Origin of the sequence: Cytobacillus sp. FSL W8-0315, from assembly GCF_038002905.1 — a bacterium.
GTDB classification, from domain to species: domain Bacteria; phylum Bacillota; class Bacilli; order Bacillales; family Cytobacillaceae; genus Cytobacillus; species Cytobacillus pseudoceanisediminis.
Map to the genome: position 1 here is coordinate 4,377,933 of NZ_JBBOOC010000001.1, position 115,343 is coordinate 4,493,275.

Here is a 115,343-nt window from a genome sequence, read left to right on the forward strand (position 1 = left end):
CCACTTGCCAAAAGTTGCGGGTCAAGTTCTTGTTTATCTGGGCTGTCTGCACCAACTGCAGAAATGAAGGTCCCAGGGCGAACATACTCTTCGTGCAGAAAGAATTTTTTTGCAGAAGTACAAGTAATAATAATATCGCTTTTAGGTGCAACATCGGCTAAATTATCAGTAGCCTCAATGTTCACTTTAAGCTCCTCTGACATTTCTTTCGAAAATTTTTCTATCTTGTTCTGGTTAGTTCCCCATACGTATACTTGAGAGATAGAAGAAATGACATTCATAAGAGCCTTCAGCTGAACTCTCGCTTGGTTTCCACTGCCACAAATAGTGACTGTTGATGAGTCTGAACGGGCAAGATATTTTGCTGCCACTGCTGTTGTTGCAGCAGTACGCTTTGAGGTGATTTCCGTTGAGCCCATGATGGATAAGGGTCTCCCATTCGAACCATCAAACAGTATAATCAATCCGATAATGTTTGGTAAGCCGAATTTGGTGCAATTTCCGAAAAATCCGCCATTTGCTTTCAGCGCAAAATACGTCTTGTCAATTTTAAGTCCGCCACTCTTAATATGAAATTCTCCGTCTTCTACATCCGCGTGCATTAATCCTGGAACTAGAGCTCGACCTTCAGACCGTTTTCTAAAAGCACTCTCCATTGCCGTTAAGTAATCATTAGATGAAATCATGGAGGCAATTTCAGACCTACTAAGAAGTAGAAACTCAGTGTTTCCCATTGCACTTAAATCGATCATTGTAACTCATCCTTTCCATTATCAAATTTGTGAATAAACTGATTCAATCAGTCCAAACTCTATAAGAGATCTTATAATTGAAACTGAGAATACAAAATTATTTACTGCAGTTTTGCCCGGCAGTCGATAGGGATTTCTTCAACAACTTCGCCTTTGGAAAGCAAATAAGCTTTTTCATATAAATTACAAACCGGACAAATATGGTTTGGGATAATTTGTACTTTATCTCCAATATTTACTTGATTACGGAAATCTCTATTGTAAATGATCGCATGTTCGTCGAAAACACCGTGAATATAGACATCTTCAAACTCCTTTATACGCCCCAAACCATTTGTGGTTGTATGTCCCTCGCTTCGTGTTTGGGCTGTAATTCCTTTTGCCCCAACATCTGTAATCACCCGTTCATTAGTAGGTTTACTGATGATTGTTGTAAGGACCGATGCTGCACATCGCTCATATGTGCCAATAACGTTTGCCTGTGAGGAATCCATTAAAATATAGGTACCAGGCCTAATTTCAGTAACCCCGTCCGGTATCTCGAAATTGAGCATGAAAGGAGGAGTCGAGCCAATACTTATTACTTCAGGTTTAACTCCCATCTCTTCTGCTATTCTTGCAAAGTGCAAGGTTCGGTTTACACTTTCAAGATAAAGCTCTTTACATTCATCAATGTTTTCAGCTTTATAGGAATGCCCATCATGTGAAAAAATCCCTCTAAGTTCAACATGTTTACAAGCCTTTACGTTTTCTAATAATGTTCTGAAATCACTTTCTTCCATAATCCCTGAGCGTTGTTCTCCTACTTCAATTTCAATTAGAACCTGGGCTTTTTTCTCTGCTCCTTTGAATACTTCTTCAATTTCAGTTACATGGTAACTATTATCTATACCAAACGAGATATCGATGGTCTCAGCTAATTTTCTAATTCGTTGAATTTTTGATTTTCCAACAATCTCATTGGCAATAAAGATGTTTTTCAAGCCGTTTTTAGCCATAATTTCAGCCTCACCGACTTTTGCTACTGTAATTCCAACTGCGCCTAATTCTTCTTGTAATCTAGCAAGCTTAGGCATTTTATGAGTTTTGGTATGTGGACGTAAATGTACTTTATGTTCATTAGCGTAATTTTGCATGAAGCGAAGATTATCCATCATTATTTCTCTATCAATTAAAAGTGCTGGTGTATCTAACTCAACATATTTCATTTTATCGGCTCCTTTTTATTTTTTTGATAAGCTTGTGGGAGTGAGTATTTTCATGGTTGCAATTGAGTAGGTAGGATTTAAAAAACTTTTTTATCAACTAACCGATGACCAAAGTAGTAATTAGTTTAAGTTAATTGTAAAAATTACAAAGGAGATTAACTATTCAATTCAAGAAAAGAAACTTTTATATATTTTAAATTGAAAACACATAAAAAATTATATAAAATAGAACTAAATCATTATTATTTATTAAAATTATATAAAAAGTTATACAAAAGTCAACACAATAAAGATTTTTATATAAAAATATATATATTTCATGTTAGAAATGATTCAAATAAATAGATATCGTTTAAAAAGAAGGGACCATCTTATGAATATCAATAATAAAGAATTAAAAAAGTACATCCCAATCGCTAATTTAATCGCAAAGACCTTTGGACGGAATTGTGAGGTCGTCATTCATGACTTAACCGTTCCTCAAAACTCAGTGATTTACGCTGTTAATAATCATGTAACAGGAAGAAAAGTTGGACAGGCTTTCGATCACCTAGTGAAGCAAGTGCTTCTATCTAGTAAATTTGAGAACGATTATTTGGCAAATTATAAAATACGTACCGACGATGGAAAGGAAATAAAATCATCTACAGCTTTAATTAGAGATTCGAACGAAAAAGTTATTGGGGCACTTTGTGTTAATTATAGTTTGGAAAGCATGATTCATTTTAAGGAATTTCTAGATGATTTTATGGGTATTGGACAAGATGAGGAAGAAAAAGAAAAAGAAAATGTGGAACTTATGGAAAATGTAGTAGAAATTGCAGACGATTTAATAGATCGCATTATTGCCAATTACGGAACCGAAGAGTTAAAAAGAAAAGAAAAAATTAAATTAATCAAGTTTATGGATGAGAAAGGGATATTTCTAATCAAAGGATCTGTAGATAAAGTGGCAGAAAAGCTTGGTATTTCAAAAGTTACCGTATACAGTTATTTGGATGAAATAAAAAAAACAATTGACTGAGAAATGAAAAAACCAGTTTTATATAACTGGTTTACAGTGTAGACAAAAGGCATTTGGAAATGTCCTCATTTTCCAAACGCCTTTTAATTTTATAGATAATTTTTTTCCCTATTTAAGAATGATATTACTGAGAATGTGAAGGAAATCAATCCTGAAGGCTGCTTTGCCGTTTTAATACTTATATTCTATAATGAGTTTTGCAACTGTAAAGTTGCTATGACTAGATAAGCCCTTTCTTCGGATGGGGCTTTTTATATTGCCTGCTGGATTAAAGTCAGGTAATTCTTGCCGAAATAATTATTGGGTGATAACATGTATGGAAGTATAGGTATCAATTTAAGAATGTTAAGGTTCGAAAAGAACAAGACTCAAAAAGAAGTAGCAGAAGCTACTGGGATCTATATTAAAAACTCAGTTACTACGAATGTAACAAAATTAATCCCTCACTGGAGGACCTTGAAAAGTTGGCGAGATATTATGGAGTACCCGGGGAGAAAATTAAAGATGTAATATACTAAAGCCCCTCTCGAGTGAGTAGGGTTTTTAATATTGATTGCTAAAAAGCGACCTATCGTTTTCCCTGTTTTCTCTTTCTGTCAAGAACCCAACAATGAACCCAAACCATATAATTGAAGCCACAACCGCGACGCCAGCTGCACCTATATAGATTAAATACCAAACCAGAACGCTGAAGAAAACTGTAACTGCCAGGCAAGTAACTATATATAAAAGATATAAAATCTTTCATTCCTCCTTTATAAACAACTAATACGCTAAAAATAACACAAAGGGTTCTTGAATAATTTGATTGTTCCAAAGTGGAACTTTTTGTTTATGAAAAAAATAATGCCCCGGATTGTTCATCCTGGGCTGACCTTTAGATTATTTTGCACGAAATATTCCTGCCTACTAATCCATCAATTGCTAAACCATGATGGGCTTGATTTTCCATAACCACTCTCGATCGAAAAAGGGTTTATTTATTATTTGACACGTAAGCGCTGACCAACATAGATAGTATAGTCTGCATCAAGATTGTTCCAATCCCGGACCTGCTGGATTGTGCTCCCATAGGTTCTGCTTAAAGAATATACAGTATCTCCAGATACAACAGTGTGGTAGACCGCTGAACTCTTCTTGGGAAGATTAAAGCTCTTCACAATTCCATTAACATGTCCACGGGCTAAATTTTCAATAAATGTGCTTGATTTTAACTTTGTTGCATCATTGGCATTGTCAATAAATCCATTTTCAGTTAACAAAGCAGGCATCAATGTTTCACGAAGTACATGGAAGTTTGCCTGCTTTTTACCGCGATCATAATAATCTACCAACTTAATTACTTCAGCATGAATATTGTTTTGGTAGGTGGACGTAGGTGCTCCAACTCCTGGATAAACATAGTCTTCATATCCTGTTCCCCCGCCTGCATTAATATGAACTGACAAGAAGTAATCAGCTCCCCATGCATTGGCAGCATTTGTACGCTCAGATAAAGATACTGTTTGATCTCCAGTTCGGCTCATACGGATGGAAATATTATCATATTCAAGGGTTAGAATATCTTTTATACGTGTAGCGATTTGAAGTGTTAAATTCTTTTCCTGAAGACCATTTCCTACTGCACCTGGATCAGTGCCGCCGTGACCTGGATCAATAAAAAGTTTTACCATATTTAAATCACCTCTATTAATATTTTTATTCACAAATCTATTAACTGCTTGTACTGCTGTCCTTTACTCACATGACCCTCACCCCCTTTAAGGAATAAGAAAAGCCACCCAAAAGGGCAGCTTATTTAGGCCATTGATAACGTTTTGCTTGTTGACTATCCTCTATTCCTTTTGTTGTAGGATCATTTAAAGCATTCCACACACTCACCACTATCAGCAGTAAAACATATGGATTAGAATAAGCTCCGACCAGCAAATTAAAAACAGAACCCCAAGTAGTGAGGTCCTGTGCAGTCAAACCATAGTATCCTAGTATTGGTGCAAAAAAAGCTAGAAATAACTGTGCTAGAAATACAGGATTTTTAAAGCGAATCTTCCAGTTGATCATGTTCATTGTCCCCCTCTTAAAACATTATAAAAAATTGCAATCGCTCCCCCAATGATTCCAGTACTGATTGCTGTGATAATGGCTGCTGTAATTGTTCTTTTTATCCATGTTGTATTTTCGTCAATTTTATTTAGCTTTTCATTTATTGAAATAATTTGTTGATCCTGTCGAGTTGTAATTTTTTCAAGATTGTTCACCCGATTCTCAATATCTCTAAGATCCCCTTTTATTTCTGCTATTTCTTTGTCGTACATATTTTCATTAACCGTCTCCTTCAAGATAACCACCCTCCTTTTAAGGATATCTTGTGCTTGTCCAGCTATATGGACTTAAGTGGCTAAAATTTATATTCTTTTCCACATTGAGCACTCTATAAGGTAGTAAATGAAAACCTTCTGCATCAAGTAACGGCAACTATCTCCATTTTGCATTAATAGTTCTTCTACAAAGTAATTTATTTCCCTAACCTTTAAACACTGTAAAGATAATTGCAATACCGCCGCCAATTATAGCAGTGAAAACGGACATAATAATGGCATTTGTAATTGTTCTTTTTAGCCATTTAGTATCTTCTTTAATTTCCTTTAAGTCACCTTGGATGTTCTGGATTATTTGGTCTTGTAAGAGTGTTTTATCCTGTAGCCGGCGAATATCACCTTTCATTTCTTCAATGTCTTTCTTTACAGATGTCTTCCATAAATCCATTGTTTCCGCCTCATTTGTCACTTACAATACCTCCTTTGAAGGTAATAAAAAGAACCCTTAAATCTTAGGTTCTTTTGTACCATTTGCTTCCTTTGATTCAATTAGATTATTTTCAAGTTCCTGGATTTTCTGCTGCAATTCTTTGTTTTGAGAAACCACATTAAATTGTGCCTTCAAGATAATATTTTCGTGTTTTAGTTTTCCAAGTTCATTTTGAAGATAAGGGTCTATAGAAATTTTTTGATTATCTCCGCTCATAATGTAATTTCTCCTCCTATTTGGGCTTTTAGATTTTCTAATTCTGTAAGCGCCACATCTAATTTTGGGGATAATTCCTGAATGGCTTTCCATTCCATAACGTCTATTGCATACCCACAAGCGCCTTTTGTGGTGTTACAATATCAACAGGCGCTTCCTGATAGGTAAGACCAAGCCTTTTTTATCTACTCCCGGAATATCACCTTCTAAGTAATACTGTTTCACAGGAGTTGCAAGGATTTCTTTTAGTGCAGATTTGGTATACAATTCAATTTCACTTTTTAGTTCTTCATCAGAAGTATAAGTGGTTGAACGTACTTTCAAATCATTCCTCAGAATATTAACATTCCCACAAGATCCGGCTACAAGGGTTAGTTCACCGCCTGGCCTTTCATTTCTTACAGTGAGACCTTCGCTGCTGGCGCTACCAAATCCGAAATATGCACTTCTTGTAGTACCGGTTTTAAAGAACTCAATATAACAATTCGTTCTCCCATAAAGCTGCAATAAATCACTGTCGGCTCCAATCCAAACTTTATCTTTGAAAACAAATTCCCCTCTGTTTATGTTTTTAAATGTCATTCCATCATAGAAAATGTGAACATTTCAAATAAATTAGCTACTGATATTCTAAACCTTCTTCCTCTTATAGAAGCTGATCTCGCCTGGGACGCTTTCAGAAAAAAACGCCAACAAAAGTTGGCGTTTCAGTTTGTAGACAAAAAGAGTTCGGAATAGTCTCATTCCGAACTCTTTTTTTGATTTTTTGTAGGACTTCAAGTAGTTACAGAGAATTGCAGACCTCTCCGAGGTTATCATTTAGGCCATTTCTGGACCTTGCCAAGTCCAGTTGGCCATTTTCTTCAAATTCATGGCAGCGAAAGTAAGCATCGCCTGCATCGACATTTTTTTAAGTCCCCTGAGGGTTGTCCAACGCATGCCATGCTTTTCTTTTGCATCTGCGAATACTCGTTCAATTGTTTCTTTGCGTTTTTCATAGATCGGTTTGACGTCTTGATGGTGGCGAAGATGATCTGCTTCTTCCACATGTTCCTCCCACACATGACGTTGAATCAGTTTTTGATGTGCTTGACTCTGTGTGCATTGAGACAAGAAAGGGCATCCAGCACAAATTCGAGGATCTGATTTATATTGACGATAGCCTTCCTTTGTAGTTGTAGTATATTTTAATATCTCACCAGTTGGGCAAATGTAACAGTCAAAATGCTCATCATAAACATACTCATGTTTTCTGAAGAAACCCTCTTTTGTGCGAGGTCGTGTGTAAGGTAAAGCAGGTGTGATGTCGTTTTTCAATAAGTAGCTCGTGATAGCAGGTGTTTTATAGGCTGCGTCTGCCGCAACAGCTTTTGGTTTACTAACTTTCTCAATGACTTGTTCTACCAATGGCTCTAAAATATGACTATCATGCGTGTTACCAGGGGTTACAATTGCGCCTAACACGAAGCCGTTGCGGTCTGCAGCCGCATGGAAAGAATAAGCGAACTGTTTTGTACGCTCATCTTTTACATAGTAGCCACTCTCTGGATCTGTTGTACTTTCCTTGATTTCTTTGTATTCTTCTTTATCAAACTTATCAGGTGGAAACGGCTTTTTTCCATGATCCTCGCGGTCTTGGTTAATCTCCTCTTGAAGGCGTTCTTGATAAGCACGGGTTTCTTTTCGAACAACTTTCTTTTCAAATTTGCGTTTATTTGCACTCGCTTTTACATGAGTAGAATCTACAAAAACGTGTTCAGCACTAATTAAATTCTTTTCAGCTGCGGTTTTTAAGATTCGGTAAAATATTTGTTCAAAGAGATCGGTGTCTTTAAATCGGCGCTCATAATTTTTACCGAAAGTTGAGAAGTGAGGAACTTTATCGTGAAAGCCATATCCTAAAAACCATCGATAAGCCATATTCGTTTTCAATTCTTCAATTGTTTGACGCATGGAGCGAATACCGAAGGTATATTGAATAAATGTGAGTTTAATTAATATTACAGGGTCAATACTTGGGCGGCCTTTTTCTGAATACTTATCTTTTACCAAGTCATAGATGAATGAGAAATTAATCGCCGCTTCAATTTTGCGGACCAAATGGTCCGCCGGTACAAGTTCGTCTAAAGCAACCATTTCAATTTGATCCCGTTGAATTGGATTATGTTTTGAAAGCATTTAAATCACCTCAAGCATTGTATTACTTCTATTTTAAAATAAAAAAGACTGCAGACAAGCACGATTTTCATCGAGTTTGTCGACAGTCTGAAACGCCAACAAAAGTTGGCGTTTTTTTCTCGTACTAACAAACCAGAATGCCAGGTGTCAAAGGCATTATAAATCTTCAATAACAATATACGCAGCCTTTACAGGCCCATGTACACCAACAACGAGGTTCATCTCAATATCAGCGGAGTTGCTTGGTCCAGTAATGAAGTTAATGCAGGAAGGTGCCAGCTGCCCTGAGTTTACCCTTTCCCTAATGATCCTTGCAGCCTGTGTCATACGCGGGACCAGGGTGCTCTTCGGAATAAGGATGATAGAAGCAGCAGGGAGAAAGCTGACTGTCCGTCCGTGATCTTTGCTGCTGAACAAGACTGCTGTGCCGGATTCAGCCAGAGTTATCTCACTGACCGTAATTCCGATGTTAGCATGTTCTGCGTAGTCAATATTTCTTCTTTCTTCAGAAAAATCCCACTCATATACTTCCACTTTCTCTTTTGGCCAAATTTCCTTAAATAGCGGTGTAAGTCCAAACTGTCTATAGCGGTCATCCTTCCAGGTCACAACTGGCCCCCCGCCATATTGGGCTACAATTTCCTTGAGCGTTTCAGTCAAATTGTCAGCATTGGTTACAACAAGATCAGTGTGGATTTTCGTACACTGTGTCTTTAATGCTTCAAGAAGCTCATCAGCATCTGCTTCTTTCAAGACTGCATCCTGCGGGTTAAAGCTCCATTTTGGTCTTTCCACTCCAGTAACTTTTTCTCTGCCTAATCTGCCTGCAATTTTACTTAAAAAAGCATCTCTATTCTGAATTGTTCCATTCACTGCTGTCCGCCTCCTTTTGGCCGATTTTTGAACCAATCGCGAAATCTTTCTTTATTAGGAGCTGGAAAATCCCTGATTTCTGTCCAGGCCTTTAATGGGCCTGGTCCCTTTGTAATTTTGTCGCCTGCGGTAAATGGATTCATGGCTGCCGGTGCCAGCTTTGACCCCAGTTTGTAAAGGGACGGTGAAGCTGCTCCCAGTCCAAAAGCCTTCATGGTCATCTTTTCCGATATGGGAGCTCTTCCTTCTTTTTCGACAATTACCTGCCGGTGTTTATGAAGAAGTTCATGAAGAGGGATTTTGACTGGACAGGCTTCCGTGCAGGCTCCGCAAAGTGTTGATGCATAAGGCAATTCCTTATAATCATCATAGCCGCCTAAAAGGGGTGACAGGACCGCTCCAATCGGGCCTGAATAGATGGATCCGTAGGAATGACCGCCAACATGCCTATATACGGGACAAACATTTACACAAGCAGCACAGCGGATACATTGGAGAATGGAGTGAAACTCTCCTCCTAAAATCGAAGAGCGGCCATTGTCCACTATAACCAGGTGGAATTCTTCAGGACCATCGACATCGAGTTCTTCTTTTGGACCTGTCAGAACAGTAATATAGCTCGTAAGCTTTTGTCCAACAGCGCTCCTTGTCAGCATGCTTACAAGCACTTCCATTTCCTCGTAAGTCGGGACCAGCCTTTCCATGCCCATTACCGTAATTTGCGTCTTAGGCAAGGCAGTGACAAGATCTGCATTGCCTTCATTAGTCACTAATGTGATTGAACCGGTTTCAGCAACAGCGAAATTGCAGCCCGTAATGCCAACATCGGCGGTTAAGTATTCGTGGCGCAGCATTTCTCTCGCATGCCACGCAAGTTCTTCCGGCTTTTCTGTGTTCTGATAGTTCAATTTTTCTGCAAAAACATCCCGAATCTGCTCTTTATTCTTATGAAGGGCAGGCGCCACTATATGTGAAGGGGGATCATGGTCGTCTACCTGAAGGATGTATTCCCCCAAATCAGTTTCAATGACCTGGCATCCGGCCTCTTCCAGTGAGGCATTTAAATGAATCTCTTCGGTTACCATCGATTTTGATTTAACTACTTTTCTTGCATTCTTCTTTTCAATTACTTCCCGTATATAGGCAGAGGCTTCTTCAGCAGTTTCAGCAAAATAAACGTGCCCTCCCCTTTTAGCTACATTTTCGCTGAGCTGGTATAAGTAAAAATCAAGATTTTCCAGTACATGCTGGCGAATTTCTTCTGAAAGCGACCGCCATTCTTCCCAATTTCCAAGTTCTGCTGCAGCGTCTAGCCTTCTTGTCTGAAGCCTTTCCTGTGCACCTGAAACTGCCCCTCTCATAAAGGAATTGCTTATTCCGGAATCTACACGATCCTTAAAGTCGTTTGTTCCTATTTTCATAGCCATTTCTATTCCCCCTTAAGCGCAAGCGCCTTACCCGCCAGTGTCACACGAGGCGCCAGGCTGCTTATGCTAGACAATGATCAACGTTCAAATCTGTCTATCCTGCTTTTTAAGAAAGCATGTCCATTAATTGCTTAGCGGCAATTTAACACTTCAGCAATATGCATAACCCTTATTGGCTTTCCCTGCCTACCGATCCTGCCTCCAATATTCATCAGGCACCCCGCGTCAGCTCCAATGAGAATTTCTGCTTCTGTCTCCTCTATATGTCCAACCTTCTCATCTACCATTTGTTCAGATATTTGAGCCATTTTCACAGAGAAAGTACCGCCAAAACCGCAGCATTGCTCCTTGCCGGGAAGCTCTTCGAATTCCAGACCCTTCACATTTTTTAATAATCTCATAGGTGCTTCTCTCACTCCAAGAAGCCTGGTCATATGGCAGGATGTATGAAAGGTGGCCTTTCCTTTTAATTTTGCACCTACATCGTCAACGTTTAGAACTTCAACAATAAATTGAGTAAGTTCGTATGTTTTTTCGGCAAGCTTTTTTGCTCTGGGTTCCCACACAGAGTCACCTTTAAAAACATGAGGATACTCCTGAAACATATAAGCGCAAGATCCAGAAGGGGAAACAACATATTCTGCATGTTCAAATGCTGTGATCATCCTTTTCATAGCTTCCTTTGATTCCTTCACATAGCCGCTGTTGTAGGCAGGCTGGCCGCAGCAGACCTGTGCATCCGGAAAATCTATTTCACATCCCAGGCGTTCTAGCAGTTCAACAGCTGCCTTGCCTGCATTTCCCTGAAACATATCTACCAGACATGTTGCAAAAAGACTTACCTTCATTCATTCCCTCTCCCAGCTAGATATTATATTTTTCTACTATCTTACTATAGTTATAATACAAATTGTTGAATTTTTATAAATATTATAATAATTAGTATAATTTATTTTCCTTATTATATGTCAATGTTTTACTTCCTTTTTTTCATTAAAAAATATGATACAATTATATGATGTTTAAGTAGCTAAAAAGGGAGTTCAAAAATAAATGAAAGTTATCGCCAGTACGCTTAATGCCAAATACATTCATACAAATATAGCGATCCGCTATCTAAAGGCATATGCTCAGCCTGATTTCGATGTGGAATTAGCCGAATATACAATTAAAGATCCGGTAATGAATATCGTTACAGATCTGGTCCGCAAAAAACCTGATGTGATCGGATTCAGCTGCTATATATGGAATATCGAAGAGACCATTAAGGTCATTAAAATGATTAAAAAGATTGACCCCTCCATTCATATTGCAGTCGGAGGACCTGAAGTAACATATGATGTTGCGGATTGGATGAACAATGTAAAAGAATTTGATTACATTGTTATCGGTGAAGGTGAGGAAACGTTCAAACAGCTGCTTACAGAGCTGAATGGCACAATGAATATGGAAAATGTGCATGGTCTTGCTTTCAGGGAAAATGGCCAGGTTCGTATTAATCCTCAGCGGAATAAGCTGGATTTGCGCGAGCTGCCCTCGCCATTCCGCTTTGAAGAAGATATTCCCCACCTTTCTAAACGGGTCACTTATATAGAAACCAGCCGGGGATGCCCATTCAGCTGCCAGTTTTGCCTTTCCTCTATTGAAGTAGGCGTGCGATACTTTGACAGGGAAAAAATTAAGGACGACATCCGATATTTAATGAGGAATGGCGCAAAAACCCTTAAATTTGTGGACCGCACATTCAACATAAGCCGCAGTTATGCCTTGGAGATGTTCCAATTTTTAATTGATGAACATCTGCCTGGTACTGTCTTTCAATTTGAGATCACTGCCGACATCATGAGACCTGAAGTGATTGAATTTCTAAACAAGGAAGCTCCAGCAGGATTATTCCGATTTGAAATTGGTGTGCAATCTACAAACGACTATACAAATGAATTGGTCATGAGGAAGCAGAACTTTAACAAGCTTTGCCGAACAGTCACAATGGTAAAGGATGGAGGGAAAATTGACCAGCATCTTGACTTAATTGCCGGACTTCCTGAGGAAGATTATGATTCATTCAAAAGAACATTCAACGATGTATTTGCAATGCGGCCGGAAGAGCTCCAGCTCGGCTTCTTAAAAATGCTGAGAGGCACCGGGCTTCGCTTGAGAGCAGAAGAACATCAATATATTTATATGGACCATTCTCCATATGAAATACTTGGAAATAATGTTTTGTCCTTTGATGACATCATTCGCATTAAACAGGTTGAAGATGTATTAGAGAAATATTGGAATGATCATAGAATGGATGCGACTGTTGAATATTTAGTTACAAAAGTATTTCCGACTCCATTCGATTTCTTCCAGGAATTCGGCAGTTATTGGGAACAAAAAGGATGGTCCAGAATTGGCCATCAGCTTGAGGATCTTTTCAAACGGCTTTTTGAATTCCTGCAGTCAAAAAACATTGCTGATTTGGAGATAGCAGAAGGCCTTATGAAGCTTGACTATATTTCAAAACAAAAATACAAGCCAAGAAAACCCTGGTGGCAGCCAAGCTTTGAAAAATCCGAGAGATCAAAGCTTTACCAGTCTCTGCTTGAAAATCCAATCCAGCTGGGAGAAGACTTCTTAAGCCTTCAGCTGAATGAAAAAGAAATATACAAACATACCTTAAGTGAAAGATTATCTTTTGATATTGAAAAATATATTAAGGATGGAATAATTGAAAAGAGAGACTCAGTTTTGCTTGCCTATTTCGACTCAAGCTCAGAAAAAGTTTCCATCTTTACTGGCCCTATACATGATTGATAAAACCGGCAGAAATCTGCCGGTTTTTTTTTAGCATTTATCCCGATCTTTCTTATTATCTTTATCACGGTTCATAAATGGCAGCTCATAAAGTTTTCCGGCATTTATATCACCAAACTCCATACCGAATTCAACATTGGCCGAGCCATTTTGCCGTCCTTTTTTTCGTTGTTTATTATGATCCACTAGGCTCTTCCCTCTTCCCCATGCTTGGAGTTGCGGTTAGCCATTTTCATGGGATTTTCTCCCTGGCTGAATTCTGCTGAAAACTCTGATTCCTGAAGGTTCTTCTTAGGCGTCTTGCTGTATTTTTCAACTGCATTATACTCAGCTTTTCGTTTGGCCATCCCAATCTCCCCCTGAAAAAATATTTCATAGTGCTAAATCCATTTTAAGGTTTAACACAGCTTTATTTTTAGTAAAAAACATGGTTTCATTCCTATCTGAGTCTTCCTTATTTTACAATCATAAATTTTACTGCGGTGCAAAAAATAGAGTAAAAAGGAATGAGCGATATGACTAATAAAAAGAATAAAGATAACAAGAGCATTGGCATTGATGAGACACTTCCACATCAAATAGAAGCACCGAGCTTTAAAGACACAGGCATGAAACTTCGGTCGCCTTTCAAGAATTCTTTTGGCGTAACCATTGGGGACAGTTATTATTCTTCTGACAGTTCACCGCTGGAAAACTGGAGCGATGAAACAGATCCTGCAGTGATGGCAGGTGAGGATTGGATTCATCCGACAAATGATATCGGCTGGAATACATCGGAAAACAAAGAACTCCTTGAAAGCAAAAAGCCGCCTCAAGCCTCCCCATTCATGCATCCTACTAAAGATGTCAGCCGCGGTACGGATTAATAAGAAAAGTCTTGCGCAAGGCGATGGGGACAAGAAAAAAAGCAGTCCGGAATAATCTTCCGGTCTGCTTTTTTAGCCAATAATAACGCGCTCTTTAGGATAATGAAAATTCGGCTGTTTTTCTTTGCCGCCTATAATAAATAAGAAGGAAGTTAATCCAATTCTTCCAATAAACATTAAGGCCATTATGATACATTTCCCGATCATTGATAATTCCGGTGTGATTCCTAACGACAGACCCGTGGTACCAAAAGCTGAACAGACCTCGAAAATAATTTCAATAAGCTCCATCTGCTTTTCTGTAATGCTTAGAATAACAACAGAGAAAAAACACATTCCAATAGCAAGCAAAGTGATAGCAAGGGATTTCAGAATATCATCTTCATGAATTTCTCTTTTAAATATTTTTATATCCCGATTTCCTTTGGCAAAGTGATATATAAAGAGGATATTCACAGCAAATGTAGTCGTCCTGATGCCCCCGCCGACAGAACTTGGTGATGCCCCAATGAACATTAAAATACTCATTATAATGAGAGTAGGCATTGTAAACTCATTAACATCCATGGTTGATAACCCGCCGCTCCGGGTGGTAGCGGATTGGAAAAATGCATAAAAGAAGCTTTCATGCCAGTTCATGCCTTTGAAATATTGATTAAACTCCATGATGAGCAAAATAACGGTACCAAACACAAGAAGGGCGGCATATGTAACGGTCGTCAATTTTGCAAATAAGGAAAAGCGAAAAGATGGTTCCTGGTCCCATTTATTCCTAAATAGATATTGCTTTAATTCGATAAGAACAGGAAAACCTATAGCTCCTAAAGTAATCAGAATAATATTGATCAGCTGCACGAAATAATCACCGGCATATGGTTTAAGAGAGGCTCCTGTTATATCCATGCCCCCGTTGGTTGTAGCACTGACAGATGCGAACAGCGCATGCAGGAATGCTTCATCCCATGCAGGATAATATTTAAGAAAATGAAAACCCAATATGAGCGCACCAAGCGTTTCAATCACCAATATAATTTTAATGATTTCTTTTACTAAATTGACTAGGCCGGACAAGGCATACTGATTATGATCGACCATGATGAGGCGACGCCCTCTTAATCCAATCTTACGGCCCAGCAGGAGCCAAAAGAATGTGCCTAGCGCCATGATCCCTATCCCGCCAAACTGAAGGATGAACATGATGACAAAATAACCAAAAACACTGTATGTTTCCGATATATCAACCACTGACAGACCGGTTACACTCACTGCACTGACAGCCGTGAAAACTGTATCAATAAATGCAACCTCCACTCCTGGTTTATGTACAGCCGGTATTCTTAATAAAAGTACCGATACAGATACTGCCAATAAATAATATCCGGATATTACTTGGGCAGGTGTCAGTTTATCCAGCCAATTTCTTACGTCTTTCCACATATCATACCTGTCCCCTTCAAAATTTTTCTAACCCTTATCATAATGAATATACCCGGTTTTTAAAAGGGATATTAGAAAATTCGCAGGAAGTTTTTTATCTATATATAATAAAGTCAAAAAATCAAAGGGAGATATAACATGTTGTTGCCTGACCTGGCTGAAAAAATTATAGCTGAAGTGCGTCAGTTTCTTCAGGAAGATATCATAGTTGCCAATACCTGCGGGGTAATCATTGCAAGTACAGATGCAGGCAGAATAGGCAGTTTTCATGAAGGCGCACTGATTTGCATAAAAAATAAAGAAAAGCTGATTATTACCAGGGAGGATCAGTCTCGCCTTCAAGGTGTAAAAGCCGGCATTAACCTGCCGATCTTTTTTAAAGGAGAAACAGTTGGCGTAATTGGCATAACCGGAAATCCCGATAAAATTTCCCCATTCGCAGAAATCATCCGCAAGCTTACAGAGTTATTTATCAGTGAAAGTTACTTTGCAGAGCAGCTCGATTGGCAGGCTCGTGCACTGGAAGGTTTTATGTTTGACTGGCTGCAGGCAAAAGAATGGGATCCCGCATTCAAAGAACGGGCTCATCTTCTGAAAATTAATCTGGCTGTGGACAGACAGGTTTCTATCGCAGAATTCAGGCAAAATAGCCAATTGCTTCATAGGGATCTTTGGAATAGGATATTATCCTGGAGGGAAGCTGGCCCTCATGATATTCTGATCCGCTGGGGCAATAACCGGATAGTGCTTTTAGCTGGAGCTTCTTCAGCACAAAAAGAGAACCTGATAAGAGAAAAGGTCACTCGCTTTCATCGTTTTCTTGAGAACCTTCTGGCCGCTGAAGTAAGTATGGGCACCGGTAAACCACTGCCTCCCTTCTGCCTGTCCGAATCGTTTATGCAGGCAGAACGTGCTTTAAAAATTGCAAAAGACCGTGGCACCATAATTTTTGACCAGGACTTGACCATTGAAATGATTTTTGATGACCTCTCACCAGAAACTAAAAAGGACTTTGTAGAAAGAACAATTGGGACATTCATGAATGAACAGGATCTTATGGTAACCCTTCAGGAACTTTTCAGGCAAAATCACTCTTTGAAAAATACTGCTGAAGCATTGCATATACATATTAACACCCTTCATTACAGACTCAAGAAAATATCGGATCTATCCGGCCTATACACATCAAATCTGAATGATTTAATGAAATTATTCATTGCGGTAAAACTTTTAGATGAAGGTACAAAAAACAATTAAAATATCCATGAATATTTGTATAGTTAACCATAGCAGGGCATTCCCTGCTTTTTTTATACTTAAAGAAATAGATATTGACAGCTTCCATTAAAGGAGAGGATCCATTTGGTTGACGTACAAATAAAAGAAGAATTAATAGCCGTTGTCGGCGCAGAAAATTATGATGACTCAAAAGCAGGGCGCCTCGTCTATTCATATGACGCTACTCCAAATTTCCAATCGATGCCCGACGCAGTGATCAGTCCGCGAAATACACAGGAAGTATCAAGTATCCTCAAGATTTGCAGCAGCTCAGGAATTCCAATCGTACCAAGGGGATCGGGCACCAATTTATGTGCAGGCACCTGTCCTACAGAAGGCGGAATTGTACTCCTGTTTAAGCATATGAATAAAGTGATTGAAATCGATGAAGAAAATCTTACGGTTACAGTACAGCCCGGTGTCATCACGCTTGACATGATTAACCAGGTTGAAGCAAGAGGGCTTTTTTATCCTCCAGATCCAAGTTCGATGAAAATAAGCACAATCGGAGGAAACATCAATGAAAATTCCGGCGGACTGCGTGGATTGAAATATGGAGTTACAAGGGACTATGTAATGGGGCTGGAAGCTGTACTTGCGGGCGGAGACATTATTAGAACGGGCGGCAAGCTTGCGAAGGACGTGGCAGGATATGATTTTACCAGACTGCTGGTTGGATCTGAAGGAACTTTGGGGATCGTTACGGAAGCAACATTAAAATTAATCCCGCTTCCTGAGTCAAAAAAGACAATGCTTGCTTTATATCAGGATCTTGAACAAGCTGCAAAATCAGTCTCAAAAATCATCGCTGACAAAATCATACCCGCCACCCTTGAGTTTTTAGATCAGCCTACATTAAAGGCAGTTGAGGATTTTGCCCAAATTGGATTGCCAACCGATGTCCAAGCAGTACTTCTTATTGAACAGGATGGTCCGATTGAGGTGGTGGAAAAAGATATGCAGAATATGGCTGAAATCTGCAAGAAACAAGGGGCTGTATCTGTACAGCTCGCAAATTCCGAAATGGAAGCAGAAGCCTTGCGGACTGCAAGGCGTGCCGCATTATCGGCCCTTGCACGCCTTAAGCCCACAACCATTCTTGAAGATGCTACAGTGCCAAGATCTGAAATTGCCAACATGGTAAAAGCAATAAATGAAATTTCCAAAAAATACGGACTTTCCATCTGTACATTTGGCCATGCCGGTGATGGAAATCTGCATCCGACCTGCCCTGCAGATGCCCGGGATAAAGATGAAATGAAACGGGTTGAAAACGCTTTTGAAGAGATTTTTATCAAGGCGATTGAACTTGGAGGGACTATAACAGGCGAACATGGAGTGGGGGTCATGAAAGCTCCCTATCTTGAACTGAAACTTGGCCAGGCTGGCATTGATGCAATGAAAGCTGTTAAGACTGCTTTAGACCCCAATAACATTCTTAATCCCGGCAAAATTTTTGCCAAGGATGACAGAAAACGAGTGGTGGTTGCCCAATGACAACATTAAAAGAACAAATAATCATTCAGGAAGAATTTAAGAACCGAATGAATGAAGATGAACTCCTGAATTGCATGCGCTGTGGCTTTTGCCTCCCTTCCTGCCCCACCTATGTCGAGTCAGGCTTTAAAGAAACACACTCTCCAAGGGGAAGGATCGCGTTAATGAAAGCTGTTGCTGACGGATTAATTGAACCGGATGAAGACGTAGAGAGATCTCTTGATCTTTGCCTGGGCTGCCGGGCATGCGAGCCTGTATGTCCTTCAGGAGTAAAATATGGGCACTTGCTGGAAGAAGCAAGAGATATTATAAATCAGAATAAGAAACATTCGCTTCCGGTCAAAGCGGTTCGCAGTTTGGTCTTTAATGGGCTGTTCCCCCACCAGAACAGAATGAGGGCAGCTGCCGGGCTATTGGGCTTTTATCAGCGTTCAGGTCTCCAATCGGCCGCCAGAAAAACAGGAATGCTGAATTGGCTTCCAAAAAACCTCACGGCCATGGAAAAGGTACTGCCTCAAGTGCCAAAATTAAAAGAAATGAAAAATAGGCCATCATATCTCTCAGCAGATAAACCTATAAAAAAAGCCGCTTTTTTTACTGGGTGCTTAATGGATACGATGTTCCTGGAAACCAATAATGCGACAATAAAACTTCTGCAGCTTGCAGGATGTGAAATCCATATTCCTCAAAATCAAGCCTGCTGCGGTGCTCTTCATGGCCATAGCGGTGAAAAACAGGCGGCTAAAAACTTGGCAAAGCGGAACATAGAGGCTTTTGAGAAGCTGGACGCAGACTATATCATTACAAATGCAGGAGGATGTGGAGCATTCCTTATTGACTACGGCCATCTTCTTAAAGATGACCGGGAATGGCATGAAAGAGCTGTAAAGTTTTCGCAAAAGCTCAAAGATATCAGCGAAATTCTATACGAACTAGAATTCCACAAAAAAGTTAATCTTGAGCTGCCAGGGCAGATCCTAACTTATCAGGATTCCTGTCATTTGCGCAATGTCATGAAAACCTCAGCAGCCCCGCGCACTCTTCTGAATTCAATTAAAGGCATCGAATTCAGGGAAATGAAGGATGCAGACAGATGCTGCGGTTCTGCCGGTATTTATAATATTGTTGAATCTGACATGTCAATGCAAATACTTGATCATAAAATGAGTCAGGCCAAGTCGGCAGATGCAGCAGTAATTGTGACCTCTAATCCGGGCTGTCTTCTGCAGATGAAGCTGGGGATAGAACGTGAAGGTTTATCCGGAAACGTAAAGGCCGTTCATATCGCAGATATTCTTCTGGAAGCTGCTGTTCATAAAGAAACATAAAGAAACTGCTTATGCCGAAATATTACCACTTATGAAACTCCCTTTTTAATTCATACTAAAAATACAGAGGGAAGATAAACTCTGTAAGACCAATAAAAAGGAGTTGAATACAATGGCAAGAAGCAGCAATAAGCTTTTAGTTCCTGGGATTGAACAATACATGGACCAGGTAAAATATGAAATTGCCCAGGAATTTGGTGTTCAATTAGGCTCTGATACTGTATCCCGGGCTAACGGATCTGTGGGCGGAGAAATTACTAAGCGACTAGTACAGCAAGCACAGGCACAAATGTCCGGCCAAAATAATCAATAACAACTTCATATAAATGGAAAAAGTCCGGAGCCATCTCCGGACTTTATTCTTACTTATTCCCTCTGTCATTATGCTTCCCTTGATTGTTTCCGCTGGCATTATTTCGATTGTTCCTGTCTTTCTGATTCTTATCAGGACCATTACCGCCTCTGTTTTTCCCATTATCTTTTTCTTTGGGATTTCTCTCGGGGTTTTTTCTGTTTTCATTAGCTTTATTATTTTTTTTTTCGCTTGGACGATTTTGATGTTTTTGGGCTTTTACGTTATTTTCTTGATTTATCTTTTCTTTATTATCATGATTATCATGCCTTTTTCCAGGATTATTTCCATTGTTTTTACCGCTGTTATTCTGCTGGTTCCCAGATTTCTTTATTTGCCCTGGAACAGCAGGTTTTTCTTTATGATCTTCTATTTTCTCCTGCTTTTTTAATTGGATTTGCGTATTTTCTGCCGGCTTTTGTGGAGCAGGAATTTCTTTATCTGTCTGTTTAACAGGATTTGCAGGTTCAGGCATTTCTATCTTGTCAGCGTCAGCTTTTAATTTATTTTCTTTATATAATCCAGGTGAGAGCCCTTTTTCAATAGCAGCTTCTCTTTCCTCTTCACTTGCTTCCAGTAAAGTTACTTCAAGCTGCTCTTTTTGTGCAGCTTGTTTTATATCTGCCAGCTCCTCCTGAATACGCTTATCCGCTTCTTTACTCTGTTCTGTATAAACGGCAGCAATGACTACTTCTTTATTTTCTTTAAAATAGCCCTGTTTCTTTATCTGAAGAAGAATTTTGTCAGCTACATCATGAATGCTGTTTTTTTCCCATTTCTTGATGTTTTGTATAATTAGTTTTCCTTCCTCATTATAAGGAACGAGCTTTACTACCTGATATTTTTGATTGACCCCTAGTTCAATACTCGGATTAACGTCGATTGACATATATGCATACACTTCGTCATTTTGCAGGAACGGCAGAAATGAAACGATAGCGAGCATTAGTGCAAAAGCTGCTGCCATTAATCCTTTTCCTTTAAATAGATTAAAAATAGTTAAAGGCGACGACTTTTTTCCGTTTTTCAGTTCTATTGGGAAGAATTCAATTTCCTGGCCAAGTGTATATGCCCCATCTTGTTTTCGGGCCCGCAGAAATTCACCTTCCGGGGTTAATAGTGTTAAAAAACGTTCGTTTATTTCCATGATAATTCCTGTTTTCACGTTTCCAACACCCCTTTTATATAATCCTTTAGAAAGATATAATCGCCAGTTAATATCAGTGATATGGCAATTATATATTTCCTATTTCTCTCTATTGTTTTTCTGCTTAAGGATACATAGCTCTCAAGCTGCTTTATCGGCAGCTTTTTTTTATCATAAAGTATGTTTTTGAGTTCATCATTTTCAACCAGAATCTTGGCTACTGTCATCGCATTTTTTCGTGCATCAGCATGTTTTGGAGACTGTTCGATCAAATCGCTGAAGGTAAGATCGAATTCCTGCAGAACCTGTGTAAACTGGAGAATTTCTTCTTTTCTCAGTTCTTCATCCGTTTTTTTTCTGAAGTCTTCAATGGACAATTCGTCTTCAATCGCAGAACCCGTATCATCATCTTCCAGATTAGAGCCTCCATTAAAACTAAGATTCTGAAATTTGGATTGCTTACGGATATAATCAATAACCCGTCTTTTAATCAGCACTTCCGAAAAACTGATCAATGAACTCCCTTTATCAGGACTATACTTTTGAATGGCTTCATTAAAAGCGATGAGACCAATGCTGAATTCATCATCTGATTCATGTATGTATCTCTTGCAGACTGATGATACTGTTTTAGCAATAAACGGCTTATATGACTCTATTAGCTCATTATTTAATGCTGTATCTCCCTGCTGTATTAACTCTACCGTTTCTTCGAGCGTTCTTTTACGCTTCTTTGCCAAAAACAATAAACTTAGCAATTGCCCCACCTCTTTTCAAAACACATTATATCATACGGTGTCCAGATTATTTTTTTTAGGGTGGTTTGTTTATTGGCAAAGGAAATGAAAGCCTCGAGGAGCTTTCTTTTCCAGCATAAATCAGTTGCCTTTATTCTCTTTTCCTTGACCTTTTACTTCTTCAGCTTTCAATTTTCCTTTGCCGGCATGGCTCTTTGCCTCTGCCTGCTTTTCTTGAACTTTCTTTGCCTGCTGTTCTTTTGCTGCTTTCCAATCTGCCTCACGTTCTGCTTTTTCAGCTTGTTTAGCTGCTTCGCGTGCTTCCTTTTCTGCTTTTTTAGCTTCTTCTCGTGCCGCCTTTGCTTCTGCTCTCTTTTTAGCCTCTAAAGCCTTTGCCTCTTTTTTCTTCTCAGCTTTAGCTGAATCTTTTACCTCTTTAGACACCTTCACGGCATTTTCAGGTAACACAGTTTTCTCTTCAGAAGCTGATTCATCCATCTCTTTCTCCGGATCTTCTGCTGCTTCAGCTTCTTCAGATTTAATCGGAGCATGCGCCATTTCTGAAGATTGCCCAGCCTGGTCAATTCCAGTATATTCTTTTTCTTCTATCAATTGTTCAGACCATTTTTCAGTGAACTTAGCAATGTTCTTTTGCATCGCTAAAACAGAGGGATGGTTTTCATCGAATCTTTCTGAAAACTTAGCAAGATTTGCCTGAAGGGCAATGATATTCTGTGCAAAGATTTCTTTTATTTCATCTTCAGTTTCCTTGTTGGCCGTGTCATTATCAGAAGAAGCTTCACGGTCTGCATCGTCTTCATCTGGAGTTTCCACTTCAGCTGATTCGTCTAGATTACCGTTGTCCTCCTCATCTGATATTGATTTTCCCAGGTCTTCATTCGCTTCTTCATCAACGATAGTTTCAGCGTTTTCCATCTGTTCCAGTGCTTTTTCTATTGCTTCTAAAGCTTCTTCTCCCTTTCCTTCAGCAAAAAGTGCTTCTGCTTCCGCCATACGCTCTGAAGCATAATCGGCAAGCAATTTTGCATCTTTAATGTCATCAAAAGTTAGAGCAAGCTTCACTTTTTCCAATGCAAGCTTTGCAAAGTAGAAGTAGCTTCCAGGCAATAGAGATGGGGCTTCTTCATTAAGCTCTTCTTTAGCATTTTCAATGGATTCTGCTGCATCTTTTTTTGATTCAGCAGTTGCTTCAGCTGAAGGATCATTTTTTATTTCAACTGTTTCAAATTCTTCATCTTCCTTGTTCTCACTTGCAAAGGCTGTTGCGGCTGAAAATGTGAATGTTCCCGCAATTACCAGTGCAAGTGTGCTTTTTGCCATTTTATTCATTTCTTTACTGGATAAAAATTTCAATAATTTCACCTCAAAATTTAATTAAAGCGGCCGCTTGTTCATTACAACTGTACGGATTCATGAAAGAGATTTTTGGGGGTTATTAAAAAATTTATTTTTAAAAAAGATAAAAAGCTTTAACATCACTAAATTGATTATTGTGCCAAAGCTTTTTTCATTAATTAAATGATGTGCCATCTTAACTTTCCACCGGGTGCTTTCTACATTTCAAAATGATCCACCTGATCAATAGACCGGTGAATACACCCGGAATTACAAAGAGCATAGGAAGAAAGACCGGCCCGAAAAAAATCCCAAATAATTTCAGCTTGGTTGAGTACATAAGTCCTACTGTCACAAAGTAGGCACTGAACACAAAGGGAAGGAAAGATAATTCTTCATTTTCCGGCATAGCAGTACGATATGCATCCCACATTGCAAACATGTAAAGACAAGGGTAAAACATGAGCCACTGATAATTTAGGACATGAACCGCTTTGTCAATTTCTCCCATGAAACTGAGCATGATGGCTGAATTAAAATGGCTGTATACATTAATGATGAATTCAAGCGCGACAAATAAAGTTCCCTTCCACAGCTTCCCCATTAATAATTGGCTAAAACCAGGCAATGCAATACTCCAAAAAACTGCTTCTAGTTTACTGAATTTTTTCATTTCATTACCACCAGCTACAAGTCGATACTTTTATTGTGCTCTGTTTATAGGTCAATTATCAATGAATTTTCCAGATATTTTCCTGAAAATCCAATAGGAAGTTATTTCCATTTTGAAACGCCATGACAAAAGGCCCCTTCTTATCGAAGGAGCCTGCACGGATTAAGTATTTTCATCCTTGTTGTGTTCTTTTTTTTCTTTGTTATCTTCTTTTACAATTTTTAACAACTCTTCCAGCATGGCTGCCATATCATCTCTGCTGTAGGAACTGGCTTCAGAGGTTTGAAGCTGATTTTTGTCTTCTGCACTTTTATTGTGATTCCAGTCTTTATCCACTCTTTCTTCAAGCAGATAGGCTGGCACTAAATGGCCATCCGGTGTTGCATACATTTTATTTAACCGCCTTGTATCCTTGTCAAAGAAACTATATACAACAGGTATCACAAATAGTGTCAGGAATGTACTGCTGATCAGCCCGCCTATCAGAGCAATTCCCATAGGCTGGTTAATTTCAGTACCTTCCCCTAAACCAAGGGCAAGAGGAACTAACCCAAGTATGGTTGTTAAAGCTGTCATAAGTATCGGTCTTGCACGGTCCTTAACGGAAATAATTAGGGCATCATAGGTCTTAAGGCCATTTTCTTTCTTTTGGTTAATATAATCGACAATGACTATTGCATTATTAACTACAATTCCTGCCAGCACAATAATCCCGATTATTGCTGTTAAGCTAATAGGTGTTTGGGTTGCTGTAAGAGCAATTGCCACCCCGATCACCATGAGAGGCACAGTAAACATGATAACTAAAGGATACTTCAGCGACTCAAATTGGGCTGCCATGACAAGATATATAAAGATGATTGCCAGAACAAAGGCCAGAATCAGGTCATCAATGGATGATTCCAGCAACTCCCTGTCACCGCTAAAAACGATTTCCGTTTCATCCGGCAAATCCAGATCAGCAATTTCTTTATCCACTGCTTTTGACATGGCACCCATGTTTGTTGAAGACTTGTACTTTAATGTAAATTGAACAGCATCCTGCTGGTTGATGCGCTGAATATTGACCGGTCCTTCTCCGCGTTCTATATTAGTTACGTCACTCAGAGCAGCATAATTTCCATCAGGCTTTTTTATAAGCAATTTTTTTAAATTATCAATATCCTGTGTGACTTCCCGATCGTACTCAACAAAAACGCCATATATATTCGATTCTTCATCTATCATTTGTGTTGCCCGATTGCCACGTGTTACATCATTTACTGCCATGGCTACCTGGGCAGGAGCCAGGCCTTGCTCAAGTGCCTTTTCACGGTCCACAGTAATTTGAATTTCTTCAACTGTATCCATAAGGTCAGTGGATAATTCTGTTACATCATCTAAGTCCTTCAATCTATTATAGATTTTATCTGCATTTTCCGTTAAGCGATTTGGATCTGTATCCTTTACACTGAAAGTCAGAGTATTCGGAGCTGTACCGGATGAGGATTGCATGTTAAATGAGAGTTCGGCAGTTTCATTAACCTTTGATGCAGCATTTTCCAGATCCTTTTTGATATCATCGGCAAATTCAAAGGTTGATCTTTCACGCTGATCAAGCCCTTTCATTTTGATGTACAATTCAGCGATATTGGCATTCTTCGAGCCCCGGAAGGATCCTTCCTGTGTAGTTCCGATGAGGCTGACATATGTATCTACCTCTTCTTCATCCTTTAATTCTTCCTCTAAATCAGATATAACTTTTTCAGTTTCTGAAAGTGCAGTGCCATTTTCAAGCTCCATACGCACCGTAAAGAAGCCTTCATCTGTATTTGGAAGAAATTGTGTGCCTAAGGTGGTCATTCCAAAGCTTCCCGCTGCCAATAACAGCATGGTGATCGCTATTACCACTGCGCGATTCCGCAAAGACCACTTAATTGATTTTTCAAGTGAACGCATTAAGCCTGATTCCTGCCTTTTTGTCTCAATATTTGCTTTTGGAGACTTCAGCAGCCGGCTCGCCAGCATTGGCACAACTGTCAGTGCAACAGCTAGAGATGCAAATAAGCTAAAGGAAATGGTCAGGGCAAACTCCTTAAACAATTCACCGATGATTCCAGTAATAAATACTACTGGAAGGAATACAGCGACAGTCGTTAGTGTTGAAGCAGTAATCGCACCGCCTACTTCTTTTGCTCCATCGCTGGCGGCCGTTTTAGGATCTTTCCCCATTGATAAATGGCGGTAAATATTTTCAATAACTACAATGGAATTATCCACCAGCATCCCAATTCCAAGCGCTAATCCGCCCAGCGTCATAATATTTAAGGTGAAATTTGAAAAATACATTAAAACAAACGTAAAAATAACAGAGTAAGGAATTGAGATGCCAATAATAAGCGGGCTTTTAACATTCTTCAAAAAGAAAAATAGCACAATCATCGCAAAAGCACCGCCAAGAATCAGTGAATTGGAGATATTCCCTATTGCAAGCTTTATGTAATCCCCCTGATCAAAAAGAATTTCTGATTCAATATTTTCAAACTGTTCTTTCTCAAGAAGATCATCCAATTTCTGTATGAATTGATTTGAAACTTCTGCCGTATTAGCGTCTGACTGCTGCAGGACACTCAGCAAGACAGATGGAGAATGGTTTGTGCGCGTGATAGTGCGATCATCCTGGCTGGCCAGCTGAACCTCTGAAATATCTTCAAGGCTTACTTTATCGCCTGTTGCAGGGTCAACTGTTACAGTAAGTTTTTTCAGCGTTTCAAGGGAATCTATGGAACTAATGATCCTGGTTGTCAGTTCTTTTCCCTCAGTCAAAACCGGATCACCCGGCATTGAAATATTATTGGATTCAATTACATCGACAACATCTGCCTGGCTTAGTTTGAAATCTCTTAGTTTTTCCTGATCAAGTTCCACCCTTACTTCCTTAATGGCTGTTCCGGAGAGATTTACGCTTGCTACTCCTTTAACCTTGGTCAGCTCCAGGTTCAGTTGTTCTGCAAGCCTTCTCAATGCTTCAGGCTCTTCATCTGCACTAAGGGATAATTGTATGATAGGAAACTGGGCAGGATCAAACTTCATAAATCGCGGTTTATCGGCTTCATCAGGAAGCTGTGTCTGGTCCAGTCTTTGAATAACCTCATTTTGTATTTCATCAATATCTGTCGTCCAGGAAAATTGCATCAGAATGAAATTTGCGCTCTCTTGCGAGGTAGAAGTTAAGGTTTTAATCCCCGGCAATGTTGCCAAATTTTCCTCGAGCGGCTTTGTTACTTTTTCCACAACTTCATCGGGACTTGCTCCTGGATACGAAGTTACTACTACTCCTACAGGAGGATTCAGATCGGGTATGAGCTTTAATGGAATATTCATAAGGGAGACAGCCCCTAAAATAAGCACTAAGAACATCGTAACCAATGTAAAGATTGGCCTTTTGATTGAAAAATCACTTATTCGCACACATTCTGCTCCTTTCAAAGTCAGTAAATATATGACGGCTGCAAGATAGATATAAACACATTTTAACTATATTAAAGCAGCTATCACTATGCAAGAAATCAGTGTGCTGCTGAATGGTGATAGAGAACAATATCTATGACTTTAAAGGGGCTCAATCACCCCAAAAAAGACATTGCCTAAACCTTTGCCCACAGAAAAAAGCAGCATTACACAGCTGCTTTTTTCTCAATTTTTTCGATTTTTAAACCAGTGAATCCATAGATAAGAGTAATAACTGGACTTAGTATGCAGAAGAACGCAAACGGCATGTAAGCTGCTGTTTCCACCCCTAGTACACCTGCCAGAAAAACTCCGCAAACACTCCACGGGACTAACGGGTTTACCACGGTGCCGGCATCCTCAAGAATCCTTGAAAGATTTTTCGGGTGCAGACCGGCTTTTTCAAAAGGCTCTCTGAACGCATTCCCAGTTAAGAGAATCGACAGATATTGTTCTCCAAGCAGGAAGTTAATGCCGATTGCTGTTCCTGCTGCTGCTGCCACTAGAGAGGACACACGATTCAAAACACCTTTGATTCCTTCAAGCAAAGCTGGAAGAATGCCAAGCTTAAAGAATAAGCCTCCCATGGAAAGTGCAAGCAATACCAATGAAATAGAAAACATCATACTTTCCATGCCGCCTCTTGATAATAGTGCGTCTACTTCCTCTGAACCACTTTTTGAGACATATCCTGAAAACAGCAATGACATCACTTTTTCGAAACCGAAGCTGTTTTGAACAAAGATGGCCAGGATTAAAGCCGATAAAATTCCGGCTGACAGCGTGATGATAGCCGATACTCTTTTAATGGCCAGTATTGTCAAAATGACAAATGGAATTAGGGAGTACCAATGTACCAGCCCCTCATCCAGCAGAGTTTTTTTCAGCTGGGCAATTTTTGAAAAATCAGATGCTGCCTCGCCTGGTGACAGCACAGCAAAAATTGCCAAAGAAATAATAAACGAAGGGATCGTTGTCCATGCCATGGTCTTTATATGCTCAAATAAATCCACCTTAACTGTCGATGATGCCAGATTAGTTGTATCAGACAACGGAGACATTTTATCTCCAAAAAAAGCACCGGAAATAACTGCACCTGCCGTAATCGCATCCGAAAGACCCAAAGCAGAGCTGACTCCCATAAAGGCCACTCCCAATGTAGCAGCCGTTGTAAGCGAGCTTCCAATGCTCATGCCAATCACTGATGCTACCACAAACACAATGGCATAAAAGAACTTTCCATTAACAGCTTCCAAAGCCATGTAAATAAATGTTGGAATGGTTCCGCTTGCCATCCAGCTGCTTATCAGCATGCCGATTAAAAAGAAAATGAAAATCGCCCCTAATCCGGACTGGGCACCTTCTATCAGCCCCTTTTCCAGCTGTGTAATGGATACTTTTTTTATTAAACCGTAAGCAATTAACCCCATTATCGCGAAAACAACGGGAATATGAGGCACTGCCCCTGCGAAAATAATAGAATAACTGATCCCTCCAAGGATTAATAGAGTGACAATAAGTGCCTCAAGCGGCTTCAAATTCAATGCTGCATGTTCCTGATGCATAATGTATTCCTCCTAAAAAAATACAAGAAATTCGAGAGCAAACAAAAAGAGCCCTCTCGCCTATAGGGACGAAGGAGCTCCGCGGTACCACCCTAATTGATAAGCCATTTATGCTTACCCGCTTAAAGAGAATGTCCTGTGAAATGCAGTTGTATTTCGACCAATTGCTGCCTGAATTTTCATCACCCATTCAGTTTCTATCTGCTGCCGGCAACTGCTCTACTTTCTTCTGCGGACAAAGTCTATATTTTTATCGAGATTGAACTTCCTGCTTTTTAACTTAAACGCTTTTTAGTACTAAAGCGGATGTGTTAATACTATATTATCTATTGATGAATATGTCAATAGGAGTGACAGAGGAATTTACAGGAATTGAATCAGGAGAAGAGAGGCTGATCATTTACAGGGACCAAAAGCAGAAACGGCCCCTAAAAGAGGCCGCATGATTATTCTGAGTCCATCGGATTATATAGTTTTACATCCGGGTTTTTTTCCTGGAACCACCGGAGTGCAAAGTCATTTTCAAAAAGAAAAACGTTTTTGTCATAACGGTCTTTAACCAGGAGACTTCTTCCGCTGGAAAGATTTTCGTTGACCTCATCGCCTTCTACCCAGCGGGCGATTTTGGAGCCTTCCCTTTCCATATAAACTTCTGTGTTATATTCATTTTTCATGCGATGTTCAAAAACTTCAAATTGCAGCTGTCCAACTGCACCGAGAAGGTATTCTTCCATTTTTACTGTTTTAAACAGCTGGATGGCTCCTTCCTGCACCAGCTGCTGGATGCCCTTATGAAAATGTTTTTGCTTCATGACATTTTTGGCAGTTACTTTTACAAATAGCTCAGGTGTAAATTGAGGTAGACGTTCGTATTGGAAATTATTTTTACCTGCCGTTAACGTATCGCCAATCTGGTAAGTTCCCGGGTCATAAATTCCAATGATATCCCCGCTTACGGCAGTATCGACTGTACTTCTGTCATCAGCCATGAATTGTGTGGACTGCGCAAGCTTGATGGACTTTCCGATTCTTGGTATATTTACAGCCATGCCTCTTTCAAATTGGCCTGAACAAATTCTTAAAAATGCTATCCGGTCGCGATGAGCAGGATTCATATTTGCCTGAATTTTAAATATGAAGCCAGAAAATTCTTCTGACAGCGGATCAATTTCACCTGCTGAAGAATTCCTCGGCTGCGGCGGCGGTGCAAATTGGAGATAAGACTCAAGGAATGTCTGTACACCAAAGTTGGTCAGCGCGCTTCCAAAAAACACAGGGGTCAATTCTCCCTTTGCAATTCTCTCTCTTGAAAACTCATTGCCCGCTTCATTTAACAGCATAATTTCTTCAAGAGTCTGATCATATAGACCAGAATCCTTAATGGAGTGGTTTCCCTCTATTTCGCCTTCCTCATTCAGTGAAATAAAGCGGTCCTCTTCCTCTACTCTGAATTGCTCAATTCGATTATTAAACCGATCATAAATTCCGAGGAATTCTTTCCCCATCCCGATTGGCCAGTTCATAGGATATGATTCAATTCCCATGACCTCTTCTAATTCCGCAAGGAGCTCAAGCGGTGCCTTTCCCTGGCGGTCAAGCTTATTCATAAATGTAAAGATCGGAATTCCTCTCATGCGGCAGACCTTGAATAATTTAAGTGTCTGCTCTTCGATGCCTTTCGCTGAGTCAATGATCATAACAGCACTATCAACGGCTGTCAGCGTACGATACGTGTCTTCACTGAAATCCTGGTGACCAGGAGTATCTAGAATATTAACGCGCGCACCATCATATTCAAACTGCATCACACTGGAGGTAACAGAAATACCGCGCTGCTTTTCAATTTCCATCCAGTCGCTTGTTGCATACTTGCCTGTCTTCTTTCCTTTAACTGTACCCGCGTCACGAATGGCACCCCCGAATAATAGGAGTTTTTCTGTCAGCGTCGTTTTACCGGCATCCGGGTGGGAAATGATTGCAAAGGTGCGGCGGGATAAAACTTCTTCTTTAAAATTTTTGGACATATTGGTTCCTCACTTACTTATATGAAAATTTGTTTATCGCAGTCTAACGGTCAGTTTGACTCCCATGTCGTACACATAGCAAATTGAGAATGGGTAAGCGGGAGTCTAAACTGCCCGTATAGGCCCGAATGAAGCACAAAGACTAAGAATGCCACGTCCTCCCAAAAGCTGCCGCTTTCGGTCGTGCGATGTATCGCTCTGTAGCTTTCCTTATCCTGTGGCAACGTCTTTGTGACCCACATCGTGCGGGCCTCAACTTACAATCAGCGGGGGATGAACCCCCACAGATTGAAGTTTCACTTTATCAAGCAATCAATGTGACACTTAATTATTGCAATACCTTCAATTTTATCGCTCCGAAGTAAAGTTTGCAACGCATTTTAAGATTGCATATTTCTTTTTATAAATCTTTTTCAGGCTTATAATAGTGAAACAAAATATAAAAAAGGAGGTTGCAAATGGACACAATTACTCATACTTTATTCGGCTTGGGCCTTTACGGTGCAGTTAATAAACGAGATATGGATAAGAACACCAAGAGAGCGTACTTGCTTACCGCCGTGGGGGCAAGCCAAATTCCGGATATTGATGTCATCTCCCGCTTATGGGATACAGAAGGACTTTATCAGATGTGGCACAGAGGCATTACCCATTCAGTTTTTCTTACTCCGGTTTGGGCTCTGCTGTTTTTTCTGCTATCCTTCCTGCTCTTCAAAGTTAAGGATAAGAAGCTTTTCCTGCTGGGTTGGCTTGCAGTTTTCATACATAATACAAGTGATTTATTCAATGCATGGGGAACGGGATACTTGGAGCCATTTTCAAATATGAGGATTACCTTTGGCACGATTCCTATTGTTGATTTAGTGATTTGGTTCATCATGGGAACTGCTTTTATTTACTCTAGAAGAAACAAACTGAAATCACCTTACTACTTTAGAGTGGCATGGGCCTTTTTGTTGGTGCATGTTATCATCCAAAGCACTCAGGGATTTATTATTTATAAGCAGTATGATGATCAATATGATCAAGTTGCCCTCTCGGCAGATTTTATTCCATGGACCTTTTCAGTTATAACCAAAAAAGACGATGAGGTAATCATCTTTAATGATAACCTTTTTAAGAAAGAGGAAACTCAATATGTGCTTCAATCCAGAGAAACTGCTGATTTAGATAAATTGTTTTCTCAGCGTCCTGAAGCTAGAACCCTTTATGAATGGTCCCCATTTGTCGTTCTTGTTGATGATGATGAAAGGCTTGGCCTCTATGATCCCCGATTTTACAGAAACGGTCAGTCTTTTCTGTTTGAATATATCGAGAAAAATACAGAAAGATGAGCATCTTGCTCATCTTTTTTATTTTCACCATGTATGCTGCATGCATAGATTTTTTCATTAATTTATTCCTTTTGCACATAATACAACTATTGAGCTTTACAAGCAGTTTCATTAGGGAATAGGAGTACTGCCAGAATCCTCCCTTGAGCTTCCTTTAAGGGAAAATTACATAGTTAAGAGGTGTTAATATGAATTTTATTTGGGGAATATTCGGTATCATTGTCGTTTTAGGATTAGCTTTCCTGCTCTCAAGCAACAGAAGGGCCATTAGTTTAAGAACTGTTGCGGGTGGGCTTGCCATTCAGCTGATTTTCGCCTTTCTCGTTCTAAAGTGGGAAGGTGGCAGAAAAGGTTTAGAATGGCTAACAATGAAGGTAAACGATATTATCAATTACGCTAATCAGGGAATTAATTTTTTATTTGGCGGCCTTTTTACAGATGAATCGGGTATCACCTTCGTTTTCGCACTTCAGGTCCTGCCTGTGGTAATCTTTTTTTCATCATTGATTTCTGTCCTCTATTATTTAAGGATTATGCAGTTTTTCATAAAAATCCTTGGCGGGGGGCTGTCAAAGCTACTCGGAACCAGAAAAGCAGAGTCCATGTCGGCAGCAGCAAATATATTCGTAGGGCAAACAGAGGCTCCGCTTGTTGTCCGTCCTTATATTGCCAATATGACAAAATCTGAGTTATTTGCGGTAATGACCGGCGGCCTTGCTTCTGTGGCAGGATCTGTTTTAATCGGATATTCCCTTTTGGGTGTGCCTCTTGAATATCTCTTGGCTGCAAGCTTTATGGCTGCACCGGCGGGTTTAATACTGGCCAAAGTCATGCTTCCTGAAACAGAGGATAAAGAAGAGCCTAAAGAATTCGATATGGAAGTGGATAGCGACTCAGCCAATGTCATTGATGCAGCCGCAAAAGGTGCAAGTGTCGGGCTGGAACTGGCTTTGAATATCGGAGCGATGCTTCTTGCCTTTATTGCTCTGGTTGCATTGATTAACGGTCTCCTTGGATGGGTTGGAGGATTATTCGGCTTCGAGGGATTAACGCTCGAAATCATTCTGGGTTATGTTTTCTCGCCTCTTGCATTTGCAATAGGCGTTCCATGGTCAGAAGCTGTGCAGGCCGGAAATTATATTGGCCAGAAGTTAATTTTGAATGAATTCGTTGCTTATTCTGCTTTTGCACCGGATATTCCAAATTTATCTGATAAAACGGTCGCAATCGTCAGCTTTGCCCTTTGCGGATTTGCCAATATTTCTTCATTGGGCATTCTGCTTGGAGGGCTTGGCGGACTGGCACCTAACCGCAGGCAGGACATTGCGCGTCTTGGCCTGAAGGCAGTTGCAGCAGGTGCCCTGGCTTCTATGTTAAGTGCTGCCATAGCTGGAATGCTTTTTTAAAAATCATGTGAAAAATCCTCCCGCTGTTTACGGGAGGATTTTTTGATCTTATTTCTTTAAATAATAGATAACGGATTCATACGGCCTTAATTTAATGGTCTGTGCTGCCGGAGGTGACTGATTGTAATTGGACAGTAAGATCTCATCTTTATATTCGTCTGCCTGAAGGTGTTCAGGAATGATAAATGATGTTTCTTCCCCATAGAAATTATTCACGACCAGCAGCTTTTCATTATTGCCATTTCGAACATAAGCAAATACCTTAGGATGCTCCTCAGAAATCAGTTCATAGTCTCCGTACGTGATAATATCATATTGCTTGCGAAGCTGGATCAGCTTCTTATAATGATAAAAAATAGAATCTCCGTCCTTCAATGCTTTTTCGGCATTTATTTCCATATAATTTGTTGCAACATTTATCCATGGCGTTCCATCGGAGAAACCGGCATTTTCAGAACTATCCCACTGCACCGGGGTCCGGGAATTGTCGCGAGACTTGCTTTTGAGAATATTTATGATTTCTTCTTCACTCATTCCCTTTTCCCTAAGGATATTATAAACGTTCAGTGATTCTACATCTCTGTAGTCTCCAATGTTTTCAAATCCTGGGTTTGTCATGCCAAACTCTTCACCCTGATAAATATAAGGGGTTCCCTGCATCATATGAATGACTGTCGCCAGCATTTTAGCAGATTCACGATGATATTTCCTGTCATCACCATATCTTGACACAATTCGGGGCTGATCATGATTGCACCAGAATAAAGCATTCCAGCCTCCGCCCTTGTGCATCTCAGTCTGCCACCTTGATAAAATCTGCTTTAACGCTCTAAAGTTAAATTCAGCGATTGCCCATTTCTCTCCATTTGGGTAATCCACTTTCAAATGATGAAAGTTGAAAGTCATGCTCAGCTCTTCCCTCTCAGGATTGGAATACTTTATACAATGTTCAATGGAAGTGGAGGACATTTCGCCAACAGTCATACTATCGTATTTTGAAAATACATTTTCATTCATTTCATGCATAAATTCGTGTACACGAGGTCCGTCTGTATAGAATTTTCTGCCGTCTCCCGGAGGCACAGATCCGTCATCATCGGGAAACTCCTGGTCTTTAGAAATCAGATTGATTACATCAAGTCTGAAGCCATCTACACCTTTTTCAAACCAGAATTTCATCATGTCATACACTTTTCGGCGAAGCTCTTCATTTTCCCAATTTAGATCCGCCTGCGTGACATCAAAAAGATGGAGATAGTATTGGCCGGTTGCTTCATCATATTTCCATGCATTTCCACCGAATTTTGATTCCCAGTTTGTCGGTTCGCTTCCATCGTCCTTAGGGTCTTTCCAAATATAAAAATCACGGTATGGATTGTCTTTTGATTTTTTTGCTTCCTGGAACCATTGATGTTCTGTGGAAGTATGGTTTACTACAATATCCATAATGATTTTAATGTCCCGGCTATGTGCCTCTTCAAGAAGCTTTTCAAAGTCAGCTAGAGTTCCGTATTCTTCGTGAATGCTGAAATAGTCACTAATATCATATCCGTTGTCGCGCTGCGGAGATTTATAAATTGGTGTCAGCCAGACGACGTCCACACCTAATTCTTTTAAATAATCAAGCTTGGCAATAATTCCAGGAATGTCTCCAACCCCATTTCCTGTCGTATCGTTAAAGCTTTTTGGATAAATTTGATATACTACTGATTTTTTCCACCATGGTTGTTTCATTAGAATCACACCTGTTTTAGTTTTTTAGAAATTGGGTTTTTAGCTGTTAAAAAGAAGGACCTGAGCTTCATAGGGACGCAGCTTAATTGTTCTGTTAATTTGTATATCTTTATAATTCCCAATCAGTGCCTCAAATTTCTTTTCCTGAATGTATGCAGGGGGTTCTACTTCAGGGTTTCCTCCATAGAAGTTGCACAAGACAAGAAGGGTCGGATTGCCCAATGTTCTTGTATAAGCGTACACTTCAGGATGTTGATCAAGTATTAGGTTATACCTGCCGTAAACAATAATTTCATTTTTCTTTCTAAGTTCAATAAGCTTTTTATAGTAATGAAAAACAGAATCAGGGTCTTTCATGGCCTTTTCCACATTAATGTCTTTATAGTTAGGGTTTACTTTTATCCAGGGGGTTCCATCCGAAAAACCTCCGTGCTCGGAAGAATCCCATTGCATCGGCGTCCGGGCGTTGTCACGCCCTTTTGCGTATATGCTTTCAAGGGCCTTATCCTCTGTCCAGCCATCGTTAAGTGCTTCTTTATAAAAATTAAGTGTTTCTATATCCCTGTACTCTTCAATGCTTGAGAAACAAACATTCGTCATTCCAATTTCTTCGCCCTGATAAACATAAGGAGTTCCCTTCATCATATGAAGCAATGTTGCGAGCATCTTAGCCGACTTTTCCCTATACTCTCCGTCATTGCCGAATCTTGAAACAGAGCGGGGCTGGTCGTGATTATTAAAGTAAAGGCTGTTCCAGCCAGCTTTATCCAGCTCATTTTGCCATTTTGTCAGGTTTAGTTTTAAGTCACACAGATCAAGGGGTTTAAGATCCCATTTGCCGTTTGGCCCGTTGTCCAGGCTAACATGTTCAAATTGGAAGACCATATTTAACTCATTTCGTGATTCCCCTGTATATTGCCTGGCCCACTCAGGAGTCACACCGGGCATTTCGCCAACAGTCATAACATTAAACTTCGCTAACGCCTTTTCATTCATCTCCCGCAGGTATTCATGAATTCTGGGGCCGTTTCGATAATACTTGCTTCCAGAAGCATATTTCTTTCCAGGCTTTGGTTCATCATCAGGAAGTCCCTCTACTTTGGAAATAAAGTTGACCACATCCATTCTGAATCCATCAATGCCTTTTTCCAGCCACCAAGTCATCATGTCGTATATTTCATTTCTAAGTTTCGGATTATCCCAATTTAAATCTGGCTGTTTCTTTGAAAACAGATGCAAATAATATTCTCCTGTTTTATCATCAAGTTTCCAGGCGGATCCCCCGAAATTGCTTCCCCAGTTATTCGGCTCTTTTCCATTCCTTCCTTCGCGCCATATATAATAATCCCTGAATGGATTGTCTTTGGATTTCCTGGACTCTGCAAACCAGATATGTTCGTCTGAACTATGGTTCACCACCAGATCCATAATGAGTTTAATCTCTCTCTTATGCATCTCTCCGAGAAGTTCTTCCCAATCTTCCATTGTTCCAAACTCACTCATAATATCCTGATAATCGCTTATATCATAGCCATTATCATCATTTGGCGATTTATATACTGGAGAAAGCCAGACCACATCAATCCCTAGCTCTTTCAAATAATCCAGCCTGGAGATGATACCCTGCAAATCTCCTATTCCATCTCCATTGCTATCCATGAAGCTCCGCGGGTATATCTGGTAAACTACACTTTCTTTCCACCATTGCTTCTTCATATGGCGACCTCCGATTTTTAACATTTGTGTGCATGCCCCAAGAAATGGCGATACCATGGAATCATAGAACCCCATGGCATCAATCTTTCTATTCTGCTTTTTTAAATTTAGAGAAGGCTAAGGTCAATACAAACGGTACGACAAGTGCAATACCCATTCCGATAAAGAAAGAACCCCAATTTTCCGCAAAGATAGAGAAGAATGCCGGCAAGCCTCCTACACCTATCGACGGTGCCTTAACTCCATTAATAGTGATGAAGATTCCTGCAATTGCTGACCCAATAATCGCTGCAAAGAACGGGTACTTAAAGCGAAGATTTACGCCAAACATTGCCGGTTCTGTTACGCCCAGCCACGCTGATACTGAAGAAGTTAGCGCAAGCCCTTTCAGTTTTTCGTTCCCTTTGCTTAACAGCATCATGGCAAAAGCGGCGGAACCCTGAGCTATATTAGACAATGCAACCATCGGCCATAAAAACGTGCCGCCAATGCTGCCGATTAACTGCAGATCAACTGCCAGGAACGTATGATGCATACCAGTGATAACGAGAGGGGCATATAATCCACCGTAAATCAAGCCTCCAAGGGCTGGAACAGCATCAAAGATTCCGACAACCCCATTTGTAATCCAGCTGCCGATCATGAATGTGATCGGTCCAATAGCAATAAAAGAAAGAAACCCAGTGATCAGTAAAGCGATCGGCGCGACAGTTAGAAGCTGAAAAGCATCAGGGATTCTTTTTCTCAGAAATACTTCTATCTTAGCCAATACGTATGAAGCAAATAATACAGGCAATACCTGCCCCTGATAACCTACCTTTTCTATTTCTAACCCGAATAAGTTCCACTTCGGAACTTCTTCAGCAGAACCATAGCCCCATGCATTTAAAAGATCCGGATGCACTAGCATTAAACCTAGCACAATACCAAGAAGAGGACTTCCGCCAAACCGGTTTACAGCACTCCATCCAATCAAACCGGGAAGGAATACGAAAGCAGTATTGGCAATCAGGTTAATGATGCCAGCCAGATCAGCCCAGTTAGTATAAACTTCAACAAAAGACTTATCATCAAAGAAAATATCCGGTGCTGTCATAATATTGTTTATCCCCATCAGCAAACCGGCTGTTACGATAGCTGGAAGGATTGGAATAAAAATATCTGCGAGTGTTTTAATGCCGCGCTGCAATGGATTTAAGTTCTCAGCAGCAGCACTTTTTGTTTCTTCTTTTGATGATTCGCCTATTCCAGTTGCTTCTGTCATTTCTTTATACACTTTATCAACAAGGCCTTGTCCAATGACAACCTGGAATTGTCCATTTGTGGAAAAGGAACCTTTCACTACATCTATATTTTCGAGTTTTTCTTTATTGACCTTCCCCTCATCTTTTAAGGCAAAACGCAGACGTGTAACACAATGAGTAGCCGCTGCGATATTATCCTTGCCCCCGATAGCTTCTACAATTTGCTCTGCTGACTCTTTATTCGTAGCCATTCTTCGCTCTCCTCCTGTTACCGTTTTCATATTATAGAAAAAAACAGTTATAAGGTTTTTATTTATTGTTCTCGCCATTTACAACTCTATCCAATTTAGCAAACCAACTTGTATATACATGAACTGTTTACGCTTTCATTTTATCTTGTATATACATGTTAGTCAACCATTTTTTCATTTCTCTCTTTTCTATACCCATTCACTCGCTTCGAAAGCCAGAAAATAAAAAACCGGCTTCGAGACTATTGTCTGCAAAGCCGGTTCTAAACCACTTGAATAGGTTATTTCCTTTTATCATTGTCATCATCTTTTGTGAGTTCACGGGTAGATTTCTTAAATTCTTTTAATGTCTCCCCGAACGCTCTTCCTATTTCAGGAAGTTTCTTGGGTCCAAAAATAATCAGAGCCAAAACCAGGATTAGAATTAAACCTGGAATACCGATGTTTGATAACATGCTGAACACTCCTTATATATCATATCGCTTGAGGCAGTAGTAATCATGTTCATTGTCCATTATAGTTGATTGATAAAAAAAATCATAGCATGAGTGCTATGATTTCATGTTTTTTGACTATTTGAAGGCTCTATCAAGTTCATCCAGCACTTCACCAATTTTGCGGTCATGAATCACTTTATCAGCATAAATATCGAAATCCGTAGGTTCCATATTAATAATCACAAGTTTTGCTCCTTTTTGTTTGGCTATCAGCGGAAACTGATTTGCAGGTGTTACAGTCAAGGATGATCCCAGAACAATAAAAAGTTCTGCTTTTTCTGTTTCATCTGCTGCGAAATCTAAGGCCTCCTCAGGGAGCATTTCCCCAAACAGAACCACTGAAGGACGGAGCACACCCCCGCAACGGCATTGGAATTGACCATGCAAATACCCCTCGCTCGGGAACTCTTTTTTACATTTCCGGCAATGGAGTGTCTGCAGATTCCCATGGAGCTCTGATATTTTTTCACTTCCCGCGAGTCCATGAAATCCATCCACGTTCTGGGTAATAATGCTCTTAATAATACCTCTCTTTTCCCAATCTGCAAGAATATAGTGCCCTTGATGGGGATTACACTCCTTAAGCCCGATTACCCTGTGCCGATAAAATTCTATAAATTCGTTCACATTTTCATTCAATGCTTTTGTACTGGCTATTTTCCCAGGATCTTTCCCATTCCATAATCCATTATTGGCAGACCTGAAATCAGGCAGTCCGCTTTCTGTCGACATTCCTGCTCCAGTCAATATTACTGTATAATTTGATTCTTTCAGCCATTTCTCAAGCATAGATATCAGCTCCCAATAAGGTTTTGTCACAGGTTAAATTTGATTTCCATTTATTTCTCCCCATGAAATGTTTATGTCATGTCAGGTATGCGGTAAATACTAGATTATAACTGTTTATGCGAATTATCAATATAGGAGTGATAGCTATGCCTGAAATAGAAACCAAAGTTTATAAGGACGGCTATAAAAAATTTTCATCCAGGGCTAAACGTTATGCGGACGATCCTGAAAAAACAAAAGGACTTTTAAGAAAGGCTACACTTAAAGCAGATAAAAACCAATCTTCATTAAGTGATATATGGGAAAAGTTTCAGCTTCTGATCGATTTAGTAAAGTCATGGTCTAAAGGCGATTACCGGCATATTTCAAAAAAATCGATTATCTTTATTATTGCTTCCATACTATACTTTGTTTCCCCAATAGACCTTGTTCCTGACTTTTTAATAGGAATGGGAATCTTAGATGATGTAGCAGTCCTTGGTTTTGCCGTTAGCCAAATTACAGGTGAACTTGAAAAATTCAGAATTTGGAAAGAGAGCAGGACGATTGGAATGAAATAATTATTTTCTGTGCATTTTAATATTATTTGCTATAATAATGATGGAAAGTATTTATGCTGTCAAAATTAAATAGCAAGAAATGTAGGGGAACCGGTATGCCGGTTGAGACTTCATCATTAAGATGCTGACCCTTTGAACCTGATCTGGCTCATACCAGCGTAGGGAACATATTCTTAAACATACTAAATGTTTTTTATATGCGCCCTGGTTTATACCGGGGCGTTTTTATTTTTCAGGGCAGACTATCATTAACTTTCCTTATTACATAACGTTTTTTAGGAGGAGTACTTATGAAAAAGTGGATTGCAGCTATCTGTTCGCTGCTGCTTCTTTCAGGCTGTGCCGGCAATGGACCGGATAATCAGACTGGAAGCGAAGATTCAGACAGCAAACAAGATTTGAAAAAAGTTACTGTTGTACTGGATTGGACACCTAATACCAATCATACCGGCTTATATGCCGCAAAGGACAAAGGATATTTTAAAGAAGAAGGGCTCGATGTAGAAATTATAATGCCAGGTGAAGCAGGTGCAGATCAATTGACTGCATCAGGCAAGGCTGATTTTGGTGTCAGCTATCAGGAAAGCATCACGGAAGCACGTGTACAGGGCGTTCCCCTTGTATCGATAGCAGCTGTTATTCAGCATAATACTTCCGGTTTTGCATCCCCTGCCGAAAAAAACATTAAATCGCCGAAAGACTTTGAAGGAAAAACTTATGGCGGCTGGGGGGCACCTGTAGAAAAATCGGTAATAGACTCCCTAATGAAGAAGGAAAACGCTAATATTGATAAGGTCTCAATTGTTAATATGGGGGATGCTGACTTTTTTACAGCTGTTAAAAGAGATATAGACTTCGCATGGATTTATTATGGATGGACAGGTGTAGAAGCAGAACTTCGGGGGGAAAAGATTAATATGGTCTACCTTACCGACTACTCAGAAAAACTGGATTACTACACGCCCGTTCTCGCAACCAGCGAAAAAATGATTGCAGATGATCCGGATACTGTCAAAGCATTTGTAAAAGCAGCAGCAAGGGGATATGAATTTGCAATCGATCAACCTGGCGAAGCAGCAGATATTTTGTTAAAGAATGCTCCGGATCTGGACAGCGAATTGGTCAAAAAAAGCCAGGAATGGCTATCCCCCCGCTATCAGGATGATGCTTCAAGATGGGGTGAACAAAAGCTTGAAGTCTGGGAAAACTATGCAGACTGGATGCATGAAAATGGTCTTTTAGATAAAGAATTAGATGCAGGCAAAGCATTTACTAATGACTTCCTGCCGGAATAAGGAGAGTTCAAATATGGCAAACGCACTTGTAAGCATTCAGATCATACCGAAAACAAAAGATGGGGAAAATGTTATACCTTACGTTGATGAAGCAATTAGTGTCATTCAGCAATCCGGTGTTAAGTACGAAGTGCATCCCCTCGAAACAACGATGGAAGGCGATTTAGACCATTTATTGAAAATCATAGCTGATATGAACAGAAAAATGATTGAAAGAGGAAGCAGCAATGTAATCTCACAGGTAAAGGTTCTATATCAGCCGGACGGTATTGAAATGAGTGATTTAACGGAGAAATATCGTCCATGATAAATTTGTTCAGAAAAGGATGGAGGCCGGCTGCGGTTCTCCTTCTTTTATTCATTGCTTGGGAAATGGCAGTAAATCTGGCAGAAGTCCCTGCATGGCTCCTGCCTCCGCCAACAGAAATCGTTCTGGAAGCGATTTCGGGCTGGGAGGGCTTCAGCCACCACCTTCAATCGACAGTCATGCTTTCCCTATTGGGATTTGCCATTGGCACCGTCATAGGTTTAATCACAGCCGTTATACTGCACTTATTGCCTTTTATAAGGGAGTCGGTTTACCCTCTCCTCATACTTTCACAAAATGTGCCTATAATTGTTCTGGCTCCTTTGCTGGTTGTTTGGTTTGGTTTCGGGATACTTCCAAAGCTGATTGTCATCACGCTGGTTTGCTTCTTCCCCATTACTGTTGCTGCATTGGACGGCTTTCGCCAGACACCCGGAGAACTTAGGCATTATATGCTGATGGCAGGGGCCAGCAAAGGACAGCTGTTTTGGAAGCTGGAGCTTCCCTATTCCCTTCCCTCTCTATTTTCAGGGCTAAAAATCTCCGCAACCTATAGTGTGATGGGTGCTGTAATATCCGAATGGCTCGGAGCTAAAGAAGGAATAGGTGTTTATATGACTCTGGCATCTTCTTCATTTCGGACAGACCGTGTTTTTGTTGCCATTTTTGCGATTATGCTGTTAAGCTTGCTGTTTTTTGGAGGAATTTTACTGGCTGAACGTTTGCTGATTAAATGGAAGTCACGGGAGAGTGCCAGGAAATGATACAATTATCCGTTAATCATTTAACCAAAAGTTTTGATACTAATCAGGTTTTAGACAATTTGAGTTTTCATGTAAATGAAGGGGAATTTGTTTCGATTTTAGGTCCTTCAGGGAGCGGAAAGAGCACCATTTTCAACCTGATTGGCGGGATGCTTCTGCCGGACGAAGGCTCCATAACGCTTGAGAATGTGAAAATCAACGGCAAACGCGGTTCAATAAGCTATATGCCTCAGACACCTTCCCTGATGCCCTGGAGAACCATTCTTCAAAACGTTCTGCTTGGACAGGAGCTAATGGGTAAAACCGATTCGGAAGCGGCCAGAAAGATGCTTCAAAAAGCTGGTCTCGGCGGCTATGAAAATGCATACCCCCATGAATTGTCAGGGGGAATGAAGCAAAGGGCTGCCTTTATCCGGGCATTATTAAGCCCGCAGCCTATCATTTTGCTGGATGAACCTTTTTCAGCTTTAGATGAGCTTACCCGCCACGATATGCAAAAGTGGCTTCTCGATATTTGGAATGAGCATAAGCCGACAATTCTGTTTGTAACCCACAATATCGAAGAAGCCATTTACCTCTCTGATCGAATTTTAGTACTGAGCAGCAAGCCTGCTAAAGTAATTAAAGAATATAAGGTACCCTTTAACAGGCCAAGAATGGAGGAACTTTATCTCAATGAAAATTTCCTTGCCTGCAAAAGAAGCATCCATCATGCGCTGAAAAATCATTAGGAGGCAACAGCATGGATAAGTATATTGATGCCCATATTCATCTTGATAAGTACAGCAATATTGAATTAGAGAAAATGTTTCATGAGTTGCCGTTTCAGCTTTCACTTGTTACAGTTTCAAGCGATTTAGCATCCTGCAAAAGAAATCTTGCTCTTGCAGAAATTTATTCCTTTGTTAAACCTGCCTTCGGTTTTCACCCTGAACAGGTTCTGCCCAGTGATCATGAAATTTCAGAGCTTTTCAGCTGGATAAAGATTCACATAGAACAAATGGCTGCTGTTGGCGAGGTTGGCCTTCCATACTATTTAAGGTCTGAAGGGAGAAAGCAGCTTGGGGGATATATTGAACTTCTCGAAGAATTCATTAAGCTCGCTAAAAAGTGGGATAAGCCCATTGCCCTCCATGCAATTTATGATGATGCACCGATTGTGTGCAATTTATTGGAAAAGCATTCGATTAAAAAAGCTCATTTTCACTGGTTTAAAGGTGACAGCGCAGCGGCAAGCAGGCTGATTGCCAATGGCTATTACATCTCCTTTACTCCAGATATCGTGTACGAAAAAGAAATACAGGACCTTGTACGGGATTACCCGCTGGATAAATTGATGGCAGAAACGGATGGTCCATGGGAATTCGAAGGCCCTTTTAAAAACAAGCCTACCCATCCAGCCATGATGGCCCATTCCATCAGTGCCCTTGCTGAACTAAAAGAATTAGCTTTCAGCAGCGCTCTTAAGAAGCTGTATGATAATACAAAAAGCTTCTATAATATTGATTAATCAGCCTTATAGTCTTTTGCCATAAGGCTGTTTTTTTATTCAGATTAGATAAAAAATACTAGATAAATATAATCATTTCGCACCATTCCTAATTTTGGAAATATAGGTTAATCTTATATTGGACAATACGTTTAGGAGGTATGTAATGAAAAGGTATATTTTCTTGTTATTGACTATTTTACTAGTCTTCTCAGGCAATGTTTCTGCAGAAACCAAAAGCCGTTCTGCTGATTTGACTGAGAAAGATTTCATGAAAGCCGTATTAAAGGCTGATGAGTTTAAGGAATTTAAATCCTCCATTTTAAAAGATGCAGCCGCCAAGCCAAGAGCTCTTGTTGATGAAAAAGGAAAACAATATGGCTGGACAGTTCAATATGAAATAGAATACAAAGAAAAAAATGTTTTCTTAGATAGTAAAGCCCTCGTAAATTTCTCGTCACTTCTATCATTTTCTTATGAGTCCGACGGAAAAGGATTAAAAGTCCGGCTCGTCGATTACAGCAGGTTAATTGAGGATCAGGCTTTTTATGTAAAAGACCTGAAGTCAAATGAAGAAACCAAAATAGATATATCGAAAGACAGCATCTTTACTGATTATTTGACAGAGGTAGAAAGGAAGAAAACGCATTTGATTGAAGAAGCAGCAGTAAGCAATGCTGTCTCTTCCGATAAAATCACTGCAGCAGCCGAGTTATGCTACTACTGTACAAAATATGAATGGCGCGGCGGATACCCTTGCTCATCCGCAAATACTGAGCCTGAAGTTTCAGTGTCTTCCCAACTAAAAGAAAGCGGACTAAATCCAGATTCGGTAATCATTGACTGTTATGTACCCCGCCATAAAGTATGTGTTAGCGGGGAATGGAGAACATATTGCCCTATTCAATAAGAAAAGCGGAGCGCTTATGCTTATCATCGACATTCATAAGCCGATGACGCCTGAGCTGGACAGTTATAAAACCGGCTAAGCAGATGCTTAGCCGGTTTTATTATCCCTTAGTACCTGATGCGATATTTGATCCTTCTATAAAGTGCTTCTGGAAGAAGAAGAATAGCAGTACAACTGGCAGGAGGACCATGACTGACATGGCCATCAGGTAATGCCATTGTGTCTGAACTGTTCCCTTGAAGGTCTGAAGCCCGATTTGCAGTGTGTACAGACTTTCATCATTTATATACAATAATGGTCCGAGAAGATCATTCCATGCCCCATTAAACGAAAAAATGGCCACTGTAATAAGAGCCGGCTTCGTCAGAGGCAGCATAATATGCCACCAGATCTGCAGATGATTCGCACCGTCAAGCACTGCCGCCTCTATTAGTTCATTAGGAATGGACATCATAAACTGGCGCAATAGGAAGATGAAAAAGGCACTCCCCAAAAAAGCTGGAACAATCAGCGGCAGGTACGTATTTACCCAGCCAAGCTTCGAAAATAAAATGTATTGAGGCACCATCGTGACAAACCCTGGGATCAGCATGGTTGATAACACAACTATAAACAAAGCATTTCTTCCTTTAAAACGGATTTTCGCAAACGCATATGCAACGAGTGAATTGACAAGAACACTTCCAGCCATTCCACAGAGGGCAATAAATAACGTATTCATTGCCCAGCGGGTAAACGGCGCTGTTTTCCATGCTTCAACATAATTGGAAAAATGGAATTCCTTTGGCACAAAGGTAGGCGGATATTGCGCAATCTCAGCAGGAGATTTCAATGATGTCGAAATCATCCACCACAGGGGAGATAATACCAGTACACTTCCCGCTAATAAAACGATAAAAATAATCGTCTGCTTTAAATTATCTTTGAATTTTTTTGTCTCATAAAACTTCGGTGCTGCGGCAGTTCTCATTTATTATCTCCCCCCTCATAATGGACCCATTTTTTGCCGAGTTTCATATTAATGATTGTCAGTACCATTACGACAATAAACAGCAGCCAGGCCATTGCAGATGCATAGCCCATGTCAAACACTTCAAACGCGTTATTCCACATATGCAGATTGTAGAATAGGAGTGAATTTCCTGGTCCTCCGCTTCCGTTTTCTGTCATGACATATGCTTCTTGAAAGATCTGGAAGGCACCAATGGTACTAGTCAGCACATCGAAGAAAATGATTGGTGAAATCATTGGCAGGGTGATATAAAAGAATTTCTGCATAACACCTGCCCCATCAAGATCCGCTGCTTCATACAGTGAAGCTGAAACTCCCTGCAGACTTGCAAGGTAAAGCAGCATTCCGCCTCCGACACTCCACATTTTCATCAAAAGCAAAGCTGGTTTCGTCCATTCAGGATCAAACAGCCAGGCTGGCCCTTCAATCCCAATCCATGCAAGGAACGTATTTACCAATCCTGTCGAAGGACTTAGCAGCTGCATCCACAAAAAGTAAACCGCAACACCCGAGAGGATAGCAGGCAGATAATAAAGTGTGCGGAAGAATTTCATGCCCCTTACTTTCTGATTTAAAAGAACCGACAGAAAAATCGCCCCTGCAGTAGTCAGCGGGACAGAAAATAAAACGTAATAAAGGGTATTCCATAAAGACGTTTTAAAAAGATCATCGATTGTAAACATGCGTTTAAAATTATCAAGGCCGATAAAATTCATCCTTGAAGTAATATTATAATCTGTAAAACTGGCAAATAAGGAAAATAAAAGCGGACCAAGTGTCAGTCCAAGGAAACCAATTATCCACGGGCTGATGAATAGATATCCAAAGATATTTTCTCTTGTTTGGCGGGACATCCGTCTGCGTGATGTCTTTTCTTTTTTTTCCGCAAGACCCGCTCCCCGGCGAGCAATCGTTGTATCATATGATTTCAACCCATACACCTTCTTTTATTTATTTTTAAAGAGAGAAGGAGGCCCCTTCTCTCTTTTGTTCTATTTTCTCTTTAGTTTTTCAACATCTTTCTCTGCTTTTGCCAGCGCTTTTTCTGGCTTCGTTTTTCCTAGCAGCACACTGTCTATATGCGGATTGATGCGGTTTTGGTAATCAGGATACTTTACTGGAACCGGAAACAATTGCGTTTGATCCAGGTTTTTCACCGAAGCTTCATATACGTACTTATCATCGCCCTTTAGTTCATTAACAACTGCTTCTGCAGCTTCTTTGTTTGCGACATTATCATAGTTTTTCATAGCCCAGTATTTTTGTGCCTCCGGGCCAGCTAAATACTTGATAAATTTCATAGCTTCCTCAGGATGTTTGGCTCCTTTCGGTATTTCAGCTACGAAACCGCCGCCATCGCTCCAATTCCCCGAACCTTTTTCAAATGCAGGAATTGGAGCTACACCAAAGTTCATATCCTCTCCGTAGTCACGAATCTGTGTGTAAAACGTGCCGATATCAACCCACATTGCCACTTTGCCTGCTATGAATGGATTTGACTGCTCACTGCCAAATTCAGCTTCAAAAGATTGAACTGTCTTCTCACCAAGACGCTCTTTCCATCCCAGCAGCCATTGAAGCGCTTCCTGCTTTTTAGGTGTATTGATATAAAGTTCTCCATCTTGAATGAATCCTTTTCCGCCGTCAGCGCTTGTCATCCAGCTGGCCGCACCAATGCTGCCCCATAGCGGATAAAAGCCAACTCTCTCATATCGGTCTCCATCCTTTATATCAAGCTTTGCGGCGTACTCCTCCAGTTCCGCCCATGTTGCTGGCGGCTTTTCCGGATCAAGTCCAGCTTCTTTAAAAGCATCTTTATTGTAAAATAGCAATCTTGTATCTGTATTGAATGGAACTGCATAAGGTTTGTCCCCGTACATTACCGTTTCCCATAAATGAGGATAAAATTGATTTTTGAAGGATTCATTGATATACTTGCTCAGATCTTCTGATTGGGCGTTTTCAGCTCGCTGGGCGACTGAATTAATATCGTTTATAATAACATCAGCCGGGTTTCCCGCTGCGACGGATGCCAGGTTCTTTGTCCAAATATCTCCCCAGGGCAAATATGTATGCTTTACAAAAACCTCATCCTGTGAATTGTTAAAATCCTCTATGATTTTTTCTATGATCGGACGCCTCGTTTCCGAACCCCAGAAGCTCCAAAAATCAACAATTACTTTTCCATCCTTCGTTTTTTCTGCCTGAACACTTTCCTCACCAGAACAGCCTGCCAAGGTGCCAATAAGCAGGATGGCGGAAATGATAAAGATTAATCCCTTTTTCATGATGCTCCCCCTAAATCATATTTAATCTTCAGCTTTAAGCTTGTGCCTAACCCCTGCGCAAAGGAAAAATACTGGCCAGCAAATAAATTAATTAACAACTAAGATAGTACTACCCTGATATTTGGGGATAAAACATTATTTTGAAAAAATTCTCGTAATATGTAAATTTTCAGGGCTTTACGCCTAATAAAAAAAGACCCCTAAAAAGGAGTCTGAATTAAGGAGTTTTTTGAATACTGTGCGCAATGGCTTCCAAATACTCAATGAATATGGCACCTTCTTCAGAGGGAACTGCATACATTATCTCACTGTCCATTGACTTGAAATATACTTCACCACGCTCGTTCCAGACTTTCACCTTTACAGATTCTTTGCCTTTCATAATAAATTGGATATCATATAATGGTTTGGAGTCGATGACGGCCTCTGCAGGCATTGCCGAATTTATGGCAGTTCTTGCCGTGCTTTCCCACTTTTCATCTTTTACAGTCGCGGTTTCAGCAGAATACGTTCCATCAGCAGAGAAGGAATTCTCAGTTTCTGATAGAGCAATAGCTGTTTGACTGATAAAACTATCTCCAAGCATATCTGCACTGCTGCTGCCCCCTGTCGTTGAATCCTCAGAAAAAATAATGAAAGCGAACATAATACAAGCAGCCATTACTGCGGCAGCAGATAAAAATTTAGGAAAAATATTTTTCTTTCTTTTTGGCCTATCCTCTATACCACTCCATATTTTTTGCAGGCTATCCTGTTTTTGCTTTTGCGATCGCGGAATACGGTCTAATTCACGAAAAGAATTATCGAATCCGAATGAGCTCTTCATGGATTTCCCCCCTTTTCTGCAATTCTTTTTTTAGTGCTGCGAGTGCCCTGGAAGTGGTGATTTTAACTTTGTTTTCGTTCCAATTCAAGATTTCGGCCGTTTCTTTGATTGAAAACTCCTTTATTTTTCTCAAAATCAGCACTTCTTGATAGCTTAATTTCAAATGTCGGATTGCTTCATATAAGAGTGTAACTTTTTCACCCTTAATCATAATCTCGGTTGGAGTCTCTTCATCTGATTGGAGCTGGAATTTTTCAATTGAGAAAAATTTGAATCTGTTTTTTTTACGCAGATAATCAATGGCTACATTTCTTGATATTCGGACCAGCCATGTAAAGATCTGGGATTCCCCATTAAATTGGCTCATGTATTTATAAGCTTTAATAAAGGTGTCCTGTGTCAGATCTTCGGCGACTTCCTTATCATTCACGAGAAGAAATATGTATCCATAAATTCGATCGCTGTATTCGCTGTATATATCTTCAAAAGCTTCTGCCGATATTCTCTCCATTTTGGCGCCCCCTCGCGTATTATTAGACGAATGAAAAATAAAAAAGAAACACTATTCCAATATTTATGTAAAATAATCAAATCAAATTTCATGCAGGTCAAAATACAAATTCTGTTCATTTATCCTATTTTTCCTAAATGTTCTGATTCCTTTGTATTAATTAAGACGAATTCCGAAGAAAGAGTCCTTTTCACTGTAACCATTCTTCCAGCCAGAATTCATAAGTAATACAAAGAAAGTTACACTTCAAAATACCCATTTTCATATAATTTACTTGCTATTTTCCTATTGGATTGACGAAAGGCATCTTTTAAAGTTCCCCCTCTTTTTATTCATTTTATCATTCTGGAAAAATACTGCCTCCCTCCTTTTTCTTATTTTTTCCAAAAATTATTATTATTCCAATATTTCCGGGTAAAAATGATTCCTTTCATCTAGATATAACCAGGTTAAGTTGATTCTTTAAGACTGTAACCTTATGAATGCTCTAAAACCTTCTAGCTATTTTATTCATTCCCCAGCAATAAACTTCATTTTTCGACAATCTCCAGCTGATTATTCAGCTAAAGTTCTTGTTAGCGGAAGGGTTTTCCATTTTTGGAAGAAACCCTTAGGAGGTGATCGAGTTCATTTTGCCGGAAAACACTATTTAAGGAATTAAACAAAACAAGGAGGGAATTTTTTGAAAAGAAAAAGAAAATCATTGAATCGCATTCTTTATGTGATGCTGACAGCTTTTTTGATTTTGCCCCTGATGTTCCCAGGCATGGGATCAGCTGAAAGTAAAAGCTCTCCGCATACCTCAGTTAAGCAAGCTGCACCTCAGACAGCAAAAAGCAAAATAAACAGCTCATTGCTGAAACAATTTGATAAAAAAGATAAAGTAACATTCCTGATAAAATTTAAAGAACAAGCTGATACTTCAGCAGCAGCCAAGAAAGCTCAAAAAGCGGCTGCATCCCAAAAACTGACAGCCTCTAAATCCAAGTACATGAAACGCTCTGCAGTCCTATCCTCACTAAGATCTACAGCTATTGAAACTCAAGGCCAAGTCACAAATTTCCTTCAACAGCAGGAAAAAGACGGCAAGGCAAAAGATGTTCAATCCTTCTACATCGTCAACGCCATTGCAGTAACAGCTACAAAGGACATTATGGAAAAAATCGCCATGTTTCCTGAAGTAGAAAAAATCCTTCCAAACGAAACCAGACAGCTTCATAAGCCAGTAAAGGAAGCCGAAAAAGCTCTCAAAACACAAGCAGAAACAAGTTCAATCGAGTGGAATATTGACCGTGTCGGTGCTCCTGCAGTATGGGAAATGGGAATCGACGGATCGGGTACTGTCGTTGCATCCATTGATACAGGTGTTCAGTGGAACCACCCGGCGTTAAAAGAAAAATACCGGGGCTATAACCCAGCACAACCTGATTCACCAACGCATGAATTCAGCTGGTTTGATGCCACTGCAGGCCAGGCAGCACCATATGATGATCAGGGACATGGTACCCACGTAACTGGAACAATGGTGGGTTCCGAGCCAAATGGAGCCAATCAGATCGGGGTTGCACCTGGTGCGAAATGGATTGCAGTAAAAGCCTTCACTGCAAGCGGCGGAACTGACATAGATCTGCTTGAAGCAGGTGAATGGATTCTAGCTCCAAAGGATGCTGAAGGAAACCCGCATCCTGAAAAAGCTCCGGATGTTGTCAACAATTCATGGGGCGGCGGACCTGGGCTGGATGAGTGGTATCGTCCAATGGTTCAGGCATGGAGGGCAGCTGAAATTTTCCCAGAGTTCTCTGCCGGAAACACAACTTTGTTTAATCCAGGCGGACCTGGTTCCGTTGCAACACCGGCTAACTACCCGGAATCATTCGCAACTGGTGCGACAGACATTAATAATGGTTTAGGCAGCTTCTCATTGCTGGGACCATCACCATACGATGAAATTAAACCTGATGTATCCGCACCCGGGGTCAACATTCGTTCCTCAGTTCCCGGAAGCGGATATGAAGGCGGCTGGAATGGAACTTCCATGGCTGGCCCGCATGTTTCTGCGGTTGCCGCGCTGCTCCGCCAGGTTGATTCAAGTCTGACTGTTGAAGAGATGGAGGAAATTTTACTGACTACCTCTACTCCATTGACAAATGGTACTTATCCTGAGACACCAAATAATGGTTTTGGATATGGGCTCGTCAATGCCTTCGATGCGGTTTCTTCCGTACTGACCGGTCTTGGAAAAATTAAAGGCCAGGTTGCAAAAGAAGGAGATGACTCAGAAGCTCCCGCAGCCAATCACGAAGCACCTCAGGAAACATATGCAGGAATGGATCTGGCACTTGAATTGACGGCATCAGATAATGTAAGCGTCACAAGAGTTGATCTTGAATACTTAAAAGCTGACGGCAGCTGGGCAGCCATTGAGGCCGAAAGAACAGCTGGAAACTATAAAGATGGTACTTACCAGGCAGTGATTCCTGGAGAAGACATCGCCGAGCCTTCAGTTACTTATAAATGGAAGGTCAATGATTTTGGCGGAAATCTAACTGAAACTGACTCCTATGAAGTTGCAGTAAGACCTGGAATCAGCATCGGCTATTCTCAGGACTTTGAAGCACAGCCGGTCGGCTGGACTTCATATGGAGCGGAAAACAGCTGGGAGTGGGGTACCCCATCTTCAGGTCCTGGCAATGCAGCATCCGGAGAAAAAGTATATGCAACTAAACTTGACGGCAACTATGCAAATAGAGCAAACATGAATCTTCAGATGCCTCCTATTGACCTGCCGGAAGGCAATGCCTACCTTCAGTTCAAGCAATGGCACGAGCTTGAAAACCGTTATGATTACGGCCATGTATTCGTTTCAACTGACATGGAAAACTGGGAACAGGTTCTTCGAGTAAATGGTAATACAACAGAGTGGGTTAATGCAGAAGTGGATCTAAGTGCGTATTCAGGACAAAGAATTTATGTAGCATTCAATGTGACTACAGATGGATCAGTACAGAAGCAAGGCTGGTATATCGATGATGTTCAATTATCTGATACTCCAGTTGAACCTGCAGGTAAAGCTCAGCTTGGCATCAGCAAAGATAAACCTTCTGCAGAATTAAAGAAAGAAAAGGTAAATCCGGATAGCATTGTTCCTAAAAAGGATACTCCTGCAAAAGATGATGATAAACAGCAGCAGCCTGCGCCTGTGCTGCTTCCGCTTACTGCCGAAGTAAGTGTGCTGGAATCAGGCAGGTCCGTATTTACCAATCCTCAAAATGGAACGTTTGAAATGACACATGCTTCTGGAGATTTCACTGTAAAAGCGGAAGCTTACGGTTATCGTTCTCAAACGCAAAGCGTAAATATCCCGCAGGATGGAGAAGCGACTGCAAACTTCGTCCTTGAGGAAATACCAAAAGGCACAGTCACAGGTGTTGTGACAAATGAAGCAACTGGGGAGCCTGTTGCGAACACTTCACTACTTTTAATAGAAGATGCAGCAGTACAGCCAGTAACAACTAATGAAAATGGTGAATATACAATCACAGCCTACGAAGGCACATACACTTTAAAAGCTATGGCACCTTCCTACTACAGCAAGGAGCAGAGCATCACAATCGAAGGCGGCTCTTCTTTAGAGCAAAATATTGAGCTAAAGCCATTTATCGGATACCCGGGTGAAATCGGATATGATGATGGTACAGCTGAAAATGCACGTGCATTCTACGATGCCGGCAACGGCTGGGCAGTTAAGATGTCCCTTGCATCCGGCCATGACAGTGCGATGGTTACTGGCGGCTTATTCCGCTTCTGGGATACCAGCTGGCCGACTCCGGGCGGAACAGACTTCAAAGTGGAAGTATATGATGCAAGCGGACCAGATGGGGCACCTGGCAAAAAGCTGGCAGGTCCATTTGAAGCAACAGCCTTAAGAAACGGTGAATGGACACATGTAGATCTTAGTGACGAAGGAATCGTTACAAATGGCGACTTCTATCTGGTATATATCCAATCAGCACCAAACCCTAATGCTCCTGGTCTTGGTACAGATGAGGATGGAGAAAATGCAGGACGCAGCTGGCAGCTTGTAGGCGGTGCATGGTCTCCTGCTCCAGAGGATGAAGGAAACTATATGATCCGTGCCACAGTGAACTATGAAGTAACTGCACCAGTCATCACTTCTCCGGCTGACGGAGCCTTCACAAACCAAGGGAAGGTTACAGTTGAAGGTACTTCGGCTCCTACAACTACTGTAAAAGTATTTAATAATGGAGAGGAAGTCGCATCAGCAGAAACAACTGAAGAAGGTACATTCTCAAGTGAAGTTTCACTTTCTGAAGGGGAAAATACTCTTACAGCGAAGGCAGCTACAGAGTCTGGGTCTACTGATGCCTCTGAATCTGTAAAAGTAATATATGACAAAACAAAGCCGGAATTGACAATATCAAGTCCTGCAGATAAATCCAAAACAAATAAAGAAACAGTCACTGTTAAAGGAACCGTTTCAGATGATAACCTTGATTGGGTTAAAGTAAACGGCCAGGCAGCAAAGATTACAGATGGTGAATACTCTCTTCGCATCCTGCTGGATGAAGGTGAAAACACCATTACGGTAACAGCACAGGATAAAGCGAAGAACACCGAAGAAAAAACGATCACGGTCGAAGCTAAGTATACCGCTCCAGCCATAGAAAATCTTCTTCCTGCAGAAGACAAGGAACTTAAAAAAGGCGAATCGGTAAAAATCGAATTTGATAGTGAACCAGGGTTAAAAGCGACGTTTGCCATCAGAATGCCTTTAACAAATGCAGGGGGACAGGTGAATAACGCTACTGAGCTTCCAATGATGGAAACTTCCCCAGGCCATTATGTCGGCTACTATACTGCCACTTCAAATGTAAAGGCACCTGGTGCCGAAATTGAAGTGAAAGTAACGGATAACTACGGCAATGAAACTCGCAAGACAGCAGAGGGCAAACTGTGGATTAATGCGAAAAAGAATTAATAATCAGATGAAAAGGCGGGCCATTTTTATTAAGGCCCGCCTTTTTGCACTTATTGATTTAATAATTTTCTTTTTTTAGTTATTAAGCCATTAAACTCTTTATCCAATTCCGCATATTTGCTGTCACCCGGAACAAGCAGACTGAGTTCTCCCAGTATCACACTGATGCGGTTATCAATAACCATAATTTGCTCTTTCATGGAGTCATGGTCTTTTTCCTGTTTGGAATTCCTGGATTTAATCTGATATTCCCTCAGGTCCATTTCAAATCTGGTAATTTTATTATCTTTAAATACAAGTAACCTTGAGCTTAACTTCTCCAAAAAGTATAGATCATGAGAAATAATGATGAGCGTCCCTGAAAATTCTTTGAGTGTTTTTTCAAATTGTTCCCTGCTCGGCAAATCCAAATGATTCGTCGGCTCATCTAGTATTAGCACATCATATTCTTTTAAAAGCATATCTGTAAGCTTGACCCTAATTCGCTCTCCCATACTAAGCTGTTCAATCGGCTGATTTAACTTCGCTTCCTTCATCCCCAAATTCGCTAACAGGGTCCTTGCCTTGTAAATCATTTCACGATCGGTGAGATCAAGTGCCTCAACGGCATTTTTGGTTAAGGGCAAATCATTGATATCCTGATTTAAATAAGCAATCTTTAAAGTGCTGCTGACCCAAAGTTCTCCATCAGAAGGCGGTACTTCATCTAAAAGCATTCGGATAAATGTGGTCTTGCCTGCCCCGTTTGCTCCAAGAATCCCTATTTTTTCACCGTGCTTGATATAAAATTGGCTATCCTCGAAAAGAGTCCGATCGCCAAAGCTTTTTGAAAGGTTTTTAGCTTCAATGATTCTCTTCCCTCTTTTGCCTGACGCATCAAATTGAAAATGTACTTTCCCCTCTTCTTCCGGCTTCTCAACTTTATTTTTATCCAGCTCCTGCTGAAGTCTTTTCATTTTTGACTTAATCTGCTGATCCATCTTTTTGGCTTTCACTCTGTGATATTCTTTAAATCCCATCTGCCTATTCTCAGAAGGACTTCCGCCTTTAGTTGATTCCCTGTGAGCTTTTTCAGACCACTTTTTTAAATTGGACATCTGATTTTCGATTCTTTCGATCTCTTTCTGCTGTACATTAAATTGATGTAGCTGATCATCAAAGTTTTTCTGTTTTTGCTCCCGGTATGCTGTGTAATTACCCTGATAAATGGTGAGAATGCCTTCCTGTAATTCGAAAATTTTCCCGACTGCCTGATCAAGGAAATGACGGTCATGGGAAATGATCAGAACCGGGCCGCTGAAATTGCAGATTTCGCTAATTAGCCATTCGATGCCCTGTAAGTCCAAATGATTAGTAGGTTCATCCAAAATCAGCATATCCGGGTTAGATGACCAGACTTTAGCTAAAGAAAGCTTCAGTCTTTCACCGCCGCTCAAAGAATCAAGTCTATCCGGCTCCCATTCATGGAGTTTTGAAAGGCCTAGTTTGCTTGCCTGCTGAAGAATCTCTTCATCTGGAGATTGGTTGAAATCGCGAATTTCACTGACAGAATAGTCTGCCGACTGATGCAGGTAGCCAATTCTGCATGGCTCCTTCATCCGCTCGATAGTGCCTTTATCCGCTTGAATACTGCCGAACAAAATATCGGCCAGTGTAGTTTTACCTGTGCCATTTAAGCCAACAAGGCCGATGCGGTCCTGCTGATAAATATCGAAGTCCAAATTAGAAAACACCGTTTTATCACCGAATGACTTTTGAAGACCCCTGGCCATGAGAATCGGCAGGTTATTATTGTTCTGATTGCTGATTATACGTTTATTTGCACACATAAAAAAACCTCCCCATACCCGGAGAGGATTGTGCACCCATCATTGGAAATGGTGCAAATACATAATAAACATGCGCCTAAATAAAATTTGATCCGCTTACAGACAAATATAGTAACCATCAGTTCCGATAAGGGATGACTAAAAAAGGGCACACTAATCCTATGTTCTCCGGGTTAAACTTTTTAAATGTAAAAAGATACCAGAAAAAATAAGATTATAACTTCATGCCCCTAAATCATCCTTTCAAACTCTTTGATTGTAGTATATAAGCTTCTGGCTTTTATTGTCAATAGGCAAATGATCAGCAGCTTTAATGCAAGTATCTGCCTGCTTGTCATTAATCAATCCTGATATGCTTGTTGGTTAGCTCCTTAAGCATATTTAATATCGTTGCTCTTTCCTCCAGGTTAAAACCGCTTACCCACTCTGAAACAAGCTTGTACTCGCTTTTATGCATTTCCCGCTGAAGTCCACCCTCCAATATCGAGTATATTTCCCTCATCGTATTTTCCCGATCCTGAGTTTTAAGTTCATCCATTTTGCAAACCTCCCATTTTCGTTTATGCTGCTTCTTTTCCCTATTTGGCTTATTAGGAAACACGAGTTTGCAATTAGTGAATTTGCTGACTGATTTCAGGTTTTTGTATGCGGAGACGGATTTTTATGCGCGGGTATTTGTTTGTATTGCGCGGGATTTTTCCTTTTGCGCGCACTTTTTTTTTTGCGCGGAGACAGACTCTTTGCGAGTGGATATTTTCATTTTCAAGCGGAATTTGCCGTGGCTTCTCACACTCACATCCAAAGGTATGTATGCATATAAAAGAAAAGCAGGTCCCCCTGCTTTTCTTTTAATCTATTACCACTTAAAGCAAGAAGCACCTACGATGATCAACAGGATGAACAGAACAACGATTAGCGCAAAACCGCCGCCGTATCCAGCTCCGCCATATCCAGCTCCACCATATCCACAGCCGCCATATCCGTAGCCATACATTATAGAATCCCCTCCCTTACTAATAAACTCTGTCTCCATGTTTAATTATTAGAATCCGCCATAACCCCAAGAAGCACCGATAATAATCAGTAAAATAAACAAAACAACTAAAAGGGCGAAACCGCCGCCGTATCCACATCCGTCTGACATAGTCAATTACCTCCTTTGTTTGATTCAATATATCCTATTCAATTCACCCAATTTGTGCGATAGACGAATACACAGTTTTCATCGCAAAAAAGAAGCCTTCCGTGTGAAGGCTTCTGCTTTTTGCTGATATAACAGTATTTCCAGACTATCTTCCTTGAAAAAATAGGCAATTTTATTATTTTTTATGAGCTAGAGTGGCTTGGATTCCTTTAGCGGATTGGACGGGTTCTTTTTCTTTAATTTCCTCAGTCAGCTGTTCCAGGCTTTGCCGGACGTTTCCTTTGCCAGAAAAATTTTGGAGAAGCTCCTTCACGTCTATGCCAGACGAAGCTTTCAGGCTTTCCTGCATCGTGGACATCAGGTTGGTGGCATAGCCAGTTACTTTATTGGCCCCGCCATTATTGCTGTCACTTCCTGTATCTACCACTGTAATCTTATCAATATTTGATAGCGGGCTTGCAAGCTGCTTCGCATATTCCGGAAGCATGTTAATGACCATATCCATCATGGCCGCCTGGCCATACTGTTCAAACGCTTCAGCGATTTTCCTCTTTGCCTCCGCTTCCGCCAGTCCTTTGAGGCGGATGATTTCGGCTTCTGATTCACCTTGAGCGCGCTGTGAATCAGCCTTCGCCATTCCATCTGCCCTAACTCTTTCAGCTTCGGCACGGGCCTGTGATTCAATCCGATATTGGTTTGCATCCGCTTCGGCAATCTGCTTTTTCTTTTCAGCCTCTGCTGCCTGCTCAACAGCGTACCTGTCTGCATCAGCTTTCTTTTTCACTTCGGAATCATATTGGCGTTCTCTTCTTAAGATTTCTTTTTCTTCAAGCTCAATTTGCTTTTGGCGTTCAATGATCCTGATCTGCATTTCATGCTCCGTAACTTCTTGCTTTGCCCTGGCCGTTTCAAGGTCATATGCCTGGTCAGCCCGGGCTTTGGCAATATCCTGCTCCCTTCTGTAATCAGCCATTTTCATTTGATTTTCCTTCTCAGCTTCTGCTATCTCTGTCGCTCTTTCAAGTTCTGCCTTTTGGGCATCCTTGGCTGCTTCCGCCCGTTTTATCCGGGTTTCCTTTTCAGCTTCAGCTGTGGCAATATCCGCATCCCGCTTAACCTGAGCAATTCTTGGCCTTCCCAGTGAGTCCAGGTAGCCATTTTTGTCGCGGACATCTTTGATTGTGAAAGAAACGATGATCAGGCCCATTTTAGCCAAATCCTGTGATGCAACCCTTTGAACCTCCTGGGAAAATTTATCCCTATTTTTGTATATTTCTTCGACTGTCATAGAACCCAGAATTGACCGTAAATGCCCCTCTAGAACTTCTTTCGCTTCATTTTCACGATCTTCCTTTGATTTACCAAGGAATTGTTCTGCAGCAGTAGCAATTTCTCCAATACTCCCGCCGATTTTTATGATTGCAGTACCATCTGCCATGACAGGGACTCCCTGTTCGGTATATACTTCCGGAGTGGTAACCTCCAGTTTGCTTGAAAGGAGACTCAATGGCTCTGCCTGCTGAAAGACCGGCAATACAAATGTTCCTCCGCCTCTAATTATTTTTATCTTATTTCCGGATTCGTCCACATGGACATTTTTGCTGCCCAAATAACTTCCTGTTACGATTAACGCTTCATCTGGCCCTGCAGTCCGATATTTTGTAATGAACACACCAAGAAGCGCAATTAGCAAAAATGCTGCAATTCCAATTACAACCCAAATCATTAGCATTATATGTCCCCCTGTCTATAATTCTTTATAATCGATAACTTTAATAACTCCATTTTCCACTTCAACGATCAGCACATTGCTGCCTTCTGCTATAAACGTATTTTCATAGCTTAGGGCAGGCTTGGAAATTCTCCCGCTTATATTTTCAATCAAAACCTCACCGAAACCGTTCTCCGGTATAGGTATTAATACCGTACCTAATCTTCCCCTTAAGGATTCATCTGTGTAAACGAGAGATTCTTCAGCAGATGATAATGGAATAAGAACAAAGATATTCAGCAGTACATCCAGCAGTCCTGCAATTCCAGCTCCTATCAAGAGAATGACCACGCTATTAAGAGAGGTTGCCGTTTCAAAGATATAGCCTGCAGCGGAAAGAAAAGTGATAAATGCAAGAATCAGTACAGGATTTAGAAAACTTCCCTCCCCAATTCCGTCAGCAATATCTCCAAAAAACACATACAAAATAATTAAGATGCCCGAAAAAATAAGTGTGAAGAGATATATTGTCTGAATAGGAAAACCAAATAGTTCCATTACATCACCCTATCCATATTTTATTGTCCATCTATTCTATCCCATGCCTCCTTTCCCTTTTCCCTTAACGGATTAATTTATATACGGACAAAAACCTGTAATTGTTTCATTTTTCGCAGTTTTTTCCATATTCATACTTCTATCTGTTCAGCTTGTCTAACTTTGAGCCCATTTTTGTCATTTTCATCTCTATTTCTGCATACCTTATTTTGGGACTAAAATTCGCCACTGGGGATTAAATGCCGAAAATTGGTGGAATAGACGAATATATCTAGTTAGCGGAGGGATAGGGAACATGACAAGATCTGAATTGCATATGGGGAAGCCAAAGAGCAAATTTATGCTGATGTCAATTGTCCTATTGGGCTTTTTTGCTGCTGTCTTTACAGCATTATATTTTTATTCTCAAAGCCTCATTAATATAGAAGCCCCTAAAAAAGAACTAGGTGAGAAAATTATTATCCAGCTTCCTTCCGGAAAGAGTGTATTTACATATGAGAACCTGGTTGTTAAAGAAGAAGGAAAGCTTTTTTATAAGGGCGAAAGAAATACTCTGGATCTGACTGGCGGTACTATTGTTTATGAAGAATGGGAATAAACAGAGATAAGATACTCTGCTCCTTATCCCGGGGCAGAGTCATTTTATTTTGAAGAAATCCACTGGCAGTTGACAAAATGTTTTTAAATCCTTTAAGATGAGCAAAAAATGGCGAGGAGAAATGACTTTGAAGGTAATGAAAAATGTTTTTTTTACAGCTTTGGCTACAGTTATTTCATTTTTCGGCATAAAAAAAATGACAAGCACCACTCACAAAATGAAAAAAATCGGACATCGGGGAGCAGCCGGCTACTGTCCTGAAAATACATTCCCTTCATATGACCGTGCGATCGAAATGGGTGCAGATTATCTGGAAATTGATGTCCAATTAAGCAAGGATGGAAAGATTGTTGTGATTCACGATTCACTTGTCGACCGCACAACTGACCATAAAGGCAAGGTGTCCGATTTTACCTTTGACGAGCTCAGAAAGATGGATGCCGGAAGCTGGTTTTCCCAAAAATTCCGCGGTGCCTGCATCCCTTCTTTCGAAGAGGTTTTAGACAAATATGCAGATCGCGTCGGGCTTTTAATTGAATTAAAAAAACCTTCCCTGTACCCTGGCATTGAAAAAATGATTGCAGAGGAACTAAAGAAAAGAAATTTTCACACAAAAGGGGACGACCATATTATTGTTCAGTCATTCGAAACCGAATCAATGAAAAGATTCCATGAATTGGTGCCGGAAATCCCTGTCGCCATCTTAATTAACTATCCGCCTGACACTGTTGAGATTAAAAATATTGCTGAATATGCCAGTTACCTGAACCCAAAATGGACTGTGGTTAATAAACGCGTGATCGATCTGATTCACTCAAATCACATGAAAGCAATCGCCTGGACTGTGCGTTCCAGGAAAGAGGCAGAAAAGTTGAAGCATTATCCACTGGATGGGATTGTTGCCGATTATCTAGATCTTATTGAATAACAAAAGATGCAGACCAATAATGGTCTGCATCCTTTATTTTGAAAGATAAGGAAGTATAAAATTCCGAAGGCCGACAACTGTCTGTACAAACAGCCTCCCCCCTCGGGGTGAGGCCCCAGGACATGCGAGGACGTGGCGTTCTTAGTCTGCGTTCCTTCGCGGGCAAGGCGCTTCCGCTTTTCTTATAGCACCGCCTGTTTTCTCCCAGATTCCAGGAGCAGCTTCAGGGTTTCCAAATCACTTTCAGCCGGAAGAGCAAATGGCTTTTGATAAGCTTCCGGCCCCTTTCCGGTAATAAAAATCCAGTCACTCTCCCCGGCTTCCCGCCATGCCTTCTGAATAGCCAAAGTACGGTCGGGAATCACTTCCCCCTTACCGCATCCAAATTCTTTATTCAGCCGATGCAATTGGCTTATCATCTCATCCTCAGATTCATCGTTTAAATCATCAGCCGTTAAGTAAAATTTATGGCAGTATTTTGCAGATGCCTTAATCATGTCCATGCGCTTAGATTGATCTCTTCCTCCGCGGAATCCATAAATTTGAAAGATTCTTTCCGCTCCCTGTTGCCTCGCTGCTTCCAGGCAATATTCAAACGCATCCACAGTATGGGCATAATCCACAACGAACTTAGCTCCTGAAGGGTGGATTATAGTTTCAAAACGGCCCGGGATGCCCGGGAATCCAGCCAGGGCCTTAATAATATCTGCAGTGTCTATCCCCAGATCAACGCCTGTCAAAAAAGCCATTGCTGCATTATAGACATTATGGTGTCCCGGAAGAGGAAATTCAATTTCAAAAGACTGACCTTTCATCTCCAAAATAAATACTGTTCTCCCATTAATAGCAACGTCTTTTATTGAACAGCACTGATCATCACCAAGCAAAATCAAAGGAATCTTTTCTTTTTGCAGGTCCTCTGCCATTTTTTCTCCCCATGAATTATAGAGATTTATAACTCCTTTACCGCCGTCTTTTAGTAAGGTGAAGATTTTCTTTTTATCAAGAAAATACTGATCCATATTTTCATGATAATCAAGATGGTCATGAGCCAGATTAGTAAATAGTCCGTAATCTAATTCCAGACCTTCTGTTCTCGATTGTTCCAGCGCATGTGAAGAAATCTCCATAACGACAAACTCATCAAGGCTTTTACTCAGCATTTTTTGGATCTGTAAAGCATCTGGTGTAGTATTGCTGGTCTTATATTCCCTGTTATTAATAATATTGGATACAGTTCCCAAGAGGGAACATGTCCTGCCTGCAGTCTCCAAGATATGCTTTAAAATATAGGCAGTGGTCGTTTTCCCATTTGTTCCTGTTATGCCAATTATTTTATGTTTCCTTGATGGACGATCATAAAAACAGCTTGCCAGCTTCCCCAAACTGGGTCTGCTATCCGTTACTTTTATATAGGGCACATTCAATTCAAGGGCTTCTTCACCCACCACGGCAGCCGCCCCATTTTCAACAGCTTGTCCAATAAAATGATGTCCATCTGTCTGAAAGCCTTTAATCGCAACAAAAAGGCTTCCTTTCCTCACTTTGCGTGAATCCATTTCAATCCCTCTAATTTCAGGATCGTTTGTAAAAACATCCATCTCCCCACTATCCTTTAGGCACTTAATAACCTGGGATAATTTCATATTTCTGTCTCCTTTAATGTTTAAACATCAAGTAATTTGGTGTATAAGTCTATATTCATTATCTTTTGTTTTCCCATATTTACAGGAAATATGCCTCTAAAGGACACAAATAACGGGGGGGATCGGAAAATCGTCTTAATATACTAGAATTGAGGATAAATTTGGGTGAATGCTTCTGGAAAATAAGCGATTCACCCTATTGAAATACCAGCTTACTTGCGTTTTAGACTATAGACAATGGCCGCTTTGCAAACTGGGATAAATACTTCACATTCAACCGGCTGTGCTGTGAAATAAGATAAGCATCCCTTGTAGCACCTGGTTTCCTTAACGTATTAAGGGCTCTTATCATCCCTGCTTCACTTTCCATGCCAACCCCATGCCCAAAGAACATCCCTCCGCCCAAATATACGGAATTCTCACCTGTCCAAACTGGATGACCATAATCAGGATTATAAAAATAAACCACATCACCAGGTATGAAATTCCTGCCTCTTTTTGTAACAATCGATAGATCATGGTCATAATTCCAGTCCCAAACAAGAAGCCCCTGAAATAGTGTATTGAAGCGGCTGACAGAGATGGAGTCCAAGACAGCTTTATAAAAAATCAGCACAATGGCTGTCGTACATTCAAAAGCATATTCCCAGCTGTTCGTAAACACATCCATAATCGCATCTGACGGTAAAACGGATGGATCGAGCAGGTATCCATATTTTGTCCCTCTCCATATGCGCGGATTGAAACGCGATGTGTTAAAGGGTGCAAATTCAACTCGGCTGGCATAAAGCTGCCTGGCTGCTTTGATGATGTTCTCCCTTAGAAGGATATCAAACAGCAGTTCATGCATTGAATCATATTGATGAGTCTCCGGACTGCTCTCCAGGGCAAGATAAATTTCACGCTGAACACCAAAAAAGCTGGAAACCCCCGGTTTATTTTGATTATTCGAAAGGATAATCATTGTCTTCCCCCCTTCAAATGAACTTATAGTAGCTTATGGTTTCTTTTGCAGGAGGGTTCCTTCAATATTTTTCTTCTCTTTTTCTACTCTTCGGAAAATGGAAGCGTTATTTATTATCGGAAAATATCTTTTTTTCTGAAATAGACTTGCTTTTCCTTTCATTTTACTTGTACAATATTCCACATATTCATAAGTTTCAGACTTTAACAATAATTCATTTTCAACAGGAGGCTTGTTTCATGGTGACTTTTTTAGGATCGATTGTTTTGCTAGTGGCAGGATACGCCACTTATTCGAAAGTAGTAGAGAAAATCTTTGGTATAAATGATAACATTCCTACACCGGCTTACACAGAAAATGACGGAATGGACTATGTTCCAATGAGCTGGTGGAAAGGCAGCCTGATCCAATTATTGAATATTGCAGGACTGGGTCCGATTTTCGGTGCTATCATGGGGGCTTTATATGGACCAGTTGCTTTTATCTGGATAGTGGCCGGTTCCATTTTTGCCGGCGCCGTTCACGATTATTTTTCAGGGATGCTCTCTTTGAGGCATAAAGGCGAGCAATTTCCCTCTATTGTTGGCAGATATTTAGGAAAACCGGCCAAAACAGCCATTAATATATTTTCTATTCTCTTAATGGTACTGGTTGCCGCTGCATTTACTGCTGGACCGGCACAGCTTATTTCCAGCATAACACCATTAAGTTTTATGGCTTCATTGTTCATTATTTTTGCTTACTTCATCCTGGCAGCTGTGTTGCCTGTAAACCGGATTATCGGAAAAATTTATCCTTTTCTCGGAGCTATTTTAATTTTTATGGCTGTATCCATTGCAGTCGCATTGCTATTCAGCGAAAAACCCATACCGAATGTAACGCTTTCTAACTTTCATCCCGGAGAGCTTCCTATCTGGCCTTTACTGATGGTCACCATTTCCTGCGGTGCCATTTCTGGATTTCATTCAACACAAAGTCCGATTGTCTCACGCACGCTGAAAAAGGAAAGCGACGGTAGAAAGGTTTTCTATGGAGCAATGATTGGAGAAGGAATAATCGCTTTAATATGGGCTGCAGCGGGCATGACCTTTTTCGGGGGAACAGGAGGTCTTCAGGAAGCTTTAGCAGCAGGAGGCCCAGCTGGAGTCGTTAATGAAATTTCGAGCAGCCTCCTAGGTACATTCGGAGGGATACTTGCTATCTTAGGCGTTATTATCCTTCCGATTACAACCGGTGATACAGCTCTCCGCTCTTCAAGAATGATGCTGGCTGAATCGCTGTCCTCTTTTATGAAGACGGATGGCAGATGGAAGGTTGTCATCACCACCTTACCAGTGGCTCTTCCAACTTTATACCTTGCAACAATCGATTACTCTTTCTTATGGAGATATGTTGGATGGACAAATCAGGTTACAGCTGCAGTCATGCTTTGGACCGCCACGATGTATCTCTTGAAAAATAAGAAATTCCACTGGATTTGCGGTGTGCCTGCCTTGTTTATGACAGGTGTAGTATCGACGTATATCTTCTATGCACCTGAAGGCTTTCAGATGGATTATCAATTGTCGATGATCATCGGTTCAGTCATTACGCTTGCTATTGCAGTATGGTATGTTTACCAGATAATAAAACATAGACAGCTTGGCAAAAATAGTACCAGCTTAACAGCAGCCTAACTGTAAATGCACCTCATTCACAAGAATGAAGGTGCATTTTTTTATTTGCTGAAATCCTTCAGACCAATACCCTTTTTTCAAATTTAGTTGCTGTCTGTCTTTCTATTCTGTTAGTCCTGCACTCTGGATATCTGGCCCGTTGCGTTTTACTCTTCATGAAGCGGGTAATGAATACTAACAGTTAAAGGAGGTTTTACAATGTCAGATAATACAACTCAGAAAAAAATAATTCTATAGAACAAGAAAAAAAGAAAGAAAACAACAAAGATATCGAGCCCCAAAGAGAGCCGGAAAAACCTCAGGAAGAGAAGCCGAATTAAGGAGGATGTCTAAAATGGCTGACAAAAACATTCAGGATGGAAAGATGGATAACCCCGAGCAATATAAAACCGAAAAAGAAAGTTTATTTGACAAGTATGAAAGTGAGAAGAATGTAGATCCTATTCCAGTGGAAGACTTAAAACAAGAAAAAGAAGAAGAAAAAAACGGCTCAAACATAAAGAGCAGTTCTTCTACAGAGGAAAAGTACAAAGCTGACTTTGAAACAATCAAAAAGAAAAAGCTGTTTGGCGATAAATATGACGATGGAACAAGGACATAAGAAAGGCTGGATACTATGAGTCAGAATAACCTAAAGGAAAAAATCATAAATATACTGGAAAACAGCAAAATAGGCATCCTTTCTACCTTGAAGAACAACAAACCCTATTCCCGCTACATGACATTTTTTAACGATAATCTTACCTTGTTTACACCCACCAGCATTCAGACAGATAAAGCAGATGAAATTAAAGCCAACCCAAACGTTCATATCTTAGCAGGATATGAAGGTGAAGGGTTTGGTGATTCCTATGTAGAAATTGAAGGAACAGCTTCTATTAATGATTCGGATGATTTAAAAGAAAAACTATGGAATGAAAATATGGAACCCTGGTTCGATGGTCCGAACGATTCCAATTTAATTGTTCTTGAAATTAAACCGGTTAAAATAACGCTGATGAACACAAAGGAAAATTCACCAAAAACACTTGATTTATAAACCAAGACGCCTGGCATCTAATGACGTGCCAGGCGTCTTGTATTGTATCTTCCATAATTTTAGCCAGGAGCGTATTTTCTTGAATGCTTTATTTTATTATCTTATTAAAATCTCTATAGTGACTCAAATAGTAATCTGCTCCTGGAGTATTATTCTGAAAGAGGCAAGTTTTAATGCCAAGCTCCTTTGCCGGCAAAATGTCTATTTCCCTATCTCCAATTGCTATATCCACTTTATGCTTCTCGTGCAGAAATTCATATGAAGCGGTGTGAGGCTTGCGGGGATAGCCGTCGTCACCTGCTACCATATCGTTAAAGTATCCATCCAAATTATGGAACTCCAATATAGATAGAACATCATCTCTTTCCTTGTGAGTCATAATAACATTCTTATCAGCCTGCTTTAATACATGCTCAACCTCAGGAAAAGGCGTTAAATCTTTGGGCCGCAACTGTCTCGCCATGTTCCTGATTGCTTTAATTTGTTCATCATTTAAGCCGAAATGTTCAAATGCATCACTGAATGAAACCTTTAACTGCCAAAAAATCTCTTCTCCCGAGATCTTTTCATCTCCCATTACTTCCCTGACAATCGCTGTATAGGCTGGGTATGTATCAAACAAAGTGCCGTCAAAATCCCAAAGTAAATTCAACAGGCAAAGCTCCCTTCTAAATCCTTTTTCTCCCCTTTATTTTAGTAATTATACATGCAGCTAATCTATTAAACTGCTTTTCCATTGTAATTAAATTACTTTGACAAACCTATAGCACAATGCTAATTTAATAGCTATAAGACTAAAAAAATCTTGCCCTGATAAAAAATAGGGAGAATTTTCAAAGGATGAATTTGAATGAACAAAGAGATTATTAAGCTAATCAGAAAAAGCTATAACATGACACAGCGTGATTTCGCAAGAGTTGTCAGCTGCAGCTTCTCTCTAATAGCTCTGGTTGAGGTAGGCAAGAGAAGAGTAACAGCTGATCTTGAAAATAAAATTAAAATTGCTTTTGACCTCGATGACCAGCAGATGCAATCACTCACTTCCCTTGTTTCAGAAATCAGCAAAGGTGTTCCCCCCTTCATGTAAAGACAGATGCGGCTGTTTAAAGACCTTCCCTTCAGATGATACCGATCACAAATTAGCACCCGGCAATTAAAATAGGCATTTGCCGTGTCTCTCCGCCCACTTATGCATACCTTATAAGGAGTTATAGGATTTTTGCATAAAAGGAGAGTGCCCAATGTATCCATATGGCTATTATCAAGGTTATCTTCCTCAGCCAGCAGCCCACTTCACCCCTGAATATGATTATCAGCAGTACGAACAATATGATGACAGACAGCCCCAGCAGCTCGAAAGAAGGGTTACAGCTTTGGAAAGGCAAAATCAGGAGCAATCCCGAGAGATTACCCGGCTGAACAGGCAGCTGGTAAATTTGACTGACCAGGTTAAAATGCTGAACCAGACCGTTGACCGCCATACACGAAGGCTTAATCGGCTGAACCAAAGGCTAAGGGCAGTTGAGAATAGACTTAACATCCCTTTTACTCCTTTTGACGGGGAATTCTAAGGGAGAACTTTGTGCTTACTGCCGTGAGCCCTAGGAATAACAACTTTGCCCCAATCTCATAGTGATTGGGGCTTTAATTTACCTATTGGTTTATACGCAAACTTTGTAATTACTGTCCGGCCAGTGTTAGGGCATCTTCTGTTTAGCTAAACCTGGCTATTCGCTCGTAAACCTCTTTTAAGTTGGAGCATCCTAATTTATGAACCTCCTCGATCAAACGGCACCATAAGAGAGCAGTAAGCTTTGCATCTCCCAGGGCATGATGGCGGTCTTTAACAGGGATGCTATAAAATTCACAAAGGTCTTCTAATCTCCAGAATGATTTATTATGATCAGCTATCCTGTAAAGGAAGGAAGTATCTAATATCCTATACTTGAATGGCGTACGGAATAGCTTCCAGCAGCTGTGCTGCATAAAGCTTTTCTCGTGGTTCGCATGATGGGCCACAAGCGGCATATCCTTTACAAATTCAAGGAAACTAATCAATACTTCCGAGAGAGGAGGGGCTTTTTCTAAATCAGCCTCAGATAAACCCGTCAGCTCCTTAATTTCGTTTGAAAGTGGCTTTTCAAATCGGGCGAGTGAATAAAAACTGTCTTCACTGACTTTCCCTTTAATAATTTTAACCGCACCAATCGATATAATCTGATCCCCTTTATCCGGATAAAACCCAGTTGTTTCAATATCAAAGACAGCCACATTCAAATTTCCGAATGGAATAGCCATTGAATCGGTATTCTCCAATTCCCTCTGCATTTGCCTTATAAATGCCATTTGCTGTGGATTTTGACCATTCATCCCACCAAACATATTAGTTTGAAGTTTTCCTTGAATACCTCTGACAAATTGGACAAAAGGATAGAATCCCATTAACCTGCACCCTTTTCAATGGCCCTGATTACAAATTGATGAAGCTTTTTGCCATCCTTTAAAATATTTTTCAATTCATTTCTTTCAGATTTTGATAAGGATTTCAGCTGAATGTAATGGGTATCATCATAGGTATCTGTTTGCCTGTAAGATTGAAGTCTCCATTTTAACAAAGCGGCAAAATTACTTTCATATTTACCCATTTCCTCATCATAGCCATTCATTTTTTTGAGCTTACCCATTCGGGCAATAGTGGATGTCTCCAATATCCCTTCTTTGACAGCAAGAATTCTAACCGCATTTACATAAGGTATAAATGCTGCATATTTTAGATCCAGCTCTCCTTGATGGCTCCCCTTTTCCTCTGTCAGAAGCTGGCCAAATGGACCAACTGATTTTTTTATATGCATACTGGTCTCCATCATCCTGGTCAGCAAATGAGGGCTTTTTTGAATGTTCGTGTGGATACTGGACTTCAATTCACCTATATATTCCTCCTGGCCCGCAAGAACTCTGCTGTCATAGAAAATGTGGAGATTTCTTATCGTCTGCAGACTCTCCTCCTGCATCCATGCTTGAATCTGTCTTTTCCATTTAGAAAGCGACTTGCACCACAGCGGATTTGAACTCATCACATTCCCTTCGCAATAGGGATATCCAGCTGCATGCAGACCTTTTGAAATTTCCTCCCCCAGCTGCAAAAAATACGCTTCTGCTTCTGCCTCACCCGGTTCAAACACCAAGCCATGGTCCTGGTCACTCAGAAAGCCCTGTTCCATTCTCCCGCCGCTTCCCATCGTAAACCAGGCAAACTTCCATGAAGGTGATCTTTCTATTTTCAATCGCTCCAAAGCTATGCTAATAACAGCATTCATGATAAGGTCGTGAAATTCATTCAGGGCACTGGTATCATAGCGATATATTATCTGTTCCTCTTTCCACTTTTTCAGGGATTGATAAGAATTAAATGATGATTCCATCCAGGCACTTCCTTTAAAGAAAGCTCGAGTCCTGCTTATGAGCTTAAACTTTTGTTTTCCTCAGCCATGAAGACTTCCGGATATCCGTAGCTTCCATGTTCACTTAAATCTAATCCCATAATTTCTTCTTCTTCTGTTACCCGAAGTCCTCCCAATACTTTCTTGGCAGCTGCCAAAATAATGAAGGATACAGCAAATGCATAAAGACCGGATACAGCTACACCCATGAACTGGACTCCCAGCTGTTCAAAACCGCCTCCATAAAACAATCCTGGCTTTCCGACTGCTGCCAATTCAGGTGTCGCAAAGAATCCAGTGGATAATGTTCCCCAAACCCCAGCTGCACCGTGAACAGATAGGGCAAAGATGGGATCATCGATTTTCCTCTTTTCAAAGAATCGCACACTGTAGAATACCAGTATTCCTGCTACAAACCCTATGACAACAGCCGCCCAAGTATCCACAAATGCACAGGAAGCTGTAATAGCGACCAAGCCCGCAAGAGCACCATTAAGCATTGTCGGCACATCGGATTTCCCCATAACCACCCAGGAAATAATCAGTGCTGATACTGCGCCTGCTCCCGCAGCAAGATTTGTATTAAGAGCTACAAATCCAAAGAACCCATCGTCAACAGTCAATGTACTCCCAGCGTTAAAACCGAACCAGCCAACCCACAGGATCAGCACACCCAAGGCTGTATATACTTGGTTATGACCATAGATATTGTTAGCCGAACCGTCCTTGTTAAACTTTCCAATTCGGGGCTTAAGTAAAATAGTAGCGGCCAAGGCTGCCATAGCACCTGTTAAGTGAACAACTGTTGAACCGGCAAAGTCCTGCTTGCCGTGTTCTGCAAGCCAGCCCCCTCCCCAAATCCAATGGGCAACAACAGGATATACAATTGCGGAAAATAATACGGTGAAAATGAGGTAAACGGATAGTTTTGCACGTTCAGCAAATCCGCCGAGTGCAATCGTGATGGCAATACCGGCAAATGCCAGCTGGAATACGAAGAATACCGAAGATGATAAGCCCATTCCCTCAAGTTCAGCACCTGAGTAAAAGAAATTGGTAAGCCCGACCAGGATATTTGCGTTACCGCCAAATATGAAGCCAAAGCCCACTGCCCAAAACACTAATGATGATAGACCAAAGGTAAAGATCGTTTTTCCTGCAATATGCCCCGCATTTTTCATCCTGGTAGAACCTGCTTCCAGCATAATAAAACCGCCAAGCATAAAAATGACTAAAATTGCTCCCAGCATAACCCACAGACTGTTCATTAAAAATGTGGCATCCAATTGTCATTCCTCCCTGTTATTTTTTTGATGTAAGAATTAATATAAATTTAATGTTATATTATCTAACATCATTTAATTTAATCCTTATTTTACTCTAAATTTTATAGAAGTCAATCTGTTTTTAGAAAATTTATAATTTTTGTGTTATATAATCTGACATGAATTTTATTATCAGATTATAACGATTGGCAATTTTATAGTTGCATCTGTTTTTCATTAATCGGATAAGTTAAAAACGAGCATTAATTTGCTCAAATAATCGTGGGGAGTGATGTATCATGGCAAGAAACAAACTATTGGTACCCGGTGCAGGAAATGTATTGGATCAAATGAAACAGGAAATCGCCAATGAGTTTGGAGTTCAGCTTGGTGCTGATACGACCGCACGAGCAAACGGTTCTGTCGGCGGGGAGATGACAAAGCGCCTTGTCGCAATGGCAGAACAGCAGCTTAAAAACCAGCAAAATCAGTAGAGGATGTTTTTTTGCTGGACTTAACCGGCCCTGCCCATGGGCCGGTTAATAAAAAAATGGTTTCACTCAAAAGCTTAATTACCGAACGGAGGCATACTTATGACCAACAAAAATGATAACCGCGAAAGAAAAAACAAATATCCTAAAAACCAAAAACAGGATACGGAATTCTCAAGAGAGGCAGATATCAGAAGCGAAATGACAAAAAAAGATCTGCAAAAATAAAAAGTCTCACACAAAAAAGGCACGTCACTTGACTGCCTTTTTTTGGGTGGTTGTTATTCATTCTTAATTTAACCAAAATACTTCTGATTACGGGTTATTTTCCCTGGAGTAATCACCCTACTTAATCGTGATACAAAAACTCCTGCCTCAAAAACAATTGCAAATAACACTGTCCCAAAAGCAAGATGGATAACGGCCCAGGATATTTCAATGTAACTTATAATGGTAAGAATTCCGATAATGATTTGGATTAAAACAAGCAAGGAGGCAGCCATGAGCCGATTCTGCAACCCAGCCTCCCATTTATTTTTAAATGAAAGATACGTAAGAATAAATATGTAAAATGCCACAACTCCAGCCAGAATCCTATGTCCGGTCTGGACCATTGCAGGAATAGATACAGGCATAAAACCATTTGCACATTCAAGCCATCCGCATGACAATCCGAATGATTCATGCTTAATATAAGCACCAAGGAATAAAGTAAGAAGCGTCACAATCAGCAATCCGTTAAATTTATTTTGCAAACTATTATCTTTTCCGAATACAGCAAGTGATCGCTGTTCATCAGCATTTCGCCAGATCCAGATCAGTGCGGCCAGGAAAAGCATAGCTACGATTAGGTGAACAGAGACAACTACAGCAGGCAAATCCATCCAAACCACAGCAGCCCCCAGTAAAATTTGAATTATTAAAAGCACCATCAGTACCTTAGAAACTTTATCAAGTTCTCGCACCGGATTTGATTTTTGAATACTAAAATACAACATTGCCGTCATTATTCCAAGTGCTGCACCGATAACCCTGTGAGCAAATTCAATTAAGGTATCTCCTTCTAATATCGGGATTACCAGACCATTGCATAAAGGCCATTCCGGCCCGCATCCCATGCCTGACTCCGAAGATGCCACATACCCGCCGAATACAATCAGAAAATAGGTAAGGACAATTGTTAAAAATGCCAGCCGATTTACCTTCAAAGCACACACCCCTTTTATTGCAGCATTTACAATTTTGCAATCAGTTTATCAAAAGCAGGACAAACTTTCGGTGATATGAATCACAAATTTAAGCGGGCCCTAATGCAATTTTCAACATAAGAAAAAAAAAAAAAAAACGCCAGAGTTCCCCCTGGCGCAGCTATGCATGTCATTTATTTTGAATAAGTACGGCTATAAAGGGTGACATCCTCTAGTTTAGAACGATTAGGTTCATAGCCTATCCCAGGCCTTTCAGGCACGAATATAAATCCATCTTCCATAGTGACTTCAGGATCGATGATATCTTCCTTCCAGTAGTGGGATGATGGCGCTGTATCTCCAGGAAGCGTAAAATTGGACAGCGAAGTAATGGCAATATTGTGCGCACGGCCTATTCCAGCTTCAAGCATTCCGCCACACCACATCGGAATGTTATGATCTTCGCAAAGGTCGTGAATTCTTCTGGACTCTGTCAGTCCTCCAACACGGCCGATTTTAAGATTTATGATTCTGCAGCTTCCAAGCTCAATCGCTTTTCTTGCATCCTCAAAGGTATGTATACTTTCATCAAGGCAAATTGGCGTTTTCAGATGACTTTGAAGCTTGGCATGGTCGATAATATCATCATGATCTAGAGGCTGTTCAATCATCATAAGATTAAACTCCTCCATCCTTTGAAGATGATCAATATCATTAAGTGTATAGGCGCAATTGGCATCAGCCATAAGCTGTATTTCAGGAAATTGGGCACGAATGGATTTTAAAATATGCACATCCCAGCCGGGCTTGATTTTCACCTTAATCCGCCGGTAACCTTCATTTACATAACCTTCAATTTGCTTGAGCATCTTTACTTCCGACTCCTGTATGCCCACACTTACGCCCACTTCTATTTTTTCCTTTACTCCGCCTAAAGCTTTTGCGAGAGAAATCCCCTTCTCCCGGGCATAAAGGTCCCAGACAGCACCCTCTAGCGCTGCTTTGGCATTAAAGTTTCCCCTGATAGGCCTGAATGCCTCTGAAACATCATCAGGGTGCCGGATTTCTGATGCAAAAAGGATCGGTATTAAATGATCACTCATTATATGCCAATTTGTTTTAACTGTTTCTTCATTGTATATCGGCTCCATAATGGAAACCGATTCAGCCCAGCCTGACTCGCCGCTTTTTGATTTTACTTCTACCAGAATAAAGTCCTTATCCACTTCCGTTCCGACACTTGTTGTAAATGGATTCAGCAGCTCCATTTTGACGTGCCTTAAAACGATGCTTTTAATGTCCATCTTCCCATTCTCCTAGCAGTATCCCTTTTCTTTTTCCAAGAGATATAAGTATTGGTTTTCCGCGGTTATGTCCCTTATCAGATCCGTTACAATCCAGCCTTTGCTGAAATAATGAACGAATACTTCTTTCGTGCTCTCCCTCCATTTCAAAGCCAATTCAAAATCCCGCTTTTTTATATCTTGAAAATTCCCCGGAACCGGGATAAGAATTTTTTCATTTTCATGAAACAACTGTGTATTATCAGGAAAATAAAAGCCATCCGCCATACCTGTTTCCAATGCCATCGGCAGAACCTCTTCAGACCATTGACGTTCAGGACATTCCCCTTTAATTCGCCACTCCACTACAAATCGGTCTGATGGTATGCCTGCATTCATATGGTCTGACATTTCACCATAAGCATTTTCAATATATTGAGTGCATACCGCACCGAGTTTATGCAGATTGAGATTGGCATTAACCGTTTCAAGCGGGTCATATGTCCACGAAATAAGATCATAGCCTTTCTCAAGCGCTGTCTTTTTTTGAGCATGTTTCAGCTTTTCTCCAATCCCGAACGCCCGGTACTCCTCGTGAACCCCAAGGCTGTGAGAGCAAAGATATACCTTTGTGCCGTCAAAGCCAGGAAAGCTGTATTGAAATCCAATCAGTTCCTCTTCAAGGAAAGCACCTAACACAAACCCGCCATTTTTAACCGTTGCCACCGTATGATTAACCGGCACCGCTTCTTCCGCACTCCATATGCGGGTTTCAAGTTCGTATACAGCTTCAAGATCCTTAACTGTGTGAAGGTTTTTAATTGCCAGTGATGTTAATTCTTCTTGCTTCATAAACCTTCCCCCTTCCTACATATCCAAAGTTCCCAGTCCTCTATGCTGCTTTTTTTATGAATGCTATAAAGTTTCTAAAAAATAATATGTGCCACAGTTGCTACAATTGGCAGTGTTATAATAGTACGCAGAAGGAAAATTAGAATTAAATCCTTAATGCTGACAGGCAGATTTGAACCTAATAGCAGGCCGCCCATTTCAGACATATATACCAGCTGTGTTACAGAGACACAGGCAATAATAAATCTTGTCATTTCACTTTCAATGCCGCTGCCGATGACAGCTGGAAGGAACATATCTGCAAATCCAACCACCATTGTCTGGGCTGCTTCAGCTGCCTCCGGAATTTGCATCAGGGCTAGGATCGGTTCAAACGGCTTGCCAAGAATAGTAAATGCAGGGGTAAATTCAGCTATTACCAAGGCAACCGTTCCAATCGCCATAACAATTGGCAGTACTCCCATCCACATGTCCAAAACATTTTCAACACCTTCTTTTACAACAGCGGCTGCACTATTATTTGTACGCGCTTTCTTAATAGCATTATTTAATCCCCATTTAACAGGTGTAGTGTGTGTAGGGATATTCGTTTCCGCCTTGAGCTCTGTCCCTTCATAAGCTGTATCCGCTTTCCTTGATAAAGGCGGTATTCGAGGCATTACTATAGCTGCCACCAGACCAGCCAGAATAATCGTTAAATAATAATGAATGAAGTATTGCTCTAAGTTTAAATATTGAATAATTACAATTGTAAAAGTAATGGAAACAACTGAGAAGGTTGTTGCCACCACTGCTGCCTCACGCTTTGTGTAATACCCTTCTTCGTATTGTTTTGTCGTTAACAGGACTCCAATTGTCCCGTCACCTACCCATGATGCCAGACAATCAAGCGAAGAACGCCCCGGCAGCTTAAAAACTGGCCTCATAACTTTGATCAATAATGCACCAAAAAATTCGAGGAGACCGAAATTTAATAGAAGCGGCAGCAATAATCCTGCCAGAAGAAATGTAGTAAATAGTATAGGAATTAAATCATAGATTAAGAGCGCACCCGTATTCTCTGAATATATCGGTTCCAAACCGAACTCAAATAATGTAATAATAGCAAAAACTGTTCCAAATAAACGGGCCGCCACCCAAAACTTGCTCACATTCAGTAATTTGTTCAGATATGGACTGTCCAAGATAAAGCCCGGTTTAAAAATTACTGCTATCAGTGAGCCAATTACTGAAAGAGCCATGATCAAAACTGTAATTGAAGGTATGGAATCTCCCAGTAAACCATTAATTTGATTTGCTAAATAAGCAACGGGGATGGTAATTCCATCAGCTCCTTGAATCGGTACCATAAATAGTAAAACCCCGATTAGAGAAGGAATTAAAAACTTTAAATAGTCCCCGGTTGTGTAGGATGGCCTTTCCTCCTGCTGAATCATCTTCTTTGATAAACTGCTCATTCATTTTGCCCCCTTTATTTCTTGTATTAACTCCCCTGCTGTTCAAACTTACTCAAAAAACCGCTCTTGTTCAGCATATAAGATTTCCAGTTCCTGCTGTCTTTTTGCAATTCTTTCATGATCCCGTTCATCGATACCTGCAATCAGTACCTCCAGTAAACTAATTACGGAAGCTGCCGAATGATGTCCTGAATCCATAAGCTCATCCGTAGTAAGCGTAACTGCTGCCAACTGCCCGATAGGCGACAGCTGGCGGTCTGTTATGGCAATAATCCCGGAATCTTGCCTTTCAGCAAAAGAAGCAAGCTTTAACGCTTCTTTCCGATAGCGAGGAAAAGAAAAAATGACAACGGCCGATTGATCTGTTAAATCACACACATCCTCAGAAAGAAAACCGTTAGGGCTTGAGATATAAACATTTCCCCTTATTTGTTTAAGTGTGTAATAAAACCAGTATGCTGCGGCAAAAGAGCTGCCAAAACCACCAACATAAACCCTGTCTGCACGGATTAATGCATCAATCGCTTTCCAGATTTCCCTTTCATCAACCTGATCAAGCAATTGCCGAAGTATCTTCCTCTCCTGATCAATGACTCTCCTAAACAGATTCTCTTTCGCAGCATTTTCTATGGAAGAGTCATCTTCAAAATAATCCATCTGTTTCCCGGCAAGCCACTCTTTTCTAATTCGATCCTGCATTTGGGAATAACCGCTGAACCCAAGTGCATACGCAAGACGGATGACCGTTGTCTCACTGACTCCTGCATTTTTCCCAACTTGAAATGCTGTTAATAGAACAGCTTCATCAGCATGCTCCATAATAAATTCAGCAGCTTTCCTCTGTCCTGGCGAGAGTGAGGAATAGCTTTCTTTAATCAACTGGCTCATTGTCTTCTTATCCATGCCGGCTCCTCATGAATAGTGAAGGAAAAACTTCTTATGCAAAGTATAAAGCATGAAATGCTTCTCTAACAAGAAGAATTTCCACTATTCAAAATTATTTTTATCAATATCTATTTTTTAGAAATCTATTCTTTTACATGAAGGGAATCCTTCTTTAAGAGAATTTTAAAGGATGAAATACTTCTTTAGCAAGAGAAAAATGTATTTTTAGTAAAAGTAATTTATTTTTATGCATTTAATCCATAAAGAAACTCTAAGGCATTTCTTTATAGATGTATGACTTGGGAAAATATAAGAGAAATTCCTTAGATATTCATAAAAGATTAAAAAAACATTTTACGCAAACGGTTGCATCATTTTTCTACCCGTGTTATTTTAAGATAATAATAAAGCTAAATAGTATTTTCACAGAATAAATTCATTCATATATCGAAATTTTTTTCGTCAAATTATGAAAATACTTTTTTAGACCATTTAATGAAAGCCCATACAATAAGGGAGAGAAGAACGATGAAAAAACTATTTTCTTTTGATTTCTGGCAAAAGTTTGGGAAAGCATTACTTGTTGTAGTGGCCGTAATGCCAGCTGCAGGTATTATGATTTCACTTGGAAAGCTTGTTGGCATGACGGGTACTGACATAGCATTTGTGCAAGCGATTGCACGAGTACTGGAGGATATCGGATGGGCCATTATTACAAATCTTCATATCTTATTCGCAGTAGCAATTGGCGGTTCCTGGGCTAAGGAACGTGCAGGCGGAGCGTTTGCAGCTCTTATTGCTTTCATTCTGATTAATAGAATCACAGGCGCCATATTCGGAGTAAAGTCCGACATGTTAGGTAATCCTGAGGCCGCGGTAAAATCCCTGTTTGGACAAGACCTTATTGTCCCGGACTATTTCACTTCTGTTTTAAGCGCACCAGCATTGAATATGGGAGTATTCGTCGGGATTATCTCAGGTTTTCTTGGAGCCAATTTATTTAACAAGTATTATAACTATGATAAATTGCCAAATTCACTTTCCTTTTTCAATGGAAAGCGCTTTGTTCCCTTCACTGTAATTGTCGGCTCTGTTGCAGCTGCGTTGGTCTTATCGATTGTGTGGCCATTTATTCAAGGATTATTAAATGATTTCGGACAATGGATTGCTACATCACGAAATACGGCGCCTGTTATTGCTCCATTTGTTTTTGGTGCACTGGAACGATTGCTTCTTCCATTTGGATTGCATCATATGCTGACTGTCCCAATTAATTACACGGAGCTTGGCGGAACTTACAAAATCCTGACAGGCTCTAATGCAGGTTCAACGGTGGCTGGACAAGATCCGCTATGGCTTGCATGGATTGCTGACCTAAATAACTTTTTGACTGCAGGAGATACAGAAAGCTACAAGCAGCTGCTGAATGATGTTACTCCTGCCCGTTTCAAAGTAGGCCAAATGATTCTATCCGCTGCTGCCCTGCTGGGAATTGCGCTTGCAATGTACCGCAATGTAGATCATGAAAAAAAGAAGAAATACAAATCGATGTTCTTATCTGCTGGTTTGGCAGTATTCCTGACTGGAGTAACTGAACCAATCGAATTTATGTTCATGTTTGCTGCTCCTCTTCTTTATATCGTGTATGCAGTTATGACAGGTCTGGCCTTTGCAATTGTTGATATTATAAATATCCGTGTCCATTCTTTCGGCATCATTGAATTGATTACAAGAACACCAATGATTTTAAAAGCTGGCTTATGGCTGGATCTTGTAAACTTTGTAATTGCCTGTCTAATATTCTTCGGGTTAAACTTTGGTGTTGCCAATTTTATGATCCGAAAATTCAACTTCCCTACACCAGGACGTAATGGAAACTATATTGAAGAAGAAAATATCGCTGCATCATCGGATACTTCAGTCAAGAAGAATTCACTAGCCCCAGTGTTAATTGAATTATTAGGCGGAAAAGAAAATATTGAAGATGTTGATGCCTGCATGACCCGCTTGCGTGTCACAGTAAAGGACACTTCATCAGTTGCTGGTGAACAGGACTGGAAGAGGAATGGAGCTTTAGGTCTTATCGTTAAAGACAAAGGCGTTCAGGCAATTTATGGGCCCAAAGCAGATGTCCTTAAATCTGATATACAGGACTTGCTGGGAGCTTAACAATGAAATTATTAACTCTAAACTGCCACTCATGGCAGGAGGATCAGCAGCTGGAAAAAATAAAAATTCTTGCTGAGGCAATTAAAGAGAACCTCTATGATGTCATCGCTCTGCAGGAAGTCAGCCAGCATATCAAAGCCCCTTTGATAGACGGCCATATCAGAGAAGATAATTATGCACTGTTGTTAATTGAAGAATTGAGAAAAATAGGTGTGAAAGATTACGTTTTTAAATGGGATTTTTCACATATTGGCTACGATATATATGAAGAAGGTCTTGCAATCATAACAAGGCATGAAATAAAAGAAGATCAATCATTTTTCATTACAAAAAACCGAGACCAGAAACACTGGAAGACACGGAAAATAGTTGGTATTAAATTACTTCATCAAGATAAGCCTATCTCCTTCTATTCTTGTCATCTCGGCTGGTGGCACGATCAAGAAGAGTCCTATAGATTCCAGGTTGAATCTCTACTTTCAAAAGTCCCAAAGGATGAATCCGCCATTTTAATGGGAGATTTCAACAGCTCCGCTTATGTCCGCAATGAAGGTTATGACTTTCTGACAGGCAATGGGCTCTACGACACTTATGAATTAGCTTCCAGGAAGGATTCTGGTGTTACTGTTAGAGGAAAGATTGCCGGCTGGGAGAACAATAAACATGATATGCGGATTGATTTAATTCTTTCGGCTCAGCCTATACAGCCGAAATATTCTCGGGTTATTTTTAACGGCATACACAAACCCATCATTTCAGATCATTATGGCGTTGAAATTGAAATATAGGCAAAAGTCCCTGACAACTCTGTCAGGGACTCTTTTTACACTTTTAGCTTGTAGATGGGCTCAGGATGGAAGGCCTGAAAGAGCTCACCTGTTGGTTCGAAACCAACTTTCTCATAAACACGAATACCTGGCTCATTCTCCTTGATGACTGATATGTAGATTTCATTACAAGCATACAGCTCTTTCATTTCCTTTATCACAAGTTTTATAGCCGGTATACCGTACCCTTTTAAGACAAAATAGCCTCCCTGCTTAAATAAAACAGGGAGACTTTCGCAGTATTATTTCTTCCGTTTCTTTGTCAATCTGCCTAATAGGAAAGCTCCTGCAGCCACACCAATCACAGTATTGGTTTTCTTAGTAAATACCTGCTTGGCAACAAGGTTTAAATTCTGCGGCCTTTCAGCCAGACGCCTCATGAAGTAGCCGTACCAGTCATTCCCAAAAGGTACATAGGTACAGAAATTATAGCCTTCACCAGCAAGCTTCAGCTGCATATCCTTGCGGAAGCCATAAAGCATTTGAAATTCAAATTTCTCTTTAGGGATATTGTTAGCCCTTACAAAATCTTTTATATGATTAATTACTTTATGGTCATGTGTTGCAATAGATGTAAATTTGCCATTCAGCAAATGCCATTCTATTAATTTTATAAAGTTAGCATCGATGTCACTTTTGTCCTGATAAGCTATTTCCTCAGGCTCCTTATAAGCCCCTTTTACAATTCGCAAGCGGAAATCCTTATATTTCATTAAATCTTCTTCAGCACTCAGGAAATAGGCTTGAATAACTGTACCTATGTTATTATATTCTTTAGATAATTCATCCAGTATATCAAAGGAAGGCTGCAAACGCTTAGAGTCTTCCATATCCATATTCACAAAAATACCATAATGGCTTGCTCTCTCTACTATCTCCCTAACATTTTCAAGACAGAAAGAGAAGTCGATATCCAGGCCTAATTGGGAAGGCTTTAAAGATATATGTGCATCCACCTGATTTTCATGAATGGCTTCTATCACTTCAATTATTTGTTTCTTCGCTTCTGCCGCCTCTTCTTTTTTATATACAAATTCCCCGAGGTTATCGACAGTACAAGAGATGCCATGAGCGTTAAGCTCTTTTATGCTTTGAATTGCTTCATCTAAATTTGTTCCCGCAACTACACTCTGCGCTCCCAATTTCAACCCATATTTCTTTGCAGCGCTATTCAGAAATTCGTTTTGGGAAAGGCCGATAAACAGATCTTTCAACATAGAAATATCCCCTAACTCTTGTAATTTCACAATGAAATTATAGCATAGATTTTTAATAAAAATTATTTTGTGAATTTTTATATTTTAACGATTCCCTATCACTGTTTCGTTAAAACATTGCAGGGGTTCCCACTTTAAAAGCAACCCCCTGTAAACAAAAAAAGTGCCTGGCTATCGGCAGCCAGACACTTTAAGTATGATTCCGACTGGGTTCGAACCAGCGACCTCTACCCTGTCAAAGTGGCAAACAGTCACGGAAGCAATAGTGACTGTCGGTACTGCTGTCCTTCCTTCTACATGACAATCACTCCTTTCACTGCATAAGAAAAGCCACCCTCTAAAGGGCAGCTTATTTTGGCCATTGATAATGTTTAGCTTGTTAGCTATCCTCGATTCCCCTTGTTGTAGGATCATATAAGGCATTCCACACACTCACCATTATTAGCAGTAAAACATACGGATTAGAAAATACTCCGTCAACAAATTAAAAACTAATCCCCAAGTATTGAGGTCCTGTGCAGTTCAGCACCCCTCCAATGTTATAATTTGATGTAGGTAGGTCAGGAGGAGTCCTGGCTTTTTTGTATTTACAAATCATTTTTTATTTTTTTCAGGTATCCTGGAATAATTGACTTATTTCCACAGTTACTGCAATATACTCCGTCAACCCCTTTGATAAAGTAAGTTTCCATGATGTATTGCGGGATTGGCCGAGGCACACCACATTCAGAACAAAACAATAAATAGCTTGTTTTTTTCTCGGTCATATCTCTTCCCCCCTATAAATAGCATTAACTCCTATTAATATAGTTCGGGAAGTGCTTACCTTTTCCTGTTGGAAAGAACGCAAATCTAGATCTTTATCATATGTTTCAATTTATTATTTCCTACTAGCTCTCGATTAAGTATAATTATCTAAATTAACTATAAAGGATGGAACGTTATGTTCAAAAAACTCTTTGGAAAAAACTTTACAGCTGCTGAATTCTGGATTTGGTTTGAAAAGAATTCACAAGACTATTATCAGTTGAAAGAAGAAAAGTTAAATTCATTGTTCTACAAACTAGATAAACAGTTATCTAAGATAAATGAGGATATAGCTTTTGAATTTAGTGCTGATTTAATCGATGGAAAGAGAGAGTTTATTATAAGCGCTGATGGTATCCTGTCTGCCTTTACAGATGTCATTGACCTAGTTGAAAAAGCACCGAAACTTGACGGCTTTAAAATAATTGCTTTTCGCCCCAAAAGTGATGTTGATGATATTTCGACTATCGAGTACGAGGATATTAGTTTAGGGCCTGATGATGTATTTTTCACTTACCGAAAAAATGGTGACACGTTAGACATTGTTCTATATCTCAAAGGTTACGATTCTGATTTTGAAGAGTGGGAAAACGCAGCCTTTATATTATTAGACACTATAATTGGAGAGTATGATGTTGCTACTAAAATAGGAAGTATTGATATGCTACCTTATAAAGGAAGTCCTAAATTAAAACCTATTTTAGAATTACCCTCATTAATAGATAGGGAAGTATCGGGGATAAGCTTTTAAAGCTTTCCTTTTTTTTTGCACCCAATTTAACTTTTCTTATTTTCTGTTTGTTATTAACTTCAGATGATATTACAATTCCTAAAAAATGTTATAATTCGAGATAACTACTCCCTAATTGAGGTGATTTCTAATTGTCAAATACAACTCAACTCTATTTAAATATTTTTAGTGCATCTTGTTTTACCATATTAACATTTATGCATTTTATAGATGTTTGGACAGCCAGTTCAACTACAGAAGTGCTATTCTTCATTGCTATGGTCACCACCCTCTTAGGAACCGGTTTTGAACTACACCGATATCTAAATAAAAAATAAGTGATGGAAACTTACCTGATGGCAAATTGGGTCAAATGTAAACAACTGTAATTAATTGAAACTTTTCAAAATATCTACCGTAAACTAACTAACGAAATAAGGAAGAATGGATATGCATTGGAGAAAATACTTTATTCACTTTTATTCCAGCCCTTTTAATATTTATAGTTTCGTTATTTCTTTGTCACCTATGGTGATCGAAGAGCTAAAAAAATTTCTTATACACTGGAAAAAAGAAATGCGTATGAGAGATTTGTGGATTGAACATGAGCATGAATTTGTCTTTTGCAATGAGAACGGAAAACACTATTATCCCACTACCCCTACTACCTGGTAGAAACGATTTACTGACCGGGCTGGTGTCCGATTTATCAGGTTACATGATCTGCGACACACATCAGCAACCCTATTAATAAATCAGGGTGTTCACGCAAAAATCATTTCAAAGAGACTTGGTCATTCAAATATCCGTATAACCATGGATAAATATGGACATTTTTTACAAACTGCAGAACAGGGAGCAGCTAACAAATTAGACTCACTTTTTAAACGGCATAAAAATAGCATTTAAAAATTCCGTCAACAATTGGGGTTTACTCTATATTTTTAAGAATATAGAAAAAGCCTAGAACCATTGAGGCTCTAGGCTTTTAACTGATGATTCCGACTGGGTTCGAACCAGCGACCTCTACCCTGTCAAGGTAGCGCTCTCCCAGCTGAGCTACGGAATCGTTATGATATTCCCTGTATTGGGGACAATATAAAATATACTTCTTTCTAACATAAAAGTCAATACCTATATTTCATCCATAAACTATAAGGTTATCAGCTTGGAAACTAGATTACATTCCCATTACAAATTCTGCATTTATGCCTTAAAGGTATCTTTTTAAGAGTATATGCTTTATAATGCCCTCTATATGATTCTTTTGTTAGCTGAATCAAATCATACAGGGTTACGGAAGGAGAAATATTAATGAAAAAACTAATGTATCCCTTTTTACTAGTATTAATATCTGCCGTTTTAGCTGCTTGTGGAGCTGATGATGAAAGCAAGAGTGCAGATAAAAAAGAGGAAGCGAAAACAGCTGAAACCGACCAGCAGGACCAGCAGAAGCAAATGGAAGAAATGCAAAAGAAAATGGACAAACAAAAGCTTGATGAAGAAAAGACTGTTGCAATCGTTAATGACCAGGAAATCCTTGGCCGCGAGTATAACAGCGTGCTTACTTCATCACAAATGATGTATCAGCAAATGGGACAAGACCCTACTACCAAAGATGCTGCAGATAAAATCAAGGAGCAGACACTCGACAGTCTAGTCGGCCAGACACTTCTTCTCCAAGAGGCAGACAAAAAAGGCTACAAAGCTTCTGATGAAGAAGTCAAAAAGCAGCTGGAAGAAACAAAAGGACAATTCAAGGACGACAAGGAATTCGAAACAGCAATGAAACAGGCTGGCCTTAACCCTGACTCATTAGAGAAGGAAATTGCCAACAATATTAAATATACGAAATATATTAATGGCGAGATTAAACCAGGGGAAGTTACAGATGCTGAAATTCAGAAATTCTATGATGAATATGCCAGCCAGGGTGGTGCTGAAGGACAGGAGCCGCCTAAATTGGAGGAAGTAAAGCCTCAGATCAAGCAGCAGCTCGAACAGCAAAAACAGCAGGATATGCTGGTTAAGCATGTAGAAGAATTGAAGAAAAGTGCAAAAATTGATATTAAGGTATAAGTATCTTTAAAACAGTTCCCATTTGGGAGCTGTTTTTATGTGTTAGAGTATTAATAAAAGTGCTATTCCCCATACTGGCTTATGAATACTCAATAAGTTTCTTCCTTTTCTTTCCCTTGAGAATTTATTTAATTACGGTAATATTTATTGGGGAGGATACAACATGATTAAACACACAACATTCATTCAAATAATTGCAGGTTATTTTATTCTCACTCTCGGTGTCTCATTAATTATCTTATCCAATCTCGGTGCAGGTGCCTGGGACACTGTTTATGTTGGCCTTTTTAATAAGTTCGGTCTGACAATCGGAACATGGTCATTTCTGGTAACAGCATCCCTTATATTCTTCAATGCTCTGCTGACCTGGGAAAAGCCCCAGTTTAAATCATTTATTGGAACCATTTTAGCGAGTGTGGGGATCGATTTTTGGATGGAGCTTGTTTTCAGCGGCATCACAGTTACAAGCTTTTCCCTTCAGATCCTTGCCTTCATCACAGGTGTCTCATTTCTGGGCTTCGGGGTATCTATATATATCCGTCCGCAATTATTCAGCGGCCCAATTGATGGATTAATGATCGCAACTGCCAAAAGGCTAAATATCAGCATTAAGACCGCACGTATAATTAATGAATTATTGGCATTGGCCATTGGCCTTATTTTAGGCGGTCCAGTTGGATTAGGCACATTGTTCGTTGCCGTCTTTTTAGGCTATGCCATACAATACGGCACTGTTTTGCTTAATCACTTGAAAAACAAGGGTTTAAAGATTATTTAAAAGACTTCACTTGTGAAGTCTTTTTTTATACGAACAAATTTTCGCATTCTACTTGATAAGGAACACGTGTTCGTGTATAATGTAAATAAAAGTAAGGGGGGATTTCTCTATGAAAGGAATTCTTTATCGAGCTATGGAAGAGAGAAAGCCTGTGGAAATCATTTATCTCTCCAAACGGAATTCATTTACACAAAGAAGAATATTAATAAAAGAACTTCGGGGCAGCACGATTTTAGCCTATTGTTTATATAGAAAACAAATGCGCATTTTCAACTTGAACCATATCATGTCCATTTTGCCCGAAAAGAAAGCTCGCCAGATCAGCTAAAAGGAGCCTTCTTTCAAAATATTTCATTATATTCATCAAAGCCTGTATTTCACATGGAAGTACGGCTTTTTATTATGCTCCTTTCTTTCTCCGATTATCTGGTCCTCATTCGGGTATATACTCTCTAACCGGGATTTGGCCCTTAAATAATTTAAGCTAAAGAAAGGAAGGATTTTATGAAAAGCTACTCATTGATTGCTGCTTTGTTTTCAGCAACCCTTATACTGGCAGGCTGTAATCAGAATGAAGAGCAAATTGTAGAGGATGAAGACAAGAATAATCCTTCTACGGAAGAACAGCGGGCGGAAACAGAGGAAGCTCCGGAAGATAACAAAAAGATCACTGAAGAAGTTGGTTTAGGAGACACACGGGATCTTTTCACAAAGGCTTATGGGGAAAATAAAAATAATGATGAAATTGCCCGCTTCAATGGAGACAGTATGCTGGTAGAGTTTCAAACGCATCGGGCAGTAAATGTTGAGCTGCAATTTGAAGATATGGAAAAAGATATGAGTAATGAAGAGGTTCTTGCTTTTGTCGAAAAACGCATTCCGAAAGATGCTGAAGAGGTTAACAGATTTAAAGAAGATAACAATGAGCGTGAAATCATTGAATATAAAAGCGAACTATTAAAAGAAACCCTCAGTGATGAAGTATATGAAGGAGATGAACCCGGTACATTCTCTGTGTTATTAACCAGCAGCGAAGATGATTATGTTAATGCCACCCTTTCAATCGGCCATAGCGATCAGGGATCCTGACAGGCTATAAGCTGCAGAAGCAAAAAGGAAGGATCTCATCATGTGAGCATCCTTCCTTCTTTAATTATTATGCTGTTTGCGGCTTTGCCTGATCGTCTTTTTTAATGAAGACCTGCAATGCAATCAACAGGATAAAAATAACTAATCCTACTATATCAGTAACCCCTTCAGGGTAGATAAGCAATAGTCCCCCTGCAATTCCCAGCAGTCTTTCAAAAATATTCAATTTACGCAGCCAGTAGCCAATTACCCCAGCGCCGATTGCCATCATACCTGCCAAAGCAGTGAATACTACCCAGATTAAATAATACCAGGTTGTATCAATCATCAATAACTCCGGTGAAAGGACAAACATGTATGGAATAATAAAAGCCCCGATGGCAAGCTTTGATGCTGTTACTCCTGTCTTTATCGGATCTCCGCCGGATACACCAGCAGCCGCAAATGCTGCAAGAGCAACTGGAGGTGTGACATCTGCCACAATACCGAAGTAGAACACAAATAAGTGAGCAGATAAATCAGGTACGCCCAGAAGGATGATTGCTGGGGCAGCTATAGTTGATGTAATAACATAGTTTGCAGTTGTTGGTGATCCCATTCCAAGGATAATCGCTGCAACCATTGTCAGCATCAAAGTCGGGATCAACAGTCCGCCTGAAAGATCAAGGAGGCCATTCGCCATCTTTAATCCAAGACCTGTCTTTACAACTACCCCAACAATAATACCTGCCGCAGCAGTTGCTGCAGCAACGCCCAAAGCCGTGCGTGCACCATCAACTAAAGCATCGATAGCATCTCTGAATCCAATGCGCGTTTCCTTGCTAATCATACTTACTGCAACCGTAATTACAATTGACCAAAGAGCTGCACGTATTACACTCATTCCGCTCATTAGCAGGATGATAACTGCCAAAATCGGCAGCAGCAGATAAATCTTCTTCAATACTTCCTTACGGTTAGGCATCTCTTCATCTTTCAGCCCTCTAAGTCCTACACGTTTTGCTTCGAAGTGAGTCATTATCCAGACCCCGGCAAAATATAGAAGGGCTGGAATAGCAGCTGCCTTGGCAATATCCCAGTATGTAATGCCGCCGCCAATAAACTCAACCATCAGGAATGCAGCAGCACCCATGATTGGAGGCATAATCTGGCCGCCGGTTGATGCAGTCGCTTCAACTGCGCCGGCGAATTCTTTCTTGTAGCCCAGCTTTTTCATCATTGGGATGGTAAAAGAGCCTGAAGTTACTACGTTAGCTACAGAACTACCGCTGATTGTTCCCTGTAGAGCACTTGAGAAAATGGCAACCTTCGCCGGTCCGCCAGTTCTCTTTCCGGCGATGGAAACAGCCAAATCATTAAAATACTGCCCTACACCTGTTTTTACAAGGAATGAACCAAATAACAAGAATAGGAATATAAACGTAGCAGATACGCCTAATGGGGTACCTAGGATTCCCTCAGTCGTAAAGAACATGGTCTGCACCAATCTTTCTAAATCAAGACCGCGGTGCGCCAAAAATGCCGGCATATATGGCCCGAACATAGCATAAGCAAGAAAAATGACGGCAATAATGGTTATTGGAAGTCCAACCGCTCGCCTGGTCGCTTCCAGTACCAGAAGAACTGCAATTAGTCCTACATAAAAATCAATCTCGGTCAGACGGCCAGCCCTCATGACAATTTCATCAATAAAAAGCGGCCAATAAGCTCCTACCGCAATACCCAGTATAGCTAAAATGATATCGTACCAGGCAACTTTATGCTTTCGTCCCCTGTCTTTCTTCCTTGCAGGGAATAACAGAAATATTAGGGCTAATGCAAAACCTAAATGAATCGAACGCTGCAGCTGGGCTGTAAGCATCCCGAAAACCCCTGTATATAAATGGAACAGTGAAAATGCTAAAAGCCCAAAAAAGACGATCCAGCCTAATACTCCTCCTAATTTCCTTGTACCAGCCTCTGGATCGTATTTTTCCAGCAATTTCTGCTGCTCCTCAAGAGATAATGTTTCCCCTTTATTTTCCAAGGATATTCACTCCTTTCAACACCTCGAATAAGTTTATTTTTTTTGCCTTTATCCGTACCCATGTGCCAGGTTCGATATAATCTGTAAGGACATATTCTTCGCCTTGCAAGATCATTCTGTGATTCGCTCTGACCTTACCCAGCCTTAAGTCAAATGAAGGAAAAAACCTTTTCATATTCTTAATATAATATTTGCCGTCCTTTTGTTCAAATGTTTCTCCATCTGAAGCATTCTCAGGCATGCCGATGGCAAAATCCTCATACATGAGTTCAAACAATTTAATCCTTCCATCCTCGGTTATAGTATAGCTTTCTACAACATCTGTAAGGTGGATGGAATGTGTATACTTTATCTTAAAGGTTCTGTCCTCTTTAATCAGGAAATAAGCAATCACCTTTCCTTTGTTTTGATACTCAAAAACAACTGCCTGCTTAATGGGTATGAAGAACATGATTGCGATGGTTAAGATTACGAGGAGTGCCAGGACCGCTTTTTTATTCCCTGGCTTATTAAAGTTCATGGAACCTCCACCTAAAAAATATTGTCATCTTTTACAATTGATTGCCATTTCAATTAAAAATTAATTGACCGGCGCAATCACCTTAAAAGGTTTTACAGCCGGCCAAATTTCATCATTGGATTATGTTATTGAAAGATTATTCAGCTTTAAAGCCTTTTTCGTCAAAGTACTTTTTAGCACCAGGGTGCAGTTCAATGCCAGTACCTTTGACAGCATTTTCAGCCTTAATCATTTTTCCTTTGGCATGTGTAACTTTGTCAAGGTTCTCAAAGATTGCTTTTGTAACATCGTAAACTACATCGTCTGAAAGGTCATTAGAAACAACAAGCATTGCCTGTACTGCTACTGTTGGCACAGCTTCTGCAAGCTTATATGTTCCAGATGGCACTTCATCCTGTACATAGTAAGGATATTTTTCGATTAATGCATCGATTTTATCCTGTTCAATCGGAACGATCACAACATCTTCAGTTGCAGAAAGTCCTTCAACAGCACCTGTTGGAGTTCCTGCTGTAACGAATGCTGCATCAATATTGCCATCCTGTATTCCGGCAGTTGACTCATCAAAAGAAAGATCCTGCTTTTGAATGTCATCCAATTTGATTCCGTGTACTTCAAGAATCTGTTCTGCATTCGCAGCAGTTCCTGAACCAGGAGCTCCTATTGAAACTTTTTTGCCTTTTAAGTCTTCAACAGATTTAATGCCAGATTTTGCAGTAGTAACGATCTGGATCGTTTCCGGATAAAGCGTGCCGATCGCACTCACATTATCCACTGCTGCACCTTCAAACATTAATTTTCCTTCTTGTGCATATGAAGCAATATCTGTTTGAGAGAAAGCAATCTCAGCATTGCCATCTTTCAGTGTGTTCATGTTCTCTGCAGATGCACCTGAAACTTCAGCATTTGTATCAATGCCTGTAGCATCAGAAATAATCTCAGCGAATGATCCGCCCAGCGGATAGTATGTACCGCCTGTTCCACCAGTCACGATGCTCATGAATTTAGGCTTGTCTGCGCCGCCGCCTTCTCCATCGCCGCCGCCTTCATCTTTTCCGCCGCCGCAGGCTGCTAGAACCATAGAAAGCGCTAACAGCAGAGCTGTGGCTAGGAATATACTTCTCTTTTTCATCCTATTTCCCCCTTATAAAGATTAGATTTTATCAATTATATACTAACATAAACCTTATCTGAATTGTCAAATGATCCCTCCTTGCTTTTAAAATTGCTGTTAATTGTCTTTTTGCACGCTGATTCACCCTATCTGTTAATTTTATCCAAAATAAAGCGGCATGACCCATGAATGAGAATGCATGTAAAAAGCAATTCCTATATATATATGATAAAATCTCATTGTAAACTCTTACATAACATAACAGAACTATACGGAGGAACAAAAATGATGGATTACCCTAGAGGATCAATACAAGATATTGCAATCGAGAGCAAGGAACTGGGTGAAGAGGTCGAGCTGCTCATTTATTTGCCCGCATCCTTCTCACCTTTATATAAATACACTGTTGTCATAGCCCAGGATGGCAAAGATTACTTCCAGCTTGGCAGAGTCGGGCGCATCGCGGATGAATTACTAAAAGAAAAAGAAATTGAAAATATCATCATTGTTGGTGTCCCTTATAAAAACGTCAAAGACAGATGGAAGAAATATCATCCGGACGGCGAACAGCATAATGCTTATATTCGTTTCCTTGCACACGAGCTGGTTCCATATCTTGACCGAGAATTCCCTACTTATCAAATGGGGATGGGACGTGCCCTTATGGGAGACTCACTTGCGGCAACTGTTTCATTAATGGCGGCCCTGCAATACCCTAATACTTTTGGGAGGTTAATTCTTCAATCACCTTATGTTGACACCTCCGTTACAGAGGCAGTGCAGGAATTTACGCAGGCCCACCTTCTTAATATTTATCACGTTATCGGGAAAGGCGAAACATCTGTAAAGACCACAGGGGGTGAAGAGAAAGATTTTCTTACTCCAAATCGGGAGCTTTCCAGTTTATTTAAGCAGAAACAATTCCCTTACTTCTATGATGAATTTGATGGAAATCATACATGGACCTACTGGCAGCCTGATTTAAAAAGGGCGCTAAAGTCTATGTTTTAACTTTGATGTGTAAAAAGACCTATTCATTCGCTATAAAAAGATTATCTTGACATACTGTTTTTTATTATGAAAAAAGGTATAATTATATAATGAATTTAGAAAATTTGCTATAATAGACCAACCAAGTGTTTTTCATTTCATTTTAGCCTGCCAGTTATAAAAAATACTGAACATGGAGGTTGTTGTATGAACACTAATTACGGCATAGTTATTTTCCCGTCAAAAAAATTGCAGGATTTGGCCAATTCTTATAGAAAGCGGTATGATCCGCATTATGCTTTAATTCCTCCGCATGTAACATTAAGATCACGCTTTGAAGCATCTGAAGAAGAAATAAAACAGCTGACGGAAACACTTCATGGAATAGCGAAGAAACACGAGCCATTTCATATAAATGCTACAAAAATCAGCTCTTTCCAGCCTGTCAACAATGTCATTTATTTTAAAATTGAGCCTTCAGCCCAGCTCGAAGAGTTACATATTGAACTGAATGATCATATTAGCGGCGATACACCTGAATATAATTTTGTTCCCCATATTACCATCGGACAAAAACTCTCCAATGATGAACATTCCGATGTATATGGGAGCTTAAGAATGCAGCCTGTTAATCACGAAGAGGTTGTGGATCGTTTTCATCTTCTATATCAGCTGGAAAACGGCTCATGGACCGTTTATGAAACATTCAGGCTAGGAAAGGAATAGTGAAAAGTGGAAGTAAGAATAGTCTCATCTGAACAAGAATTGCACGATGCCTTCTCAGTAAGGAAACAAGTTTTTATCAACGAGCAAAATGTTCCTGAAGAAGAGGAAATCGATCAGTTCGAAGACGAAGCAGTCCATTTTGTACTATATAATAATGGCATGCCTGCAGGTGCCGGAAGATTTCGCACTGTTGACGGCAATGGCAAAGTGGAAAGAATATGCGTTCTGAAGGAGAACCGTCAGAGCGGCTCAGGAAAAGCAATAATGGATAAAATCGAAGAGCATGCTAAGAAACAAGGCTTGCCTGCCTTAAAATTAAATGCACAGACGCAGGCTATCCCTTTTTATGAAAAGCTCGGCTATCAGGTAATCTCGGAAGAATTCATGGATGCCGGGATTCCCCACCGTACAATGAAAAAAACGATATAGCGGAAAAGCTTCTGCCAGGATGGCAGGAGCTTTTTTGTATGCAATAATTTGGGGCATTCTGCAAACACTATTCCAGATACAGCATTTTAAGGAGTGGTTTGAATGGAATATTTGCATATCGTAAGTGTACTTGTGATAGGATATTTTTTCTTATTTATTATGGCAAAACTCCTGGGCAAAACACAGATCACACAGATTACTCCTTTTGATTTCATCTCGGCCATCGTGTTAGGCGAGCTGGTGGGAAATGCCCTATATGATCAGGAGACTGGAATCCCCGAAATATTCTTTGCTGTTGCAGTATGGGGGATTCTCATTTACACAACAGAAATCCTTACCCAAAAATTTAAACGGGCACGCAAGCTTCTTGAAGGTGAACCCTCTATTGTTATAAAAAAAGGAAAAATCGTCTATGAAGAACTGAAGAAAAATCATCTCGACCTTAATCAGCTCCAGCACCTCCTCCGTTCAAAGGATGTCTTTTCAATCAGGGAATGCGAATATGCCATTCTTGAAACAGATGGAACGGTCAGTGCATTAAAAAAAACACTTTACTCGACCCCAACCATTGGAGATTTAAAACTCCCAATAATTAATATCGAGCTGCCAGTAACTTTAATTTTAGACGGGGAAGTGATTTGGGATAATCTCAAAAGCATCAATTGGGACGAAACAAAGCTTATTAATGAAATTAAAAACAATGGCGCCAATAATGTCAAAGATGTCTTATACGCAGAGTGGAAAAAAGGAGAGGCTTTGCACGTGCAAACGTACTGAGCCTCTCCTTCTTTTCTTATATGCATTCACTAATATAGCGGCCTTTACCCGTCAGCTCTCCGTATGTTTCTTCTGCCTTTTTTCTGGTGCTCCGTGTTTGGTTGTCCGCCCGCTGCTGAGGATTTGATTTGGTTAGCCTTCTTTGAATATTAAGAGGAAGCTCATGACGGAAATCTTTTGAATTGGATTGTGCCGATATTTTGGAAACTGGAACGAAATGAAATGGATCATATTTTGTGCCAATCTCTCTTTCTGCATACTGACTATACTGATATGAAGGTACAGGTAAAATGTAGCCCATGAATGCTCCCCTCTCTATTCTCTATGTATGTAATTATTAAAGGTATACGAAACAATCTTTACTTTTATGTACCCGTTTACATAAAATTATAAACAGAAAAGCACTTTAGAATCCTTTACCGGTTTGTTATGATAAAATTTGTCTTGTTATAAGGATGATAAATAATTTAAACTCGGCAATTTATAAAAATGGGGTATTTTTTATGAAGACAGCAATTTTACATAATAAAGCAGTGAATCTGGAACAATTGAATCGAGAAAGTTTTCAGCATATTTATGAAGAAGGCAAAAAAGGAAAGCTGCATTGCCCTGATTGCGGAGCTTCTGTCCGTTTGTATTTAGGAATTATGGATGAGCCTCATTTTTATCATATTCAGCAAAGCAGCAGGATTTGCAAGGATATAATAATGAAACAAGAATCAGCTAAGATTGAAACTGAAGAATATATAGAAAGAAACGGCTTTAAAGTTCCTGTTTCAAGGCCCATTGCTTCTGCTGCTGTAAAAGAAATCGAATCAGCCTTTAAAAAAGCTCAGCCGGCAAAAAATATCCCCCCTTATATCCAGGAAAGCACTCACAATCCTAGTTTCCCTGATGAATACCTAAAGTCCCTATCACAAGCAGGAGTCTTTTTGGATGAACAGCAGGCAGCGGCTGTCTCACATATTGATGGGCCTCTGCTCGTTCTTGCAGGAGCAGGGAGCGGCAAGACCCGAGTTTTAACAACCAGGACTGCTTTTATGCTCCGCGAGAAAGATATCGATCCTAAATCAATAATGCTCGTTACTTTTACAGCTAAGGCTGCGGCTGAAATGAAGGAGCGCCTTACCCAATATCCCGGAATGGATTCACGAAAAGTCAGGCAAATCGTTTCCGGCACTTTTCACAGCTTGTTTTACCGGATTCTCTCCTTCCACAATCCGGAAAAATGGTCTTCCGGCAAACTCCTTAATAAAGAATGGCAGCGGGAACAGATCATTAAGGAATCCAGCAAAGACTTAAAGCTCGATGAAAAGGAATTTGCCTTTGACCTTGCCCTCCAGCAAATTAGCTATTGGAAAAACTCTCTTACCGTACCTGGGAGGGTTCATCCAAAGAATGATTGGGAGGAACAGACCGCGATTCTTTATGAAAGGTATGAACAAACAAAATTAAGAAGAGAATTATTTGATTTTGATGATATGCTGACAGGCTGCCATGCTCTTTTTCATGAAAAGCCTGAAATTCTTGAACAATATCAAAATCGCTTTCATTATTTTCTGATCGATGAGTTCCAGGATATTAATAATGTTCAATATGAGCTTATGAAAATGCTGTCCGATAAAACAAAGAATGTCTGTGCAGTGGGTGACGATGATCAATCTATTTATGCTTTCAGAGGAAGCGATCCCCAATATCTTTTAGATTTCGAGAAAGATTTCCCTGGTGCTAAAGTTATAACATTGAATCAGAATTACCGCTCTGCTCACGAAATCGTATCAGCAGCGAACCAAATCATTTCTTTAAATAAACATAGACGTGTCAAAAGCATGAATGCCCAATTTTCTGGCGGGCAGCACCCTTTCCTCTTTTTTCCTTTTGATGAGGAAGAAGAAGCAACGATGATTATGACTGATATTCAGGAAAAAATTGAAGAAGGATATGAGCCGCGGGATTTTGCAGTATTATTCCGCACCCATACTGGCAGCAGGGCCATTTTTGAAAGGCTGGCCAATTCCAGCCTTCCGTTTAAATTGGATCAGGATGCCGAATCATTTTATGATCGGTTTATTGTTCGGAGCATGCTTGCTTTTCTAAAGTTATCATTAAATGAGGATGACCAGAATGCCTTGAAAGATATGCTCCCTTCTCTATTTGTTAAACAATCAGTCCTTCAGGATATTAAGGCAGAAAGCATCTTGCAGGATTGCTCAATGCTGGAGTGCCTAAAGTTTATAAAAACAGGATTTGCTTTTCAGGAAAGCAAGTTAAAAAAAGTGATCCCTGTTACCAGATCAATCTCAGGACTTAGTCCCATCACTGCAATTGAAACTGTTGAAAAAGAACTGGGCTTCCAGGACTTTATAAAAAAACGCGGCAATGAAGGTAATAAAATGGATAAAGGCTCTGATGATATAAAAGATTTGAAGGTCGCTGCGCGCAACTTTCAATCTCTTCATGAGTTTCTGGAGCACACTGAACATATGAGAGCCATGAACAAAGAAATCAAGCGCCTCAGCAGGAATAATGATAATGCCATTACATTAAGCACTATCCACCGTTCAAAGGGGCTTGAATATAATGTGGTATATGTTGCCGGTGCAGTTGAAGGAAACCTCCCGCATGATCATGCACTGGAAGCTTACCGTTCAGGTGAGTCTGCGCCGCTGGAGGAAGAACGAAGGTTAATGTACGTTGCCGTTACAAGGGCAAGGAAGGACTTATACATTTCTGTGCCGGAAAAAAGGCGGGGACGGAAGGCATATGCCTCAAGGTTCCTTGCCCCCATTACAAGAAGCGGCAGGAATAAAGGCGGAAAATAAACAGAAGACCTGGCTGCAACCCGGCCAGGCCCTTCTGTTATTTTTTATTCATCATCTGGGAAATTGTATTAAAGTCAAGCTGCTTTCCATCAGCAACAATCGATTTCACAATCTTATCTTCCATATCCTTGGAAACGGGTTTATTAGCAATTTGCGAAACTCTTTTGATTACATTTCGTACTGTTTTTTCATCTTTAAAATTTGCATTCTGCAATGAGCCGGCCAGTTCCAATACATCCTTCATATTTACGCCTGTTTTCTTTTCAAGGTTTTTAAAAAAGTTGTTATCCATCCTGCTCAATCACGCTCCTTCATTTACTCCTTTATATCTTATGAAGGTGGGCGAAAAACGTGAAATGTATTAAAAATTTATGTACTGATACGCAAAAAAGCCAACACAAAACCTGTTGCCGGTTCTGAGTCAGCCTTTGTGAATCTAATTGTAGAAACTTGCGCCGACGATAATGAGTAAAATGAATAGGACGACGATTAGAACAAACGTATTCCCATAGCCCCCGCCATATCCGCAGCCTCCATAGCCATAGCCCATGCCTCTCACCTCACTTGGATTTCTTCCTACAACATATGTGAAAATAAAGCAGGGGTATGGGCAAGCTCCCAAGGCAGGCTTGGTTTATTCAGTCAGATTGAAATAAGAGGCTTGTTTTTAAATAACTTGAAGGCATTCTTGTGTATTTACCATATCATTTACCCTTTTGGCTTGAAAATTAGTGCACCGATAAAACCGAAAATTATCGCAGCTGAAATACCGGAGCTGGTTACTTCGAACATTCCGGTCAATACGCCGACAAGCCCGTGCTGATCAGCTTCCTGAAGGGCTCCATGGACGAGGGAATTGCCAAAGCTTGTTATAGGGATTGTCGCTCCGGCCCCCGCAAAGTCCGCAAGCGGTTCATAAAGGCCAACACCATCAAGAACAGCTCCCAATACAACCAAAAGACTTAATGTATGGCCAGGTGTTAACTTAAAAACATCAAATAATATTTGTCCAAATACGCAAAATAGGCCTCCAATTACAAAAGCCCAAAAAAACATAGGCAGCATACAAATATTCCTCCTTTTAACATCCTCTTTAAGTCATTTCGATTGAAACTGCATGTGCAATACAGGGGATGCTTTCACTCTGCTGGAATGTCAATGGTGATAATAAAGCGCCCGTCGCGACAACAAGGATTCTTCTGTAAGTCCCTTGTTTCATTTGATTCAAAAGGTGTCCGTACAAAACAGCAGCCGAGCACCCTGCGCCGCTTCCTCCAGACTGGACTGGCTGATCATCTTTATAAATCATTAATCCGCAATCTTTAAATTTCTCTCTATCTATGTTCAATCCATTATTTTTGAGCAGTTCATAAGCTGTTTCCTGGCCTATTCTCCCAAGATCCCCTGTGACAATCAGATCGTAATGAGATGGATCCAGCTGCATGTCTTTGAAGTGTGCAGTAATGGTATCTGCTGCTGCCGGCGCCATAGCTCCTCCCATATTAAAAGGATCTGTCAGACCCATGTCGATTACTTTGCCGATTGTAGCAGAAGTGGTAACCGGCAAATTCGCACCAGCTGCGTTTGCTGAGACCAGTGCCGCACCTGCACCAGTTACTGTCCACTGTGCTGTTGGAGGCTTTTGGCCTCCGTATTCTGTCGGGTATCTGAATTGTTTTTCAACAGCCGCATTATGGCTGGAAGCTCCTGTCAAAACGTGATCAGCACCACGGTAATTAACAATGAAGGATGCCAGCGCAAGTCCTTCCATTGAAGTTGAACAAGCTCCGAAAACCCCGAAATATGGGATTTGTATCGTTCTTGCACTTAAACTTGAAGGTGTTATCTGATTGATTAAATCCCCGGCAATATAAAATTGTACATCCTCCTTTTGGACATTTGCCTTATTTAAGGCAGTCTGTCCCGCCTCTTCCAAAAGGATCCGATGTGCTTTCTCATAAGAGTCTTCACCCATCCACAAATCATCATGCAGAACATCAAAATCCTCTGACAGATTGCCGTTTGCCTCAAATGGCCCGCCGGAAACACCTGCAGCTGCAATTACCGGACGGTTTTGAAAGACCCAGGATTGTTTTCCCTTTAGCATTAAATAACCCCCCAAATAATTAATAGCGTTTTAATTAGGGCCACGACGAAAGCCGAAAACACACCAAAAAGAATAACCGACCCTGCAAGCTTGAACATGTTTCCCCCTACACCCAGGACAAAGCCTTCCGTTCGATGCTCAATAGCAGCTGAAATTACAGCATTTCCAAATCCCGTTACAGGAACTGCACTGCCTGCTCCGCCGAACTGGCCCAAACGGTCATAAACGCCAAAACCTGTCAGCAGCATGGAGATAAAGATCATGGTAGCAACAGTTGGATTTCCGGCTGTCTGTTCGGTAAAGTTAAAAAAGTAGATATAAAAATAAGTTATTGCCTGTCCAACAACACAGATGAGACCTCCCACCCAGAAAGCACGAATGCAATTTTTCAGGACTGGGCGCTTCAGCTCATGCTTTTGCTCAAGCTTCTCATATTGCTGCTGTTCCGGTGTTTTTGTTTTTTTACTCATGCCGCTGCTCCCTTCCTATGTCATTTCATTTTTAAGCTTTATGATTTTATCAAGTTTCTTTTTAGCCTTTTTGTCTGTAAAATTGGGATCTTTCATTTTTTCCTGGAGCTCTACTGCCTCAATAAAGATTTTATAATCGCTTGAAACAATGAAGTTCTCATCAGGGTATTTCTCCTCAAGCATTTTTGTCATTTTCTTTTCAATTTTTTTCATGTGGAATCGCTGCAAATGCTTCACTTTGTAAGCAACTAGAGTATCCCCATTGCTCTTTACCACTGCAACATCATAAAGTTCTTTCATTTTTTCGACGTCATGTTCAATGTTTTCAACTAAATCCAAATTTCCCTTTGTATTTTTATCAATTAATACAGCAGGGGGATTAGTCGTTTTGAGCAGCGCAAGGTCGCTCTCTGTCACCTTTCCATCTCCGCTGCAGCCTGATAATAAGATCAGTGAAAATGCAATAAACGATAAAAGTTTTTTCATAATAGTCCCTTCCTATGTAGAATCTTTAATTATATTGTCCTCGAATAGTTTTGGATTTATGAATATTACTTCCCATCCTATTTTTCCCAGAAGAAAACAATAAAAAAAAGCCGGGACCTCCGGCTATTGAGCTTTCTTCGTTTTTTTTCCGCAGCCGCACCCCTTTTTCTTTTTCTTGCTGACCGGCTGTGTTTTTTCCGCGTGCTGATCCTTATGATTCTTTAACATCATTGAGGCCCTCCATTAACAATAATTTTCCTCTTTTTAATTTATGCTGAGCCTCAAAGCTTGTGTAAAACAAACGCCCACATGCTGGAACAAATAGCTATAAGCAAATTAATTAATTAATTTTTGCACCAGAGATTCTATAATAGCTGCAAGTCCGGCAACTGCTAAAATCAGCAGCACCGGAGCTGCCAATGATGCATAGAAGTAATATAACAAATATAAAAAAACCGCACTCCACACACCAGTACACCAGTAACAGCTTAAAAGTTCTCCCAAGAAACCTCGCAATTTTCCATCTTTCACAACCAAAAAAACTTCAATTTCGCCGTTTTCATCCTTTTCTTCAACCTCTTCCAAAAAAGGCTTGCGCAAAAACTCGGTAATTTTATCAAATACAATCAGTCTGGTCAGCCTGAAGCTTGCAAGAGCAAAAATCAGCAGTTCCATAGGTGTTATGTCCATTTTTTTCACCTCCAATGTAAAAAAATAGCCTATTTTTTCAAAAAACAAGGCGTTTGTCCGTAACCCATAGGGCACTTCGGCAATATGTTAGTAGTGTAGACCACAAGAAACAAACAAGGAGGAAAACAAAAATGGGTTGTGGAAAAAAAGACGACTTCAAAGGCAAAAGCTGTGTATGTGAAGTAGTTCGTGCTATAAAAGATATTCAAGATAACGCAGAAGATGTGTGCGAATGCCCTTCAAACTGTTTCCTGGAGCCGCTTGGAGCGATATCACCTTCAAACAGAAAGCGCCATAAGCGTCCGGATACACGCGTATTCACACTAAAAACTGCGGACGGTTCACCATTCCATGCATTCTTTACAGGAAATGACTGTGCATGTGTTTCGATCTTTTTTAGAGTAGAAGAAGTATTCGATAACTGCTGCGCGGTGCTTCGTGTACTGGAGCCGGTTAACAGAAAAGAAGGCCCTGACAAGACAGTAAACCTTGCAGATGACTGCTGCATCGACTTAAGAAAGGTTTGCGAAGTTGACTACTTCCGCAGTACAAATGACTGTGTTACCGTTGATTTAACATGTTTCTGCGCTGTTCAATGTATTGCAGATGTTGACCTGGATATCTGTGAAGACTAATTAAATGCAGCCAGCCGACCATTCGGCTGGCTATTTTTTTGGCCGATTTCCGCCAGAGTTTAGTTTTACCTTCTTAGTCCAATCATTTTAACTGTATTTAAAGATTGAAGATTTAATTGCTCAATTGTATCATCGAACAACTTAATCTCGATCCATTCTTCATTTTTTGAAACCAGAAATCCCCTTATTGCCTTCTCGCCGGTTTCAAATATACAGGGTATAGGCGGAAGCTGTTTAGGAAAATCAATTAAGTAATCCAGGCGCTCAAGAGTGTCCATTTCCTTAAAGCTTTTTACACGATTGAAAGCCGGCTTTCTTTTTTCCGACGTAAACGCAAAGGATGCACTTTCTTTTTTCTCTTCCCTGCCTGCTTCGAATTCTTCAATAGCTTCCTTCACCTTTATTTCGGTCATATTTTCGTTCTTTTCTTCGGGCATCGCCTGTTCATTTATTTTGTCTGCGGGTTCCGGTACACTTTCTTTTTGTTCCAGTTTACGATCCAGCTCTGCTTTTCTGCTGGAGTAGACTGTTTGCATCCTGGTTTCTGGAAATTGAAAACTCGGCTGCTGTATATAAAATAATGGTTCCTTCACTTTTTTCTCAGCCATTTTTTGCCCACCTCCGCTAATCTTATTGTTCGTCGTATTATATGTATGCAGAAGATGGGCTTTCGTTTCTGATGGAAATAAAAAAAGCCCGCTCACATTGGAGCAGGCAATTTCTATTACAGAATATGATAACCGGAATCTACGTGAATATTTTCACCCGTTATTCCTCGGGACAGGCTGCTGAATAAGAATAAAGCTGTATCCCCTACTTCTTCCGGTGTTGTTGTTTTACGTAGAGGAGCCCGTTCTTCAATTTCTTTCAGGATAGAATTGAACTCGCTGATTCCTTTTGCAGAAAGAGTCCTGATTGGACCTGCTGAAATGGAATTGACCCGAATTCCATCTTTACCGAGGTCGTTTGCCAAATATTTGACACTTGCGTCAAGGGAGGCTTTTGCTACACCCATAACATTATAATTTTTCACAACCTTTTCACCGCCAAGGTATGTGAGAGTCACAATGCTTCCGCCTTCTGTCATTAAGCCTTTTGCTTCCTTGGCAACGGCAGTCAATGAATAAGAGCTGATATTGTGAGCTAAAAGAAACCCGTCTCTTGTGGTGTTCATATATTCTCCCTGAAGTTCTTCTTTATGGGCAAAGGCGATGCAGTGGGCAATTCCATGAATTACACCAGCTTCCTCCTTAATCGTGCCAAAGCATTTCGCGATGTCTTCATCACTTGTTACATCACAAGGAAGAACTAATGAATGTGCATCCTCCAATGATTCAGCCAGTTCACGCACACTTTTCTCAAGTCTTTCTCCCGCATATGTAAAAATTAAACGGGCACCAGCATCATGAAGGGATTTGGCAATTCCCCATGCAATACTTCTTTTATTTGCCACACCCATTACAACGAATGTTTTGCCATTTAGTGAAAGAGTCATTTTAAAATCCTCCTGATTTATTATTACATGTTATTAGTACCTAGTACTAATTGTACATCAATTTACCTGAAAAGAAAAGCCGAAAAAATCCTGCTATTAAAGCAGAACTTTTTCGGCAAGAAAGATGCCGGAGAGCCCTAACACCATTCACAAAATTCAAGTTCCCTTTTTAATTCATCAACGTACTCCTTAGATCCCGTAACAATCAGCCGGTCATTAACATGCAGTTCAGTATCCCCGTGCGGAACAATAGAATCCTTTCCTCTAAATATACGTACGAATATTACATCCCCTGTAAACGGGAATCGCCGAAGCATCATGCCTTCAAACTGCTCATTCTTTAATCGGATCTCGTATAAAGCTGTTTCCTGGTTCGTTAAAATGTTTACCACACTTGGTGATTCGATTAAAGCACGAAGCAGCGCCTTAGACGAAAGAATGGTTGAAAACAGCTCAATATCATGTTCCCGTAATGTTTCTTCCATATCAGGGCTTTCCATCCGGCAAATGACACGATCCACTCCTTTTTCTTTAAAAGCAATAGATAATGTGGCATTTGTCTCTTCATCCCCTGTCGAGATTACTACAATATCTGACTCAACTGCTTCTGTACCTTCAAAATTTTCAATATCAAATTCATCAACTTCAATGATATCAAACAAAGAATCAGCTATCTGCTTTTCCGCCTTTTCCTGCTTTTTATGATACAAAGCTGGTTCGTAAAGGGATGATTTAAGTTCATTATAGATCGGCATCGTCATTTGATTAGCACCAATGAACGATACTTTTAGCTTTTTCTCTTCGGCCGCTTCCATAGGGAATAGCTTTTTAAAGACCACAGGAGTAAATATACTCGTTATGACAGCGACTAAAATCAAGGTTCCGCTCATTTCGGCGGTAATGACATCCATTCTTTCACCAATAGTTGCTGCAGCAATAACAAGGGAAAGAGTTGACGTTAATAAAAACCCTGAAGCAATAACAGTTTTAATGTCATACCATCTTTTTAAAATATAGATTGGTAAAAGTTTTGAAAGCAGCAGTGCAATCAGCAGCAATGGAATAAGCATTAGCAATTTAGGATCTCCAAACAATGTCCATACGTCGAGATCCACCCCTACCATCACAAAGAAAATAGGGATGAGGAATCCATATCCAAAGGAATCCAGTTTATGGATCATTTCCTGATTTGGCGCCAGCAATGATACGAGCACTCCGGCCAGGAAAGCACCTAATATATTCTCTGCCCCAACTGTTTCTGATAACGCCACCAGGAAAATGATCAGTGCAAATACTGCTCTTGTTCCAATCTGAACAGTCCCAGTAGACATCGCTTCAAGAAAATTAAGGTTTTTGAACCTTCTGCCTAGGAAATACAGCAGTACTCCTACGCCAAATAGGACGAGAAGCAGCCAGGTATTCCCTCCGCCTGTGTCATTTAAAGAAACAAACACAGCCAGAAGAATCATCGTAGCCAAATCAGCAATAACGGCAATCAGCAGAATGATTTGGCCTATGCCTGTTTTCATTAAATGGGCTTCCTTAAGTGTTGGAACCACTACTCCCAGAGAAATGGTCGAAATAATTAATGTCATTAAAAAGGCATTATCAATGAATCCTGCCCAGACAAATAAATACGATAGGCCTAATGAAACCAAAAATATTCCTATAAATACAATAGAAGACACAGCAAAAGAGTTTGGCTCAAGCTTCCCGCTTGGGAGCTTTACTCTCTTCTTTGCCGAAGAGAAAGCTGTAAAGTCAATTTCCAGACCGCTCAAGAACATTAGAAATATAAATCCAAGAGTCGAAAGAGTTTCCAGCCACATATCCTCATGCACGATATCAAAGCCGCTTTTACCGATAATCAAACCTATAAGAATCTCTGCCACCACTACAGGGATGAAATTAATTTTCAGCCGGTGCAGCAAAATGGGCGTGATAAAAGCAGCCAATATCACAATGACCAGCGAAGCTACCGATGCTCCATGTTCCATAAAATAACCCCCTTAACCTGTTAAGTAGCTCATAAATAATGTCGCCATTCCAAAATAAATTAAAATACTGATTAGATCATTAATAGTTGTAATAAATGGACCTGAGGCTACAGCCGGGTCAATTTTCATCCTGTGCATTAGCAATGGGATCAGCGCACCGGCAAGGGTGGCTACTATCAACGTAAACAAAATTGAAACGCCAACTAAAACACCAAGAAAGAAATTCCCTTTCCAGAAGTAAACAATGAAAGTTACAAGAACGCCGCAAATTCCGCCATTAATTAACCCAGTCCCGGCTTCCCTTATCACCAGTTTCCACTTATTTTCTTTCTCCAGGTCACCTGTAGCAATACCCCGGACAGCAACAGCCAATGCCTGAGTCCCTGTATTTCCTGCCATCCCTGCAATAAGAGGAATGAAAACAGCCAGAATGGCAACCTTATCCAGGGTATCCTCAAATCTTCCGATAAGGCTTGCAGTTAACATACCCAAAAACAGCAGGATGATAAGCCAGGGGAGCCGTTTACGCGCTGCAGAAACTGGATTCCTGTCAATATGATCCATATCCGATACAGCAGCCAATTTGGAATAATCATCAGATGCTTCTTCTTCCATGACATCCATGACATCATCAACTGTAATAATACCCAGCAAATGGTTTTGAAAATCCACAACAGGTACGGCGAGGAAGTTATAGTCCTTAATTTTTCTTGCGACTTCTTCCTGATCTTCGCCAACTGATACGGAAACTACCCTGTCATTTGTAATTTCCGAAATCATCGTATCATCATCACTTACTATTAAATCCCTCAATGAAATAACGCCAATAAGTTTTTTTTCGTCATTTACAACGTACACATAATAAATGGTTTCCGCTCTTGGCGCTTCATTTTTCAGGATATACATAGCAGAACGAACCGTCTGATTGGCTGACAGTGAGACAAATTCCGTCGTCATGATACTTCCTGCTGTATATTCTTCGTAATGAAGCAAATCCTTAATTTCTTTTGCCGATTCATCATCCATAATTGTCAAATAGCTGACAACCTGGTCTTTATCCAGTTCATTTAAAACATCAACCGCATCATCGGCATACATTTCTGAAAGCATATCCGCCGCATAGTGGGGGTTCATCTCAGCAAGGACATCTTTATAATCTTCTTCCTCAATCTCCAGATTTTCAAATAGAGCTGCCATTTCTTCCGGAGAGAGATAAAGATAAATTTTCGCCCGGATTTCCTCATCCAGATCTTTAAAAAATGAAGCCTGATCATAAGGGTGCATATCAAGAAATTCATTCCTGAAGATATCAATTTCTTCATTTTGTAAAGATTGGATTAAAAGGCTGGTATTGATGTGGGAATCTGTCCTTTCCACTGTGTGATCTTCCATAGAGATTACCTCCTCTCATACAATGAAATCATCCTTCTGAAATTCATCCCCAGCATAGGGACCTGAGATAAATGGGAACAATTTCATTCTTGCTGTGGAACTGATATTGCCAGCGGTATTTTTGTTAAACACGAACCACGAGCTTCTTGCCCGTTAAAAAACGTCACAGGAAAACGTACTTCACTATACTAGCAAATCTTTGTTTTTTTGTCGTCTCTGAACATTCATAACTTCAAATGAACGGTTATGTACTTTTCATAATTTTAATTTTCCCATTCCTTAAACTTAAAACCGTTAAAGCTTTCTCTGCAGGCTGAAAATAAACGTCATGATAAATATTATGAAAATTGATATCATAACAGTAGAACTATTAAAGGAGCCTATATATGAGACTTGATATTATTGGTGATATTCACGGCTGCTTTGCTGAATTTAAAGAACTGACTTTGAAAATGGGCTATAGTTGGAAGAGGGGATTTCCTGTCCACCCTAGTAATAGAAAACTCGCCTTTGTTGGAGACTTAACAGACAGAGGACCAGAATCTCTGGCAGTCATCGACGCAGTATATAACCTTGCCGCAAATGACCTGGCGTACTATGTCCCGGGCAATCATTGCAATAAACTATACCGCTACTTTCTAGGGAATAAAGTTCAAATTACACATGGCCTGGAAACCACAGCAGCTGAATACGAGCGGCTGGACCCGCAATCACAGATGGAAATTAAACGTAAATTTATGGAATTATATGAAAGCGCACCGCTATACCATGTACTTGACAACAATAAACTGGTAATCGCCCATGCTGGAATTAAGGAAAGCTACATTGGGAAGCATTCATCCAAAGTTAAAACCTTTGTTCTTTATGGAGATATAACTGGAGAAAAAAATCCTGACGGGACCCCCGTGAGACGGGATTGGGCTAAACTGTATGAGGGTAAGCCAGCGGTCGTCTATGGGCATACTCCTGTAAAGGAAGTCAGGAAAATCAATAACACCTATAATATTGATACAGGTGCTGTTTTTGGAAATAAATTAACTGCAATTAGATATCCGGAAATGGAATTAATGTCTGTCCAATCAGGCATGCCTTATGCAGAAGAGAAGTTTAGGAAGATTTAATCCAAAAAGCCGGCAAATGCCGGCTTTTACAATAGACAATTCATATCTTCTGGGAGCTCCTGTTCAAACATGAGGGTTCTGTGCAGAAAGGGATGATAGAAGGAAAGGCTGCAGCAGTGCAGTGCCTGCCTCCTGATTAACTGTCTTGTGCCTCCATACAATTCATCACCTGCAAGAGGATAACCAAGCCATGCCAAATGGACTCTGATCTGATGAGTTCTGCCAGTTTCAAGCTTTAATTTTACATGTGTAAATTCTTTGCGCCGGCTGATTACCTGATAATGAGTACATGCATATTGTCCTGCCTCACTAACTTCCCGCTCAATAATACTGTCTTTTTTTCTCGCAATCGGCTGTTCTATAGTACCCGCATCCCGGCTGATTGTCCCTTCTGCAAAGGCTTCATACGTCCGCTGGATTTTACGGAAGCGCTGCTGCTGGCTAAACAAATGATGCACGTGCCTGTGTTTCGCAATTAAAACCAAGCCAGAGGTATCTCGATCGAGTCGAGTCACGATATGCGCAGCAGACTTTAAGCCTATTCGCTGATAGTATCCAATCAGCCGATTAGCCAAACTTCCCGAAGGATGTTCTCTGGAAGGAATGGTACTCACACCTGCCGGTTTATTTACTATAAGAAGATAAGCATCTTCGTAAAGAATATCAATGGGCAAGTCTTCCCCCTTCATACCTTTACTGGGAACTTCTTCAGGGAAACCAACCTGAAGAATATCTCCTTCCTTTAGCTCATAGCGGACATTGACTTCCTGATTGTTCACTTTAATGAAGCCCCCGGCAAATTTTATGTCAGTGAGTGCAGTTTTTGAAATATCATTTTCTTTTAAAAATCCCCTGATTAACGAGCCCGCCTGCGGGGCAGTAATTTTCCATTGTAATTCAAAACGCTCCATGAGCTATAGGCTCCTGTTCTGTTAGAAGTAACGGGCTTATTAAAATAAGCGATTCTAAATAGTGCAGGGTTTCTTTTTCAATCAGCAACAAAGGAATCGTGAACCCTTTTCCAGAATGGGAATGGCCTGAACCTGGCAAAACGGATTTTTTCATCCGCCACTCTGAATTGTATTGATTTTACATCTTTATGAAGAAGAGTCAAATGATCAATAGTAATTTGAAAATCCGGCTCATTCACAGGCTTCAGCATGCATGTATGGTGTGCCGGCAGTACGAGCGGAGAGCCCACTGTACGGAATACCTTGTTATTAATGGAAGCCATTTCAGCAAGCTGGATGGCAGGCAAGGAAGGATGCAGAATGGCACCCCCCAGCGCCTTATTATAAGCTGTACTACCTGATGGAGTAGAAACACAAAGACCATCTCCCCGGAACCGTTCAAAATGCTGGCCGCGTATTTCCACATCCATTACTAATGTACCTTCCACCGCTTTGACTGTCGATTCATTCAATGCAAGATAACGGGTTTCTTTGCCTCCATGCTGGTAGCGGATAATCACTTCCAGGAGCGGATATTCAATCACCTGATACGGGGTTTTGGCAATTGCAATGACAAGCTTTTCGATTTCCTCCGGAACCCAGTCTGCATAAAACCCGAGATGCCCTGTATGTATACCCACAAACGCGGTCTTGTCCAGACGGCTGCTGTATCGGTGAAAGGCATAAAGCAAGGTGCCATCCCCGCCTACCGATATGACTATATCAGGCTCTTCTTCATCATATGTAAGCTCGAAGTCCAATAAATAGGTTCTCATTTTGTGCATGAGTGTATTAGATTTTGAATCTCCTTTTGAGGTAATGGCAAATTTCATCTTATCCAAGCTCCTCTTTTATACGTTAGTTTTCTCCCTTTTGCTGTTTTTCCTTTTTCCTTGTAAAGAATGCCTGGGCATCCTGAATCTCACCGCGAATGAGTGACATTTCTTCATCAAGCCTGAAAGCAGCCTCTGCCGCTCTCTGGAGCCTCATCTGGATATCTTCAGGGAATTGGCCCTTATATTTATAATTTAAGGAATGTTCAACCGTGGCCCAGAAATTCATGGCAAGCGTTCTAATTTGAATCTCTGCCAGGATTTTCTTCTCTCCTTTTATTGTCTGAACAGGATATCGGATCACGACATGGTAAGAGCGGTAACCGCTTGCTTTTTTATGAGATATGTAATCTCTTTCTTCAACTATTTCAAAATCATTTCTTTGTCTTAATAGTTCAACCACTCTCTTAATATCATCTACAAATTGGCACATCATTCTAACACCGGCAATATCCTGCATTTCAGATTCCAATTTGTCGAGAGGAATGCCTTTTTGGTTTGCCTTATCAAGAATGCTTGCAATAGGCTTTACCCTCCCAGTAACAAATTCAATCGGGGAATGAGTAGAATCCATTTCAAATTGGCTTCTCATGCCTTTTAGCTTTATTTTTAATTCTTCGACGGCCTGTTTATATGGCGCCAAAAATAAATCCCAATGCTTCACCTGCAACACCACCAAATATCCGAAGTTAGAAAAGCGCAAGCGCCTCGTTCACCCCCGACTTCGAGAGGGGGCAACACAGCCTATCTCTTTATCCAAGTTTTTCGTTATTGAAACATTTAATTAAAATAAGTTCTCTACTTTTTCTACCATTTCATTTCCATAATTGCTGTTCCCACGGATATTTTCTACTAAATCTCCTAATTCCTCATGAAAGCCTGCCAGTTCAATGCGAGCATGATTACGATCTGAAGCAAATACACGCATCTGGCCATCCAGTGCCTTTTTTAGTTCCGGCCAGACTATTTCCGGAAGCGATATATATGTATAATCATCATTTTGTTCTGCTATGTAAATAAATGAAAGGTTGTCGGAATCAGCCAATATTTGCTGCATGGCAGTTAAGCCTGAGACTGTTCCAGCTTCTATCCCTAAAATTAATTCATTTTCAATCCATTCTGCATTTACAACTGTAAGTTTCTGTTTCATTTTTCTACCTCCATTGTCACTACCTATTCTATCGCAGATTTTATGGACAGTAAAACCCCTGATTCAATTTTCACTGCCCACAGTCCTGCACCCCGAAAGTTCAGTTAAACATGCAAACTCCCCTGATGACTTTATCACAATAATAAAAAAAACTTCAAAGATTGAAGTCCATGCTGATTAAGGAGATAATACAGGAAATTACTTATAGCTGAGGTGTAGTGGCTTGTCTAACAAAAATATTGAAATTGAATTTAAAAACATGGTCAACAGAGAAGAATTTTCCTCATTAATAGATTTTTTTAATATAAGAAGCGAGGATTTTTCCGAACAGGAGAATCATTACTTCGATACACCGGATTTTTTATTGAAGGCTAAAGGAAGTGCCTTAAGGATTAGGGAGAAAAACGGCTCATTTGAATTGACTCTTAAACAGCCTCACCCTGAAGGGCTATTGGAAACCAATGAGAATCTTACTGAGTCCGAAGCTGCAGAGATGATCCGGACTGGGAAAATCCCGGCTGAGCTGATAATAAGATCCATAAAAGAGCTGGGCATAGAGACAGATAAACTTCAATACTTTGGCACTCTCGCAACAAAACGTGCCGAAAAGGAATACATGAAAGGATTGGCTGTTCTTGATCACAGCCGATATTTAAATAAGGAAGATTTTGAGTTAGAATATGAAGTGGATAACAGGAATGAAGGTGAATTGACATTTCTTAATTTGCTCAAACAGCTTAACATTCCTGTCAGGAAGACCGAAAATAAAATTAAGAGGTTTTATAACGAAAAATACAGACAGCAAAAGGATTAACAGAAGTACACCTTTTGCCAAGGAGCAATACAATGAACGTAAATCAGTTAAAAATATTAATGGAGCTGCAGGCACTGCAAGGTTTTAATAGTTCTACACAAACGAATACTTCAAACCCTCTGTTTCAAGAGCTATTGGCCGGGTTAGTTACGGAAAGTCCCGGTTCATCACATCAAGTCACAGGAGGACTAGGAGCAATTGCGTCTCTGGAACCTTATATTAGTTCTTTACAAACAGATACCCTTGCAGCTGCAGCTCTTCCACCCCTTAAACTAACCAAATTTGCCGAAACTTCCAAAAGTGATTTTGATGATTTGATTCAAAAAGCCTCAGATTTGTTTAATGTACCTGTTAACCTGATTAAGTCAGTCATTAAACAGGAATCAAATTTTAATCCGAATGCAGTCAGTCATGCAGGTGCTTCCGGGCTTATGCAGCTGATGCCCGATACAGCCAAGGGGCTTGGCGTTGAAAATATCTTCGACCCTGAAGAGAACATTTTTGCCGGAGTCAAATATTTACGGCAAATGATGGACAGGTATGGTGAAAATGTTGAACTTGCACTGGCTGCCTATAATGCCGGACCTGGAAATGTAGATAAATACGGGGGAGTCCCCCCTTTTAGAGAAACACTGAATTACATAAAGAAAGTGACCTCTTCCTTTATGGCTTAAGGCTAATTTCCGCCGCCCGAATTTACCGGGCGGCTTTTTCATATCCTTTTCTGTGAATGTTTCGGATTGACGGCATGTGCTTAATCCATACTATAAGAAAAGCGCAAGCGCCTTGCCCATGAAGGAACGCAGACTAAGAACGCCACGTCCTGCCAAAAGCTACTGCTTTCAGTCATACGATTATCGCTGCCACAGCTTACCTGTCCTGTGGCAACGTCTGCATGACCCCCATCCTGGGTGCCTCACCTCGAGGTGGCAGGCTGATTGCTCCAGACAGTTATCTGCTTGAGAATTTATACATATTCTTTTAAAAAAAGAATCAAAGAGCGGGCGAAAGGGCTCAGTAAGCTATTTGTTTGAGATATAAATCCCTCATTGATAGAATATAAAGAGATCACATCACTCAATATTAAATAGGAAGTTTTTTTTCAAACGAATTAACTCATAAAAGGAGTTTTAAATATGGCCGAGAAAATGCACACTCCCTTCGACGCTATTGGTGAGGAAAAGCTTCACCAGCTAATTGACGCTTTTTACCGGCGCGTAGGACAACATCCTGATCTCGTTCCTATTTTTCCAGATGACCTGACAGAGACAGCCAGAATACAAAAGCAGTTTATGACCCAGTATTTAGGGGGACCTCCTTTATATACTTCAGAACACGGACATCCGATGCTTCGTGCTCGGCACATGCCTTTTCCCATAACGGAAACGCGGGCAAAGGCCTGGCTTTCATGCATGAATGAAGCAATGGACGAAATTAGGCTGGATGGGCGCTTGAGAGAAGACTTTTTTGCAAGGCTTGTGCTCACAGCCCAGCATATGATCAATACACCTGAAAACGGCGTGAAAGGTGAAAGCTCGTGAATAAGCCAGAATCGAATGCAAACAAGCTTACATCTCCACATTGCCACGGCAGTGAAAAAAAGCCAATAGAAGTCTATATGTTTGTTGATCCCCTTTGCCCAGAATGCTGGGCTTTGGAGCCAATTTTAAAAAAGCTCCTGATTGAATATGGCCGCTATTTTTCCATAAAGCACGTATTAAGCGGCAGGCTGGCAACGTTAAATATGGGTAAAAGGCAAAACTACGAAAACATTGCTGATTTGTGGGAGAAAACAGCAAGCCGCTCTGGAATGTCCTGTGACGGGAACGTCTGGTTCGAAAATCCGATTTCTTCTCCACACCTTGCTTCAGTTGCCATTAAAGCCGCTGAATTGCAAGGGAGAAAAGCAGGCATCAGATTTTTACGCAAGCTTCAGGAGGTCTTATTTCTTGAAAAGCAGAATGTGTCTAATTTTGAAGTATTAAAGGATTGTGCTAAGGAAGTCGGCCTGGATGTCGTAGAATTTGTTTCTGATATTCATTCAGATAGTGCAGCAAAGGCTTTCCAATGTGATTTAAAAATCACTTCTGAAATGGATGTTCAAGAAATACCCACTCTTGTCTTTTTTAATGAAAATATAGAAGATGAAGGCATCAAAGTCACCGGTTATTATCCCTATGAAATTTATGAACAGATTTTGGAGGAAATGCTTCCTGCTAAACCTGAGCGTGCTGCTTTGCCGCCACTGGAATATTTCTTAAAATACTTTAAGCTAGTGGCCAGCAAGGAAATCTCCGTTGTATATAATATGTCAGACAGCGAAGTGAACAGGGAAATGAAAAAGCTTCAGCTAAAGCAAATAGCTGAATATGTACCTGCAAAATACGGTAATTTCTGGAGATATTCAGGGTAATGTAAAGCTGTGCAAAATGCACAGCTTTATTTTTTTCAATGAAAAAACCATGCATTTCATACGCACGGCTTTTTCGGGTTTTATACGAACAAAGGGGATGGGAGAAATTTTTCACGTCACAAACAAAAGGGGTAAATGTTTGTATGTGATTAACTTCACATCTGTAATATATCATGAGGTAACAGAAAATGACAATAAGTTTGTGCCTTATTTCACAATATTGTCAAAATCAAGTCATGACTGTCTGGACAACCGCATAAAATAATAGGGATGAAATCTTGCCAAGGAGGAGAATGCAATATGAAAAAACTGCCTGTATTATTGATGCTGATGCTCATCTTGCTCTCCTTTATTTTAAATATTTTCGGATTGATGAAGCTTATCCCCATTTTCATCACTTCACCTATTCTTTTTATTTCTCTCCTGATTCTATTTTTATATTTGAATGACCGAAGGCGATTTAAGGGATTTTGAACAATACTTAAAAGGTGCCAGACAAACGCCTGGCACCTTTTTATGAACTGCTTCTTAGCACGCAGCCTGCCCCTCGAGGTGCCTGGGGCAAGGCACTTTCGCTTAAGAAAGCAAGCTTTCCATTTCGTTAAGCTTTTCCTCAAATACTTTGCAGGCATCTTCAATCGGCTTGCTGCTCGTCATATCAACACCAGCTTTCTTAAGCACCTCTATTGGATAATCTGAGCTGCCGGATTTCAGGAATTCAATGTATCTGTCAACTGCAGGCTGACCTTCCTGAAGAATTTGCTTGCTTAATGCAGTTGCCGCACTGAAGCCTGTTGCATACTGATAAACATAATAATTATAGTAGAAATGCGGGATTCTGGACCATTCCAGGCCGATTTCTTCATCAATAACGATGTCTTCTTCCCCAAAATACTTCTTATTGAGCTCATAATATTCTTTTGTCAATGAATCTGCGGTTAAAGCTTCATTGTTTTGCGCCTTTTTATGGATGAGATGTTCAAACTCTGCAAACATTGTCTGGCGGAAAACAGTTCCCCTAAAGCCTTCAAGATAATGATTCAGAAGATACAAACGCTTCTTATCATCATCTATTGTTTTGAGCAGATAATCATTTAAGAGGGCTTCATTACATGTGGATGCAACCTCTGCAACAAAAATTGAATAATTTCCATATGGATATGGCTGATATTTTCTTGTGTAATAGCTGTGAACAGAATGCCCAAACTCGTGAGCAAGGGTAAATAGATTGTTTACATTGTCCTGCCAGTTCATCAGTATATATGGATTTGTGCCATATGTTCCCGATGAATAGGCACCGCTTCTTTTGCCCTTATTCTCATGAACATCTACCCAGCGATTTTCAAAGCCCTCTTTTAGAATATTTAAGTAGTCCCCACCAAGCGGCTTCAGTCCTTTTAAGATTAGATCTTTTGCTTCTTTGTATGGGATTTCCATTTTTACTTCCTTCACCAAAGGAGTGTAAAGATCATACATATGAAGCTCCTCGACCCCAAGAACCTTTTTACGGAGTTTGACATATCGGTGAAGTAAGTGCAGGTTATCGTTAATGGTATTGACTAAATTTTCATAAACACTTTCAGGAATATTGTTCGCAGCAAGAGCAGCATGTCGTGCAGATTCATAATTGCGGATCTTTGCATTGAAATTATCCTTTTTAATATTTCCGCTTAGAGTGCTTGCGAAAGTATTGCGGAACTTCCCATAAGTCTCATATACCGCTTTGAATGCATCATGACGGACACGCTGCTCATCACTTTCGAGAAAA

Annotated in this window: 117 protein-coding genes, 1 tRNA gene, 2 pseudogenes and 1 riboswitch (2 of these 121 cut by a window edge); of the genes and pseudogenes, 47 read left to right on the plus strand and 73 right to left on the minus strand. The window is 40.3% G+C overall.

What is annotated here, in order from left to right:
• Window positions 1–752 carry the 5' portion of an ornithine cyclodeaminase family protein gene (locus MKY20_RS22455; RefSeq protein WP_251175744.1) on the minus strand. It extends 265 nt beyond the left edge of the window, so 752 of the gene's 1,017 nt are visible here — the first part of the coding sequence; it begins with the start codon at window positions 750–752; the stop codon falls past the left edge of the window.
• A gap of 101 nt (window positions 753–853) precedes the next feature.
• Window positions 854–1,960: a D-TA family PLP-dependent enzyme gene (locus MKY20_RS22460; protein ID WP_019381622.1), complete on the minus strand. Its 1,107-nt coding sequence runs from the start codon at window positions 1,958–1,960 to the stop codon at window positions 854–856.
• A 373-nt stretch (window positions 1,961–2,333) separates the two neighbouring features.
• On the opposite strand from MKY20_RS22460, the gene MKY20_RS22465 reads away from it, so the two are divergent.
• Window positions 2,334–2,984, plus strand: coding sequence for a helix-turn-helix transcriptional regulator (locus tag MKY20_RS22465; RefSeq protein WP_071160454.1), 651 nt, complete (start codon window positions 2,334–2,336; stop codon window positions 2,982–2,984).
• A 422-nt stretch (window positions 2,985–3,406) separates the two neighbouring features.
• Window positions 3,407–3,502 (plus strand): annotated as a pseudogene (locus tag MKY20_RS28730) (hypothetical protein); the annotation flags it as partial.
• Between the two features lie 465 nt (window positions 3,503–3,967).
• On the opposite strand, the gene MKY20_RS22470 reads toward MKY20_RS28730, so the two are convergent.
• From MKY20_RS22470 to MKY20_RS22515, 10 genes are all read right to left on the minus strand, one after another.
• Window positions 3,968–4,657, minus strand: coding sequence for an N-acetylmuramoyl-L-alanine amidase (locus tag MKY20_RS22470; RefSeq protein ID WP_019381619.1), 690 nt, complete (start codon window positions 4,655–4,657; stop codon window positions 3,968–3,970).
• A gap of 121 nt (window positions 4,658–4,778) precedes the next feature.
• Window positions 4,779–5,045 (minus strand): phage holin, encoded by a 267-nt coding sequence (locus MKY20_RS22475; protein ID WP_026041693.1) that lies wholly within the window; start codon window positions 5,043–5,045, stop codon window positions 4,779–4,781.
• Between the two features lie 2 nt (window positions 5,046–5,047).
• The gene (locus MKY20_RS22480; protein ID WP_019381617.1) at window positions 5,048–5,323 is read right to left on the minus strand and encodes a hemolysin XhlA family protein; all 276 of its coding nucleotides are present in this window, start codon (window positions 5,321–5,323) and stop codon (window positions 5,048–5,050) included.
• A 184-nt stretch (window positions 5,324–5,507) separates the two neighbouring features.
• Complete coding sequence (locus tag MKY20_RS22485; protein WP_251175743.1) at window positions 5,508–5,771, minus strand: hemolysin XhlA family protein; 264 nt, start codon at window positions 5,769–5,771, stop codon at window positions 5,508–5,510.
• Window positions 5,772–5,807: 36 nt separating this feature from the next.
• Window positions 5,808–6,008 carry a hypothetical protein gene (locus MKY20_RS22490; RefSeq protein ID WP_019381615.1) on the minus strand — a complete coding sequence of 67 codons (201 nt, stop codon included), beginning with the start codon at window positions 6,006–6,008 and terminating at the stop codon, window positions 5,808–5,810.
• A gap of 135 nt (window positions 6,009–6,143) precedes the next feature.
• Entirely contained in the window at window positions 6,144–6,590 is a 447-nt protein-coding gene (locus MKY20_RS22495) for a hypothetical protein (RefSeq protein WP_019381613.1), read from the minus strand.
• A gap of 237 nt (window positions 6,591–6,827) precedes the next feature.
• Entirely contained in the window at window positions 6,828–8,186 is a 1,359-nt protein-coding gene (locus MKY20_RS22500) for an IS1182 family transposase (protein WP_009336809.1), read from the minus strand.
• A gap of 156 nt (window positions 8,187–8,342) precedes the next feature.
• Window positions 8,343–9,059, minus strand: coding sequence for a LutC/YkgG family protein (locus tag MKY20_RS22505; RefSeq protein ID WP_341003044.1), 717 nt, complete (start codon window positions 9,057–9,059; stop codon window positions 8,343–8,345).
• Window positions 9,056–10,486 carry a LutB/LldF family L-lactate oxidation iron-sulfur protein gene (locus MKY20_RS22510; RefSeq protein ID WP_009331076.1) on the minus strand — a complete coding sequence of 477 codons (1,431 nt, stop codon included), beginning with the start codon at window positions 10,484–10,486 and terminating at the stop codon, window positions 9,056–9,058. Before MKY20_RS22510 ends, MKY20_RS22505 begins: the two co-directional genes overlap by 4 nt.
• 131 nt (window positions 10,487–10,617) lie before the next feature.
• Window positions 10,618–11,334, minus strand: coding sequence for a (Fe-S)-binding protein (locus MKY20_RS22515; protein ID WP_009331077.1), 717 nt, complete (start codon window positions 11,332–11,334; stop codon window positions 10,618–10,620).
• A gap of 205 nt (window positions 11,335–11,539) precedes the next feature.
• Here MKY20_RS22515 and MKY20_RS22520 point away from each other — a divergent pair, with 205 nt between their 5' ends.
• Window positions 11,540–13,288, plus strand: coding sequence for a B12-binding domain-containing radical SAM protein (locus tag MKY20_RS22520; protein WP_009331078.1), 1,749 nt, complete (start codon window positions 11,540–11,542; stop codon window positions 13,286–13,288).
• A gap of 30 nt (window positions 13,289–13,318) precedes the next feature.
• Here MKY20_RS22520 and MKY20_RS22525 read toward each other — a convergent pair whose 3' ends face one another.
• Together MKY20_RS22525 and MKY20_RS22530 are read right to left on the minus strand one after the other, a co-directional pair.
• The gene (locus MKY20_RS22525) at window positions 13,319–13,474 is read right to left on the minus strand and encodes a hypothetical protein (RefSeq protein ID WP_009331079.1); all 156 of its coding nucleotides are present in this window, start codon (window positions 13,472–13,474) and stop codon (window positions 13,319–13,321) included.
• A complete protein-coding gene (locus tag MKY20_RS22530) occupies window positions 13,474–13,635 on the minus strand; it encodes a hypothetical protein (protein WP_019381612.1) in 162 nt (53 codons plus the stop codon). The genes MKY20_RS22525 and MKY20_RS22530 overlap by 1 nt, the downstream gene beginning before the upstream one ends.
• A gap of 168 nt (window positions 13,636–13,803) precedes the next feature.
• On the opposite strand from MKY20_RS22530, the gene MKY20_RS22535 reads away from it, so the two are divergent.
• The gene (locus MKY20_RS22535; RefSeq protein WP_341003050.1) at window positions 13,804–14,154 is read left to right on the plus strand and encodes a DUF3905 domain-containing protein; all 351 of its coding nucleotides are present in this window, start codon (window positions 13,804–13,806) and stop codon (window positions 14,152–14,154) included.
• Between the two features lie 72 nt (window positions 14,155–14,226).
• On the opposite strand, the gene MKY20_RS22540 is transcribed toward MKY20_RS22535, so the two are convergent.
• Window positions 14,227–15,591: a TrkH family potassium uptake protein gene (locus MKY20_RS22540; protein ID WP_009331082.1), complete on the minus strand. Its 1,365-nt coding sequence runs from the start codon at window positions 15,589–15,591 to the stop codon at window positions 14,227–14,229.
• 138 nt (window positions 15,592–15,729) lie between these two features.
• Between MKY20_RS22540 and MKY20_RS22545 the strand changes: the two genes are divergently transcribed.
• From MKY20_RS22545 to MKY20_RS22560, 4 genes are all read left to right on the plus strand, one after another.
• Window positions 15,730–16,848, plus strand: coding sequence for a CdaR family transcriptional regulator (locus MKY20_RS22545; RefSeq protein WP_251174386.1), 1,119 nt, complete (start codon window positions 15,730–15,732; stop codon window positions 16,846–16,848).
• A gap of 105 nt (window positions 16,849–16,953) precedes the next feature.
• Window positions 16,954–18,366, plus strand: a complete 1,413-nt coding sequence (gene glcD, locus MKY20_RS22550) for a glycolate oxidase subunit GlcD (RefSeq protein WP_009331084.1) — start codon at window positions 16,954–16,956, stop codon at window positions 18,364–18,366.
• Complete coding sequence (locus MKY20_RS22555) at window positions 18,363–19,694, plus strand: (Fe-S)-binding protein (protein WP_009331085.1); 1,332 nt, start codon at window positions 18,363–18,365, stop codon at window positions 19,692–19,694. Before glcD ends, MKY20_RS22555 begins: the two co-directional genes overlap by 4 nt.
• A 112-nt stretch (window positions 19,695–19,806) precedes the next feature.
• On the plus strand, window positions 19,807–20,007 hold the full coding sequence (locus MKY20_RS22560) for an alpha/beta-type small acid-soluble spore protein (RefSeq protein ID WP_009331086.1): 201 nt from the start codon (window positions 19,807–19,809) through the stop codon (window positions 20,005–20,007).
• A gap of 49 nt (window positions 20,008–20,056) precedes the next feature.
• Here MKY20_RS22560 and MKY20_RS22565 read toward each other — a convergent pair whose 3' ends face one another.
• The 7 genes from MKY20_RS22565 to MKY20_RS22595 all read right to left on the minus strand — a co-directional run bounded on the left by MKY20_RS22565 (window position 20,057) and on the right by MKY20_RS22595 (window position 31,037).
• Window positions 20,057–21,211 carry an anti-sigma factor domain-containing protein gene (locus tag MKY20_RS22565; RefSeq protein ID WP_341003061.1) on the minus strand — a complete coding sequence of 385 codons (1,155 nt, stop codon included), beginning with the start codon at window positions 21,209–21,211 and terminating at the stop codon, window positions 20,057–20,059.
• Window positions 21,208–21,951: an RNA polymerase sigma factor SigI gene (gene sigI / locus MKY20_RS22570; protein ID WP_251174387.1), complete on the minus strand. Its 744-nt coding sequence runs from the start codon at window positions 21,949–21,951 to the stop codon at window positions 21,208–21,210. The genes MKY20_RS22565 and sigI overlap by 4 nt, the downstream gene beginning before the upstream one ends.
• Before the next feature lie 120 nt (window positions 21,952–22,071).
• The gene (locus MKY20_RS22575) at window positions 22,072–23,304 is read right to left on the minus strand and encodes a DUF5667 domain-containing protein (RefSeq protein WP_251174388.1); all 1,233 of its coding nucleotides are present in this window, start codon (window positions 23,302–23,304) and stop codon (window positions 22,072–22,074) included.
• Window positions 23,305–23,482: 178 nt separating this feature from the next.
• On the minus strand, window positions 23,483–23,959 hold the full coding sequence (locus MKY20_RS22580; protein WP_009331091.1) for a hypothetical protein: 477 nt from the start codon (window positions 23,957–23,959) through the stop codon (window positions 23,483–23,485).
• A 162-nt stretch (window positions 23,960–24,121) separates the two neighbouring features.
• A complete protein-coding gene (locus tag MKY20_RS22585; protein ID WP_251174389.1) occupies window positions 24,122–27,409 on the minus strand; it encodes an efflux RND transporter permease subunit in 3,288 nt (1,095 codons plus the stop codon).
• A gap of 206 nt (window positions 27,410–27,615) precedes the next feature.
• Entirely contained in the window at window positions 27,616–29,013 is a 1,398-nt protein-coding gene (gene nhaC / locus MKY20_RS22590; protein WP_071160474.1) for a Na+/H+ antiporter NhaC, read from the minus strand.
• 446 nt (window positions 29,014–29,459) lie between these two features.
• Entirely contained in the window at window positions 29,460–31,037 is a 1,578-nt protein-coding gene (locus tag MKY20_RS22595) for a peptide chain release factor 3 (RefSeq protein WP_341003068.1), read from the minus strand.
• Window positions 31,038–31,495: 458 nt separating this feature from the next.
• Between MKY20_RS22595 and MKY20_RS22600 the strand changes: the two genes are divergently transcribed.
• Both MKY20_RS22600 and MKY20_RS22605 read left to right on the plus strand, forming a co-directional pair.
• A complete protein-coding gene (locus MKY20_RS22600; RefSeq protein WP_019381602.1) occupies window positions 31,496–32,371 on the plus strand; it encodes a metal-dependent hydrolase in 876 nt (291 codons plus the stop codon).
• A 188-nt stretch (window positions 32,372–32,559) separates the two neighbouring features.
• Window positions 32,560–33,777: a NupC/NupG family nucleoside CNT transporter gene (locus MKY20_RS22605; RefSeq protein WP_009331096.1), complete on the plus strand. Its 1,218-nt coding sequence runs from the start codon at window positions 32,560–32,562 to the stop codon at window positions 33,775–33,777.
• A gap of 48 nt (window positions 33,778–33,825) precedes the next feature.
• Here MKY20_RS22605 and treC read toward each other — a convergent pair whose 3' ends face one another.
• From treC to MKY20_RS22630, 5 genes are all read right to left on the minus strand, one after another.
• Window positions 33,826–35,511: an alpha,alpha-phosphotrehalase gene (treC, locus tag MKY20_RS22610; protein ID WP_251174390.1), complete on the minus strand. Its 1,686-nt coding sequence runs from the start codon at window positions 35,509–35,511 to the stop codon at window positions 33,826–33,828.
• 39 nt (window positions 35,512–35,550) lie between these two features.
• Window positions 35,551–37,227 (minus strand): glycoside hydrolase family 13 protein, encoded by a 1,677-nt coding sequence (locus tag MKY20_RS22615; RefSeq protein WP_341003071.1) that lies wholly within the window; start codon window positions 37,225–37,227, stop codon window positions 35,551–35,553.
• An 88-nt stretch (window positions 37,228–37,315) separates the two neighbouring features.
• Window positions 37,316–38,722 (minus strand): PTS system trehalose-specific EIIBC component, encoded by a 1,407-nt coding sequence (gene treP / locus MKY20_RS22620; protein ID WP_071160482.1) that lies wholly within the window; start codon window positions 38,720–38,722, stop codon window positions 37,316–37,318.
• Window positions 38,723–39,003: 281 nt separating this feature from the next.
• Window positions 39,004–39,177 carry a twin-arginine translocase TatA/TatE family subunit gene (locus MKY20_RS22625; RefSeq protein ID WP_009331100.1) on the minus strand — a complete coding sequence of 58 codons (174 nt, stop codon included), beginning with the start codon at window positions 39,175–39,177 and terminating at the stop codon, window positions 39,004–39,006.
• 117 nt (window positions 39,178–39,294) lie between these two features.
• On the minus strand, window positions 39,295–40,008 hold the full coding sequence (locus MKY20_RS22630; protein ID WP_251174391.1) for an NAD-dependent deacylase: 714 nt from the start codon (window positions 40,006–40,008) through the stop codon (window positions 39,295–39,297).
• A 146-nt stretch (window positions 40,009–40,154) separates the two neighbouring features.
• On the opposite strand from MKY20_RS22630, the gene MKY20_RS22635 reads away from it, so the two are divergent.
• From MKY20_RS22635 to MKY20_RS22665, 7 genes are all read left to right on the plus strand, one after another.
• Window positions 40,155–40,568: a YkvA family protein gene (locus MKY20_RS22635; RefSeq protein ID WP_019381598.1), complete on the plus strand. Its 414-nt coding sequence runs from the start codon at window positions 40,155–40,157 to the stop codon at window positions 40,566–40,568.
• 73 nt (window positions 40,569–40,641) lie between these two features.
• Window positions 40,642–40,750: riboswitch (TPP riboswitch) on the plus strand.
• Window positions 40,751–40,858: 108 nt separating this feature from the next.
• Entirely contained in the window at window positions 40,859–41,863 is a 1,005-nt protein-coding gene (locus MKY20_RS22640) for an ABC transporter substrate-binding protein (RefSeq protein WP_019381597.1), read from the plus strand.
• 13 nt (window positions 41,864–41,876) lie between these two features.
• Window positions 41,877–42,170: a thiamine-binding protein gene (locus MKY20_RS22645; RefSeq protein WP_009331104.1), complete on the plus strand. Its 294-nt coding sequence runs from the start codon at window positions 41,877–41,879 to the stop codon at window positions 42,168–42,170.
• Window positions 42,167–42,934 carry an ABC transporter permease gene (locus tag MKY20_RS22650; protein WP_009331105.1) on the plus strand — a complete coding sequence of 256 codons (768 nt, stop codon included), beginning with the start codon at window positions 42,167–42,169 and terminating at the stop codon, window positions 42,932–42,934. The genes MKY20_RS22645 and MKY20_RS22650 overlap by 4 nt, the downstream gene beginning before the upstream one ends.
• Entirely contained in the window at window positions 42,931–43,665 is a 735-nt protein-coding gene (locus MKY20_RS22655) for an ABC transporter ATP-binding protein (protein WP_071159555.1), read from the plus strand. Before MKY20_RS22650 ends, MKY20_RS22655 begins: the two co-directional genes overlap by 4 nt.
• A gap of 11 nt (window positions 43,666–43,676) precedes the next feature.
• Window positions 43,677–44,444, plus strand: a complete 768-nt coding sequence (locus MKY20_RS22660; protein ID WP_009331107.1) for a TatD family hydrolase — start codon at window positions 43,677–43,679, stop codon at window positions 44,442–44,444.
• Between the two features lie 145 nt (window positions 44,445–44,589).
• Complete coding sequence (locus tag MKY20_RS22665) at window positions 44,590–45,333, plus strand: hypothetical protein (protein WP_009331108.1); 744 nt, start codon at window positions 44,590–44,592, stop codon at window positions 45,331–45,333.
• Window positions 45,334–45,433: 100 nt separating this feature from the next.
• Here MKY20_RS22665 and MKY20_RS22670 read toward each other — a convergent pair whose 3' ends face one another.
• The 5 genes from MKY20_RS22670 to MKY20_RS22690 all read right to left on the minus strand — a co-directional run bounded on the left by MKY20_RS22670 (window position 45,434) and on the right by MKY20_RS22690 (window position 49,970).
• The gene (locus MKY20_RS22670; protein ID WP_071159559.1) at window positions 45,434–46,303 is read right to left on the minus strand and encodes a carbohydrate ABC transporter permease; all 870 of its coding nucleotides are present in this window, start codon (window positions 46,301–46,303) and stop codon (window positions 45,434–45,436) included.
• Window positions 46,300–47,277 carry a carbohydrate ABC transporter permease gene (locus tag MKY20_RS22675; protein ID WP_009331110.1) on the minus strand — a complete coding sequence of 326 codons (978 nt, stop codon included), beginning with the start codon at window positions 47,275–47,277 and terminating at the stop codon, window positions 46,300–46,302. The genes MKY20_RS22670 and MKY20_RS22675 overlap by 4 nt, the downstream gene beginning before the upstream one ends.
• 60 nt (window positions 47,278–47,337) lie before the next feature.
• Window positions 47,338–48,633: an ABC transporter substrate-binding protein gene (locus MKY20_RS22680; RefSeq protein ID WP_341003078.1), complete on the minus strand. Its 1,296-nt coding sequence runs from the start codon at window positions 48,631–48,633 to the stop codon at window positions 47,338–47,340.
• Window positions 48,634–48,850: 217 nt separating this feature from the next.
• Window positions 48,851–49,459 (minus strand): hypothetical protein, encoded by a 609-nt coding sequence (locus MKY20_RS22685; RefSeq protein WP_009331112.1) that lies wholly within the window; start codon window positions 49,457–49,459, stop codon window positions 48,851–48,853.
• The gene (locus tag MKY20_RS22690; RefSeq protein WP_019381590.1) at window positions 49,434–49,970 is read right to left on the minus strand and encodes an RNA polymerase sigma factor; all 537 of its coding nucleotides are present in this window, start codon (window positions 49,968–49,970) and stop codon (window positions 49,434–49,436) included. Before MKY20_RS22690 ends, MKY20_RS22685 begins: the two co-directional genes overlap by 26 nt.
• A 724-nt stretch (window positions 49,971–50,694) precedes the next feature.
• Here MKY20_RS22690 and MKY20_RS22695 point away from each other — a divergent pair.
• A complete protein-coding gene (locus tag MKY20_RS22695; protein ID WP_341003411.1) occupies window positions 50,695–54,969 on the plus strand; it encodes a S8 family serine peptidase in 4,275 nt (1,424 codons plus the stop codon).
• A 50-nt stretch (window positions 54,970–55,019) separates the two neighbouring features.
• On the opposite strand, the gene abc-f is transcribed toward MKY20_RS22695, so the two are convergent.
• From abc-f to MKY20_RS22725, 6 genes are all read right to left on the minus strand, one after another.
• Entirely contained in the window at window positions 55,020–56,798 is a 1,779-nt protein-coding gene (abc-f, locus tag MKY20_RS22700; RefSeq protein WP_341003079.1) for a ribosomal protection-like ABC-F family protein, read from the minus strand.
• Between the two features lie 337 nt (window positions 56,799–57,135).
• On the minus strand, window positions 57,136–57,336 hold the full coding sequence (locus MKY20_RS22705) for a hypothetical protein (protein WP_019381586.1): 201 nt from the start codon (window positions 57,334–57,336) through the stop codon (window positions 57,136–57,138).
• A 318-nt stretch (window positions 57,337–57,654) separates the two neighbouring features.
• Window positions 57,655–57,792 (minus strand): YjcZ family sporulation protein, encoded by a 138-nt coding sequence (locus MKY20_RS22710; RefSeq protein ID WP_019381584.1) that lies wholly within the window; start codon window positions 57,790–57,792, stop codon window positions 57,655–57,657.
• A gap of 48 nt (window positions 57,793–57,840) precedes the next feature.
• Entirely contained in the window at window positions 57,841–57,942 is a 102-nt protein-coding gene (locus MKY20_RS22715; protein ID WP_019381583.1) for a YjcZ family sporulation protein, read from the minus strand.
• A gap of 175 nt (window positions 57,943–58,117) precedes the next feature.
• Window positions 58,118–59,674 (minus strand): flotillin family protein, encoded by a 1,557-nt coding sequence (locus tag MKY20_RS22720; RefSeq protein ID WP_009331117.1) that lies wholly within the window; start codon window positions 59,672–59,674, stop codon window positions 58,118–58,120.
• Window positions 59,675–59,689: 15 nt separating this feature from the next.
• Window positions 59,690–60,211, minus strand: coding sequence for a hypothetical protein (locus tag MKY20_RS22725; protein WP_019381582.1), 522 nt, complete (start codon window positions 60,209–60,211; stop codon window positions 59,690–59,692).
• Between the two features lie 295 nt (window positions 60,212–60,506).
• On the opposite strand from MKY20_RS22725, the gene MKY20_RS22730 reads away from it, so the two are divergent.
• A complete protein-coding gene (locus MKY20_RS22730) occupies window positions 60,507–60,809 on the plus strand; it encodes a hypothetical protein (RefSeq protein WP_019381581.1) in 303 nt (100 codons plus the stop codon).
• Between the two features lie 121 nt (window positions 60,810–60,930).
• Complete coding sequence (locus MKY20_RS22735; RefSeq protein ID WP_251174393.1) at window positions 60,931–61,737, plus strand: glycerophosphodiester phosphodiesterase; 807 nt, start codon at window positions 60,931–60,933, stop codon at window positions 61,735–61,737.
• A 182-nt stretch (window positions 61,738–61,919) separates the two neighbouring features.
• Here MKY20_RS22735 and MKY20_RS22740 read toward each other — a convergent pair whose 3' ends face one another.
• Together MKY20_RS22740 and MKY20_RS22745 are read right to left on the minus strand one after the other, a co-directional pair.
• Entirely contained in the window at window positions 61,920–63,383 is a 1,464-nt protein-coding gene (locus MKY20_RS22740) for a UDP-N-acetylmuramoyl-L-alanyl-D-glutamate--2,6-diaminopimelate ligase (protein ID WP_251174394.1), read from the minus strand.
• Window positions 63,384–63,606: 223 nt separating this feature from the next.
• Window positions 63,607–64,347, minus strand: a complete 741-nt coding sequence (locus MKY20_RS22745) for a hypothetical protein (protein ID WP_009331122.1) — start codon at window positions 64,345–64,347, stop codon at window positions 63,607–63,609.
• A gap of 239 nt (window positions 64,348–64,586) precedes the next feature.
• On the opposite strand from MKY20_RS22745, the gene MKY20_RS22750 reads away from it, so the two are divergent.
• The 3 genes from MKY20_RS22750 to MKY20_RS22760 all read left to right on the plus strand — a co-directional run bounded on the left by MKY20_RS22750 (window position 64,587) and on the right by MKY20_RS22760 (window position 67,062).
• Window positions 64,587–66,023: a carbon starvation CstA family protein gene (locus MKY20_RS22750; protein ID WP_009331123.1), complete on the plus strand. Its 1,437-nt coding sequence runs from the start codon at window positions 64,587–64,589 to the stop codon at window positions 66,021–66,023.
• A 334-nt stretch (window positions 66,024–66,357) separates the two neighbouring features.
• Window positions 66,358–66,624: a hypothetical protein gene (locus MKY20_RS22755; RefSeq protein WP_009331124.1), complete on the plus strand. Its 267-nt coding sequence runs from the start codon at window positions 66,358–66,360 to the stop codon at window positions 66,622–66,624.
• 15 nt (window positions 66,625–66,639) lie between these two features.
• Complete coding sequence (locus MKY20_RS22760; protein WP_251174395.1) at window positions 66,640–67,062, plus strand: pyridoxamine 5'-phosphate oxidase family protein; 423 nt, start codon at window positions 66,640–66,642, stop codon at window positions 67,060–67,062.
• Between the two features lie 88 nt (window positions 67,063–67,150).
• On the opposite strand, the gene MKY20_RS22765 is transcribed toward MKY20_RS22760, so the two are convergent.
• Entirely contained in the window at window positions 67,151–67,714 is a 564-nt protein-coding gene (locus MKY20_RS22765; protein WP_341003084.1) for an HAD hydrolase-like protein, read from the minus strand.
• 198 nt (window positions 67,715–67,912) lie between these two features.
• Here MKY20_RS22765 and MKY20_RS22770 point away from each other — a divergent pair, with 198 nt between their 5' ends.
• Both MKY20_RS22770 and MKY20_RS22775 read left to right on the plus strand, forming a co-directional pair.
• Window positions 67,913–68,149 (plus strand): helix-turn-helix domain-containing protein, encoded by a 237-nt coding sequence (locus MKY20_RS22770; protein WP_009331127.1) that lies wholly within the window; start codon window positions 67,913–67,915, stop codon window positions 68,147–68,149.
• 154 nt (window positions 68,150–68,303) lie between these two features.
• Window positions 68,304–68,633: a hypothetical protein gene (locus MKY20_RS22775; protein WP_009331128.1), complete on the plus strand. Its 330-nt coding sequence runs from the start codon at window positions 68,304–68,306 to the stop codon at window positions 68,631–68,633.
• Window positions 68,634–68,775: 142 nt separating this feature from the next.
• On the opposite strand, the gene MKY20_RS22780 is transcribed toward MKY20_RS22775, so the two are convergent.
• The 3 genes from MKY20_RS22780 to MKY20_RS22790 are packed head-to-tail and all read right to left on the minus strand — an operon-like array spanning window position 68,776 to window position 71,788.
• Window positions 68,776–69,504, minus strand: a complete 729-nt coding sequence (locus MKY20_RS22780) for an exonuclease domain-containing protein (protein ID WP_071156877.1) — start codon at window positions 69,502–69,504, stop codon at window positions 68,776–68,778.
• The gene (locus MKY20_RS22785) at window positions 69,504–70,484 is read right to left on the minus strand and encodes a DUF294 nucleotidyltransferase-like domain-containing protein (protein ID WP_009331130.1); all 981 of its coding nucleotides are present in this window, start codon (window positions 70,482–70,484) and stop codon (window positions 69,504–69,506) included. Before MKY20_RS22785 ends, MKY20_RS22780 begins: the two co-directional genes overlap by 1 nt.
• 35 nt (window positions 70,485–70,519) lie before the next feature.
• Complete coding sequence (locus MKY20_RS22790) at window positions 70,520–71,788, minus strand: ammonium transporter (protein ID WP_019381575.1); 1,269 nt, start codon at window positions 71,786–71,788, stop codon at window positions 70,520–70,522.
• 278 nt (window positions 71,789–72,066) lie between these two features.
• On the opposite strand from MKY20_RS22790, the gene MKY20_RS22795 reads away from it, so the two are divergent.
• Together MKY20_RS22795 and MKY20_RS22800 are read left to right on the plus strand one after the other, a co-directional pair.
• Entirely contained in the window at window positions 72,067–72,261 is a 195-nt protein-coding gene (locus MKY20_RS22795) for an alpha/beta-type small acid-soluble spore protein (RefSeq protein ID WP_009331132.1), read from the plus strand.
• A 99-nt stretch (window positions 72,262–72,360) separates the two neighbouring features.
• Window positions 72,361–72,486, plus strand: coding sequence for a hypothetical protein (locus MKY20_RS22800; RefSeq protein ID WP_019381574.1), 126 nt, complete (start codon window positions 72,361–72,363; stop codon window positions 72,484–72,486).
• 68 nt (window positions 72,487–72,554) lie between these two features.
• Here MKY20_RS22800 and MKY20_RS22805 read toward each other — a convergent pair whose 3' ends face one another.
• The 5 genes from MKY20_RS22805 to MKY20_RS22825 form a co-directional block, all read right to left on the minus strand.
• Window positions 72,555–73,466, minus strand: coding sequence for a COX15/CtaA family protein (locus MKY20_RS22805; RefSeq protein WP_009331133.1), 912 nt, complete (start codon window positions 73,464–73,466; stop codon window positions 72,555–72,557).
• Between the two features lie 173 nt (window positions 73,467–73,639).
• A complete protein-coding gene (gene menC / locus MKY20_RS22810) occupies window positions 73,640–74,749 on the minus strand; it encodes an o-succinylbenzoate synthase (RefSeq protein ID WP_019381572.1) in 1,110 nt (369 codons plus the stop codon).
• Window positions 74,750–74,761: 12 nt separating this feature from the next.
• Window positions 74,762–75,580 (minus strand): GNAT family N-acetyltransferase, encoded by an 819-nt coding sequence (locus MKY20_RS22815; protein WP_341003090.1) that lies wholly within the window; start codon window positions 75,578–75,580, stop codon window positions 74,762–74,764.
• A gap of 74 nt (window positions 75,581–75,654) precedes the next feature.
• Window positions 75,655–77,037, minus strand: coding sequence for a YjiH family protein (locus tag MKY20_RS22820; RefSeq protein ID WP_009331136.1), 1,383 nt, complete (start codon window positions 77,035–77,037; stop codon window positions 75,655–75,657).
• Between the two features lie 48 nt (window positions 77,038–77,085).
• On the minus strand, window positions 77,086–77,940 hold the full coding sequence (locus MKY20_RS22825) for a MurR/RpiR family transcriptional regulator (RefSeq protein WP_019381569.1): 855 nt from the start codon (window positions 77,938–77,940) through the stop codon (window positions 77,086–77,088).
• Between the two features lie 510 nt (window positions 77,941–78,450).
• On the opposite strand from MKY20_RS22825, the gene MKY20_RS22830 reads away from it, so the two are divergent.
• Both MKY20_RS22830 and MKY20_RS22835 read left to right on the plus strand, forming a co-directional pair.
• Window positions 78,451–80,091, plus strand: coding sequence for a PTS transporter subunit IIBC (locus tag MKY20_RS22830; RefSeq protein WP_251174396.1), 1,641 nt, complete (start codon window positions 78,451–78,453; stop codon window positions 80,089–80,091).
• Between the two features lie 2 nt (window positions 80,092–80,093).
• Complete coding sequence (locus MKY20_RS22835) at window positions 80,094–80,879, plus strand: endonuclease/exonuclease/phosphatase family protein (protein ID WP_009331139.1); 786 nt, start codon at window positions 80,094–80,096, stop codon at window positions 80,877–80,879.
• Between the two features lie 35 nt (window positions 80,880–80,914).
• Here MKY20_RS22835 and MKY20_RS28735 read toward each other — a convergent pair whose 3' ends face one another.
• The 3 genes from MKY20_RS28735 to MKY20_RS22845 all read right to left on the minus strand — a co-directional run bounded on the left by MKY20_RS28735 (window position 80,915) and on the right by MKY20_RS22845 (window position 82,902).
• Window positions 80,915–81,097, minus strand: coding sequence for a GNAT family N-acetyltransferase (locus MKY20_RS28735; protein WP_257781379.1), 183 nt, complete (start codon window positions 81,095–81,097; stop codon window positions 80,915–80,917).
• A gap of 63 nt (window positions 81,098–81,160) precedes the next feature.
• On the minus strand, window positions 81,161–82,135 hold the full coding sequence (locus MKY20_RS22840; protein WP_009331142.1) for a proline dehydrogenase family protein: 975 nt from the start codon (window positions 82,133–82,135) through the stop codon (window positions 81,161–81,163).
• Window positions 82,136–82,722: 587 nt separating this feature from the next.
• On the minus strand, window positions 82,723–82,902 hold the full coding sequence (locus MKY20_RS22845; protein WP_009331143.1) for a hypothetical protein: 180 nt from the start codon (window positions 82,900–82,902) through the stop codon (window positions 82,723–82,725).
• A 176-nt stretch (window positions 82,903–83,078) separates the two neighbouring features.
• On the opposite strand from MKY20_RS22845, the gene MKY20_RS22850 reads away from it, so the two are divergent.
• Together MKY20_RS22850 and MKY20_RS22855 are read left to right on the plus strand one after the other, a co-directional pair.
• Window positions 83,079–83,693, plus strand: coding sequence for a hypothetical protein (locus MKY20_RS22850; protein WP_009331144.1), 615 nt, complete (start codon window positions 83,079–83,081; stop codon window positions 83,691–83,693).
• A gap of 675 nt (window positions 83,694–84,368) precedes the next feature.
• Window positions 84,369–84,581 (plus strand): annotated as a pseudogene (locus MKY20_RS22855) (tyrosine-type recombinase/integrase); the annotation flags it as partial.
• An 87-nt stretch (window positions 84,582–84,668) separates the two neighbouring features.
• Here MKY20_RS22855 and MKY20_RS22860 read toward each other — a convergent pair.
• A tRNA-Val gene (locus MKY20_RS22860) sits at window positions 84,669–84,741 on the minus strand.
• Between the two features lie 245 nt (window positions 84,742–84,986).
• On the opposite strand from MKY20_RS22860, the gene MKY20_RS22865 reads away from it, so the two are divergent.
• The 4 genes from MKY20_RS22865 to MKY20_RS22880 all read left to right on the plus strand — a co-directional run bounded on the left by MKY20_RS22865 (window position 84,987) and on the right by MKY20_RS22880 (window position 87,618).
• Window positions 84,987–85,751 carry a SurA N-terminal domain-containing protein gene (locus MKY20_RS22865; protein WP_009331163.1) on the plus strand — a complete coding sequence of 255 codons (765 nt, stop codon included), beginning with the start codon at window positions 84,987–84,989 and terminating at the stop codon, window positions 85,749–85,751.
• Between the two features lie 163 nt (window positions 85,752–85,914).
• Window positions 85,915–86,529 carry a YczE/YyaS/YitT family protein gene (locus tag MKY20_RS22870; protein ID WP_071156869.1) on the plus strand — a complete coding sequence of 205 codons (615 nt, stop codon included), beginning with the start codon at window positions 85,915–85,917 and terminating at the stop codon, window positions 86,527–86,529.
• A 109-nt stretch (window positions 86,530–86,638) separates the two neighbouring features.
• The gene (locus tag MKY20_RS22875; protein WP_009331165.1) at window positions 86,639–86,857 is read left to right on the plus strand and encodes a hypothetical protein; all 219 of its coding nucleotides are present in this window, start codon (window positions 86,639–86,641) and stop codon (window positions 86,855–86,857) included.
• A gap of 176 nt (window positions 86,858–87,033) precedes the next feature.
• Window positions 87,034–87,618, plus strand: coding sequence for a hypothetical protein (locus MKY20_RS22880; protein WP_251174397.1), 585 nt, complete (start codon window positions 87,034–87,036; stop codon window positions 87,616–87,618).
• A gap of 67 nt (window positions 87,619–87,685) precedes the next feature.
• Here MKY20_RS22880 and MKY20_RS22885 read toward each other — a convergent pair whose 3' ends face one another.
• From MKY20_RS22885 to MKY20_RS22895, 3 genes are all read right to left on the minus strand, one after another.
• A complete protein-coding gene (locus MKY20_RS22885) occupies window positions 87,686–89,644 on the minus strand; it encodes a TRAP transporter permease (protein WP_019381507.1) in 1,959 nt (652 codons plus the stop codon).
• Window positions 89,634–90,164, minus strand: coding sequence for a DUF1850 domain-containing protein (locus tag MKY20_RS22890; protein WP_009331168.1), 531 nt, complete (start codon window positions 90,162–90,164; stop codon window positions 89,634–89,636). The genes MKY20_RS22885 and MKY20_RS22890 overlap by 11 nt, the downstream gene beginning before the upstream one ends.
• Before the next feature lie 136 nt (window positions 90,165–90,300).
• Window positions 90,301–91,296: a TAXI family TRAP transporter solute-binding subunit gene (locus tag MKY20_RS22895; RefSeq protein ID WP_009331169.1), complete on the minus strand. Its 996-nt coding sequence runs from the start codon at window positions 91,294–91,296 to the stop codon at window positions 90,301–90,303.
• 267 nt (window positions 91,297–91,563) lie between these two features.
• Between MKY20_RS22895 and MKY20_RS22900 the strand changes: the two genes are divergently transcribed.
• The 4 genes from MKY20_RS22900 (at window position 91,564) to MKY20_RS22915 (ending at window position 94,200) form a co-directional block, all read left to right on the plus strand.
• Complete coding sequence (locus tag MKY20_RS22900; RefSeq protein WP_251174398.1) at window positions 91,564–92,289, plus strand: alpha/beta hydrolase; 726 nt, start codon at window positions 91,564–91,566, stop codon at window positions 92,287–92,289.
• 186 nt (window positions 92,290–92,475) lie between these two features.
• A complete protein-coding gene (locus MKY20_RS22905; protein ID WP_009331171.1) occupies window positions 92,476–92,994 on the plus strand; it encodes a YjcG family protein in 519 nt (172 codons plus the stop codon).
• Between the two features lie 6 nt (window positions 92,995–93,000).
• The gene (locus MKY20_RS22910; RefSeq protein ID WP_019381504.1) at window positions 93,001–93,423 is read left to right on the plus strand and encodes a GNAT family N-acetyltransferase; all 423 of its coding nucleotides are present in this window, start codon (window positions 93,001–93,003) and stop codon (window positions 93,421–93,423) included.
• 102 nt (window positions 93,424–93,525) lie between these two features.
• Complete coding sequence (locus MKY20_RS22915; protein ID WP_071156863.1) at window positions 93,526–94,200, plus strand: DUF421 domain-containing protein; 675 nt, start codon at window positions 93,526–93,528, stop codon at window positions 94,198–94,200.
• Window positions 94,201–94,216: 16 nt separating this feature from the next.
• On the opposite strand, the gene MKY20_RS22920 is transcribed toward MKY20_RS22915, so the two are convergent.
• Complete coding sequence (locus MKY20_RS22920) at window positions 94,217–94,501, minus strand: hypothetical protein (RefSeq protein WP_019381502.1); 285 nt, start codon at window positions 94,499–94,501, stop codon at window positions 94,217–94,219.
• 202 nt (window positions 94,502–94,703) lie between these two features.
• Here MKY20_RS22920 and MKY20_RS22925 point away from each other — a divergent pair, with 202 nt between their 5' ends.
• The gene (locus MKY20_RS22925) at window positions 94,704–97,022 is read left to right on the plus strand and encodes a UvrD-helicase domain-containing protein (RefSeq protein WP_251157510.1); all 2,319 of its coding nucleotides are present in this window, start codon (window positions 94,704–94,706) and stop codon (window positions 97,020–97,022) included.
• 37 nt (window positions 97,023–97,059) lie between these two features.
• On the opposite strand, the gene MKY20_RS22930 is transcribed toward MKY20_RS22925, so the two are convergent.
• The 7 genes from MKY20_RS22930 to MKY20_RS22960 form a co-directional block, all read right to left on the minus strand.
• Window positions 97,060–97,314 carry a stage VI sporulation protein F gene (locus tag MKY20_RS22930; protein ID WP_009331176.1) on the minus strand — a complete coding sequence of 85 codons (255 nt, stop codon included), beginning with the start codon at window positions 97,312–97,314 and terminating at the stop codon, window positions 97,060–97,062.
• 144 nt (window positions 97,315–97,458) lie between these two features.
• Window positions 97,459–97,572, minus strand: a complete 114-nt coding sequence (locus tag MKY20_RS22935; protein ID WP_019381501.1) for a YjcZ family sporulation protein — start codon at window positions 97,570–97,572, stop codon at window positions 97,459–97,461.
• A gap of 158 nt (window positions 97,573–97,730) precedes the next feature.
• Entirely contained in the window at window positions 97,731–98,087 is a 357-nt protein-coding gene (gene spoVAE / locus MKY20_RS22940; RefSeq protein ID WP_009331177.1) for a stage V sporulation protein AE, read from the minus strand.
• 28 nt (window positions 98,088–98,115) lie between these two features.
• Window positions 98,116–99,129, minus strand: a complete 1,014-nt coding sequence (spoVAD, locus tag MKY20_RS22945) for a stage V sporulation protein AD (protein ID WP_217030005.1) — start codon at window positions 99,127–99,129, stop codon at window positions 98,116–98,118.
• Window positions 99,129–99,599, minus strand: a complete 471-nt coding sequence (gene spoVAC, locus MKY20_RS22950; protein ID WP_009331179.1) for a stage V sporulation protein AC — start codon at window positions 99,597–99,599, stop codon at window positions 99,129–99,131. The genes spoVAD and spoVAC overlap by 1 nt, the downstream gene beginning before the upstream one ends.
• A 15-nt stretch (window positions 99,600–99,614) precedes the next feature.
• Window positions 99,615–100,085 carry a YhcN/YlaJ family sporulation lipoprotein gene (locus MKY20_RS22955; protein ID WP_009331180.1) on the minus strand — a complete coding sequence of 157 codons (471 nt, stop codon included), beginning with the start codon at window positions 100,083–100,085 and terminating at the stop codon, window positions 99,615–99,617.
• A 336-nt stretch (window positions 100,086–100,421) separates the two neighbouring features.
• Window positions 100,422–100,775: a DUF1360 domain-containing protein gene (locus MKY20_RS22960; protein ID WP_071156859.1), complete on the minus strand. Its 354-nt coding sequence runs from the start codon at window positions 100,773–100,775 to the stop codon at window positions 100,422–100,424.
• Window positions 100,776–100,906: 131 nt separating this feature from the next.
• Between MKY20_RS22960 and MKY20_RS22965 the strand changes: the two genes are divergently transcribed.
• Window positions 100,907–101,410: a CotY/CotZ family spore coat protein gene (locus MKY20_RS22965; RefSeq protein WP_009331183.1), complete on the plus strand. Its 504-nt coding sequence runs from the start codon at window positions 100,907–100,909 to the stop codon at window positions 101,408–101,410.
• A 65-nt stretch (window positions 101,411–101,475) separates the two neighbouring features.
• On the opposite strand, the gene MKY20_RS22970 is transcribed toward MKY20_RS22965, so the two are convergent.
• The 4 genes from MKY20_RS22970 to mgtE all read right to left on the minus strand — a co-directional run bounded on the left by MKY20_RS22970 (window position 101,476) and on the right by mgtE (window position 106,294).
• Window positions 101,476–102,018, minus strand: coding sequence for a CotO family spore coat protein (locus tag MKY20_RS22970; RefSeq protein ID WP_009331185.1), 543 nt, complete (start codon window positions 102,016–102,018; stop codon window positions 101,476–101,478).
• Between the two features lie 116 nt (window positions 102,019–102,134).
• Window positions 102,135–102,905, minus strand: a complete 771-nt coding sequence (fabI, locus tag MKY20_RS22975) for an enoyl-ACP reductase FabI (protein WP_019381498.1) — start codon at window positions 102,903–102,905, stop codon at window positions 102,135–102,137.
• A 137-nt stretch (window positions 102,906–103,042) separates the two neighbouring features.
• Complete coding sequence (locus tag MKY20_RS22980) at window positions 103,043–104,902, minus strand: monovalent cation:proton antiporter family protein (protein WP_217030000.1); 1,860 nt, start codon at window positions 104,900–104,902, stop codon at window positions 103,043–103,045.
• Window positions 104,903–104,914: 12 nt separating this feature from the next.
• Window positions 104,915–106,294 (minus strand): magnesium transporter, encoded by a 1,380-nt coding sequence (gene mgtE, locus MKY20_RS22985; RefSeq protein WP_019381496.1) that lies wholly within the window; start codon window positions 106,292–106,294, stop codon window positions 104,915–104,917.
• A 386-nt stretch (window positions 106,295–106,680) separates the two neighbouring features.
• On the opposite strand from mgtE, the gene prpE reads away from it, so the two are divergent.
• On the plus strand, window positions 106,681–107,415 hold the full coding sequence (prpE, locus tag MKY20_RS22990) for a bis(5'-nucleosyl)-tetraphosphatase PrpE (protein WP_251174399.1): 735 nt from the start codon (window positions 106,681–106,683) through the stop codon (window positions 107,413–107,415).
• Window positions 107,416–107,441: 26 nt separating this feature from the next.
• Here prpE and MKY20_RS22995 read toward each other — a convergent pair whose 3' ends face one another.
• From MKY20_RS22995 to MKY20_RS23010, 4 genes are all read right to left on the minus strand, one after another.
• A complete protein-coding gene (locus tag MKY20_RS22995) occupies window positions 107,442–108,326 on the minus strand; it encodes an RluA family pseudouridine synthase (protein WP_217027903.1) in 885 nt (294 codons plus the stop codon).
• A 77-nt stretch (window positions 108,327–108,403) separates the two neighbouring features.
• Window positions 108,404–109,198: an NAD kinase gene (locus tag MKY20_RS23000; RefSeq protein WP_009331194.1), complete on the minus strand. Its 795-nt coding sequence runs from the start codon at window positions 109,196–109,198 to the stop codon at window positions 108,404–108,406.
• Window positions 109,199–109,223: 25 nt separating this feature from the next.
• Window positions 109,224–109,862, minus strand: coding sequence for a GTP pyrophosphokinase (locus MKY20_RS23005; RefSeq protein ID WP_009331195.1), 639 nt, complete (start codon window positions 109,860–109,862; stop codon window positions 109,224–109,226).
• Between the two features lie 120 nt (window positions 109,863–109,982).
• Entirely contained in the window at window positions 109,983–110,348 is a 366-nt protein-coding gene (locus MKY20_RS23010; RefSeq protein ID WP_009331196.1) for a UPF0738 family protein, read from the minus strand.
• A gap of 223 nt (window positions 110,349–110,571) precedes the next feature.
• On the opposite strand from MKY20_RS23010, the gene MKY20_RS23015 reads away from it, so the two are divergent.
• From MKY20_RS23015 to MKY20_RS23035, 5 genes are all read left to right on the plus strand, one after another.
• Window positions 110,572–111,162: a CYTH domain-containing protein gene (locus tag MKY20_RS23015; RefSeq protein WP_009331197.1), complete on the plus strand. Its 591-nt coding sequence runs from the start codon at window positions 110,572–110,574 to the stop codon at window positions 111,160–111,162.
• Window positions 111,163–111,194: 32 nt separating this feature from the next.
• Window positions 111,195–111,836 carry a lytic transglycosylase domain-containing protein gene (locus MKY20_RS23020; protein ID WP_009331198.1) on the plus strand — a complete coding sequence of 214 codons (642 nt, stop codon included), beginning with the start codon at window positions 111,195–111,197 and terminating at the stop codon, window positions 111,834–111,836.
• Between the two features lie 462 nt (window positions 111,837–112,298).
• Window positions 112,299–112,703 (plus strand): globin domain-containing protein, encoded by a 405-nt coding sequence (locus MKY20_RS23025; protein ID WP_009331199.1) that lies wholly within the window; start codon window positions 112,299–112,301, stop codon window positions 112,701–112,703.
• Window positions 112,700–113,575 (plus strand): ClpXP adapter SpxH family protein, encoded by an 876-nt coding sequence (locus MKY20_RS23030; protein WP_019381492.1) that lies wholly within the window; start codon window positions 112,700–112,702, stop codon window positions 113,573–113,575. The genes MKY20_RS23025 and MKY20_RS23030 overlap by 4 nt, the downstream gene beginning before the upstream one ends.
• Window positions 113,576–113,875: 300 nt before the next feature.
• A complete protein-coding gene (locus MKY20_RS23035) occupies window positions 113,876–114,049 on the plus strand; it encodes a hypothetical protein (protein ID WP_019381491.1) in 174 nt (57 codons plus the stop codon).
• A gap of 102 nt (window positions 114,050–114,151) precedes the next feature.
• On the opposite strand, the gene pepF is transcribed toward MKY20_RS23035, so the two are convergent.
• Window positions 114,152–115,343, minus strand: the 3' portion of a protein-coding gene (gene pepF / locus MKY20_RS23040) for an oligoendopeptidase F (protein WP_009331201.1). It continues 626 nt past the right edge of the window; only the last 1,192 of its 1,818 coding nucleotides appear in the window; its start codon lies beyond the right edge, outside the window — the gene reads right to left on this strand; the stop codon is at window positions 114,152–114,154.

Excerpts from the sequence above, each read along its gene's own strand:
- MKY20_RS22460 (WP_019381622.1), bottom strand. The coding sequence starts at position 1,960 with ATGAAATATGTTGAGTTAGATACACCAGCACTTTTAATTGATAGAGAA.
- MKY20_RS22465 (WP_071160454.1), top strand. The coding sequence starts at position 2,334 with ATGAATATCAATAATAAAGAATTAAAAAAGTACATCCCAATCGCTAAT.
- MKY20_RS22470 (WP_019381619.1), bottom strand. The coding sequence starts at position 4,657 with ATGGTAAAACTTTTTATTGATCCAGGTCACGGCGGCACTGATCCAGGT.
- MKY20_RS22475 (WP_026041693.1), bottom strand. The coding sequence starts at position 5,045 with ATGATCAACTGGAAGATTCGCTTTAAAAATCCTGTATTTCTAGCACAG.
- MKY20_RS22490 (WP_019381615.1), bottom strand. The coding sequence starts at position 6,008 with ATGAGCGGAGATAATCAAAAAATTTCTATAGACCCTTATCTTCAAAAT.
- MKY20_RS22495 (WP_019381613.1), bottom strand. The coding sequence starts at position 6,590 with ATGACATTTAAAAACATAAACAGAGGGGAATTTGTTTTCAAAGATAAA.
- MKY20_RS22500 (WP_009336809.1), bottom strand. The coding sequence starts at position 8,186 with ATGCTTTCAAAACATAATCCAATTCAACGGGATCAAATTGAAATGGTT.
- MKY20_RS22510 (WP_009331076.1), bottom strand. The coding sequence starts at position 10,486 with ATGGCTATGAAAATAGGAACAAACGACTTTAAGGATCGTGTAGATTCC.
- MKY20_RS22515 (WP_009331077.1), bottom strand. The coding sequence starts at position 11,334 with ATGAAGGTAAGTCTTTTTGCAACATGTCTGGTAGATATGTTTCAGGGA.
- MKY20_RS22520 (WP_009331078.1), top strand. The coding sequence starts at position 11,540 with ATGAAAGTTATCGCCAGTACGCTTAATGCCAAATACATTCATACAAAT.
- MKY20_RS22530 (WP_019381612.1), bottom strand. The coding sequence starts at position 13,635 with ATGGCCAAACGAAAAGCTGAGTATAATGCAGTTGAAAAATACAGCAAG.
- MKY20_RS22535 (WP_341003050.1), top strand. The coding sequence starts at position 13,804 with ATGACTAATAAAAAGAATAAAGATAACAAGAGCATTGGCATTGATGAG.
- MKY20_RS22540 (WP_009331082.1), bottom strand. The coding sequence starts at position 15,591 with ATGTGGAAAGACGTAAGAAATTGGCTGGATAAACTGACACCTGCCCAA.
- MKY20_RS22545 (WP_251174386.1), top strand. The coding sequence starts at position 15,730 with ATGTTGTTGCCTGACCTGGCTGAAAAAATTATAGCTGAAGTGCGTCAG.
- MKY20_RS22555 (WP_009331085.1), top strand. The coding sequence starts at position 18,363 with ATGACAACATTAAAAGAACAAATAATCATTCAGGAAGAATTTAAGAAC.
- MKY20_RS22560 (WP_009331086.1), top strand. The coding sequence starts at position 19,807 with ATGGCAAGAAGCAGCAATAAGCTTTTAGTTCCTGGGATTGAACAATAC.
- MKY20_RS22580 (WP_009331091.1), bottom strand. The coding sequence starts at position 23,959 with ATGAAAAAATTCAGTAAACTAGAAGCAGTTTTTTGGAGTATTGCATTG.
- nhaC (WP_071160474.1), bottom strand. The coding sequence starts at position 29,013 with ATGCATCAGGAACATGCAGCATTGAATTTGAAGCCGCTTGAGGCACTT.
- MKY20_RS22595 (WP_341003068.1), bottom strand. The coding sequence starts at position 31,037 with ATGTCCAAAAATTTTAAAGAAGAAGTTTTATCCCGCCGCACCTTTGCA.
- MKY20_RS22600 (WP_019381602.1), top strand. The coding sequence starts at position 31,496 with ATGGACACAATTACTCATACTTTATTCGGCTTGGGCCTTTACGGTGCA.
- MKY20_RS22605 (WP_009331096.1), top strand. The coding sequence starts at position 32,560 with ATGAATTTTATTTGGGGAATATTCGGTATCATTGTCGTTTTAGGATTA.
- treC (WP_251174390.1), bottom strand. The coding sequence starts at position 35,511 with ATGAAACAACCATGGTGGAAAAAATCAGTAGTATATCAAATTTATCCA.
- MKY20_RS22615 (WP_341003071.1), bottom strand. The coding sequence starts at position 37,227 with ATGAAGAAGCAATGGTGGAAAGAAAGTGTAGTTTACCAGATATACCCG.
- treP (WP_071160482.1), bottom strand. The coding sequence starts at position 38,722 with ATGGCTACGAATAAAGAGTCAGCAGAGCAAATTGTAGAAGCTATCGGG.
- MKY20_RS22625 (WP_009331100.1), bottom strand. The coding sequence starts at position 39,177 with ATGTTATCAAACATCGGTATTCCAGGTTTAATTCTAATCCTGGTTTTG.
- MKY20_RS22630 (WP_251174391.1), bottom strand. The coding sequence starts at position 40,008 with ATGCTTGAGAAATGGCTGAAAGAATCAAATTATACAGTAATATTGACT.
- MKY20_RS22635 (WP_019381598.1), top strand. The coding sequence starts at position 40,155 with ATGCCTGAAATAGAAACCAAAGTTTATAAGGACGGCTATAAAAAATTT.
- MKY20_RS22640 (WP_019381597.1), top strand. The coding sequence starts at position 40,859 with ATGAAAAAGTGGATTGCAGCTATCTGTTCGCTGCTGCTTCTTTCAGGC.
- MKY20_RS22645 (WP_009331104.1), top strand. The coding sequence starts at position 41,877 with ATGGCAAACGCACTTGTAAGCATTCAGATCATACCGAAAACAAAAGAT.
- MKY20_RS22650 (WP_009331105.1), top strand. The coding sequence starts at position 42,167 with ATGATAAATTTGTTCAGAAAAGGATGGAGGCCGGCTGCGGTTCTCCTT.
- MKY20_RS22655 (WP_071159555.1), top strand. The coding sequence starts at position 42,931 with ATGATACAATTATCCGTTAATCATTTAACCAAAAGTTTTGATACTAAT.
- MKY20_RS22660 (WP_009331107.1), top strand. The coding sequence starts at position 43,677 with ATGGATAAGTATATTGATGCCCATATTCATCTTGATAAGTACAGCAAT.
- MKY20_RS22665 (WP_009331108.1), top strand. The coding sequence starts at position 44,590 with ATGAAAAGGTATATTTTCTTGTTATTGACTATTTTACTAGTCTTCTCA.
- MKY20_RS22670 (WP_071159559.1), bottom strand. The coding sequence starts at position 46,303 with ATGAGAACTGCCGCAGCACCGAAGTTTTATGAGACAAAAAAATTCAAA.
- MKY20_RS22680 (WP_341003078.1), bottom strand. The coding sequence starts at position 48,633 with ATGAAAAAGGGATTAATCTTTATCATTTCCGCCATCCTGCTTATTGGC.
- MKY20_RS22685 (WP_009331112.1), bottom strand. The coding sequence starts at position 49,459 with ATGAAGAGCTCATTCGGATTCGATAATTCTTTTCGTGAATTAGACCGT.
- MKY20_RS22690 (WP_019381590.1), bottom strand. The coding sequence starts at position 49,970 with ATGGAGAGAATATCGGCAGAAGCTTTTGAAGATATATACAGCGAATAC.
- MKY20_RS22695 (WP_341003411.1), top strand. The coding sequence starts at position 50,695 with ATGCTGACAGCTTTTTTGATTTTGCCCCTGATGTTCCCAGGCATGGGA.
- abc-f (WP_341003079.1), bottom strand. The coding sequence starts at position 56,798 with ATGTGTGCAAATAAACGTATAATCAGCAATCAGAACAATAATAACCTG.
- MKY20_RS22705 (WP_019381586.1), bottom strand. The coding sequence starts at position 57,336 with ATGGATGAACTTAAAACTCAGGATCGGGAAAATACGATGAGGGAAATA.
- MKY20_RS22710 (WP_019381584.1), bottom strand. The coding sequence starts at position 57,792 with ATGTATGGCTACGGATATGGCGGCTGTGGATATGGTGGAGCTGGATAT.
- MKY20_RS22715 (WP_019381583.1), bottom strand. The coding sequence starts at position 57,942 with ATGTCAGACGGATGTGGATACGGCGGCGGTTTCGCCCTTTTAGTTGTT.
- MKY20_RS22720 (WP_009331117.1), bottom strand. The coding sequence starts at position 59,674 with ATGCTAATGATTTGGGTTGTAATTGGAATTGCAGCATTTTTGCTAATT.
- MKY20_RS22725 (WP_019381582.1), bottom strand. The coding sequence starts at position 60,211 with ATGGAACTATTTGGTTTTCCTATTCAGACAATATATCTCTTCACACTT.
- MKY20_RS22730 (WP_019381581.1), top strand. The coding sequence starts at position 60,507 with ATGACAAGATCTGAATTGCATATGGGGAAGCCAAAGAGCAAATTTATG.
- MKY20_RS22735 (WP_251174393.1), top strand. The coding sequence starts at position 60,931 with ATGACTTTGAAGGTAATGAAAAATGTTTTTTTTACAGCTTTGGCTACA.
- MKY20_RS22740 (WP_251174394.1), bottom strand. The coding sequence starts at position 63,383 with ATGAAATTATCCCAGGTTATTAAGTGCCTAAAGGATAGTGGGGAGATG.
- MKY20_RS22745 (WP_009331122.1), bottom strand. The coding sequence starts at position 64,347 with ATGATTATCCTTTCGAATAATCAAAATAAACCGGGGGTTTCCAGCTTT.
- MKY20_RS22750 (WP_009331123.1), top strand. The coding sequence starts at position 64,587 with ATGGTGACTTTTTTAGGATCGATTGTTTTGCTAGTGGCAGGATACGCC.
- MKY20_RS22755 (WP_009331124.1), top strand. The coding sequence starts at position 66,358 with ATGGCTGACAAAAACATTCAGGATGGAAAGATGGATAACCCCGAGCAA.
- MKY20_RS22760 (WP_251174395.1), top strand. The coding sequence starts at position 66,640 with ATGAGTCAGAATAACCTAAAGGAAAAAATCATAAATATACTGGAAAAC.
- MKY20_RS22770 (WP_009331127.1), top strand. The coding sequence starts at position 67,913 with ATGAACAAAGAGATTATTAAGCTAATCAGAAAAAGCTATAACATGACA.
- MKY20_RS22775 (WP_009331128.1), top strand. The coding sequence starts at position 68,304 with ATGTATCCATATGGCTATTATCAAGGTTATCTTCCTCAGCCAGCAGCC.
- MKY20_RS22780 (WP_071156877.1), bottom strand. The coding sequence starts at position 69,504 with ATGGGATTCTATCCTTTTGTCCAATTTGTCAGAGGTATTCAAGGAAAA.
- MKY20_RS22785 (WP_009331130.1), bottom strand. The coding sequence starts at position 70,484 with ATGGAATCATCATTTAATTCTTATCAATCCCTGAAAAAGTGGAAAGAG.
- MKY20_RS22795 (WP_009331132.1), top strand. The coding sequence starts at position 72,067 with ATGGCAAGAAACAAACTATTGGTACCCGGTGCAGGAAATGTATTGGAT.
- MKY20_RS22800 (WP_019381574.1), top strand. The coding sequence starts at position 72,361 with ATGACCAACAAAAATGATAACCGCGAAAGAAAAAACAAATATCCTAAA.
- menC (WP_019381572.1), bottom strand. The coding sequence starts at position 74,749 with ATGGACATTAAAAGCATCGTTTTAAGGCACGTCAAAATGGAGCTGCTG.
- MKY20_RS22815 (WP_341003090.1), bottom strand. The coding sequence starts at position 75,580 with ATGAAGCAAGAAGAATTAACATCACTGGCAATTAAAAACCTTCACACA.
- MKY20_RS22820 (WP_009331136.1), bottom strand. The coding sequence starts at position 77,037 with ATGAGCAGTTTATCAAAGAAGATGATTCAGCAGGAGGAAAGGCCATCC.
- MKY20_RS22825 (WP_019381569.1), bottom strand. The coding sequence starts at position 77,940 with ATGGATAAGAAGACAATGAGCCAGTTGATTAAAGAAAGCTATTCCTCA.
- MKY20_RS22830 (WP_251174396.1), top strand. The coding sequence starts at position 78,451 with ATGAAAAAACTATTTTCTTTTGATTTCTGGCAAAAGTTTGGGAAAGCA.
- MKY20_RS22835 (WP_009331139.1), top strand. The coding sequence starts at position 80,094 with ATGAAATTATTAACTCTAAACTGCCACTCATGGCAGGAGGATCAGCAG.
- MKY20_RS22840 (WP_009331142.1), bottom strand. The coding sequence starts at position 82,135 with ATGTTGAAAGATCTGTTTATCGGCCTTTCCCAAAACGAATTTCTGAAT.
- MKY20_RS22845 (WP_009331143.1), bottom strand. The coding sequence starts at position 82,902 with ATGACCGAGAAAAAAACAAGCTATTTATTGTTTTGTTCTGAATGTGGT.
- MKY20_RS22850 (WP_009331144.1), top strand. The coding sequence starts at position 83,079 with ATGTTCAAAAAACTCTTTGGAAAAAACTTTACAGCTGCTGAATTCTGG.
- MKY20_RS22865 (WP_009331163.1), top strand. The coding sequence starts at position 84,987 with ATGAAAAAACTAATGTATCCCTTTTTACTAGTATTAATATCTGCCGTT.
- MKY20_RS22870 (WP_071156869.1), top strand. The coding sequence starts at position 85,915 with ATGATTAAACACACAACATTCATTCAAATAATTGCAGGTTATTTTATT.
- MKY20_RS22875 (WP_009331165.1), top strand. The coding sequence starts at position 86,639 with ATGAAAGGAATTCTTTATCGAGCTATGGAAGAGAGAAAGCCTGTGGAA.
- MKY20_RS22880 (WP_251174397.1), top strand. The coding sequence starts at position 87,034 with ATGAAAAGCTACTCATTGATTGCTGCTTTGTTTTCAGCAACCCTTATA.
- MKY20_RS22890 (WP_009331168.1), bottom strand. The coding sequence starts at position 90,164 with ATGAACTTTAATAAGCCAGGGAATAAAAAAGCGGTCCTGGCACTCCTC.
- MKY20_RS22895 (WP_009331169.1), bottom strand. The coding sequence starts at position 91,296 with ATGAAAAAGAGAAGTATATTCCTAGCCACAGCTCTGCTGTTAGCGCTT.
- MKY20_RS22900 (WP_251174398.1), top strand. The coding sequence starts at position 91,564 with ATGATGGATTACCCTAGAGGATCAATACAAGATATTGCAATCGAGAGC.
- MKY20_RS22905 (WP_009331171.1), top strand. The coding sequence starts at position 92,476 with ATGAACACTAATTACGGCATAGTTATTTTCCCGTCAAAAAAATTGCAG.
- MKY20_RS22915 (WP_071156863.1), top strand. The coding sequence starts at position 93,526 with ATGGAATATTTGCATATCGTAAGTGTACTTGTGATAGGATATTTTTTC.
- MKY20_RS22920 (WP_019381502.1), bottom strand. The coding sequence starts at position 94,501 with ATGGGCTACATTTTACCTGTACCTTCATATCAGTATAGTCAGTATGCA.
- MKY20_RS22925 (WP_251157510.1), top strand. The coding sequence starts at position 94,704 with ATGAAGACAGCAATTTTACATAATAAAGCAGTGAATCTGGAACAATTG.
- MKY20_RS22930 (WP_009331176.1), bottom strand. The coding sequence starts at position 97,314 with ATGGATAACAACTTTTTTAAAAACCTTGAAAAGAAAACAGGCGTAAAT.
- MKY20_RS22935 (WP_019381501.1), bottom strand. The coding sequence starts at position 97,572 with ATGGGCTATGGCTATGGAGGCTGCGGATATGGCGGGGGCTATGGGAAT.
- spoVAE (WP_009331177.1), bottom strand. The coding sequence starts at position 98,087 with ATGCTGCCTATGTTTTTTTGGGCTTTTGTAATTGGAGGCCTATTTTGC.
- spoVAD (WP_217030005.1), bottom strand. The coding sequence starts at position 99,129 with ATGCTAAAGGGAAAACAATCCTGGGTCTTTCAAAACCGTCCGGTAATT.
- spoVAC (WP_009331179.1), bottom strand. The coding sequence starts at position 99,599 with ATGAGTAAAAAAACAAAAACACCGGAACAGCAGCAATATGAGAAGCTT.
- MKY20_RS22955 (WP_009331180.1), bottom strand. The coding sequence starts at position 100,085 with ATGAAAAAACTTTTATCGTTTATTGCATTTTCACTGATCTTATTATCA.
- MKY20_RS22960 (WP_071156859.1), bottom strand. The coding sequence starts at position 100,775 with ATGGACATAACACCTATGGAACTGCTGATTTTTGCTCTTGCAAGCTTC.
- MKY20_RS22965 (WP_009331183.1), top strand. The coding sequence starts at position 100,907 with ATGGGTTGTGGAAAAAAAGACGACTTCAAAGGCAAAAGCTGTGTATGT.
- MKY20_RS22970 (WP_009331185.1), bottom strand. The coding sequence starts at position 102,018 with ATGGCTGAGAAAAAAGTGAAGGAACCATTATTTTATATACAGCAGCCG.
- fabI (WP_019381498.1), bottom strand. The coding sequence starts at position 102,905 with ATGACTCTTTCACTAAATGGCAAAACATTCGTTGTAATGGGTGTGGCA.
- MKY20_RS22980 (WP_217030000.1), bottom strand. The coding sequence starts at position 104,902 with ATGGAACATGGAGCATCGGTAGCTTCGCTGGTCATTGTGATATTGGCT.
- mgtE (WP_019381496.1), bottom strand. The coding sequence starts at position 106,294 with ATGGAAGATCACACAGTGGAAAGGACAGATTCCCACATCAATACCAGC.
- prpE (WP_251174399.1), top strand. The coding sequence starts at position 106,681 with ATGAGACTTGATATTATTGGTGATATTCACGGCTGCTTTGCTGAATTT.
- MKY20_RS22995 (WP_217027903.1), bottom strand. The coding sequence starts at position 108,326 with ATGGAGCGTTTTGAATTACAATGGAAAATTACTGCCCCGCAGGCGGGC.
- MKY20_RS23000 (WP_009331194.1), bottom strand. The coding sequence starts at position 109,198 with ATGAAATTTGCCATTACCTCAAAAGGAGATTCAAAATCTAATACACTC.
- MKY20_RS23010 (WP_009331196.1), bottom strand. The coding sequence starts at position 110,348 with ATGAAACAGAAACTTACAGTTGTAAATGCAGAATGGATTGAAAATGAA.
- MKY20_RS23020 (WP_009331198.1), top strand. The coding sequence starts at position 111,195 with ATGAACGTAAATCAGTTAAAAATATTAATGGAGCTGCAGGCACTGCAA.
- MKY20_RS23025 (WP_009331199.1), top strand. The coding sequence starts at position 112,299 with ATGGCCGAGAAAATGCACACTCCCTTCGACGCTATTGGTGAGGAAAAG.
- MKY20_RS23035 (WP_019381491.1), top strand. The coding sequence starts at position 113,876 with ATGAAAAAACTGCCTGTATTATTGATGCTGATGCTCATCTTGCTCTCC.